Here is a 115343-nt window from a genome sequence, read left to right as displayed (position 1 = left end):
CTACCAGCAAGCCACCGGGCACCCGCGGGAATCGTGAAAATACTCCGAGCAATACCAGTGCGAGGGCCGCAACAGCCGCGGCCGGCCAGTTCCATTGCGGCAGCTGTTCAAGTAATTGCGGGGCGAAGCGCACCAGATTGGCGTCGGTCAGATGCACGCCGACCACGCTGGCGACTTGTTTGAGAATGATGGTCAGCGCCAGGCCGAAGGCGAATCCGCGCAAAACCGGTTTGGCGATGAAAGAGGTGACACTGCCCAGACGAAAGAGCCCAGCCAATAGAAACAACACGCCCGTGACCAACACCAGGCCGACTGCCAGGGTCGAGCGCAATTGCGGGTCACCATTGGCCAGCGTCGCCGTCGCGGCCGCCAGCACTGCGGCCGACGAGGACGTTGCCGACACAATCGCAAAACGACTGGTACCGAACACCCCATAACACAGCAACCCGGCAAAGAGGGCGATCACCCCGGCCTGTGGCGCCAGCGCGGCAATGGTCGAATACGCCACCGCTTCGGGCAGCAAGAGACCGGCTATCGATAGACCGGCGAGTACATCCCGCCAGCGATTGGGTTGTTCTACAGGTTGCGGGGCGCTCGACAATCCACTGTCTCCAGACGAAAAAAAGCCGCTGCATACGTCGTATGCAGCGGCCACTGTAGCTGAGTATCTGGAGTTGTAGCTTACGCGGTCAGCGAATAAATCAACGCCGAAATCGCTACCAGGCCGACAGCCGTTACAAACACGTTCGACGCCTGGCCGCGATAGCGGGCCATCGCTGGCACTTTACGGATTGCGTACATCGGCATCAGGAACAGAATCGCCGCGATCACCGGGCCGCCGATGGTTTCGATCATGCCCAGAATGCTCGGGTTCAGGGTTGCCACGATCCAGCACACCACCAGCATGAAGGCCGCCACGATGCGATCCAGCGCCTTGGCGCCCGGGCGCTTGCCGCTCTTGATAATCAGGCCTTTGAGACCTTCGCTGGCACCGATGTAGTGACCGAGGAACGATTTGGAGATCGCCACAAACGCAATCAACGGCGCTGCGAAAGCGATGGTAGGATTGCTGAAGTGGTTGGCCAGGTACGACAGGATCGACAGATTCTGCGCCTTGGCCTCGGCCAGTTGCTCCGGCGACAGGGTCAACACGCAGCTGAAGACGAAGAACAACACCATCGCCACCATCAACAGGTGCGCGCGGGACAGGATCTGCGAGCTGCGCTCTTCAGCGTGGACGCCATAACGACGCTTCTGATCGACCGCAAACGCCGAGATGATCGGCGAGTGGTTGAAGGAGAACACCATCACCGGAATCGCCAGCCACAGCGTGTGCAGCAACGCAGACGGTGCCGGCACGTGCGAAGCCGTGGCGAGAATGCCGCCGTTCCAGTGTGGAATCAGGTAAACGGCGAGGAACAGCAGCGCGACGATAAACGGATACACCATCAGGCTCATCGCCTTGACGATCGCCTGCTCACCGCAACGCACCACGGCCAACAGACCGAGGATCAGCACGAACGACAGCAGCGCGCGCGGTGGCGGCGTGATGTGCAGTTGATGTTCGAGAAAACTGGCGACCGTGTTGGTCAGACCGACGCTGTAGATCAGCAGAATCGGGAAGATCGCGAAGAAGTACAGCAAGGTGATCAGCGCGCCGGCCTTGATGCCGAAATGCTGCTCGACCACTTCAGTGATGTCGGCGCCTTCACGACCGGAAAGCACAAAGCGGGTCAGGCCACGGTGCGCGTAGAACGTCATCGGGAAGGCCAGCAGCGCAAGGACCACCAGCGGCCAGAAGCCACCCAGTCCTGCGTTGATCGGCAAAAACAGGGTACCGGCGCCAATGGCCGTCCCAAACAGTCCCAACATCCAGGTGGTGTCCTGGCGATTCCAGCTCGAAAGTTCAGCAGGTGCTGCTGCATCAAAGCGCTCTTCGACGCTATTGGCCTGATCATTCATCCGGTCGGATCTCCGCATTCCGGTCACTTGCCACTCGGTCAGACGCGTCGGAAAAAACCGACAGACATGCTCCGGCCGAAACAGGGGCGCGATTCTCCGCGATAAATGAGCAGAAGCAAAGACTTAGCTGAGGAATGGTTATGCGGAGCAGTTTAGAGGTGTGTCGTTTTTGAGAAAATAACTGTCGGCTTCAGGTAGGCGTCGTGTCGTTTTCTGGCAAGCTCCAACGTTTGATGCAGTCGCGAGGAATCGATCAGATTGATCGTGCCAGGATGAATCCGAGCGACATACAAAAAATGCCGAACGCCAGCATCCCCCAGATTGGATACATATCTTCCTTGTCCTTGATACGCATTCTTTCGACCGACTCATCGTACTCACGATCCGATAGTTCAATCATAGCCTTGCGGTCAAATGTGCTCATCTTGATTTCCTTTTGGGTCATGGGTCTGATTGTTGTGAAGCGTGAACACTCAAACCTTGAAAAAAACGCCTACTACTGCAGTGATTGCGGTCACCACTCCAGCCAATACCGCGAGTGGATAAAAACTCGTCTCTCTCTTTAGCTTTTTTGCTTCAGCCAGAAGCTTTTGTCTTTCCGCCACGAGTTTCCGTGTTTCATTCAGGAGCCTTTGGAGCTCCAGGTTTTCGCGATCGTCCTGAAGCATGCGCCTTCCTTGGCTATTGGCAGTGACTGGCGGGACTGCTTTGTGCCCTCATGATTTCCTAAATCATCTCGCGCCAGATAGCGGATGAATCCGGCGTTTTCGTAGGCAAAATCCGCGAGTCAGGTAGGCAGCCTCATACAGAGACCTTTCAGAAAACACCTCGCGATCAAGTACCCGTGCCTTTCAATTTGGCCCACATGATCTAGCGTGAAATGAGTCCCCCTGCCCTGCGGAGCCTTCCCATGCCATTGGTTCGCGTCGACATCAGACAAAACCCCGACCCCAACTTCGCCAAACGCATCGGCGAGCAGATCTACGCCGCCCTGCGCAGTTGTATAGATGTGCCCGAGCACGACAACTTTCAGATCCTGACCGAGCACGATGGCCAGCACCTGGTCTACGATCCGCAATATCTGGGGATCCAGCGCAGCGACGGCGTGGTATTCATTCAGATCACCATCAGCGAAGGGCGCACAGTGGAGAAAAAACAGTTGCTGTTCAAAACCATCGCCGAGCGCCTGCACGCGCAGTTGGCGGTGCGCCTGGAAGACGTGTTCATCAATCTGGTCGAGGTGAAAAAAGAGAACTGGTCATTCGGCAATGGCATTGCCCAGTACGTCACCTGACCCCTAGCCAGCTAGCGGCCGAAGCGATCATCAAACATCACAAAGCAACCCTCGGCGCTGCCTTCGCACGAGTAATCGACAGTGCGGATGTCAGGTTTTAAAAGAAACGCTCCTTGAAATTGACGCCACTTCGCCGGCTGCGGTTGCGTCAATCACGAATTTGTAACCTTATCCTCCGCCCTACAACTGCGTGTACTTCTCTAATGTCATCTGCGCTATGAATTACAGAAAACACCAATAAAAAGCCCTTCGCCTATCGATATTTCAGAATAATCCTACAATCAAAAACACCTAATAAAACCACGACCAAATATTACCGAGATCCGAACAACAGTCATTTGTTACAAGCAACTACGCAGCCATTGAACAATCCTCTTTTTCAGGCCTATATTTTTCACGCCCTGAATGACGAAAGACCAATCGCAAACGACCTTCGAAGTTTGATAAAGAGGAAAAAGCATGCAAAAGCGCACGATCACCGGCCTGCTGTTGACCGGACTGCTTTTCACCCCGCTTGCCAGCGCTGATGTCCGCGAGCTGGCTTCTTCGCCGCGATGGCTGACTACCAAGGTCTACATCGATGGCGCTCCTGAAACAGACGTCAAGGCGAAGTATCCCGGCGTCGTAGGTATATCGACCTGGGATCCCGAGAGTAATCGATACGAGTTCTTTTACACCGACACAGGCGAGTCAAAGTACAACAAAGGCGGAGGCGGTTATTTCTTTGTCACCGGCAACCAGAAACAGCACATTCTGGTACCCGATATCGGTCCGACCAAAACAATTGTCAGGCGCCTGGAAACACTGAACAACAGTGAATTCACTTACTCTCGGGAAGTCCCCCGCGACATGATCGACAACAATCCACTTGTACGTATTCATGTCGTTCACGCGCCGTATACCGGCACCGTAGAAACCAAATCCGCCATCAAACAATAAAACCAGGAGTTCAACATGCAAAAGACAGTTAAAACCCTGCTGATGTCGACGTTGCTGGCCTCCACGGTGTATTGCGCCGGAGTCAGTGCGCAAGCCGCCACCCAACCCGCCACAAATACTGTTGCCACCGCCGACAATGCAATGATGCTGACCGTGTTTCTGAAACATGATCAGACCCGCCCGCTGAGCGAACTCAAGGCCCAGCTCACACAACAAGGCTTCTACAAGACCTTCCCCCCCGCCGGGGTCGAAGTGGTGAGCTGGAACATCATGATGGGCATTGGCCAAGTGGTGACCGTACGCTTCCCCGCCTCACGGCTGGCAGAAGTGAACCTCGCCCTGGAAAACACCGCATGGGGCAGTTACCGAACCGAGTTTTATCCAACCTATGATTTCAAGCCGATTGCCCTCGCAGAACAAACCAAAGCCCAAGCAGCCCAATGATGCCGACAGCACACCGGATCACCGGTGTGCTGCCTACCCTTGCTTCTTGCCCGAAGCCGTCCAGAATCAAAGCACCACTGCGTGAATGACAACGATTGCCAAGCCGCTGCGGATTCAGCACTCTGAAACGACTTTCGCGACCGACCCGCCGACGTTCACAGGAGCCGCGCAATGCCCGCAACCGTTCTGGTACTGGTTGAAACCATCAATGACTATTTGCCGATCCTCGAACATCAGGGTTTTCACCTGATCCTCGCCCCCACGCCGGCCGAGCGTGCGCAAGCCATCGCCACTCACGGCAGCCGCATCGACGCGGTGCTGACTCGCGGGCCGCTGGGCCTGACCGCCGATGAAATCACCGCCCTGCCCGCACTGAAAATCATCACGGTGATCGGCGCCGGTTACGAGCAGGTCGACCTGCAAGCCGCCAGTAACCGTGGCATTACCGTCACCAACGGCGCCGGGGTCAATGCCTCGTCGGTGGCCGACCATGCGATGGCGATGCTGCTGGCGCTGGTCCGGGATATCCCTCGTTGTGACGCTGCGGTACGCCGCGGTGAATGGCCGAAGATCATGCGCCCGTCGCTGGCCGGCAAACGCTTGGGGATTCTCGGGCTGGGCGCCGTGGGCATGGCGATAGCCAAACGCGCCCACTTTGGCTTCGACATGGAGATCAGCTATCACAGCCGCCAGGTGCGCAGCGATGTGCCTTACACGTTCTGCTCGACGCCGACCGAACTGGCACGGGCCTCGGATTTCCTGATCATCGCCACGCCTGGCGGCATCGGTACACAGCATCTGGTGACTCGCCCGGTGCTCGATGCGCTGGGGCCGAAAGGCTTTGTCGTCAATATCGCCCGCGCCAGTGTGATCGCCACGGCGGATCTGATCACAGCGCTTGAGCAACGCAAAATTGCCGGCGCCGCACTGGATGTGTTCGACCACGAGCCGCAAGTGCCGGATGCGCTGAAAACCCTGAGCAACGTGCTACTGACGCCACACGTCGCCGGTCTGTCACCGGAAGCCACTCAAGGCACGGTGGAGTTGGTGGGCAAAAATCTCGTGGCGTTTTTTTCGGGCGAACCGGTACTGACGCCCATTGCCTTGCCTCCGAAACTCAACAATCAGCGCGTGCACTGAAGCACACCGGACGACGTGTCGAGCGCTCGTCCCAGCCCTCCTTTTCGGTCACGGCATATCCGCAAAACCCTGGTTCACCGCGACTTTTCGCGCACATTCCCAAAGGTGATTATCGGGCAACACGCTAGCCTATAAGACCGACTCGCGCTTGTGGCGCCCCGAGCGCGCCATTAGATTAGCCAATGATGTCTGGCCTCCAAAATAAGCAGAAGGGATAAGCATGGCGCTTACTGACCAGTCCACCCGTATCCGCTCTGGCGAAGAACTCGATGCCAGCCTGATCGATCCGTACCTCAAGGCGCACATTCCAGGCCTGAGCGGCACACCTGCGATCAGCCAGTTTCCTGGCGGTGCGTCGAACCTGACCTACCTGCTGGAATACCCGGAACAGGAATTCGTCCTGCGCCGTCCGCCGTTCGGCCACAAGGCCAAGTCCGCCCACGACATGGGCCGTGAATTCCGCATCCTCAATCAATTGCGCGACGGTTTTCCGTATTGCCCGAAGGCCTACGTGCACTGCACCGACGAATCGGTGATCGGCGCCGAGTTCTACGTCATGGAGCGGGTCAAAGGGATCATCCTGCGCTCGGAGCTGCCGCCGGAGCTGGGCCTTGATTCGGCAAAGACCGAAGCCCTGTGCAAAAGCTTTATCGACCGCTTCGTCGAACTGCACCGCGTCGACTACAACGCCTGCGGCCTGGGCGATCTGGGCAAACCGGAAGGCTACGTCGCCCGTCAGATCAAAGGCTGGAGCGAGCGCTACGAAAAAGCCCTGACCCCGGATGCGCCGCATTGGGAAGCAGTGAAAGCCTGGCTCAACGACAAGATGCCGGCCGACCACCCGACCTCAAGTATCGTCCACAACGACTACCGCTTCGACAACGTCATCCTCGACCCGCACAACCCGATGCAGATCATCGGCGTACTCGACTGGGAACTGACCACCCTCGGCGACCCGTTAATGGATCTGGGCAACACCCTCGCCTATTGGATTCAGGCGGACGATCCGGCGCCGGTGCAACTGATGCGCCGCCAGCCAAGCCACGCGCCGGGCATGCTCACCCGCCGCGAGTTCGTCGATTACTACGCCGAACGTTCGGGCATCCAGATCGACAATTTCGACTTTTACTACACCTACGGCCTGTTCCGTCTGGCCGGCATCGTGCAGCAGATCTACTACCGCTTCTACCACGGCCAGACCCAGGACAAACGCTTCGCGCAGTTCATTCACATGAACAAACTGCTGGAGCAGATGAGCTTGCAGGTCATTGCGAAATCGAGCCTCTGACGGCCCACACCCAGGAACCCTTATGTCCAAGACTCAGTTGTTCGACCTCGACGGTAAAATTGCTTTCGTTTCCGGCGCCAGCCGTGGCATCGGTGAAGCCATCGCCAAACTGCTGGCCCAGCAAGGCGCCCATGTGATCGTGTCGAGCCGCAAGCTCGACGGCTGCCAGCATGTCGCCGACGCGATCATCGCCGCCGGCGGCAAAGCCACGGCCGTGGCCTGCCACATCGGTGAAATGGAACAGATCAGCCAGGTGTTCGCCGGGATCAAGGAACAGTTCGGCCGCCTCGATATTCTGGTCAACAACGCCGCGACCAACCCGCAATTCTGCAATGTGCTGGACACCGATCTGAGTGCGTTCCAGAAAACCGTTGACGTGAACATCCGTGGCTACTTCTTCATGTCGGTCGAAGCCGGCAAGCTGATGCGCGAAAACGGTGGCGGCAGCATCATCAACGTCGCGTCGATCAACGGCATTTCGCCGGGGATCTTCCAGGGCATCTACTCGGTGACCAAAGCGGCGGTGATCAACATGACCAAGGTCTTCGCCAAGGAATGCGCGCAGTTCGGCATCCGCTGCAACGCGCTGCTGCCGGGTTTGACCGACACCAAATTTGCCTCGGCGCTGGTGAAGAATGATGCGATTCTCAAGCAAGCGCTGACGCAGATCCCGCTCAAGCGTGTGGCTGATCCGAGCGAAATGGCCGGCGCGGTGCTGTACCTGGCGAGCGATGCGTCGAGCTACACCACCGGGGTTGCGCTGAATGTGGACGGTGGGTTTCTGTCCTGATTTAAACGGCAAATGATTAACCCTGTGGGAGCGAGCTTGCTCGCGAAGGCGTAGTGTCAATCGACAATGATTTGGTTGACACACCGCATTCGCGAGCAAGCTCGCTCCCACAGGTCACTGCTTGAATCAGGCATCGAGGACTTTCGGTAACTGCCAGCCGAAATGCACCGACAGCAAACGCAACAGCAAACACGCCGCCCCCGCCAGCAACGCCGCCGCTACCGGCGAAACGCCCAGCCTGCGGCCGATGATCAACACCGCCGCACCGACAAACGCTGAACTCGCATACAAATCCGCCTGCAACACCACAGGTATCCGCGCCAGCACAATGTCGCGTATCACCCCGCCACCGACGCCGGTGATGGTGCCCATCAGCATCGCCACAAACGGTGTGATCCCGAAATTCAACGCTTTCTGCGCACCGGCCACGGCAAACAGCGCCAAGCCTGCTGCATCCAGCACAATCAGGGTTGAACCGGACCAGCCCAGCACCTGCTCATGAAAGGCAAACGCTAGCCCGCCCATGAAAAACGCCAGCGCCGGGTAGCGCCAATCGGCCACGGCATTGGGTGGCGTCGCACCGATCAACAAGTCACGAGTCACCCCGCCACCGAGGGCGACGATAAACGCAATCACCATCACACCGAGCAAGTCGAGCTGACTGCGCATCGCCGCAATAGCGCCTTCCACGGCAAACACCGCAGTGCCGGCCAGGTCGGCCACCAGCACAATCCGCTCAACCCGGGACTGCCGCCCCGCAGGCGCTATTGCGTGACGCAACGGGTGGTCGTGATGTGTCGAGTAACCTGCCCGTCGGCGTACACGTCACCGGCGACCTCAGTGTTTTCGAGCACCTGACACGTGCGCTCCGGCGGCGGCGGCGGCGCTGCCGGTGGAGGGGGTGGAGGACTGGCGCAACCCGCCAACAACACTGCAAAGAAAGCCAACGGCAACACGCGTTTCCCAAGATTGTTCATAGGACGACCCGCGACAAATGGAAGAGCAACTCCCGCGACCGAACCGACCACGGAAGACCTGACCACTCATTCTTTATAGCCGAGCCCCCCGCAAGCGCCAGTGAATCGGCCGGATCGGAAGGAAGTGGCTGTCGATTTTGCGTTCGGATTCGAGAGGATTGGCAAATTGAAATGTGCTTTGCCTGATAGAGCCTCATCGCGAGCAGGCTCACTCCTACAATTGAAAAGAGTACATCTGGCAGAGATTGGTCGGCTGGCAGGCCGCCTTCGCGAGCAAGCTCGCTCCCACAGTTGGAACGAGTACATCTGGCAGAAATTGGTCGGCTGTCAGGCCGCCTTCGCGAGCAGGCTCACTTCTACAATTGAACAGAGTACATCTGGCAGAGATTGGTCGGCTGTCAGGCCGCCTTCGCGAGCAGGCTCGCTCCCACAGTTGAAAAGAGTACATCTGGCAGAGATTGGTCGGCTGTCAGGCCGCCTTCGCGAGCAAGCTCGCTCCCACAGTTGGAACGAGTACATCTGGCAGAGATTGGTCGGCTGTCAGGCCGCCTTCGCGAGCAAGCTCGCTCCCACAGTTGAAAAGAGTACATCTGGCAGAGATTGGTCGGCTGGCAGGCCGCCTTCGCGAGCAGGCTCGCTCCCACAGTTGAAAAGAGTACATCTGGCAGAGATTGGTCGGCTGTCAGGCCGCCTTCGCGAGCAAGCTCGCTCCCACAGTTGAAAAGAGTACATCTGGCAGAGATTGGTCGGCTGTCAGGCCGCCTTCGCGAGCAGGCTCACTCCTACAATTGAACAGAGTGCATCTGGCAGAGATTAGTCGGCTGGCAGGCCGCCTTCGCGAGCAGGCTCACTCCTACAATTGAACAGAGTACATCTGGCAGAGATTGGTCGGCTGTCAGACCGCCTTCGCGAGCAGGCTCGCTCCCACAGTTGAAAAGAGTACATCTGGCAGAGATTGGTCGGCTGTCAGGCCGCCTTCGCGAGCAGGCTCACTCCTACAATTGAAAAGAGTACACCTGGCAGAAATTGGTCGGCTGGCAGGCCGCCTTCGCGAGCAGGCTCGCTCCCACAGTTGAAAAGAGTACATCTGGCAGAAATTGGTCGGCTGTCAGGCCGCCTTCGCGAGCAAGCTCGCTCCCACAGTTGGAACGAGTACATCTGGCAGAGATTGGTCGGCTGTCAGGCCGCCTTCGCGAGCAAGCTCGCTCCCACAGAACAGCCAAAGCAAAACAGCCAAATCGCGCATCGCTTGTGCTTCTCACCACTCAACAGGATGAGCGTTAGCTCGGCTGCAGCTCTTGATCTTGCCGTGCTGGCCCCTTCGGCAGGCTGAGTGGAGGGATTGATCCGGGGGTGGGAGCGCAGCGACCGTTTGGCGCAGCCAAACACAGCGAGAGGAGGTGCAGCGAAGCAAACCGTAGGCGCTGCGCCCGGATCGATCCCGGAGCGAAGGAACCCCGAGCCCCAGCGAGCGGGCCGAACGCCGGGGCCCAGCCTTTTGCTTACTTTTCGGCGTCTGGAAAAGTGAGTCGCTGTAAGAGCGAAACCGCCAGCCGCAGCACCCAAAGAAACGGATATACACCCACCCCCCAAGAGCATGGTCGACCCAAAGGCCGCCAAGCCTAAAAGCCCTAAGCCAAATCAGGATCCCGAAAAGAACGCAAAGTGTTGCTCTCCAACTCATACCGCAATTCTTCAATCAAAGCCTCAACCGACTCCCGCGTCCGCAGCGCATCAAGCTTCAACCCACTGATCACCAGATCCACCTGCCCCGACACCGGGTGATAAAGCTTCACCGTCAGCGAATGATCCCCATCCACCAGACACTCACACGCCAGCGGCGAAAAACTGCGTTCAAGCTGCGTGCGCAACTGCGCAAGATTCATCATCAGACTGTTCCTATAACGACTGCGAAGGGCCGCGATCCCGAGCCAGAAAAAACTCGTATCGCACCCCGCCAGACTAAGAACAGCCGTCGACCGCCAACACCTCAATATGCACCTGATGAACTAGTGCATTTGCACCTCAGCGCTGGCCCTTGGCGCCCCACTCCCCGGAAAACAATCCACGCTCGCGCGCCCAGACAATCGCCTCGCTGCGACTGTGCACATCGAGCTTGGAATACACCGTGGCGACATGATTACGCACCGTGTTCGGCGCCAGTTTCAGCCGCGCCGCGATCTCCTTGTCCGCCAGCCCTTCGCAGATCAACCCCAGCACATCGCGCTCACGCGCCGTCAGATCGGTGAACGAAACGCTAGGCAGTTGCGGCGAGTTGACCTTTTTCACATTGGCCAGTTTCTCGATCAACGTACGACTGAACCAGGAAGCATCTTTCATCACCTCCTCAATCGCCGCCACCAACTCAAGCTCGGTACGCTTGCGCTCGGTGATGTCCATCAACACCAGCAAATAACACGGTGTGTCCTGAATATTCACGGTGTCAGCGGACAGCGCGCACTCGAGCAGATCCGCATCTTTCTTGCGCACCCGCACATCCACCCGATCCACCCGCCCGTTTTTCGCCAGCGCCGCCAGCAACCGCGTGCACGCGCCGCTGTCATCGATAAAGTCCAGCTGCGGCACGGTTTTGCCGAGCACGTCGTCGCTGTCATAAGCCAGGGTTTCGAGGAACGCCTGATTGACGTCGATCACCTGCTGTTCGTCAGCACTGCAAATCAGGATCGGCACCGGCGTCAGGCGAAACGCCTTGGCAAAACGCTCCTCACTCTGCCGCAACGCCACCTCGGCCTTGTGCCGCAGCTCCATGTCGACAAAGGAGAACAGCATGCAATCCTCATCGTTGAGCGTCAGCGGCTGGCCGGCCACGATCACCTGCTTGCTGCTGCCATCGGGCAGGCGCAGCTCGGCTTGCATCTGCGGGATGGTCGCGACGTCGCGCAGGCGCTGAATAGCCAGGTCCCGGTGTTCGGCCTGCTCGAAAATGTCGATTTCATAAGAGGACGTGCCAATCACCTGCTCGCGGGTGTACCCGGTCATTTCCAGAAACCCCGGATTGACCTTGATGTAACGCAGATCACTGAGCCGGCAGATCACTGCCGGTGCCGGGTTGGCGTTAAACGTCCTTTCGAAGCGCTGCTCGGCATTGGCCCAATCGGTGACATCGCTCATGATCAGCACCAGCGACTCGGGCTGCCCTTCGCGGTCCGTGAGAATCATGCTGCGCACGCTGTGCACCCAGATTCGCTCCGGGTCGTCGCTCGGCGACACTTCGATCAGCACGTCATTGAAACTCTCACAGCGCGCTACCCGGCTGATCGGGTAGTTTTCGGCGGTGATCGAGTGATTATTGCGATAGCGCAGGTTGAATTTCTTGGCGTATTCGTCGGCATTGTGGCCCAGATCGGTGATCCGCTTGACACCGTGCATGGCCAGCGCAGCTTCGTTGGCCCAGAGAATGCTCTGATCCAGCTCCAACAGGATCACCCCGTCGGACAGCCCGGCGATGATCTGCTGCAACTGGCGGCGGTTGGTTTCGGTGGTCAGGACTTCCTGGCTCATTGGATCTCCACAAGTGATACGGCCATGTGAAGAGTACGACCGCACGCGCTTGCGATCGTGCCAGCGTTAAATTCTTGCAACAACGCAAATCCCCTGTGGGAGCGAGCTTGCTCGCGAATGCGGTACTTCATTCAAAACATTTTTCGACTGTCACTATGCCTTCGCGAGCAAGCTCGCTCCCACAGGATTCAGTGTTGGCTTGAGGTTTCGACCAACTCGCGCAGCGTATCGAGAAACAGCTTCAGTACCGGCGAAGCATCGTCCGCCCGATAAGTGGCATACAGCGGCACCTCCGGCAACGCCGGGGTCAAGCGCCGGAATACCAACCCCGCCGGGGCCAGTTGCTCAATGGACGCCGGTAACAACGCCACGCCAAACCCGGCGCGCACCAGACTCAGCAAGGTCTGCACCTCGATCACTTGTTGACGAATCTGCGGCGTGAACCCGGCCTGAATGCAGCACTGAAACAGAAAATGGGCGAACCGCGACTGCTTCAATTCCAGCGCCACAAACGGCTCCTGTGCCAGATCCGCCGGCGCCAGCACCGCGCGGCCAGCCAGCGGATGATCCGCCGGCATCACCACGTTGATCGGCTCGTAGATCAGCAGTTCATTGCGCAACTGCGGATCGTCATAGCCGACGCGAAACACGCAAGCGTCGATGCGTTTCTCCTTCAACGCCTTGACCTGCGCCGCCGGGGTCATTTCATGCAAACGCCAGTTGACCTGCGGATAACGCTGGCGAAACAGGTGCAAGGCCTTGGGCAGCACGCCGACCATCACCGAACTGATCATGCCGATTTCCAGCTCACCGAGTTGTCCGCGCCCGGTCTGCCGCGTCAGGTCCAACGCCCGCTCAAGCTGTTCGAACACCAGCGGCGCCTGCTCCTTAAGCATCTGCCCCGCCGCCGTGAGTTCGACCCGATGATGGCTGCGCTCGAACAACGGCGTGCCGAGTTCTTCCTCCAGCAAACGAATCTGCTGGCTCAGCGGCGGCTGGCAGATATGCAGGCGCTCGGCGGCGCGACCGAAGTGCAGCTCATCGGCCAACGCCATGAAGTACCGCAGCAGACGCAGATCCATGACGGCTTACCCCAGACTCAGCGGCGTCGAACGCTGGCGTACGCCGGTCAGCGCGAACAAGGCATTGGCGATGGCCGGCACTACCGAAGGGCTGCCCAACTCGCCGACGCCACCGGGCTTACTCGGCTCGCCATTCAACACGACGATGTCGGTGGCCGGCATGTCGGACATGCGCATCACCCGGTAATCGTGGAAATTGCTCTGCACCACCCGGCCCTGTTTGATGTCGAGCCGATCGAACAACGCATGGCCAAGTCCCCACATCAGACCGCCGTAGATCTGTTCCTCGACACCGCCCGGCGAAACCGCCAGACCGCAATCGACCACACAGGTGAGTTTCTCGACCTGGGCCTTGCCATCAACCGTTGCCACTCGCGCAACCACCGCAATAAAACTGGTGTAACCCTGGTTGGTGGCGATCCCCAGCGCCGTGCCCGGCGGCAACGGTTTGCCCCAACCGGCGCGTTCGGCAGCCTGCTTGAGCACGGCCACATGCCGTGGCCGCTCCTGCATATTGGCCAGCCGGAACGCCAATGGATCTTCGCCTGCGGCGTGGGCCAGTTCATCCATGAAGCCTTCCACGGCGAACACGTTGGGGATGAAGCTCACCGAGCGATACCAGCCGCTGGGCACGTGGCTTTCATGCTTGACCCAGTTCAGTTCCAGGTGCGGTGGTCGATAGGCGAAGTCCCACGCGGTGATCGCCTCGGTGGTGCTGTAATCCATATGGTCCGGCCGTTCGAAGTAACCCGGCTCCCACTGCTCCGGCGAGGCCGGCGACACCGCGTGCAGTTGCAGCGCGGTGAGTTTGCCCTGGGCGTCGAGCGCGCCTTTGACTCGATGCAAGGTCGCGGGGTGATTGAACAGCGCGTGCATTTCGTCCTCGCGACTGTTGAGCAGTTTCACCGGCACGCCGGTTTTCTGCGCCAGATACGCGACTTCGAACAACCAGTACTTAGCCTCCCGCGCGCCGAAACTGCCGCCGGAGACCAATTCATGAATGGTCACGTTGGCCTTGTCGATGCCGCACACGGTTTGCGCCGCTTCCAGTGCCGAGGACGGCACCTGCACACCGCCCCAGTAAGTGATCGCTTTGTCCTTGACGCGTGCGGTGATGCAGATCGGTTCCAGCGGGTTTTGCACCTTGTAGGGCATGGTGTAATCGGCTTCGATCAGCTTCGCCGCGCCTGACCATTGCCCGGCGACTTCACCCTGAGCCATGGCTTTGACGGTTTGTGCTTGCGGATCGCCGATGGCCTTGACCTGCGCGCTGGAGAGTTGCTCGCTGTCGAACCCGGCCAAGGGCGAATCGCTCCATTTGATCGCCAGCAGATTGCGCCCCTGCTGCGCGGCCCAGAACGTATCCGCCAACACAGCGACGCCTTCCTGATTGCCGCCGAGCACATCAGGGCGCCCCGCAATCGCCAGCACTTTGCGCACGCCCGGCACCTGCAACGCGGCCGCTGAGTCGACGCTGAGCACTGTCGATCCAACCACCGGCGCGCGCTGAATCACAGCGACCAGCATGTCCGGTAGTTGCACGTCGATGCTGTACTTGAATTGCCCGCAGACTTTGGCTGCCGCATCACGTTTGTGGCGCAGTTTGCCAATGTATTTGAACTGCGCCGGATCCTTCAGCTTGACGTTTGTCGGGGCTGGCAGATTCGCCGCGACGCCGACCAGTTCGCCGTAACCGAGGCTGCGTTTGTTCGCAATGTGAACGACCCGACCTTCTTCCGTGGTGCAACTGTCAGGGCTGACTTTCCACTGCTTGGCGGCTGCCGTGATCAGTAGCGCCCGCGCCATGGCACCGGCCATGCGCAGGCGCTCGTATTCCAGGGAAACACTGGTGCTGCCGCCAGTGGAAAAGACCTTCCAGACCGGATGAATGTAGGTCTCGAAGAACGGATCTTCCGGGGTGATGACCTGCACGGTCATCGGATTGACGTCCAGTTCTTCCGCCACGCACGCGGCCAGCGCTGTTTGCGTGCCGGTGCCGGAATCGTGCTTGTGCACCACCAGTTTCACCGTGCCGTCGGGAAAGATGCGCACCCAGGCATTGGGTTCGAATTCACTCGCCGGGGCCGGCGCTTTTGGGTCAGTCGCCGCCATGCCACTCGGCAGATAAAGAGCAATCGCCAGGCCCGAAGCAACCGTCGCTGCTTGCTTGAGAAACACTCGGCGCGGCAATTCTGTGCGACTGTCGTCGATAAGGCTCATCACGCCTCCTTCGGCGCATTCGCCGCGCGTTTGATCGCTTTTTTGATGCGCCCGTAAGTGCCGCAGCGGCAGATATTCCCGGACATCGCATTGCGGATCGAGTCATCGGTCACCGCCGCACCGGTGTTGAGCAACGCGGCGGCGGACATGATCTGCCCGGATTGACAGTAACCGCATTGCGGCACATCTTCGGCGATCCAGGCCAATTGCAACGGGTGGTTTTGCGTCGGTGACAAGCCTTCGATGGTGGTGATGCGGTGGCCCGCGACGGCGGCCGCCGGCAATTGGCAGGAACGTACCGCGACGCCGTCCAGGTGCACGGTGCAGGCACCGCACAGGCCCATGCCGCAACCGAACTTGGTGCCGGTGAGTTTCAGTTGATCACGCAGTACCCATAACAAGGGCATGGAGGAGGACGCTTCATCCAGCTCGCGTCGTTCGCCGTTAACCGTGAATGCAATCATTGTCAGGCTCCAAAAGAGCGGCCCGTCTTTGTGCGGGCCTGGTGACCGATTATTGGAACCCCGGGCAAAACGCGGCCAGCGACGATTTCTGCCAACCGCTGTAAGCAGGACTAACAACATGTACAAGCGATACCCGTCGGTGCAGTCCATGAGCGCGTTTATCCACGCGGCGCGCAGCGGCAGTTTCTCCAGTGCTGCGCGTAAGCTCGACCTCACGCACAGTGCGATCAGTCAGCAGATCCGCGCGCTGGAAGATTTCATCGGCAAGCCGCTGTTCGTGCGTGAAGGTGGCGGCAGCAATCTGACCGACGCCGGGCAGTTGTTTGCCAGTGTGCTGTCGGACGGTCTGGCGCAGATTGATCGCGCCTTGTCCTCGGTGAAAAACCGCAGCATGGCGCAACGCCTGACCCTCGACGTCGACAGTGAACTGGCGCAGAGCTGGCTCAATCCGCGCCTGCCGCAGCTGCTCGATGAACTGCCGGATTACGAGGTGACGCTGCTGTCGATGCCGCGCAGTGATCGCAGTACGTTTGAGCGAGTGGATCTGGCGTTGCGTTATGGCTATGGCGATTGGGACGACTGCGAGATGACGCAGATTTGTGGCGATCGGGTATTGGCGGTGGCTTCGCCAGAGTTGCTTGAACGCTATGGTTTGCAAGTGCCGCTTAGCCCGGCGCAGATCCTGCAGTTGCCGCTATTGGGGTATACGCGGCGGTCGTGGATTCCATGGCTGGATGCGGCTGGGATGACACCGACCGAACCGTCGGCGCGGGTGATTTTTGATAATGCGGCGAATCTGATTGCGGCGGCTGAGGCCGGCGTTGGTGCGGGGTTGGTGCGTGGATTACTGGCGGCTGATGCGTTGCGCAGTGGGCGATTGGTGGCGTTGAACGAGGCGCAGATTGCGGCGCATTACAACCTTTATGCGGTATGGCCGCATGGGCAGGCGGAGCGTGTGGCGCCGGTGGTTGATGCGGTTAGACAGTTAGTCCTGTGTACGCTTGAGAACCCTGCCCTCACCCTAGCCCTCTCCCAGAGGTAGAGGGGACCGATCGGGGAATATTGGCGAATGACACCGACGTGCACCTCCTGCTGGGAATCCATAATCGATTCCATCTGACAGGGGAATGCTTCAGAAAATCGTCGACCTGAACCAGCCTCGCCGAATCCATAATCGCCTCGGTTTCTCAGGTCGATGCATCGCGAAAGACACCTCGGTCGGCCCCCTCTCCCTCCGGGAGAGGGCTGGGGTGAGGGTCGCTTTTGACCTGTCCATATCGAACGCATATCACCACCGCGCCCAATTAATATTGTACGAACCCAACCCCGCCTTCCAATACTCGCCCTCAGCAACCACCCACCCGGGCCGGATGCGAACAGGCGAGGGAATGCGCATGTCTTGCGCATAGCAACGGCCGATTGCCCGGGACGTGGATGCCGAGAGCCGCAAGGCTCCCTTCCCCGCTATCAGGAGATCGACTGCAATGATCATCGATATCAGCTGCTATCCCACGGATCTCGTGGACCTCGCCTGGAGGCATGACGGTGACCCGTTCACCGGCGAGCGTCTGCTGGAGATGATGGATGGCCCGTACATGGTCAACGGCAAGCCGCGCCGTATCGACAAAGCCTTCATCCAGCCGCCGCAAGGCAACACGATTTACACCTGGACCGACGGCGACCTTACCGGCCGCGAATCCATCGACGCCTACATGGCCTATACCCTGAAAATGGTCCAGACCTACCCGGACCGCTTCATCGGCTGCTTCGTCTACAACCCGCGCTGCGGTGTGGAAAACGGCGTCGAGGCGATCGAGCGCTACGTCAAGGAACACGGTTTCGGCATGGTGCAGATGCAGGCCAACATGCACGCCTACCGTCCTGACCGTGCCCTCGATTGGGTTCGCCCATGCTTCGAGAAATGCGCCGAACTGGGCATTCCGGTCAAGCTGCACACCGGCGATGGGCCTTACAGCATCCCGTCGGAATGGGTGCCGATGATCAAGGAGTTTCCCAACGTCAATTTCATCATGGCCCACTTCGGCGTGCAGACCGGCGGCGTCTATGTGTTCGAACCGATGCAATGGGCGATGGAATTGCCCAACGTCTACTGCGAATCCGGCTGGTGCCTGCAATCGCGGATCGTCGAATTCGCCAAGGTCTTGCCGACGCACAAGATCCTCTTCGGCACCGACACGCCACCGAACGAACCGGGCATGTGGCTGCGCCTGCTCGAAGTGCTCTGCCACGAGCCGCCGCAAGGCCTGAACCTCGACGAGGACACCCTCGAAGAATATCTGGGCAACAACACCGCGCGGATGATCGGCCTCGAACCGACCCCGCCACCGCGTTCCGTTTCCGAAGCAGAGGCGCAACTCAAGCGTCCCGTCACCACTCAACTGGCCAGGAGCTGAACCGATGATCATCGACACCCATCTGCACCCCACCAATCTGGTCGACGAGGCCTGGCGCCACACCGGCGAACCGTTCACCGGCGAGCGCATGCTCAAGTTGATGGACGGCCCGTACATGATCAACGGCAAACCGCGCCGCATCGACATGGGTTTCATCCAGCCGCCACCGGGCAACACCGGTTATCGCGACGGCAACCGCCGGGGCCGCGAGGGCGTGCGCGACTACATGTCCTACGTCGCCGAACTCTGTGTGAAGTACCCGGACCGCTTCATCGGCAACTTCAACTTCAACCCGCGCTGGGGACCGGAAAACGGTGCGGCGGAGCTGGAATTCCACATCAAGGAATACGGCTTCAAGATGCTCAAGCTGCACGCCAACATGCACGGCTATCGCCCGGATCGCGCACTCGACTGGTTGCGCCCGGCGATGAAGGTCTGCGCCAAGTACAACATCGTCGTGCTGATCCACACCGGCGACGGCCCGTACACGATTCCGACGATGTTCTACCCGATCATCCGCGAGTTTCCGATGGTCAATTTCATCATCGGCCACTTCGGTATCCAGACCGGCGGCAACTACTCGTTCGAGGCGTTCTGGATGGCCATGGACACGCCGAACGTTTACTGCGAATCGGGCTGGTGCTTCCAGTCGCGGATCGTCGAGTTCGCCAAGGAGCTGCCGCGCAACAAGATCGTGTTCGGCACCGATTCGCCGCCGAACGAACCGGGCATGTGGCTGCGCGAACTTGAGGTGTTGTGCTCACCCGCGCCGCAAGGTCTGGGTATCGATGAGGATCATCTCGAAGACTACCTGGGCAACAACATCGCCCGGTTGTGCGGGATCGAACCGACGCCACCGCCCAAGGATCTGGTCGAGGCCGACATACGCCTGACCACCACCTATCTGTAGCCATACACAAAACCTGTGGGAGCGAGCTTGCTCGCGATAGCGGTGTGTCATTTAGCGGTGATAGTGACTGATACACCGCTATCGCGAGCAGGCTCACTCCTACAGGGGATCTGTGTTCAACCCAGGCACACAGCGACTTTACAGGCACGAAGATGACCCGGCGTTCGCTCGACCGGCAGGCCAACGGCTGGCCGCGCGATCGCCCTCTCACCCCTGCGTGCCTGCTTTTTACGAGGTGACACCATGACCCGTTCGACGCTCGGCGATTCTCAGGACTTTCACGTGTTCATCGACGGCTATCGCCGTGAGTACCCGGACGATGTGCTGACTGTCACCCCAGCGATTTCCGCCGATCAGGACGTCACCGCCCTGGTCGATGCCCTCGCCACCCAAGGTCGCGATCCACTGCTGATCTGCGAACACGTCGGCAACCTCGGTGTGCCGGTGGCGACTAATCTGTTTGCCTCCCGAACCCGTATTGCCCGGCTGTTCGGCGTCACTGCGGCGCAACTGCACGAAACCTTCCAGGCCCGCGTCAATCAGCCCATCGCACCACGCTATGTGGAGAGCGGTCCGATCCTCGATGAGGTCTTCGAAGGCGAAGCGCTGGACCTGGCGCTGCTGCCGATGCTCAAGCATTTCGCCAGCGATCGCGGCCCATACATCACCAACGCAATCATCATCGCCGAAGACCCGCTGACCGGCATCGCCAACATGAGCTATCACCGCTCGATGCGCCACGCCCGCCAAGCGCTTGCGACCAGTCTGCATTCACGCGGGCACTTGTGGCGAATGTTGCAGACCGCTCGCGAGCGTGGCGAAGAACTGCGCGTGGCGATGGTCGTCGGTGCGCATCCGTTGTTCATGCTCGCCGCCGCTGCACGTTTGCCCTACGGCAGCGATGAACGCGCTGTGGCTGGCGGACTGTTCGGCGCACCGCTGGAGCTGGTGAAAACCCCGCGCTACGGCATCGGTGTGCCAGCGTATGCCGAGTTCGTGCTGGAAGGTGCGATCGACCCGGCGGCCTACGCCGAGGAAGGCCCGTTCGGTGAATTCAGCGGTTACTCCTCGGATCGTTCGACCAACAACGTGCTGCGCGTGGATACGCTGTTAAAGCGCAAAGACGCTTGGCTGGTCGACGTCATGGGCGGCCGCTACGCCGAACACCTGACCCTTGCCCGCCTGCCGCGCGAAGCGGAAATGAGCGAGAAGCTGAAAGCGCGGTTCCCCGCGGTCACTGCCGTGCATTACCCCAATTCCGGCACGCATTTTCACTGCTACGTCGCGCTGGACCAAAGCCGTGACGGCGAGGCGCGGCAGATCATGCTGGCGCTGCTCGGCTGGGATCCGTACCTGAAAACAGTGATCGCAGTGGACAGCGATATCGACATCAGCGATGACAGCCAGGTGCTGTGGGCACTGGCCACGCATTTCCAGCCGCATCTGGATATTTTTACCATTGATGGCTTGCCGGGCAGTCCGCTCGATCCATCGTCCTCGGTGAATGGCACCACCTCGCGGATGGGCCTCGATGCAACTCGCGGCTCCGGGTTTGACGGAATCAAGGCGCAGCTCGATCAAGAGGTACTCGAACGCGCGCGGGTTCTGCTCAAAGGACTTGAATCATGAACCGCCAGCGGATGGTGGTCGGTATCAGCGGCGCGTCCGGGTTTATCTATGGCGTGCGACTCCTGCAATTGCTCGCCGAGCTGAACATCGAAAGCCACCTGATCACCAGCCGTGCCGCGCTGCTGACCATGGCCCACGAAACCGACTACAAATTGGCCGACGTGACCGCGCTGGCCAGCCATTATCACCGCGCCGATGACGTCGCTGCCGGAATTGCCAGTGGCTCGTTTCGTTGCCTGGGTATGGTCGTCGCGCCGTGTTCGATGCGCACCTTGGCGGAGATTGCCACCGGCACGTCCTCGGGGCTGATCGGTCGTGCCGCCGACGTCACGCTCAAGGAACGTCGCACGCTGGTGTTGATGGCCCGGGAAACCCCGCTGACCCTCGCCCATCTGCGCAACATGACCGCCGTTACCGAGATGGGCGGGATCATCGCCCCGCCGGTGCCCGCCTTCTATGCCCGCCCGGAGAACCTGGCGCAAATGGTCGACCACAGCCTCGGTCGCGTGCTCGATCTGTTCGGCCTCGATGCGGGCGTCGCCACCCGCTGGCGAGAACACACAACCCCCTGTAGGAGTGAGCCTGCTCGCGATGACGTTGTATCAATCACATAAATGTCGGCTGATACACCGCCATCGCGAGCAGGCTCACTCCTACAGAAAAGCAGCATCACCCGAATTCAGTGTGCACCGGTCAATCAAAGGAGCCTCACCATGAACACCCCCTTCAACGCCCCAACCCGCAACACCAAAATCCCCGTGACCATCCTCACCGGCTTCCTCGGCGCGGGTAAAACCACCCTGCTCAATTACATCCTCAAGGAAAACCACGGCCGCAAAATCGCCGTGATCGAAAACGAGTTCGGCGAAGTCGGTATCGACGGCGACCTCGTCCTCAGTTCCGAGACCGAAGAAATCTACGAGATGGTCAACGGCTGCGTGTGCTGCACTGCCGAGGTTCGCGAGGACCTGGTGCGCATCGTCCGCGAACTGGTGGCGCGGCCGGTGCGACTCGATCACATCCTCATCGAAACCAGTGGCCTGGCCGATCCGTATCCAGTGGCGCAGAGCTTCTTCATCAATGACCCGATCGCCGAAGAAGTAGAACTCGACGCGATCGTAACCATGGTCGACGCCAAACACATCGCTCAGCATCTGGAGGATCTGCAACTCGATGGCGTCGACAATCAGGCGGTGGATCAGATTGTCTGCGCCGACCGGATCGTCATCAACAAGGTCGATCTGGTCAGCAGCGACGAGGTGGACGTTCTGCGCGGCAAGATCCGTGGTTTGAACGCCACAGCGGATCTGGTGACCTCGACCCATGCGCAAATCGACCTGACGAAAATCCTCGGCATCGGCGCATTCGAATGCACGCAGAAGCTCATGGAAATCGGTGCTGAACCTGAGCACCACGACCACCACGCTCATCATCACGATGCGCCCGATCACGAACACGATCCAAGCGTGTCATCGGTGGGCATCGCCGTGGACGGCGCGGTCAACCTGATGGCCTTCCACCGCTGGATCAGCGAACTACGTTCCTCTCAGGCCGACAATCTGTACCGCATGAAAGGCGTGCTGGCGGTGGCCAACGAGGACCAGCGCTACGTGCTGCAAGGCGTGCACAGTCTGGTGGAATTCCGCGCCTCGACCGCGTGGGGCACGGAGCCCCGCTCGAGCAAGATCGTATTCATCGGCCGCGACCTCGACCGCGCGGCGCTGAACCAGGGCTTCGCCGCCTGCCTGGCAGGCTGAAACAAGGCATCGGAGCCGGTGGATGGCGGCTTCGCAGCACGAATGACTGATGTTCGCCACTTGGGGCTGCACAAGTCCCTGTGGGAGCGAGCTTGCTCGCGAAGAGGCCGTCACATTCAACCTCTCAGTTGACTGACATATCGCCTTCGCGAGCAAGCTCGCTCCCACAGGGTTCCACTGTGTCCTTGAGCTGATCAGCATCAGACGAATACCCCTCTCTACCGCATAAAAACAGCCAGAGGTGTTTCCCCATGTCGTCAGCCCCATCTCCAACGCAATCCGCCGCCACCGTGCACCCCGTCGACCGCATTTTACCGGTGCGACAGATGCTCACCCTCGGCCTGCAACACATGGCCGTGTCGTACATCGGCGCCATCGCCGTGCCGTTGATTGTCGCCAGTGCCTTGAAAATGTCTCATGCCGACACGGTGGTGCTGATCAGCACCACGCTGTTCTGCTCGGGCATCGCCACCCTGTTGCAAACCGTTGGTTTCTGGAAATTCGGCGTGCGCCTGCCAATTCTGCAAGGCGTGGCGTTCAGTAGCGTCGGCCCGGTGATCGCCATCGGCAGCAACCCGGAGGTGGGCTTTGCCGGAGTCTGTGGGGCGGTGATCGGAGCCGGGTTGTTCACCATGCTGATGGCGCCGTTCGTGGGTCGATTGCGGCGATTTTTTCCGCCGGTGGTGACCGGTTGCATCGTCACCGTGATCGGCTTGCAGCTGTTCCCGATTGCCTATGAATGGGTCGGCGGCGGGCGCAACGCGAGCAACTTCGGCGCCCCGGCGTTTCTCGGTGTGGCGGTGGTGGTGTTGCTGACGATTCTGCTGGTCAACCGCTACGGCAGCCCGCTACTGCGCAACATGGCGGTGCTGATCGGTATGCTGATCGGTGCAGGCCTCGCGTATGGCCTCGGCATGGGCAGTTTCCACAGCGTCGAAGAAGCGCCGTGGCTGACCGTACCCTACCCGTTCTATTTCGGTCTGCCGACTTTCAGTCTGATCCCGATCGCGACCATGGTGGTGGTGATGATCGTGCAGATGGTCGAGTCGATGGGGCTGTTCGTGGCCATCGGCGACATCGTTGAAAAGCCGGTGGAAGACAAACAGGTCATCAATGGCCTGCGCGCCAACGGTCTGGCCAGCACCATCGCCGGGATGTTCGCCGCGTTTCCGTTTATCGCCTTCATGGAAAACGTCGGCCTGGTGATTCTGACCGGCGTGCGCAGCCGTTGGGTGGTCGCAGTCAGCGGCCTGCTGATGTGCTCGATTGCCCTGGTGCCGAAGGCCGGCGCGATCATCGCTTCGATGCCGACCGCCGCCCTCGGAGGAGCTGGCATCGCCATGTTCGGCGTGGTCGCAGCGGCAGGCATTCAGACCCTCGCCAAAGTCGACTACGAGCGCAATCGCTACAACGTGCTGATCGTCGGTTTCACCATCGCCGCCGCGCTGGTACCGGTGCTCGCGCCAACCTTGTTCAAACAACTCCCCGAGTGGTCGCAGCCGTTCCTGCACAGCAGCGTGGTCATCGCCTGCCTGGTGTCGGTGCTGCTCAACGCCGCGCTGAATGGCGTCAGTGTGGCGGAAACCACCGCCAGCAAATCCGCCTCGCACATCCTTTAGTTTGGAGCTGCCCATGACTCAACTTCAGAACATCCTGATCAAGCACCCGGTCGCGGTGATGACCGGCCTGCGCGGCCCCCGCGCGCGGGCCGGTGCCGTGGACATCCGCGTGGTCAATGGCCGCATTGCCGAAATGGCTGCGAACCTTGAGCCACAACCCGGCGAACGGGTGATCGACGCGCGCAACTGCGTGGTCTACCCGGGCTGGATCAACACCCACCACCACCTGTTCCAGAACCTGCTCAAAGCCGTGCCCGAAGGTTTGAATCAAGACCTGCAAGGCTGGCTGGCCAGCGTGCCCTACCCGCGCCTCAACCGCTTTACCCCGCAACTGGCGCGGATCGCCGCGCGGTTGGGCATGGTCGAATTGCTGCTGTCCGGCGTCACCACCTGCGCCGATCACCATTATCTCTACCACGCCCACGGCAGCACCGAGACCGGTGATCTGCTGTTCGATCTGGCGGATGAGTTTGGCCTGCGCTTTGTCCTGTGCCGTGGCGGCGCGCTGGAGTCGGCGAGCGCCCATCCGGGCTTCTCGAAAACCGCGCTGCAACCGGAAAGCCTTGAGCAAATGGTCGGCGATATCGAACGGTTGAAATCGCGGTACCACCAGGACACCCCGGACGCGATGCGCCGCGTGGTGGTCGCCCCGACCACGCCAACGTTCTCGCTGCCGCCAACCCTGTTGCGCGAACTCGCGCACACCGCTCGTGGCCTCGGCTTACGCCTGCACACGCACTTGTCGGAGACACAGAACTACGTGAATTTCTGCCGCGAAAAATACAATTGCCTGCCGGTGGAATTCGTCGCCGAGCACGAATGGCTCGGCCCGGACGTCTGGTTCGCCCATGCCGTGCATCTACAACCCGGTGAAATCCGCATGCTCGCGCAGACCGGCACCGGCGTCTCCCACTGCCCGGTGAGTAACGCTCGGCTGGGCAGCGGCGTGGCGCCTGTGCCGCAGATGTATGAGGCCGGCGTGCCGATTTCCCTGGGAGTGGATGGCGTAGCCTCGAACGAGTCCGGAAGCATGGTTGGCGAAGCCAACACTGCATGGCTGATCCACCGCGCAGAACAAGGCGCCTCGGCGACCACGGTGGAAGATGTCATTCACTGGGGCACGGCGGGCGGCGCGCAAGTGCTAGGCCTCGGCGCCGTTGGCACACTTGAAGTCGGTCAGGCGGCAGATCTGGTGATCTACAGCCTCGACCATCCACGCTTCTATGGCTTCCACGACAGCGCCGTCGCGCCCGTGGTAGCGGGTGAACCGATTACGGTGAAATACAGTTTGGTCGGCGGCCGCGTGGTCGTGGAGAACGGCGTGATTCCGGGCCTGGACATTGAACGCATGCGCGCCGAAGCATGGGAAGGTGTGCAGCAACTGATGAACGTCGACGACTGATTCCAATCCACCACAACTTCAATGTGGGAGCGAGCCTGCTCGCGAAGGCATATTGTCAGCCACTGCAACATTGAGTGATCCAACGCTTTCGCGAGCAGGCTCGCTCCCACATAAAGCCGTCGCATTCGCGACTTTCGGCTTTCTCGACTAACGTTATTACCTCATCGGACAGAGCCCCTGCCCGCAATACAGGGCTCTTTTTCAAGGAGAGACTGATGACGTCGCGTCGCAACATCGAACAGACCTATCGCACCTGGTCCAGCCCGATTCTGCTGGAGCTGAAAAAGCGTGAACACCAAATGGCGCCGGTCGAGCGTCAGGCACTTGAGAATGTTCTGGTGGAAAGAAGGTTGCTGGACATCGGCGGCCCGGAGGGTATTGAACGTCGTCGAAACAGCGGTGCCTGACACTGCACTTTCGCGAGCAGGCTCGCTCCCACAGGGTTTGAAGTTGTTCACAACATTTGTGTTCATCCGCAATCACTGTGGGAGCGAGCCTGCTCGCGAAGAGGCCCGTGTAGACGCCTCCATCATTTGGGCCGACGCACCGCCCTCACCCGACCACTGTCGCCGCCACCGCAATAGAAACGATCGGCTCCGTCGGCCTCCAGCCCCGAAACACCCGAGCCCTTTGGCATCTTCAGCGACTCGATAACCTTGCCATCCTGCGGATCGATCCGCCGCAGCTCACTCTCATCCGCCTCCCAAGTGCCATGCCACAACCCGCCATCCACCCAGGTCACCCCGGTGACAAACCGGTTCGACTCCAACGTACGCAGGATCTCGCCGGTCTGCGGATCAATCTGATGAATCTTGCGCTCGCGATACTGCCCGACCCATAACGAGCCATCCGCCCAGGCCATGCCTGAGTCGCCGCCATTGCCCGGGGCCGGGATGGTGTGGAGCACGCGCCCCGTGGCCGGATCGATCTTGTGGATGCGGCGGTCGGCAATCTGGTACAGGTGCTGGCCGTCAAAAGCGGTACCGCCGTCGGCGCCAACCTTGATCGTGCGCACGGTTTCGCCACTGGCCGGATCCAGAGCATTGAGCTGGCCGTCGCTGGCGAACCAGACCTGCTGGCCATCGAATGTCACGCCGTGAATGCCTTTGATGCCATCAAAAGGACCGTACTCGCGAAGGACTTCTGCATTTGAGTGTTTCATGGCAACTTCCTCGTGGATGTGTGGCTCCAGCCTAGCCATTGCCCAGTGACACCGGGAGTAACAAGATCGTCGCGAAACCCGGTAGCGGTGGCGTCATCCAACGCCGCGCCCGGCCCACGCCGAAGGCCTGCACTTTGTCCGCCAGCGCCAATGCCTCCAACGCCCGCTGAACCTGGCGCTGACTATTGCCCAAGGCCAGTGCCAACGCCGAACTCGACCAAGCCTCGCCGTCGGCAAGCAAGGCCAGCAACGCCGCGTATTTGTCTTCAACCGGCAACGTCAGCAACGCAACGTCCTCAGCCACCAGCGCAAAGCCCCTTGGTGTTGCGGCGATATTCGCCAGCGGCTTCAGTGCCGCACGCAATCGGCCAATTTCGACCCGCAGGCGAGCACGGTGCGATTCATCCGTGAGGGGGAAACCAAAGGCTGTGGCGAACAGCGTTTCGCGCGCCACATCGTCCGGCCAGGCTTGCGCAAGTAATCGTGCGAGACTGAACAGCACCGGCCGCGTGGCCAGCGCCACCGTCATGCCGGCACCGCGCACGCTATAGCGGCAGGCATCGACGATCAGTGTCGACGAGTTGAACAAAGCTTCAACCTGCGCCAGATTCACTCGTTGCGCCTGACCGGCAACGATCAACCGCGCTGCCGGCGCAGCGAGCATGTGACAGGCGTGATCGACCTCGGCGCTCAGTGCGGCGATCCCGGCCTGTTGCGCCGCAGCCTGCGCCCGAGCCAGCGCCGCGCTGGCCTTGTGTGCCTGGACCCGACGCACGGCGATTCCGGCGGCGATCAACTCATGAGCAGTACGCAGCGCCGGCGGCAACGGCGCCGGGTCAGTTTCACCCAGCAACGTTTCGGCCTCATCCAGTTCGCCGATCAACAGCAACCGGCGAATCTGCAAATAGCGCGCGTGCGCCGCGTTCACGCCGTCACCGTGCTCCTGCAAGACCCGCCGCGCCGCCTCCAGCGCCTTCACCGGCCAGCCCAGATCCCGCGCTGCCAGCGCCACCTCGGCCTCGGCGACCACACAACGCGCCCGTGACAGCGGTTCATTGCTGCCGAACGCCTTTATCGCCCGTTGCAACAACGCCTTGGCGCGGGGCAGATCACCGAGCTGAGCCATGGCAATTGCGCGCAGGGCCAGCGCCGGCGGATCCTCACGCAGAGCGACGTAGTTCAACGCGCCTAGCGGGTCACCAGCAGACAGCGCGCGGCCGGCGGCGTTGATCAGCGAATCCATGGCTCGTCCGTCCCTCGGTGGCTGAATCGTGAGCTGAGTCTGATCGCTGATTATGGCGCGTTTGGACGCTTGATCGGCTGTTTCAGTTGTTGCAACATCGGCACAGCTTTTCCAATGGATGGAGTCGAGCATGCTGGATGCAAACGCTAGCCACATTACCTTCACTGTCGAAGGCGCCAACGCCGACCTGCAAGTCCTCAGCTTCACCGGTAGCGAAGCCCTCAACCAACCGTTCCGTTTCGACCTCGAACTCGTCAGCGCCCGCCCCGACCTCAAACTCGAAGAGCTGTTGCACAAGCCCGGCGTCCTGACTTTCGGCCCGACCGGCGAAGGCAAGATCCACGGTCTGGTCTATCGCATCGAGCAAGGCGACTCCGGCAAAACCCTGACCCGTTACAGCCTCAGCCTGGTGCCACAACTGGCCTACCTGCGGCATAACCACGATCAGCAGATTTTCCAGCAACTGACCGTGCCGAAGATCATCGCTCAGGTGCTGGAAGATCGCGGCATTCTTGCCGACGCCTACAGCTTCCAGCTCGGCGCCGAATACCCGGAACGCGACTACTGCGTGCAGTACGACGAATCCGACCTGCATTTCATCCAGCGCCTGTGCGAAGAAGAAGGCATTCACTTCCACTTCCAGCACAGCAGCAGCGGCCACAAACTGGTGTTCGGCGACGACCAGACGGTGTTCCGCAAACTGAAACCGGTGAGCTACCAGCAAGACTCCGGCATGGCCGCCGACAAACCGGTGATCAAGCGCTTCAACCTGCGCCTGGAAACCCGCACCACCCGCGTCAGCCGCCGCGATTACGACTTCGAGAAACCGAAGATCCTCCCCGAAGGCGCGGTCAAAACCGAGTTCGCCCCGGACCTTGAGGACTACGACTACCCCGGCCGCTTCACCACCCGCGAGCGCGGCAAATTCCTTTCCACCCGCGCGCTGGAACGCCATCGCAGCGACTACAAACTCGCCGAAGGCAAAGGTGACGAACCAACCCTCACCAGCGGCCACTTCCTCACCCTCGCCGAACACCCGCGCGCCGAATGGAACGACCTGTGGCTGCTGCTGGAAGTCTTCCACGAAGGCAAACAACCGCAAGTACTCGGCGAAAACGTCACCAGCGACGTCACCGACCACAAAAGCGATTTCCACCAGGGCTACCGCAACAGCTTCCTCGCCACCCCGTGGGACGCGCACTACCGCCCTGCCCTCGAGCACCCGAAACCGAAAGTCCTCGGCAGCCAGACCGCCGTCGTCACCGGCCCGGCAGGCGAAGAAATCCACTGCGACCAATACGGCCGCATCAAAGTGCAATTCCACTGGGACCGCGACGGCCAGTCCAACGACAAAACCACCTGCTGGATGCGCGTCGCCAGCGGCTGGGCCGGCGCCGCGTACGGCGGCATCGCCATCCCGCGCATTGGCATGGAAGTCCTCGTCACCTTCCTCGAAGGCGATCCCGACCAGCCATTGGTCACCGGTTGCCTGTACCACAAGGAAAACGTCGTCCCCTACGACCTGCCGGCCAACAAGACCCGCAGCACCTTCAAGACCCTGAGTTCACCGGGCGGCAAGGGCTACAACGAATTCCGCATCGAAGACAAGAAAGGCGTCGAGCAGATCTACATCCACGCCCAGCGCGACTGGGATGAGAACATCGAGCACGATCAGAAGATTCGCGTCGGTAACGAACGGCACGACACCGTTGAAGCCAACACGCTGAGTGAGTTCAAAGTTGAAGAACACCGGATTACGCATCTGGATCGGGTTAGCGAAATGCGTGCGGATGATCACCTGACGGTGGGTGTGACGCAGCATCTGAAGGTGGGGACTGCGCAGTTTGTTGAGGCTGGGTCAGAAATCCATTACTACGCCGGCCAGAAGGTTGTGGTCGAAGGCGCAATGGAGCTCACGGCCAAGGCTGGCGGCAATTTCGTGAAAGTCGACGCTGGTGGCGTAACCATCAGCGGCGCCGAGGTGAAGGTCAACACTGGCGGCTCGCCTGGGGTGGGCAGCGGCATCGGGATTTTGGTGCCGTTGACTCCCGGCGCAGTTGACACCGATAAATTCGGCCAATTGCCTGACAGCGCGCCGCGCAGTCACAAGGCGCGCTACCTGTTGCTGGATGAGAAAACCGGTGAACCTCTGGTGGGCACCCCATATACGTTGAAGCTCGCTGATGGCACCCGAATTGCCGGTTATACCAACGAAGAAGGAAAAACCTTTCAGGCACTCAGCAGCAGCCCGGCAGAGGTCGAACTGCTGACACCTGTTCGCAAACCCGAGCCTGAAGAACCGTTGATCAGGGCCGGGGAAAGCGCACCCAAGGAAATGACCCTGGACTTCAAAAACGCCAACTCGGAGGGCTGAATCATGCCGGTCATGCAACCACCTCAAACGCCACAAGGCTGCACGAACACCAGTATCGAAGGTACGGTCAAACAAGCACCGCTGCCCAATCCTGATAACAAACCTTATCTGATGGAAAAAGCCAATTACGCATCGCGGTTTCCCAGATTAACGATAAAAAAAGCCAAAGATGGTGACTTCACCGGCATGGAGCTTAAACAGCTGGTAATGAGTGGATTGATTCGGGCAGATGAATACCGCTGGGATTTCAAATGGGATTACAAAGCTGAAGTCTGCTTCGACATGTCGTCCCTCCCCCCCAAACCATTCCTGAGTTCCTCATGGCTGGGCGATGACGTGAAGCCAGATCCCACGCGACGCCATTCACTCTTTCCATTCCCTAAAGGTTCAGTCAAAGGATTATTACGGCGTCCCGACGTTATCATCGTCAAGACACGCAGCTTACGTTGGCCGGGACAAGCTGGAACGGATCATCAAGGTGTTGCGCACCCGGATAATCTGGAGAGGCTAGTGGAAGTGAAGTTTCCCGGGGACGTCCTCGGTATGGCACAGCGAGAGGCTTATCTGGATATAGCAGGTGGCCCAAACCGTTTTTCTGTACTCGAAATCAATGATTGTCGAGATGACGGCGAGCGTGAACGCGACCGCGAATACAACAGACAACATAAGCCGACTGGTGAGTTCAACCCACAGCAATGGCCTGTTTTGCTGCCCCCGGCCGGAGGCCCGGGGCAAGCCCCAAGACCCGCTCCGGTACCTGTTCCCGCGTACGGCCCAACAGCGACACCCAGACCGGCGCGGGTCGAAAGCTGGACGCAACTTCAAGAGGCCGTTGAAGGGCTCTTGGAGCAAGGTGCTCAGGGCATTCGAAGGCTATCGCAAGAAATGCAACAACACCTCGAAGACGCCGCTACGTGGCTCGGAATCAAGGGTCAATGGATTAGACGTGAGTCTCAAAAAGCCTGGGAATGGGTCAGTGAAACAGGTGCGAAGATCGTTCGCTGGACGGATGAGCAACTCAGGGCTGCGTGGAAGGAAATTCAGCATTTCACCGACCTGACCTTGGAAAAGCTCAAGGAAATCGACTGGATGCAAGTATTGATTGACGTAGGAACAGTCGTTGCCACCGTTGTGGTGGCTTTTGCTATTGGAGCGGCACTGGTTGCTGCCGGTGTGCCTGCTGCTATCGTCGCAGCAATTTTGGTTATCGTTCGACTGGCTCAGCTTTCATGGGCCGTGCTGGTCACCATTTTGGGCGGCGCTGCTATCACTGCTGCGGCGACAGCCTGATAAAAGAGAGCTTTATGAATACATTGGAAAAACTGAGCGAACAAGCTCCAGACCTGACGTTTGAGCTACCCGATAACACCCCCGTTGTACGACTCGGGTTGATCGCAACCCTCTACTTCAAGGAAGGCTACTCGCTGCAAAGCAAGCGCAATGTCATGCAATGCTTCACCCGATTCAAAGAAGAGTTCGGCCAGCATCTGAAGGGACAGTTCGACGACCGCTACAAGAAACTGACAGATTCCGGATTCAGCAAAACCCAGGAAAAAATCCGCGAGTCAGGGCCGAACGAACAATACGAATGGCACATCAGCAGCGCCGCAACCGCGAACGAAGCTGCTGCGTACAGCCTGTCCGCACTGAACTCGTTCGAGGTGCATGGCGATCAAAAACGCTCATACCTGAAGATGACATTGCCCTGGAGTTTCCTGAAAGAGCCCGATGGCGTCGCGCGCTTTCAAGAATGGCTGGTTTACTTGTGCGATCAGGTTGAAGCCGAACATGGCTACGGCGGACTTTCGAGCATACTGCCCTACGACTTCGATCGTTACATGCCCATGGAATTTCAACTGGCGCAGCAATATGTCGGTCTGGAAGTTGACTCAATGGTGCACAACTTCAAACGAGAACTGCTTGATCACATCAAAGGTGTCAACTGGTACACCATTGTTGGCACTCGATTTACCGAGCAACTGGGAGGCAAAGACGGATTACGCCACGCCTTCAGCGGACGTGGCGACGTCGAGATGCTGGATTATCAGGGCGGAGTGATCATTCGCGCCGGCGCTTTACCCGAACTGGGCGCTATCCATGAACCTCTACCCGTCACCTATGTAGCGGTGAACCGTGTTTTGAAACAGCTTCGTAATCCAAAACCCGATCAACTGCACACTTATTCACCCTACGGTAACTGCTTCGAACAAGACAGTACCGCGCGCTGGTACGCGCGATTCGACCAAGACGATGCGCATTCGAAAACTCCAGCACGAATAGAGGCCGGTCAGCCTTGTAGCGCCGCGGGTTATTGGTTCAGCCCTGCACAGGCAAACTCCCGACGTTACTTCGACTTGGGGGAAACCATGCCTGGGTTCAGTGGCTCGAATTGGGGCGATACGCTTTGGTATTGGTCGGGGGAAGCGTGAGTGAATTCATCCGAGCAATCCGGCGCTTTTCAGCAGCTCCTGCAAGCCATTCGGCACCAAAGGCGCCTGCTCGCTGAAGCTTGAGCTGTCATGCCAGCGTGCAGTGAAGGGCGCGCCGTCGCTTTCATGGCCATCGATCTGTGCGTTGTCGTAGACGCCCTGATCGACGAACGTCGCGTCGTATACCTGGACAATTTCGTGACCCGGTTCGCCGTTGTAGACGAAGAGGCTTTCGAGTGTGCCGAGCAGACGCACGTCACTCATGGACAGGCCCAACTCCTCCTGCACTTCGCGCACGATTGCTTCGGCGCTGGTCTCGCCAAATTCAATACCGCCGCCAATAGGCCGAAAGCAGGTTTGCTGGCTGCCCGGGTCGCGAAATTCGTTAACCAGAATTTTGCCGTTGTGATGAAAAACGCAAAGTGCGAGCGCGCGAATGCGGTGTTCGGCCATGACTGAAGTCCATTTACAGGTGTGGGGGCGCGGCATTTAAACATGCTTTGCGCGACACACCCGTGGACGTCACTGGAAAAGGGTCGCTTCAGACCGGAGAAATCGTTGCGAGCAGGCCGATCAGAATGGTCAGTGTCAGAAAGCCACCCAGAAAAAACGCCATCTTGTTCATGTTGCTCTCCTCAATGCTGAGCTTGCGGTGCACTGGGCGCTTCGGGATGAAGGACTACCGCGAGTGCCGAACCGTGGGGCTATTTTGAGCGGATGACTGAACTGGTAACAGAGGCAGATCCGGCGAAAAAATACGGATCAGATGCGCATCTGATCCGCATGGGCCATGGACTGATATTCAGATCGCGGCACGAGGGTTCAATTTCGGCATGGTTGATCTAGAGTCATTGCCGTCGCGACAACAACAAGAAAAATCCTGGAGTGAACATGACCGACCTGAACCTGCAACCCAACGTCGCCGCATCGCTGGGCAAATGGCACGAAATGATCCGCACCGGCGACCTCCGCGCCTTGCCCGGCCTGCTCGACCCGCAAGCCGTGTTCCGCTCGCCGATGGCCCACACGCCTTATCCGGGCGCGCCGGTGGTGTCGATGATCCTCAATACCGTGTTCGAGGTGTTTGAGGATTTCCGCTATCACCGTGAACTGGCGACCGCCGATGGCCTGAATGTGATTCTGGAATTCAGCGCCAAGGTGGGTTCGAAGGAGCTGAAAGGCATCGATATGATTCGCTTTGATGAGGGCGGGAAGATTGTCGAGTTCGAGGTGATGGTGCGGCCACTCAGCGGTCTGCAGGCCTTGGGCGAAGAGATGGGCCGGCGACTGGGTGCTTATCTGGCGTCCGCCAAAGCCCTGTAGGAGCTGCCGCAGGCTGCGATCTGTTGATCTTGATCTTTCAAAAGCAAGATCAAGATCAAAAGATCGCAGCCTCGTTTCACTCGACAGCTCCTACAAAACTATTTGCCATAAAAAAGCCCACTGACCGTCGCCGGTTCAGTGGACTTTGTGTGTCAGGCGTTTAGTTACAGCGCCATGTCACGTGCAGCGTTTTCCTTCGGAGCTTCAGCCTTTTCAGCTGCAGGTGCGGCCGGGGCAGCAGCCTGACCGATCACTGGAGGTGTCGGCAGTTCGAGGATCTTGGCGGTGTACGCCCACTCTGCAGCCACTTTGGCTGGATCGTTGTTCAGCTGAGTGCCGTAGCTTGGAACGATCTGGTGCAGCTTGGTTTGCCACTCTGGGGTCGCGACTTTGTCTTTGAAGACTTTCTGCAGCACGCTCAGCATGATCGGTGCAGCGGTCGACGCGCCTGGCGATGCGCCCAGCAGGCCGGCGATGGAACCGTCTTGTGCAGCAACGATTTCGGTGCCCAGTTTCAGCACGCCGCCAGCGGCTTCATCACGCTTGATGATTTGCACGCGTTGGCCGGCTTGCCACAGGCGCCAGTCTTCGGCTTTGGCGTTCGGGAAGTATTCCTTCAGCGCGTTCAGACGGTCTTCATCCGACAGCATCAGTTGGCCAGCCAGGTACTCGACCAGCGGGTATTCCTTGATGCCGACCTTGGTCATAGGCCAGATGTTGTGGGTGGTGGTGCTGGTCAGCAGATCCAGGTACGAGCCTTCTTTCAGGAACTTGGTGCTGAAGGTCGCGAATGGGCCAAACAGGATGACGCGCTTGCCGTCCAGAACACGGGTGTCCAGGTGCGGAACGGACATCGGTGGTGCGCCAACCGACGCTTTACCGTAGGCCTTGGCCAGGTGCTGTTCAGCGATGGCCGGGTTATCGGTCACCAGGAACGAACCGCCAACCGGGAAGCCAGCGTATTCCTTGGCTTCAGGAATGCCCGACTTCTGCAGCAGGTGCAGTGCACCGCCGCCAGCGCCGATGAAGACGAACTTGGCATCGGTTTCGGTTTTAGTGCCGTCTTTCAGGTTTTTGTAGCTGACGCGCCAAGTGCCATCGGCATTCTTGGTGATGTCCTGGACTTCGCTCGACAGTTTCAGATCGAAGTTAGGCTTGGTTTGCAGGTACGCAGCGAACTGGCGGGTGATTTCGCCGAAGTTCATGTCGGTACCCAGCGGGCTCCAGGTGGCCGCGATTTTCTGGTTCGGGTCACGCCCTTCCATCATCAGCGGGACCCACTTCTTGATCACAGCCGGGTCTTCGGAGTACTGCATGCCGGCGAACAGCGGGCTCGCTTGCAGGGCTTCGTAGCGCTTTTTCAGGAACTTGATGTTGTCATCGCCCCACACGAAGCTCATGTGCGGCGTGGTGTTGATGAACGAGCGAGGGTTCTTCAGAACGCCTTGCTGAACCTGCCAGGCCCAGAACTGACGGGAGACCTGGAACGCTTCGTTGATCTCGACGGCTTTCGGGATCGTCACGTTGCCTTTGTCGTCTTCCGGGGTGTAGTTCAGCTCAGCGAGCGCCGAGTGACCGGTACCGGCGTTGTTCCAGCCGTTGGAGCTTTCCAGGGCGACGCCGTCGAGGCGCTCGACCATTTCCATCGACCAGCTTGGCTCCAGCTCATTGATCCACACACCGAGGGTGGTGCTCATGATGCCGCCGCCGATCAGCAGGACGTCGACTTTCTTTGCTTCGTCAGCATTGGCGGATGTCATCCCCATCGCCAAAGCCAGACCCAGCAGGGCTGTGTTCACTTTCTTAAACATCTGTTGCACCTATGATAAAACGCCTTCCGCCCGCCGCTGTTATCTGTATGCGATCCGCTTTGATGACGCTCAGGCTCGCGTCGCAGATTCCGGCACACTTCAATTTTGACGGGTGGGCACACAAGGCCGACATGCTGCATCGACCTCAGTTAATGTCCCTTCTGAACTGACTTCTTATCATTATTGGCTCAGCTACTTGAGCGACAGGGATTCCGTCAGCCCGCCCGAAGGCAGGCAAACCGAATAAGGTCAAACCAAGTTGGCGCGAAGAATATCACGTCAGGGCAAACCCGCGCGTCTGTTCCCGACTTGAGAGTCTTTTTCCGCTCAGGGACTTATCGGCCGCCAGTCGCTGAACATGACCCTCTGATGAGTGCGTCGACGCAAACCATCCTGCATTCAAGTGTAGTTGCCCAGACATTGAGCACTTTTGGGCAGTGCCTTGCTCAAGCATTATCTGCTACGTTGTACGACGACTGACAAATCAGTCGTCAACCCCATAACAACAAGGAAACAACCTCAATGACCAAGACCCGACTCCTGATCGGCTTTCTCTGTGCCTTCAACGGTTACGCCATGGCCGCCTCTGCCCCGGCGGAAAAAGACGTTGCCCAAGCGGTGGATCATCTGACCCAGGCGATGCTGCACAAGGACATCGCCGAACTGAACGCGCTCACCGCGCCCAACCTGACTTATGGCCATTCCAGCGGCAAGATCCAGGATAAGAAGGAGTTCATCGCCGACATCGAAACCGGCAAGAGCGCGTTCAAGACCCTGGAAATGCAGCACCAGACCATCACCCTGTCCGGCGACACCGCGCTGGTCCGCCACCACTTTTCCGCACAGGCGCTGAAGGGGACCGAGGTGGTGCCGACGGAGATCGAGAACTTTCAGATCTGGCAGAAGCAGCATGGCAAGTGGTTGCTGGTTGGGCGGCAGGCGTTCAAGTTCTGATTGTGGTGAATTTATCCAGCATTAGTGTTGGCTGAATTGACCTCTTCGCGAGCAAGCTCGCTCCCACTGTGTTCGGTGGCGCAGCGAATATTGCATTTACACCACGAAACCTGTGGGAGCGAGCTTGCTCGCGAAAGCGCTAGCCCGGCCAACACAAATACGATGGATTTCACCACTACAACCGAAACCGATCCACCGACTGCGCCAACTGCCCCGCCAGACTCGACAATTCATCCGTGGTATTCGCCGTTTGCCCGATCACCCGGCTGTTGCCTTCGGACATCCCGGCAATCATTTCCACCTGATGGGCGATCTCGTTACTGGCCTGGCTTTGCTCGCCAATCGTGCGAGTGATGTCGTTGACCAGTTGCGTAGTGCTCAACGTCGCATCGAGAATTTCGCGGATGGCCCGCTCGACATCCGCCGTCACCGCCATGCCCTTGTCGACCTGCGCGACACCCGCCTCCATGCTGCTGACTGCCTCCCGGGTGCTGTGCTGAATGCGCGCGACCATCGCTGCGATTTCCTGGGTGGAAGCGCTGGTGCGCGCAGCGAGACTGCGCACTTCGTCCGCGACCACGGCAAAACCCCGACCCTGCTCGCCGGCCCGGGCCGCTTCAATGGCGGCGTTGAGCGCCAGCAGATTGGTCTGGTCGGCGATGCTCTTGATCACCTGAATGATGTTGAAAATGGCTTCGGATTCCTGATCCAGTGTGCGGATCACCTGTGCCGACTGTTGCGCGGAACGCGCGATATCGTCCATGTCGCTGACCACTTGATGAATAACTCCGCCGCCCTCTTTTGCCAAAGTTTCGGCTTGATTGGCCATGCTCAGGGCACGTTCGGCGTGGCGGGTGATTTCCTCGATGCTCGCGGTCATCTGGCTGGCGGCGGCGGCCATGGTGCCGGCGGCGACGCTTTGTTGCTGGCTGCTGTCGGCGACCTGATGGCAACCCTGACTGAGTTGTTCGCTCATGCCACTGACACCGTGAGCATTGCGCCGCACCACATCGATCATGTTGCGCAAGTCGCGCTGCATGGTTGCCAGTGTGCGTATCAGAGTACTGGCTTCGTCCTTGCCGGATGGCTCGGCAATCGGCTCGCTGAGGTTGCCGTGGGCGATGCTTTCGGCGATGCGACTGGCAGTCTTCAACGGCCCCATGATGCTCAGAATCACCCAGCGTCCCTGAATCAACAGCAGCACAAGACTGGCGATCAACACCACACCGAGCGCAACGTTGGCGCTGTGGATGGCTGATTCGGTTGCAGCGCTGGTCTGCCGCGTATTGGACTCGATCAACTCGCTCAACGCGGCCATTTGTTCTTCAAGCTGGCCAAACGCCGTGTTGAAAGTGCCCAGTTCCTGTTGAGCCGCATCAGGGTTGTCCAGCGCCAGCCCGACAATCCGTTCGCCCGCGTTGATGTAGGTATCGAGGCTCGGTTTGATCTGCTCCAGCGCCGTGCGCAATGCCGGATTGATCGGTAACTTGAGGTTTTCCTCGAGCACCTCACGAAAATGCCCGGCATGCTCGTTGATCGAATCGCGCACCTCGCTTGCCGTGCTGGTGCTTTTGCCCAGCCCGACCAGCATTGCCGAGTAGACATCGGCGCGCAGGGCGTCGTGCATCATGTCGGCTTCCATGTGGTTGCGCAACGCGCTCATGCTGACCGCGTTGTCGCTGACCGCCGAGGCCATCCGCTGATTGCCGACGTAACTGACCAGACTCACGATCAAGGCTGTCAGCAGACTTGTCACAATCAGCAACACTAAACGCAATTTGATCGACACCTTGGTTTTCTCCTTGGCCATGCGCCGCAAGCGCCTGTCAGACCTTCAGTTAAGCCTATTTGTGCAGGTCTGTCGGGCCAGAGCGTGTCAGCAGCTGTCGGCACGAAGCCTGAATGCCACAAAACTTTCGGATTGCGCGGCAAGTCTCACTTTTCAACGCGCCCGGCCAACGCCTTCACCGCCAGTTAATGCCGGCAGGCTATTGAGTCCGTCGCTTTGAACACTCATGCAGCAAAAGGAGACGCCTATGAAACGCGCATTGTGGTTGGGTCTGCTCGGCACCTTCGCCATCGGCACCGCACAAGCGGCGACGGAAAAAGTCGCCGTCAATCTGGTCAGCGCTGACGGCGCGCCGCAGGCGATCGGCTCGGTCACCATCAGTGAAACGGCCTATGGCCTGTTGTTCACGCCTGACTTGAAATCGCTGCCGGCCGGCGTGCACGGTTTCCACGTGCATGAAAACGGCAGCTGCGAGGCCGGCATGAAGGATGGCGTGAAAGGGGCCGCACTGGCGGCGGGCGGGCATTTCGATCCGCAAAAAACCGCCAAGCACCTCGGCCCTTACGCCGACGGCCATTTGGGTGACCTTCCGGCGATTTATGTGACTGCGGACGGCATCGCCAACTATCCGGTACTGGCGCCGCGCCTGAAGAAGATATCCGAGATCAAAGGTCACGCCCTGATGATCCACGCCGGCGGCGACAACCACGCCGACACGCCCAAACCACTGGGCGGTGGCGGTGATCGCATGGCTTGCGGGGTGATCTGACTCATTCCAGCGTGAAAGACAGGCAACCCGCCATGGCGTTGCCCGCGTCTGTTTTGCAATAACGCAGACTTTGCTGCGCCACGGAACTCCCGCCGCGCACGCCCCTCTCACATTATGTAATCCTTCCCTTTTTGCTTCGCGCTTGTGGAGGAACACCGTCATGCGCAAGTTAGTGCTCGTTTCTTCTTTACTCTTATGCCTGCCGGTCGGTTCGGCGTTGGCCCGCGTCGATGCGGGTGATGTCGCCACCTCGGCGGGTGTCTCCGCGTCGCTGTACTCGACCTTCAAGGATCACAAAATGGTGATTCCGGCCCGTGACGACTTGTCTGCATTTGTCGCCAGTGGCGGGGCCATTCGTGGGGTTTATCTTGAATCGGTGCTGCAACAGGCTCGCCAGGAAAATCCTGGACTCAATGCCAGTGATGAAGATCTGGCCAACGCGATTCTGGTGCATTACGAAGGCCTGAATCAGTAGCCGTCACGGAAAACGCAGCCGATGGATGGCTGCTGAAGGCGCATAGGCAAAACTGTCCGACGGCCTCTATGATGGAGGCCATGACGACTTCTGTGCCCTTGCGCTCCCCCTGCCCGCCCGGCGCCTGCATTTGCGGGCGCGATCCGTTGCTGGAGACGCCCGGCGCGGATTTGCGCATCCTGCGCCTGACCCGAGAGGAAGAAAAACGCCTGCTCGCTCGCCTCGAAATGCTCAAAGACCTGAATGACCTCAAACATCTGCAACAGCGCATGTTCGAGCAATTGGGGATTCGCGTCGACGTCGCTCCCGGTTTCAACGAAGTGCGCACCATGCGCGGGATCGCTATTCAAATCGACGAGTTACCGGGCCTGTGCCGCAAGACACGTGCAGCGATCCCGGCCGCCATTCGCCGCGGACTGGAAAACCACCCGGAAATCGCCTTCGAATTGCTCAACGCTCACGACTTGCTGCGCGACACCTGATCACTTTTTCAGCCCCAGGCGTTTGCGCATTTCGGCGGTGATGCTCTGGCGGGTTTTCTTCATGTCGGCCCACGGCTCGTCACCGACCTCAGCCAACCGCTCATGAACGTTGTGCACGTTCCACTGATTGCCACCCTTGAGCTCGGCGACCTCTTCGCGAAACAGCGGCACCGACACCGGCAAGCCTTCGCGGGTGCGCGCGGCGTAAGCGCAGATAGTGGTGGCGCCCAGACCGTTGCGCAGGTAATCGATAAAGATCCGCCCGACGCGGTTTTTCGGCCCGGACACCGCAGAAAAGCGCTCCGGCAACAGCTTGGCGATATGACTGACGATGGCGTGGCTGAAGTCCTTGACCTCGTCCCAACCGAGTTTGCGGGTCAGCGGCACCACCAGGTGAATACCCTTGCCGCCGCTGGTTTTGAGAAAAGCCTTGAGGCCCAGTTCATCAAGTACGGTCAATGTCAGTGCCGTCGCTTCGACCATGCTTTTCCATGGCAGTGCCGGATCCGGATCGAGGTCAAGAACGAAGCGATCGGGCTTGTCCAGATCGACCGTGGTCGCGTTCCAGGTGTGCAGTTCGACGGTGCTCATCTGTACCGCGCCGATCAGCGCCTCGGCATTGTTGATCAGCATCACCGGTTGCCCGGTGACGTCTTTGTCCAGCGTGGTAATGCCGGGGATCGCCAGGCGTTCGGCGTTCTTCTGGAAAAACAACTCACCGGCGATGCCGTCCGGCGCGCGCACCAATGCCACCGGACGATCCTTGAGCTGCGGCAGAATCCATTCGGCAACGCTGGTGTAATACTCGGCCAGTTGCATCTTGGTGGTGCCGCTGACCGCGTCGATCACGCGATCCGGGTGAGTGATGCGCACCTTGCCGTTGGCCAGTCCGAGCTGCGACGGCGCGGTTTCTGCGCTGCTCGCCGGGGCTTTTTTCGGCGCTTTCTTCGTGGCTGATTTCTTCGCTGCAGTCTTCACCGGTTTCGCTCGCTCCTCAGTGATGCCCTTGGCCGGTTTGTCATCGCGCAAGCCATGGAACACGGCGTGGCGCACTGAACCGTCCTTGGTCATTTCGGCGAATGCGACTTCCGCCAGCAGTTTCGGCTTGAGCCAGTGCACGCCTTTGACCTCGAAGCCGCTGGGTGGATTGACCACCGCCGCCTTCTTCACCTGCAACGGTTTGAGTTGAGCCAGAATGCTTTTCAACGTCGACTCGTTGAAACCGGTGCCGACTTTGCCGGCGTAGCGCAACTCGCCGCTGTCACGATCATGCAGCCCCAGCAGCAACGCGCCGAAAGCACTGCGCGAACCTTTCGGATCGGTGTAGCCGACGATGACGAATTCCTGGCGATGTTTGCACTTGAGCTTGATCCAGTCACTGCTGCGCCGCGATACATAGGGCGAGCCGAGGCGTTTGCCGATCAGGCCTTCCATCTGCATCTGGCAGGCGCTATTGAGCAGCGCATCCGGGGTTTCGTCGAAGGCTTCGGAGAAGCGCAACAACGGTTGCTCATGACTGCCGAGCACCGTGGCCAGCGCAGCGCGACGTTCCTCGACCGGCACTTCACGCAGGTCGACACCGTTGAGATACGGCAGATCGAACAGGTAGTAGAGAATGTTGCCGCTGCTTCCAGCTTCAAAAGCATTTTGCAGGGCCTGAAAGTCCGGTACGCCGTGTTCGTTGGCGACGATCATTTCGCCGTCGAGCCACGCCGATTCCAATCCCAGCGCGGCCAGGGCGGCGGCCTGTTGCGGCAATTTGTGCGTCCAGTCATGACCGTTGCGAGTGAACAGTTGCACCTGATCATGATCGATGCGCGCCATGATCCGGTAGCCATCGAATTTGATCTCGTAACTCCACTGCCCTTCCGGCGCGCTGTCGACCAGCGTTGCCAGTTCCGGTTTCAGTTGTGCCGGCAGTTTGGCCTTGTGCGCACCGTTGAGCTTGCCGGTCGCAGTTTTGCGTGTCTTGGCCGGGGGCTTTTTCAGCGGTTTGCTTTGCTCGGCGGCCAGTTTGGGTTTGCCCACTAACGTGCGTTCGCTCAGCACACTGTCCGGTTCGGCCACCAACACGTCGTAATCATCCTGCGGCCGCGCGGCGCTGTCCTGATGCTTGATCAAAAACCATTGTTCTTTTTTGCCCGGCATGTGCGTGCGCACCAAGTTCCAGATACCGCCGAGCTTCTCGCCTTGCAGCTCGAACTTGAGCTTGCCCTTGGCGTAGGCCTTGTGCGGATCTTCCAGCGGAATCCACACGCCACGATCCCAGACAATCACATCACCGGCGCCGTAATGCCCTTCGGGAATGTTGCCCTCGAACGTTGCGTAATCCAGCGGATGATCCTCGACATGAACCGCCAGCCGCTTGACCTTGGGGTCGAGTGACGGCCCTTTTGGCACCGCCCAGCTCTTCAGTGCGCCATCGAGTTCCAGGCGAAAGTCGTAATGCAGGTGTGAAGCGTCGTGCTTCTGGATGCAGAACTGCAAAGCATGCTCGGCAGCGGTTTTACCTCCCGAGCGCTTGACGGCAGCCGGTTCCGAGGTCGCCGAAAAATCGCGCATGCGGTTGTAGTCGTCGAGGTTCCTGTTCATCGTGCACCTGCCTTGTTTCAGCCCATTCGGGTCACGGTCAGCGCCACCACTGCGATGCGGTCGACCCGTTGATAGCCGGGGTTGAGCAGTTCTTCGCCAAAAACATCCGGGTCGAGTTCGCGGTACGTCCAGCCGAAACGTTTTTCATCGAGGCGTGGCAGCACGGTGTCGAGAAACGGATCACGACCATCGACCATCGCCACACCGGTGTAGAGCAGCAGCGAGCCACCAGGCGCCAATCGATTCAAGGCCTGCTCGACGATGCGCAGTGACAGTCCTGCCCCCAGCGTCCCGCCACCGTGGCGATAGGCGCGTTCCGCCGGGTCGGCCATGTACGGCGGGTTGGCGACGATCAGGTCGAACTCGCCGTCGACGCCCTGCAACAGATCACTGGCGCGCACGTCGACGTTAGCGACTTCCGCCAGTGCCGCGTTGATCGCGGTCAGACGCAACGCCGCAGGGTTGATGTCCAGCGCCAGCACCTCTGCCTCGCGACGGGCCCGGCCGATCAGAATCGCACCGACGCCAGCGCCGCAGCCGATGTCCACCGCGCGATGAATCGGCGCGAAGTTCTGCTGCAGGTGGGCGTGGATCAGTTGCGCGAAACGGTAGGTGTCGGGGCCGAAAAACACCGCGTCAGCGGCCTCGGTGGGAAATGCCGAATGGACGAACAGCAAATCATCCAGGCTCGACCAGCGCACCCGACTCTTCAGCTCACCTTCGTAGGTATCAATGATCTGTGCGTCTTGCAGTTGCCGCTGTTCATCGGCCGACAACAACCCCGGCGTGAAAGGACGCGACCAGCCGAACACATCGCGCAAAGAGTCGGCCATCTGGCCCTCGTCACGCTGGTTGACCCGTTGATGGGTCAACGGCGTCGGCGTGGTGAACCGATATCCGTCTGCCAACAAGCGCCGGCCCAATTGCAGCAGCACGAGGTCGTTGGGGCAGAGTTGTTCTTCCTGATTCATCGGCAAGGTCCTTAAGGCAAACGGGATTTGAGTTGGATAAAACGCCGGGTGGCGAGCAGCCCGGCCGGGTGTGCATGGCGGGCCGGGGCGAGCCAGGGGATCAGAATCGCCATTTGCGCCGAGGCATCCTGACCTTGCAGCGCGGTGTTGAGCGCCTGTACGTCGGGATCCTGTGCAAGCCCTTCGATGGGCGCTGCGGTCTGACTGTGCCGCCGAACGGGTTTCGCTCTATCCGACGGCGTCCAGTCGCCGGCGATCCAGTCGTGCACCAGTTGTTTTTCGTAGGCATTGAACACGCCGAACATCGCCGCACCGTCGCCTGCGATCAGTTGCCAAAAACGGCTGGCCTGCGGGTCTTCGTGGCGTTTGATCCAGCCTTTGTTCTGCAACGCTTGAAGAAATCCGGGCAATTGCTCCGGTGCGGCCAGCCACTGATTGACGGTCTGCCCTTCGAAACGGCAGTAATCGGAGTGCATGTGTTGGGCAAACGGGCACTTGCGCTCGAGCATCGCCAGCAATTGCTGCTCAAGGTTGAAGCCTTCAATGATTGCGCGGCTGCCCTGCCCCAGATCGTTGAGCCGATAGCCCAGCGCTACCCGACGCAGAAATTCGGCGCGATCGGCCTCGAGCGGCAGCAGGTCAAGCGCCGCCTGCACGGCTTTTTGCGCATGGCCGGTGCTGGCGTTGTCGATGGTCACGTGCAGGGTGAAATAGTATGGATCGATCCCCAGTTCACTGAGTTCGTAACTGCTGATCAGCAGGTGCAACGGCAGTTGTTCGTAGCCGAGGTTGTAGCCGATCACCTCGGGCAGATAATCAGCACCACAGACACCGAGGGCCAGTTGTATCACGCCTTGCAGGTAGCGTTCATCGTCGATGGCGCTGCTGTCCTGCAGATCGTGCTCGGCGAGCAATTTCTGGTAAATCACCACGTGGTTCTGCGCCGGATTGCCTTCGCCCAGCTCTTCCAGAAAGGTTCGCAGCAGGCCCTGGAAACGTGGGTCCTGCCAACGCGGCAACAGACCATAGAGCCAAGCGCCGTCGACCAGTTTGGTCGGTGCCACCGCTTGCAGGAAATACAGCGCCTGCGCCTTGCCACGGAAGAATTGCCGAGGCCCGCCGGCCTTGCGCTGCTGCAGATAGTCGGCGTATTGCCGGGCGACATCGGCGCAATGTTCGGCCACCCAGGCGTGCCACATTGCCGGGTCTTCAGGCAACGAATCGCTAAGTTGCGCGGCGTGTTGCAGTTGCTCCTGCAAAAACGCCTGCGCAAGGTCTTGGGAATCGTCATCGCGCAACAACGCTTCATAGACCTGCCGCATGTTCCCGGCGGCGTTGATCAGGTGCGGTTGGGCAGGCGCGGCTTGCAGGGGTGTCAGGACAGTCATGGCAAAATTCTCGGTCGGTTGGCAGGGCGCTGTTCCACACGCCTCTACAGCAGCAGAGAGGCAGCGCCTGCGAAAAATTCAATCGACGTGAAAATTGCTCGGACGGACGGCGAAGCAGCTCCTTGACGGAGCTGCGGGTGGTTATGATTTTTTGCCGTTACATCAGGCCTGGCCTTTGGCCTGCTGCTCCAGATGCACCTGCAAATCCGGGTCGATCCGCAAGGCTGCTGCCAGTTCATCCAGATAGCTGCGCTCGGCGTCCTGCTGGTCATCCACGAGGATCACGCTGACCAGATACATTTCAGCGGCCATGGCCGGATCGCCTTTGGCCGCCTGCGCGACTTCGTTGGCGTCCAGCGGTTTCGAGACTTCGTCCTCAAACCATTGCTGCAATTGTGGGTCGTCGGTGTGTTTGCTGATTTCCCCACTGATCATCTGTTGTTCCCGGGCGTCGATCTCACCGTCAGCCTTGGCCGCCGCGATCAACGCGCGCAATACAGCGTGGCTGTGCTCCTCGACTTCCGGGCCGGCAAGCAGATTGGCCGTCTGCGGGATTTGTTGCGGTGCCGAACTCGCCTGGCTGCGTTGCCACGCCTGATACGCCTGGAACGCCATCATGCCCAGCGACGCGAGCGCCGCATAATTGGTCCCGCCGGAACGATTTTGCGTGCTGCCCCCGCCGCCCAGCGCCCCACCCAAAGCGCCGCCAAGTCCACCACCGGCACCGCCGCCGAGCAAACCACCGAGCAAGCCGCCCAAGCCGCCAAGTCCACCGGCAGATCCGCCGCCGCTGGCCGCGCCCGAGCCGCCACCGAGCAGACCACCCAGTAAGCCACCGAGGCCGCCCAAACCATCACCGGCGGAGGCTGAAGATTGTTGTCCCGCCGAGGCTTGGCCTTGCAGCAGTTTTTCGAGCAAATCGCTGGTGTTCATGACGTCATCCTCAGGCAAGGGCAGTGACTGCGTCTGGCAACGATAGACCCCTTAAGCCATAGCGCCAGCACCGTTTGGCTGACGCTCGAAGCTCTGACGGATTTCGCCCGCGTATTTTTTCGCCGGCCAGCTAAGATTGATCAGTGGTGAACCTTATCCCGGCCAGACCGGTCGATAGCTGCAACCCCGACCCGGTTTGCCGGCGCCCTGCTACTCAAGGGTGATACCCGGCTTGCTTCACTTTCTGGAGAACGCCCCCGTGATATCGACCGTACACATCGCCAGGCTCAAAGCATGGGGCGCCCATGGTTTTACCGCGACTGGCGTGGTCACAGCCTTTCTGGCCACCCTCGCCCTGCTGGAAAACCAGCCGACCCATTGCCTGATGTGGCTGGGCGTGGCGCTGATTGTCGACGGCCTCGACGGCGCACTGGCGCGCAAGGTCAACGTGCAGTCGGTGCTGCCAAGCTTCGATGGCTCGATCCTTGATCTGGTGATCGATTACCTGACGTATGTGTTCATCCCGGCGCTGTTCATCTATCGCTACATTCCGCTGCCGGATTACACCCTGCTGCTGACCGTGTCGCTGATTCTGGTGTCGTCGCTGTTCTGCTTCTGCAACGTCAATATGAAGAGCAAGGACAACTACTTTGTCGGCTTTCCGGCGGCGTGGAATGTGGTCGCCTTGTGCCTGTACATCATCGGACCGGGACCGTGGATCACCTTCCTGACGGTGATCGGCCTGGCGTTGCTGACGGTGACGCGAATGAAGTTCCTGCACCCGTTCCGCGTGCGCCGGTTCATGCCGATCAACATTGCGGTGACGGCGATCTGGCTGCTATGCAGTCTGTCGCTGGTGCTCAACCATCCGGTGATCAACCCGTTGGTGATGGGCTTGTGGTTGCTGATGTCGGCTTACTTTCTGGGGATCTGCATCTGGCGCACGGCGCTGGAGTGGTTTGATCGGCCGCAGGTGAAATAGGCTCCAGAACCCAACACAAATCCATTGTAGGAGTGAGCCTGCTCGCGATAGCGGTCTGTCAGCTGAATATTTTTTACTGAAAGACCCCTATCGCGAGCAGGCTCACTCCTACAGGGATCGCAATAGATTCGAAAGTCGGGGGTGAATCAGCGTTTAGTGATCACCACCTCCAGATACTCGCTCGGCACCACCAGCGAACCCTCTCCCGCCCGATTCAACCGATTGAGCAAATCCGCCAGATCACCCTCCAGCGCCTGCCCGCTCTCCGGCGGTAATGCCGCAAAGGCCTTGTGCACTGGCCCGTACCAATGGCGAAAGATGTCGATGAAATGCGCCGCCGAGCGATAGCGGAAATTGAAATCGCGCCGTGTCACCCGCAGCAGAAAATCACGGTCATCGAAATGTTTGTGCAGCCAGGCATCGGAGCCCCAATTCGAGGGAGGCTGGGCACCAGCCGGCGGTGGCAGATGCCGGCCCAAAACCTTGAACATCTGCCCAACAAAACCTTCCGGCGTCCAGTTGGCCAGACCTATCCGCCCACCACGGCGACAAACCCGGCCCAACTCGGCCGCAGCCGTGTCCTGATCCGGCGCGAACATCACACCAAAGGTCGACAGCACCGCGTCGTAACTCTCATCGGCGAACGGCAGTGCCTCAGCATCGGCAACCTGAAACGTCACGTCCAGATGCTCCGCCCGGGCCCGATCCTGGCCGCGTTCCAACAAAGCCGCGATGTAGTCGGTCGAGGTGACCTGGCAGCCACGGCGCGCCGCCGCCAGCGTCGCATTACCGTTGCCGGCAGCGACATCCAGCACCTCTTCATCGCACCGCAGGTCACAGGCTTCGGCAAGGTTTTCGCCGACGATTTGCAACGTCGTGCCAATCACGGCGTAGTCGCCACTGGCCCAGGCGACTTTCTGGCGTTCCTTCAGGGCTGTCAGATCAATCGGGGTACTCATAAGAGTGAACTCCGCTGCGGGTGGGGTCGGTAATCATTCGGCCGTCGTCGGATCGATGACCGTCATCACTCGCGCCACACTGTTGGCAGGAAATCCTCCAAGCCTGGCGTGTTCGCGTACCTGCTCTTCGTCAGGCGCGATGTACACGCAATAGATTTTGTCGGCGGTGACATAACTCTGTAGCCACTGCACCTGTGGCCCAAGTTCGCGCAACACCTGGCAGGACGTTTGTGAGACGTTTTTGAGTTCGGCTTCGGACAGCTTCCCGGCCCCTGGAATCTCGCGTTCAATCACGAATTTCGGCATGGCAACCTCGCGCTCTTGTTATGGGGCAAGGCCGGCTGTGACCCTGCTCAGGCACTATCGCGCCGAGACCGCTCGGCGTCCCTGCCAATCGTCTGGCAACCCCGTAAAAACGGGGGTTTGCCGATGAGCGGTGGAAATCTGTAAAGCGTCTGGAACACCTGGAAGATTGCCAACGTTCGAGGATTGGTTTCTGATGCCCGCTCGCTTCTGGAACGGACTCTACCGATGTCACTGAAACTCGATTGGCTCGCGCATCACATGCACCACAGCGACCGTTATGCTCAATGGATCCACCAGCAATTCCCCTACGAATACATCGACCAACCGCTGGCTGAATGGCAGCGTGAATTTGCCGAGGGCCAAGGCAATGGCGACTGGTCTTGCCTGATCGCCATGGACGGTGAACATCTGGTCGGCGGCGCGGCGCTGGCACGCGATGACCTCGCCCTGCGCCCTGATCTTGGTCCTTGGCTGGCCTGCGTGTTCGTCAGTCCTGAAGCGCGCGGGCAAGGCCTGGCAGAACGCTTGATTGCAGGGATTTGTCAGGAAGCGAAAGAGTGCGGGTTTGCGCGTTTGTATCTGCATACGCAGACCAAGCAGGACTACTACGCCAAACGCGGCTGGCAGGTCCTGGAGCGTTTTCGCGCCTGGAACAATGAACAATGGCTCATGGTCCGCGACCTTTGAGCCAGTGGTTTGCTGATCACGCCGCAGGCGCCTTAGCCTCCTCCAGCAACTGCTGGATCATCTGTTCCTGCGCCTCGTAGCGACCTTCGCCGAAGTGGCTGTAACGCACCTGCCCCTTGGCGTCGATCAGGTAATGCGCCGGCCAGTACTGGTTGTCGAAGTTACGCCAGATCGCGTAGTTGTTGTCGATGGCCACCGGGTAGGTGATGCCGAGCTTTTTCACCTGATCCTTGACGTTGTCGATGATCCGCTCGTAGCCGTATTCCGGGGTGTGCACGCCGATCACCACGAGGCCGTCCTTCTCGTACTTCTTCGCCCAGTCCTTGACGTACGGCAGGGTGTGCTGGCAGTTGATGCAGTCGTAGGTCCAAAAGTCCACCAGCACCACTTTGCCGCGCAGGGCGTCTGCGTTCAGTTCAGGCGAATTCAACCATTGCACGGCGCCAGCCAGTGACGGCATCGCGCCTTTGCCCTCCTCCATCGGCGAGTCCGCGCGGACTTTGCTGACAAAGTAGTCGACCACTTTCGGCACGTTTTCCAACACGCGTTTTTCGACACTGGCGACGCCTTCGGAGGAGGTGTTGGCCAACAAGGTTTTATCGAAGCCGGTGGCAATCACCGCTGTCGTCGCCAGTACCGCAACCCCGGCACCACGACGCAACCAACCGGTGAACGGGATCGACGGTTTCAAACGGTTGACCAACCCGCGCCCGGTGAAGATCAACGTGCCCAGCGACAATGCACTGCCGGCGCCGTAGGCCAGCAGCAACAGGCTGGTCTGCGCGTTGGCGCCTTGCAGCATGGCACCGGTGAGAATCACCCCGAGAATCGGTCCCGCGCACGGTGCCCACAGCAGTCCGGTGGCCACGCCGAGCATGATCGAACCCATCGGCCCGGCCTTTTTCCGGGTGTCCGGGTCCAGACGATTGCCGAGCATCACGAAGGGGCGTGTCAGCCAGCCGCCGATGCGCGCCGAGATCAGCGACAGGGCGAACACGCTCATCACGATCAGCGCAACGTAACGGCCACTGTTGCTGGCCTGGATCACCCATTCGCTGCTGACCACGGCGAGGCTGGAGATCAGCGCGAAAGTCAGGGCCATGCCGCCGAGGGTCAACAGTATCGAAGCGCGACTGCGTTGGGCGCCGGCAAACAGAAACGGCACCACCGGCAGGATGCAGGGGCTGAGCACGGTCAGCAGACCACCGAGAAATGCGATGAGGTACATAGTGAGTCACCCTTGATCAATGATTGTGGCGAGCCGTTCAGACGCTCTGGCTTTCCAGCCATTGGCTCTGCGGCGTACGGCTGGCGCCGTTCTCGGCGAACATCTGCCCTTGTGGCGTGCGGCTGGAGCCGTCCGCTGCAATCAGGCCGTCGCTGCCCTGCTGGGCCCCCGGCGTCAGTTGGAAGCAGGTGCTGCTGTGGCAGCTATGCTGTTCAACCGCAGCGTTGGCATGGGCGGCGACGCCGGCCAGGGAGAAAGCGATGGCGGTGAAAAAGCGCGCGACGTTGTTCATGGTGTTGTTCCTTCTATAAAGAGTTGGCTTGGTTGCCGTTGATGACTCAGTTGTCGTTGTTGCAGCCGTCGGCAAATTTGCTGTAATCGAGTACGCGGGTTTTGCCTGCAGAATCGAGGTAGGTCATGCGCGCCTCGACGATGCCGCAGGACACCGAGTTGTCCTGTTTCAGCGAGATCACTTTCTGGATATCCAGGTGGGTGCCGTAGGTGTAGGTTTGCGCGGTAACAGCGGCTTCGGCCCGGGCCGAGAGCGTGCAGATGTTCAGCGCGGCAAACAGGCAGGCGGCGATTACGGAGTTGTTGTTCATGGCGTTTCCTCAAGGCTTCAATGGGGTTTGAGCCGAGGCGATCTGTGTGGGCCTCGATGGAGCCTATTTGAGGCTCGCGAGGTATCGCCTCTGTGTCAGGAACTGGCGCGTTTCAATCGCTGTGTATCCTTGCCATCGGGGGATACACAGCGATACAAACCCCTGAAAAAATCGCGTTTTTGCGTCCCCGTGTATCCGTAGTCACGGCAGATACACTGCAATACAAAGGCAGGCAGGCGGGCCACCGCAGGCTCGATACACTGCACGGCAGTCCCTTTTGATAGAGGTTTGCACCGATGGATCATGTCGATCACATTCTCATCGTCGACGACGACCGCGAGATCCGTGAACTGGTGGGCAACTACCTGAAGAAAAACGGCCTGCGCACCACGGTGGTCGCCGATGGCCGGCAGATGCGCAGCTTTCTCGAGGCCAACACCGTCGACCTGATCGTGCTCGACATCATGATGCCCGGCGACGATGGCCTGCAGCTGTGCCGCGAATTGCGGGTGGGCAAACACAAGGCCACGCCAGTATTGATGCTGACCGCGCGCAACGATGAAACCGACCGCATCATCGGCCTCGAAATGGGCGCCGACGACTACCTGACCAAACCATTCGCCGCCCGCGAATTGCTCGCGCGGATCAACGCCGTGCTGCGCCGCACGCGCATGCTGCCGCCGAATCTGGTGGTCACCGAGGCCGGTCGCTTGCTGGCCTTCGGTCGTTGGCAACTGGACACCTCGGCCCGTCACCTGCTCGACAAGGACGGCACCATGGTCGCCCTCAGCGGCGCCGAATATCGATTGCTGCGGGTGTTTCTCGATCACCCACAACGGGTGCTCAGCCGCGACCAACTGCTCAATCTGACCCAGGGTCGTGATGCCGATCTGTTTGACCGCTCGATCGACTTGCTGGTTAGCCGTTTGCGTCAGCGCCTGCTGGATGATGCGCGCGAGCCGGCCTACATAAAGACCGTGCGCAGCGAAGGTTACGTGTTCTCACTGCCGGTCGAGATTCTCGGGGCCCCGGCATGAGCGTCAATCTGCACTGGCCGCGCACCCTCGCCTCGCGCCTGTCGCTGATTTTCCTGATCGGCCTGTTGCTCGCTCAGGCGCTGTCGTTCGGTGCGCAGTATTACGAGCGTTACCAAAGCGCCAAGAACACCATGCTCGGCAATCTGGAAACCGACGTCTCGACCTCGATTGCGATCCTTGATCGCTTGCCTGCCGAAGAGCGCCCTGCCTGGCTCGAGCGTCTGGCGCGAAAAAATTATGGCTACCTGTTGAGCGAAGGCGAACCGGGCACACCGATCGAGGCCAGTGATGTGCCGGTGGCGGTCACCTCGATCACCGAAGCCATCGGTGAACGTTATCCGCTGACCTTCACCGATATTCCCGGGCCGAAGAAACACTTTCAGGGCCATTTGCGCCTGAGCGACGGCAGCCCGGTGACCATCGACGTGCGTCCCGCCATGGTCCCGCTATCGCCCTGGTTGCCGGCGGTTCTGCTCGGCCAACTGGCCTTGATGATCGCCTGCACCTGGCTGGCCGTGCGTATCGCGATCCGTCCGCTGACCCGCCTGGCCAACGCCGTGGAAACCCTCGACCCCAACGCCCACCCGATCAACCTCGACGAAAGCGGCCCGAACGAAGTGGTCTACGCAGCACGGGCGTTCAACACGATGCAGGCGCGCATTGCCGCTTATCTGAAGGAACGCATGCAACTGCTGGCGGCGATTTCCCATGACCTGCAAACGCCGATCACGCGGATGAAACTGCGCGCCGAACTCATGGACGATTGCGCCGAGAAAGACAAACTGTGGAATGACCTCAACGAGATGGAACACCTGGTTCGCGAAGGCGTGGCATATGCGCGCAGCATCCATGGTTCGACCGAAGAAAGCCGCCGCACCAACATGGATTCCTTCCTCGAAAGCCTGGTGTTCGACTATCAGGACATGGGCAAGCAGGTGCAACTGGTCGGCAAGAGTGCGGCGGTCATCGACACCCGCCCTCATGCGTTGCGCCGGGTTCTGGTGAACCTGACCGACAACGCGCTGAAATTCGCCGGCGCCGCCGAAGTCTGGGTCGAAGCCAACAAAGGCAACCTGGCGATCACCGTTATGGACCGCGGCCCGGGCATCGCCGACGCCGAACTGGCGCAGGTGCTGCAACCGTTCTACCGCGTGGAAAACTCGCGTAATCGCGATACCGGCGGCACCGGGCTGGGACTGGCGATCGCCCAGCAACTGGCCATGGCGCTCGGTGGTTCGCTGACGTTGAGTAATCGCCAGGGTGGCGGGCTGTGCGCTGAACTGAAGCTGCCGCTGCATCCATAAACGCTTTAACGGCGCCTGTTTAAACGCTACCGACCAGTACCGGTCGGTGGCCTGCACACCGCCGCGCCAATGCCTACAACTTCATCAGAATCCACTGACTGTGCGCCTTGGCTGATGCGCTTATGGTTGTGTTGCCCGTTTCGCACTGTTCACCATTGGTCGCCACTGTCAGATCTGACAGTAGCAAGTCAGCGCCGGGCTACGGTTCCATGACAATTGGCCCAACCTGTCGAGGCGCAACATGACTCTGCTCGAATCCGTTACCCACGTGTGTACGCGCCTGGCGCCCGGCGGCTGGCATTCGCTGATGCTCGCCCACGGCCTGGACTTGCTGGCTGAACCGCTGGCGGCGGAACTGCACAAGCCCCTGAAAATCGACCGGTCAATACCCGGATTTACCGATTTCGCAACGATCGGCAGCCGGGCGATCGAGGCTGGCGCACCGGCGCACAGCCTGCTGTATCACGCGCTGGCCTCACCAAACGTGCTCAGCGATGAAAACGGCCAGACACTACAGCTGTTCCCCACTGCCGCCGAGATCGAGACCGTGCTCGACTATGTCTACAGCGTCAGTCCGCCCACGCTCGACAGCCTGCGCGACAAAGCCCGGGGCGCGCCGTTAGCGGTGGTCGCGTTTGCCAGTGAATATCGCTGCGCCGCCGACACCGTGCATGGCCGGCATGCCGACCTGTGCTTCTCGCGTACCGGTATCGCCCGCGTCGGCACCGCCCCCCCGTGCTATGACGCAAAGCTGCGCAGTTTCCTGCCCTTCGTCGACGATGACCCGCACGGCATCCGGGTGATGCCAGTGCGCTACAGCGCCTACATTGCCGTGCAACTCAAGGGCGATGCCGAGCGCTTCGGGCCGATGGATTTTCAGGTGGACCTCGACCCCGGACTGGATTTCTGGGTGCCCGTGCACAAGCTGTTCAATGGTTCGCAGTGCCTGGAGGGTCTGAACCTGACGGTGACGCTGGGCAACCACCAGATCAACGAAAAACTGCGGCATGTCCATTTGCGCCACAGCGGTACCGGTTGGCAGGAACCGCAGATCAGCCAGCCACCCTTCGTCGTCACGGAAAATCTTGCGCATTGGGCCTCGACTGCAGATCTCGGCCCCGGTCTGCTGGTGCCTGAAGCCAGAGCCCGGCTGGTGGCGCCCGTCGAATATCAGGGGCAGCCCTTGTCCTTTGTGCTGCCGGCCAATACCGGCGGCATGGTGCACGGACGTCACCGGGTCGAAGCGGATGGCAGCATCGAAGACCTGAACGAGCATGAAGGTGTCGAGGCGTTGGTACGTCAGGGCGGTTATCGCGCCTTGCATTATCAGGACGGCACTGCCGATGGCTGGGTGTTGCCACGCTGCCCGATGCTGGAAAACCATTTGCCGGCCGTCGCCGCATATTCGCTGATCGGCCCTCCGGACTTCTATCCGTTATGCAGTCAACGCAAGCTGTTGCACTGGGTCAGCGACGAACCAGCGTTACCAAGTACCGGTCTCTGGCACGCCCGACTTGAAGCGCTCTCCAACGTACGCTACTGCGCCAACCTCGATCTGCAGGATCAACTGTTCTCCCCGACTGACCGAGGGGTGAGCGCCATCGTTGCCCTCGCCGATCAAACCGACACGGTGCAATCCATTGCCCCGCTACCACCGTCATCGCGGCCGACCTCGCTGCCCGACGGCGCCGCCGGGGTGTTCGGACCTGGCTGGGAGGTCGGCTGGGTTCGCCAGCGCACGGCAGACGACGAGTGGATCAACGTCCTCGCCGGCTATCAGATGGCCAGCCCGTTTCCCGAGGATGCGAAGATCTGCGCAGCGCTAGGTTCTTTCTGGCCTGGCGTGGCACCGGATTCGGCACGGGTCTTTGAGCCGCGCTCGACGCTGCACAGCATCATTCCCCTGACCGATGAGGAAATCGGCATGGGCGGGGTGGCCTGGGATAATCAGCGCGGCCCGCAACTGATCACTCAAGACGATCGGCTGATCGTCCAGTACCACGCGTACGCCCATGCCGATTACACACAGGTGGCCCTCGATGGCCAGTTTTCCCTGAGCACGACCGGCCACACTGCGCAAACCATCTATCAGCAGCGCGTGCGTTCGATGTATCGCGTGTACCGTGCGCTCGGCGCCGCCAGCGATAAATCCCTGCGCAATGCCTGGCCGCTGTTGTCGTTCGTTGACGTGCAGCGGCCGAACGCGGAACTGGACAGCGCGCAGGCGCAAGCCGGGCAGCTCCTCGACGGCTGGGTGCAGCGCTTTTTGCTGTACAAGCGCGGTGCCGTGCAGATCCCTGCAAGTGATTTCAGGTTGCGCCACGTCGAAGTCGAAGAGCTGGTGATCTTGCTGCTCAGCGCCGATGCAATCCTGATCAAACGCGACACCCTGCCATGGCGGGTCGCCCATGAAACATTTTGATGTTGTGGTCGTCGGCGCCGGCCCTGCGGGCTGCGCAACGGCAATCAGTTGCGCCCGTCACGGGCTGCGCGTGGCCTTGATCGAACGGCAGGCGTTCCCCCGGTTTCGCCCCGGCGAAAGCCTGCATCCGGGCATCGAACCGCTGCTCCGACAACTGGGGGTCGCCGAGCAGCTATGTGGCCGCGGGGCCCGGCGCTTTGACGGCCACTGGGTGCACTGGAACGGTGTGCCACGCTTCAATGCCTTTGGCGCCGATGATCGCGGCGCCTGGCAGGGTTTTCATCTGGAGCGGGCGCAACTGGACGCGACGTTACTGGCGCAAGCGGCCACGTTAGGGGTGGAGATCAGTCAGCCCTGCCGGGCACGGCGAGTGCTGACTCAGGCCAATCGGGTGATCGGCGTGGAGACCGACAGCGCACGCCTTTACGCGACCTGCCTGATCGATGCCAGTGGCGCTTGCGACTGGCTCGCTCGCCAACTCGGTCTGCCGGTTCGCCACTGTTCACCGCCGCTGGTGGCGCGTTACGGCTACTTGCAAGGTCACAGCGCAACCTATGCAACAACCGCGCACTTGCTGGCCGATCCTGACGGATGGACCTGGATCGCCCAGGTCGAGCCGCAGTTGCTGCACTGGACGCACCTGACGTTCGAGAACAACAGGCGCTCGACGAGGCTTCCCGAGGCCCTGCAAGCATTGCCAGCCGTAGGGCGGATACGCGGCGCCGATGTAACCTGGCGCATCACCCCGGCCGTCACCGGTGCTGGTTATTTTCTGGTGGGCGATGCCGCCAGCCGGCTCGACCCGGCGTCCTCCCACGGCGTGCTCAAAGCGTTCATGAGCGGTATGCAAGCCGCGCAAGCCGTAGCGGATGGTCTGCGCCAACCGGCCTTGCAAACAGCGGCGCAGGCGCAATATCGCCAATGGCTGAACGCTGGATTCGCACGCGATGTGGCGCACCTGCGCGACTTCTATCGTCTGCATCCCTGCCCGCCGTCGTGGCTGCCTGCCGCATGACTTACAGGACGCTGGCGAGCACGCCCTCCTGGTGAAACTGCCGCAACAACGCCGATCCGCTGTCCATGAACGTTTCGGTGTCGGCCACCCCTGCTTCTATTGCCAGATCTTGCAATTGCTGGCGGCCATCAAGGTCAGGAAACGCTTCAATGCGCTGTAACAGGCGCCAGGCCAGCGGGCTCAGCTCGGAAAACTGCACATTCCAGTCTGCCGTGCGCCGCACCAGCAACAGGGTCGGATGCGCCGGCGGCGTGGCGGGCTGATGGTTCGGATCAAGTGCATGCACCGGCCACACATACGCCAATGGCCAGGCCAGTGCCGAGATCTGCAGCGGACGCTCCAGCAACAGCGCCGGATCGCTTGGCGGCAGCGCCTGAGCATCGGACTGCTGCAAGATCATCTCGACCCACTCGTAATGCGCCAGCTCCAGCAGAAACGCCGGCCACTCGCCCTCGCGCAACACCTGCGGTGGCGACGCGAGATAGTCGAGAAACGTTTCGGCAATCTCGCCAAACTTTGGGGTCTGCGCCCGCCACTCGCGCAAAAAGCCTCGTACCAGCAGGCTCCAGCGTTGTTCCCCGATGATCCGGATCAACACCGGAAACGTGCCGCTCAACAATTGCGAAACGTTGTTGAACACCAGATCGCGATAAACGTTGACCCGCGCCACGTTCATGTCGGCCGGTGGCGATTGATGTTCAGGATCGCGCAAATACCGGGTCAGCGCCTGTTGTTGCAGTATCAGGTTATCCACGAGGGCGACCTCCGGCTTGCAAATGGCGAATGGTCTGCAACTCGGCGACCAGTTCGGAAAATGCCGGGAAATTGAAGTCCCGCTCAAGCAACGTCGGCTGCGCGCCAAACCGCCTATAAGCCTCCGCCAGCAGAGACCACACGACCGGTTTGACTGAGGCACCATGGGTGTCGATTTTCAGCGTCTCGGACTCATCGAAATGCCCCGCCACATGCATCCCGACCACCCGGTCCGGCTCGATACCGGCGAGGAAGGTTTGCGGATCGAAGCCGTGGTTGATCGCGTTGACATAGACATTGTTGACGTCCAGCAGCAGGTCGCAATCGGCCTCGCGCAACACGGCATTGGTGAAGCTCAGCTCGTCCATGTCCTGACGCGGGGCGGCATAGTAGGAGACGTTTTCCACGGCCAGGCGCCGGCCGAGAATGTCCTGAGCCTGACGGATCCGCGCGGCAACGTGCTGCACCGCTTCTCCGGTGAACGGCAACGGCAGCAAGTCATACAGATGCCCGTCATCGCTGCAGTAACTCAGGTGCTCGCTGTACAGCGGCACGTTGTAATGGTCGAGAAACACCCGGACCTCCTGCAAGAATCCGACATCCAGCGGCGCCGGCCCGCCCAGCGACAGCGACAAGCCGTGACAGGACAACGGATAGCGCTCGGCCAGTTCACGTAACGCCGCACCGTGCGCGCCGCCGACTCCGATCCAGTTTTCCGGGGCGACTTCGAGAAAGTCGAAGGCGCCGCTACGGGCAGCCTGCAGGTCTTTCAGCAGACCACGGCGCAGGCCGAGGCCAACACTGGGTGGCATTGATGAGGGCGGCGTATGCATGGGATGTACCTCAGCAGTGGGTTTGCCACATTTGAGCCGCCGGATGTATTGCGGTTGTGTGCAGATGACCGGGCATTTGCAGCCCTGTGTGTCCCACCATCACGGCGATACACAGTGATACAGATTCTCTGCCGATCAATATTGTGGGAGCGAACCTGCTCGCGAAAGCGTCAGCACTGCCAATACCAGAATTGCCTGAAATGCCGCCTTCGCGAGCAGGCTCGCTCCCACAGGTTTTCGTTGCTCACAAATCCAGCGACACGCCCGGACCGGGGCTAGACTCCTTTATTACCCAGTCGAGGGGGACGCAGGACGTCAGCCGTGCCCTGCCCAACTCCGTGACCACCGCCCGGTGGCGCACGCCTCGACCCTCGACGCCGCCGGACCGTGATCCTGTTTCAGGAGCACACATGATGGATGAGGCGAAGCTCAACCAATTCATGGGCAAACTGGTCAACGACATGGGCGGCGCGGCGATGCTGGCCAATGTCATCGTCGGCGAAGAGCTCGGGCTGTACCGGGCAATGGCCGACAGTCAGCCGATCAGTGCCGATGCCCTCGCTGCCAAAACCACCTGCAACCCGCGTCTGGTGCGCGAATGGCTCAGCGCTCATGCGGCGTCCGGCTACATGGAGCACCACGACGGTCAGTTCCGTTTACCTGAAGAACAGGCACTGGCCCTGGCCGTTGAAGATTCCCCGGTGTATGTCGCTGGTGGCCTCGGGGTGGTGGCATCGTTTTTCCACGACAAGGACAAACTGGTCAAAGCCATGCGCGGCAACGGTGCCCTGCCCTGGGGCGATCACCACCCGTGCATGTTCACCGGAACCGAGCGGTTCTTCCGGCCCGGCTACAAGGGCCACCTGATCGCCGAATGGCTGCCGGCGCTGGACGGCGTGGTAGCCAAGCTTGAGCAAGGCGCGAAAGTCGCCGATATCGGCTGCGGTCATGGCGCCTCGACCGTGATCATGGCACAGGCGTTTCCCAACTCGCGTTTCGTCGGCTATGACTATCACGCGCCCTCGATCACCGTCGCCACCCAGCGCGCCGAGGAAGGTGGCGTCAGCAGCCGGGCGAAGTTCTTTCAGGGTTCGGCGAAAAGCTACCCCGGCGACGACTACGACCTGATCTGCTATTTCGACTGCCTGCACGATATGGGCGATCCGGTCGGTGCCGCCCGTCACGCCTATGACTCGCTGAAAGACGATGGCACGGTGTTGCTGGTCGAGCCGTTCGCCAACGACACGCTGGACGACAACATCAACCCGGTCGGGCGGCTGTTCTATGCGGCCTCGACGTTTATCTGCACACCGAACTCGCTATCGCAGGAAGTCGGCCTGGGCCTGGGCGCACAAGCAGGGGAAATGCGTTTGCGCAAGGTGTTTACCGAGGCCGGTTTCAAGCAGTTCCGCCGGGCCACGCAAACGCCGTTCAACCTGATTCTGGAGGCACGCAAGTAACCCGCGCGGGTCGCGTGCTAACCTGCTGGCACTGTCCATTTCGGAGCGCTGACCATGCTCGACAGCCCGACCCGCGAACACCTCGACACCTTGCAAGAGGTGATGGCCGATGGCGACTTCCTCGTCCTGACCGGAGCCGGCATCAGCACGCCGTCGGGCATTCCGGATTACCGCGACAGCGACGGTGTGCGCCGTGGCCGGCAGCCGATGATGTACCAGGAGTTCCTCGCCGCCCCCGAGTCGCGCCGCCGCTACTGGGCGCGGGCCATGCTGGGTTGGCCGAGGGTGCGTCAGGCGCAGCCGAATGCAGCGCACCAAGCGTTGGCCAGTTTGCAGCGCCATGGGCTGATCCACGGTTTGATCACCCAGAACGTCGATACCCTGCACGATCAAGCCGGCAGTCACGATGTGATCGAACTGCACGGCAGCCTGCATCGCGTCCTCTGCCTGGACTGCGGCCAGCGCAGTGAGCGCGATTCGATTCAACAATTAATGGAAATGCACAACCCGTATCTGGCCGGGGTCGATGCAGTCCAGGCGCCGGATGGCGACACCCTGCTCGACCCGGCCTTCGAAGCGCGCTTTCAGGTGCCGCGCTGCCCGCATTGCGCTGGCGAGCGGATGAAACCGGACGTGGTGTTTTTCGGCGAGAACGTCGCGCAGCCCACGGCGGCAAGGGCGATGGCGGCGGCAGAGAATGCAGCGGGGATGTTGGTGGTGGGGTCTTCGTTGATGGCATATTCCGCGTTTCGCCTGTGCCGGGTGATAGCCGATCGTGGCAAGCCGTTGATTGCGATCAATCTGGGCAAGACCCGCGCGGATGATTTGCTGGATTTGAAGATTGAAGCGTCGTGTGAACAGCTTTTGCCGTTGTTGGTTGAAGTGCTGGATCGGTGAGTTGCTGCACTTTGTGCTCGACTCAGGACCCAAGCCCCTCACCCTAGCCCTCTCCCAAGGGAGAGGGAACTGACCGAGTTGTCAGGCCGGGATACGGCGACCTGAAAATGCTGAGTCGAGCCCACAAGCTGAATATCCCACGATCAGCTCCCTTTCCCCCTCGCCCTAGCCCTCTGCCAGCGGAGAGGGAACTGACCGAGTTGTCAGGACTTAATACTGCGACCTGAAAATTTCGAGCCGAACCCATTTTTTGAAATGCCCCCGATCAGCTCCCTTCCCCCTCGCCCCCTCTGGGGGAGAGGGTTGGGGTGAGGGGGTAGATCTCACAGTCGCCCGAGATCTTCAGCCTTGAGAATATCGAACAACGCCTGGGCCGCCGCCGACAGTTCATTGCCCGGCTCAGTCAGCACGCCGATGGCCCGCTGCACCGAGTCATCCAGGGTCAGGCAGTGGGCGCCGAGCTCCTGCATCTGCTCGGCGCACAACGCCGGCACGGCACTGACGCCCAGACCGCTGGCGACCATCCGCCCGACCGTGGCCAGTTGATGGCTTTCAAATTCCACCGGCAACTTCATGCCTCGCGCCTGCAGGTGCTCTTCGAGCATCACTCGCACCGTCGAAGGCCGCTGCAAGGTGATGAACGGCTCCTGCAACAACGTCTGCCAATCGATCTCGTCGCGCTGCGCCAGCGGCGAATCCTTCGATACCACCGCGACGAAGCGATCCACGTACAACGGCGTAAACGTCATCGAAGTGTTTTGCATCGGCTCGAACGCCACGCCCAGTTCCACCTGACGGTCACGGACCATTTCCAGCACTTGCTCATTGATCACGTCATTGACCGTGACGTTGACGTTCGGGTAGCGCGCACGAAACGTCTTGAGGATCGGCGGCAGCAGGTTGCCGGCAAACGACGGCATCGCCGCCAGCGTCACCCGCCCGCGCTGCAAGCTGAAGCGTTGGCGCATTTCGTCTTCGGCGTTATCCCAGTCGGCGATCAGCCGCCGCGCCAGCGGCAGCAAGGATTCACCTTCCGCAGTCAGCGCGACATTGCGTGTGTTACGGCTGAACAGGCGCCCGCCCAGGCCCTCTTCCAGCGCTTTGATGGTCAGGCTCAACGCCGATTGCGACAGGTGCAGACGCTCGCACGCCACGGCGAAGCTCAGGCTCTGTGCCACGGCGAGGAAGGCGCGGATCTGTTTGATGGTCATACTCAAGCCTCAGGATCGTCGGTGCATCGTGGGAACGATCAAGCGTTAAGCGGCAAGCCATAACGCAATTATTGAGTTTTATCTATCAATCAACCTTAAAAATCAACTTAACAAATATATCCTCCAGCGAGACACTCCAACCATTCGGCTAGCCAGCCGCCCGCAAATAATAAAAGAGGTGCATATGGCAGGTTTCGACAAGCGCGTGAGTTCCTACGAGGAAGCCCTGGCCGGGCTTGAGGACGGCATGACCGTTATCGCCGGCGGCTTCGGTCTGTGCGGCATTCCGGAAAACCTGATCGCCGAGATCAAACGCAAAGGCACCCGCGACCTCACCGTCGTTTCCAACAACTGCGGCGTCGACGGTTTTGGCCTCGGCGTGCTGCTTACCGATCGTCAGATCAGCAAAGTCATCGCCTCCTACGTCGGCGAAAACAAGCTGTTCGAAGAACAACTGCTCAAAGGCGACATCGAAGTCATCCTGACCCCGCAAGGCACCCTCGCCGAGAAGATGCGCGCAGGCGGCGCCGGCATTCCGGCCTTCTTCACCGCCACCGGCGTCGGCACCCCGGTCGCCGAAGGCAAGGAAGTACGCGAATTCAAAGGTCGTAAGTACCTGATGGAAGAATCCATCACCGGCGACTTCGCCATTGTCAAAGGCTGGAAAGCCGACCATTTCGGCAACGTCATCTACCGTCACACCGCGCAGAACTTCAACCCGCTGGCGGCTACCGCCGGCAAGATCACCGTGGTTGAAGTCGAAGAAATCGTCGAACCCGGCGAACTCGACCCCTCGCAGATCCACACCCCGGGCATCTACGTCGATCGGGTCATTTGCGGCACGTTCGAAAAACGCATCGAACAGCGCACCATCCGCAAATAATTCAGGCTGACGGAGAATAAAACCATGGCACTTACCCGCGAACAAATGGCTCAGCGCGTCGCCCGCGAAATGCAGGACGGCTTTTATGTGAACCTCGGCATCGGCATTCCGACCCTGGTCGCCAACTACATTCCCGAAGGCATGGAAGTCATGCTGCAATCGGAAAACGGCCTGCTCGGCATGGGTCCGTTCCCGACCGAAGACACTATCGATGCCGACATGATCAACGCCGGCAAACAAACGGTGACTGCCCGTATCGGCGCGTCGATCTTCAACTCCGCCGAATCGTTCGCGATGATCCGTGGCGGTCATGTCGACCTGACCGTGCTCGGCGCGTTCGAAGTGGACGTCGAAGGCAACATCGCCTCGTGGATGATCCCCGGCAAACTGGTCAAGGGCATGGGCGGTGCGATGGATCTGGTGGCCGGCGCCGACAATATCATCGTGATCATGACCCACGCCTCCAAGGATGGTGAGTCGAAACTGCTATCCAAGTGCAGCCTGCCGCTGACCGGCGCCGGGTGCATCAAGCGTGTGCTGACCGACCTCGCCTACCTGGAAATCGAAAATGGCGCTTTTGTCCTCAAGGAACGCGCACCTGGCGTCAGCGTCGAGGAAATCGTCGCCAAAACCGCTGGTAAACTGATCGTCCCGGATCACGTACCGGAAATGCAGTTCGCTGCCCAGTGAGGAATTCGAAAATGCAAGACGTCGTAATTGTTGCCGCCACGCGCACCGCGATCGGCAGTTTCCAGGGCTCCCTGGCCAGCGTGTCCGCGGTTGATCTGGGCGCGGCGGTGATCCGCCAGTTGCTCGAACAAACCGGTCTGGAAGGTGCGCAGGTCGATGAAGTGATCATGGGCCAGGTGCTGACCGCTGGCGCCGGCCAGAACCCGGCGCGTCAGGCAGCGATCAAGGCCGGCTTGCCCCATGCCGTGCCAGCAATGACCCTGAACAAGGTTTGCGGTTCGGGCCTCAAAGCCCTGCATCTGGGTGCGCAAGCGATCCGTTGCGGCGACGCTGACGTAATCATCGCCGGCGGCCAGGAAAACATGAGCCTGTCCAACTACGTCATGCCGGGCGCACGCACCGGTCTGCTTATGGGCCACGCGCAAATCGTCGACACCATGATCAGCGATGGCCTGTGGGATGCGTTCAACGACTACCACATGGGCATCACTGCCGAGAACCTCGTCGACAAATACGAGATCAGCCGCGAACAGCAGGACGCCTTCGCCGCAGCCTCGCAGCAGAAAGCCGCCGCCGCGATTGAGGCCGGTCGCTTTGTCGATGAGATCACCCCGATCCTGATCCCGCAACGCAAAGGCGATCCGGTTGCCTTCAAGGTTGATGAACAGCCGCGTGGCGACACCACTGCCGAATCCCTGGCGAAACTGCGCCCGGCATTTAAAAAGGACGGCAGCGTCACGGCCGGCAACGCTTCGTCGCTGAATGACGGCGCCGCTGCGGTCATCTTGATGAGCGCCGAAAAAGCCAAAGCCCTCGGTCTGCCGGTTCTGGCGAAAATCGCTGCCTACGCCAACGCAGGTGTTGATCCTGCAATCATGGGCATCGGCCCGGTTTCGGCGACTCGCCGCTGCCTCGACAAGGCTGGCTGGAACATCGGTCAACTCGACCTGATCGAGGCCAACGAAGCCTTCGCTGCGCAATCGCTGGCGGTGGCCAAGGACCTGCAATGGGATCTGGACAAGGTCAACGTCAACGGCGGCGCCATCGCGTTGGGCCATCCGATCGGTGCATCGGGTTGCCGCGTGCTGGTGACCCTGCTGCATGAAATGATCAAGCGTGATGCGAAAAAGGGTCTGGCGACCCTGTGCATCGGCGGCGGCCAAGGCGTGGCGCTGGCGCTGGAACGCGTATAACCAGAGTTCAACAGTGAATGGCGGATCCACGACATCCGCCGCTTGCTGGCAACAAAAAACCCGGTGCGACTTGCGTTGCACCGGGTGTTTTTTTGCCTGTTCGAAATGTGCGTTGAATGTTCCGGCGCCTTCGCGAGCAAGCTCGCTCCCACAGGGAATGCATTTCAAAATGTGGGAGCGAACTTGCTCGCGAAGGGGCCCGCCCGGCCAGTGAAAATCTAAGGCTTGCGCAACAAATACGTATCCATGATCCACCCATGCTCGGCCCGCGCCGCCTTGCGCACCCGCTCGATCTCATCCGCAACATCCGACAGCCTGCCACTGATCAGAATCTCATCCGGCGTGCCCAGGTAAGCCCCCCAGTAAATCTCGGTCTGCTGATCGGCGACTTGGTGATAAGAGTCTTCAGCATCGAGCATCACCACCAGACTGTCCGCATCACTCACCTGCCCTGCCGCCAAACGCCGCCCGGTGGTGATTTCGATGGAACGACCGATGGTGTTCAACGGCACCTTGTGCTGCGCCGCCAACGCCTGAACGCTAGTGATCCCGGGGATCACCTCAAACTCGAAGGCGCACGCGCCCGAGGCCAGAATCGCCTGAAGGATGCGCACGGTGCTGTCGTACAACGCCGGGTCGCCCCACACCAGGAAACCGCCGCACTGACCGTCAGACAATTGGTCATTGATCAGGCGTTCGAAGGTCTGCTGCTTGGCGCGGTTCAGCTCATCAACACTGGCGGCGTAGTCGACATCGCCGCGTTCGCGCTCCGGACTGTGGGCCTCGACGAAGCGATAGTCAGGGTTGTCGATGTAGCGCTCACAAATCTCGCGGCGCAGGTCGATCAGCTTGTCCTTGCTCTGGCCTTTATCCATCAGAAAGAACACGTCGACCCGATTCAACGCCTTCACCGCCTGCATCGTGATGTAGTCGGGATTGCCGGCACCGATGCCGATCACCAGCAGTTGTTTCATCACAAAGCTCCTTTAAGACACAGGCGCCAGCGCCCGGTGAAGCGCAGTTCGAGCAGCGACAACGGTTCGACATCGATGTCATGCAACGCCGAACCGCGCAGCACGTGGATCAGCGCGGCGCGGATGACAAACGGATGCGTCACCGCCACGACATGTCCCGACGTGCCTTGCAGGTTAGCTAGCCAAGTCGCCACGCGCTGGCACAACTGCGCCACTGACTCACCGTCATGCGGAGTGGCGTGGGGATCTTCCAGCCAGGCCTGCAGCGCGGCGTCTTCCGAGGCTTGTAGGGCTTTGATCGACTGGCCATGCCAGCGTCCCCAGTCACAATCGCGCAGCGCCTCATCAATCTGCGCGTCGGTGCCAAACCAAGCCGCTGTCTGGCGCGTGCGCAACTCCGGCGCGCAAATCAAGCGTCGCGCGGCGTCGAAACGCTCGGCCAATTCGCACGATGCCAGCTGGCTATTTTCAACAGGTTCATTCGTAGGAAAACACGCCAATTTCTGTGCGACGGTTCGCGCATGGCAAATCAATGTCAAACGAGTGGTCTGCACAGGGATCGCTCCGGTGGGCCTTCATGAAAAACAGCGGCGCAAAGCCGTTCTATCGGCAATTGTGCCGTAAACCGAGGGCTGCAGGGTTGTTGCATCGCCCCGGCAAGTGCGGACAAAAGCAAAAATACGGCAATCTCTGACACTATCGTGGGCGATGGACTACAAGCCCCGTCGAAGTCCGTGTGGCCCTTGTTATACAGGCGTCTCGCCCCATTTCGGGGCCTTTTCAACACGCTGAAAAATTCACTAGACATGTAACGTCAGTTACATAAATACTGTTTTGACGGATTATGAAGCGAATTCAACACCCCCTCATCCAGCAGGAGCCCGGATGCCCCCTCTTAGAGACCTGATCACCGATCCCGGCCTGGATCTTACGCCGTCGGAGCGCAAAGTCGTTCGCGCCTTGCTTGATCAGTATCCCCGCAACGGTCTGGGGCCGATGGCGCGTCTGGCCGAACATGCCGGCGTCAGCGATCCGACCATTGTGCGGCTGGTGAAAAAACTCGGTTTCGGTGGTTACGCCGAATTCCAGGATGCCCTGCTCAGTGACATGGATCACCGCCTGCGCTCGCCGCGCACGCTGTTGCAACCGCGCGCCCATCAACACAGGGACGACGCCTGGAGCCACTATCTGGGCGACAGCCATCGCCTGCTGGTCGAAACCCAATCGCTGACCCAACCCGAAGACGTGCGCATTCTCACCGACTGGCTGCTCGATGCCCGGCATCAGGTGTATTGCTTCGGCGGGCGCTTCAGCAGCCTGATGGCCACCTACCTGCTCAATCACCTGCGCTTGCTGCGCCCCGGTTGCTTTGCCCTGGAAGACAACGCGCAACTGCCTGATCGCTTGTTTGATCTGCAACGCCAGGATGTGGTGTTGCTGTTCGACTATCGCCGCTACCAGACCCAGGCCTTGCGAGTCGCCAGCGCGGCAAAAAACAACAACGCGCGCGTGGTGTTGTTCACCGACATCTATGCCTCGCCACTGCGCGAACTGGCCGACCTGATCATCAGCGCGCCGGTGGAATCGGCTTCGCCGTTCGACACCATGGTGCCAGCGCTGGCTCAGGTCGAAGCACTGATCGCCTGCCTGACCTTGCGCACCGAAAACCTCGCCGATCGCCTGGAAGGCATCGATGCCCTGCGCAATGACTTCAACACCCACCTGCTGGAGGATAAATAAGGATGTTCAGCCTTCCCCACCGCTCGCCGCGAGACTTGCCGTTTGTCACCGATCACACCGCACTGTTGCTGGTGGACATGCAGCGTGCCTGGCTCGAACCGCAGTTCGACGCGCACCTCAACGGGCCTGACGCCGAGTATTTCCTGACCCGTGCACACATGCAGGTGGTGCCCAACCAACGTCGTTTGCTCAGTGCCTTTCGCGAGGCGCGGCAGAACGTGCTGCACACCATTATCGAAAGCCTTACGGCTGATGGCCGTGACCGCTCGCTCGACCACAAACTCTCGGACATGCACCTGCCCAAAGGCAGCGTGCAGGCGCGGATCATTGAAGACCTGAGCCCGGTGGAAAACGAAATCGTCCTGCCAAAGACCTCGTCCGGAGTGTTCAACTCGACCAACATCGATTACGTGCTGCGCAACCTGCAAACCCGTCACTTGATCATCGCTGGCATCGTCACCGATCAGTGCGTCGACATGGCCGTGCGCGACGCCGCCGATCGTGGCTATCTGGTCACCCTGGTGGAAGATGCCTGCGCCACCTACAGCGCCGAACGCCATCACGCCTGCCTGAATGCGATCAAGGGTTACTGCTGGATCACCGACACCGACACCGTGCTCGCCCGCCTGCAGGAGATGCAGCCATGAGCACGCGCCTGACGCCGCTGCCGATGACCACGTTGGTCACCACCGACCTGATCGGCATCACCCGCGGCCGCTCGTTTCCCACTGATGAGCTGGAGCACTATCAAGCCGCCGGCTGCGGCTGGGTGCCGGCCAACAGCGCGTTGACGCCGCAGGACATCATTGCTTCAACCAATCCGTGGGGCGCTTATGGCGATTTGCGGCTGATTCCCGATCTGAGCAGCCGCGTCACCGTCGGCAACGGCCCGGACGCCGACGCGCCGGCGCTGGATTTCATCCACGGCGATATCCGTGAAACCGATGGCCGCCCGTGGGGCGCCTGCCCGCGTACGCTGTTGCGCGATGAAATCGAGCGATATCGCGATGCGCTGGGCTTGCAGGTCAACGCCGCGTTCGAACACGAATTCAACCTGCACGCCGGTTTCGCCGAGCATCTGGCATTTTCCCTCGAAGCCCAGCGTCAGGGCGCCGAGTTCGGCGGCTGGCTGCTCAGCGCCCTGCGCGCCGGCGGTGTCGAGCCGGAAATGTTCCTACCCGAATACGGCAAGCACCAATACGAAATCACCTGCCGCCCGACGCTCGGCGTGGCGGCGGCCGATCGTGCCGTCAACGTGCGCGAGATCACCCGCGAGATCGCCCGGCAAATGGGCCTCGACCTGAGCTTCGCGCCGAAAACTGCGGCGGATGCGGTGTGCAACGGCGTGCATCTACACGTCAGCCTGCTCGATCTGGCCGGCCAGCCAATGCTCTATGACCCCGGTACCAGCAACGGTCTGTCGAGTCTTGGCCAGCATTGGGCGGCGGGGATCCTGCATTACTTGCCAGCACTCTGCGCGTTCACCGCGCCGACGCCGGTGTCGTACGAGCGCTTGCAACCGCATCACTGGAGCGCGTCCTACGCCTGTCTGGGCCAACAGAACCGCGAAGCTGCACTGCGCATCTGCCCGACCGTGAGCCTCGGCGGCAAATCCGTGGCCCAGCAGTTCAACCTTGAGTTCCGCGCCATGGACGCCACCGCCTCGCCGCATCTGGCCATGGCCGCGCTGCTGATCGCCGGACGTCTGGGCATCGAACAGCGTCTGGCGCTGAACGCCATCACCAACGAAATTCCCGATTCACTCAACGACGAGCAACGCAAGGCCCGGGGCATCGTCGCCCTGCCCGCCTCGCTGGCCCAGGCGCTGGATTGCCTGCGCAACAGTGGCGCCTTCACCGAATGGCTGCCCAAGCCGCTGCTCGACACTTACTACGCCCTGAAAACCGAGGAACTGGCGCTGACGGAACAGCTCTCGCCCGCTGACTTGTGTGAGCACTATGCACGCCTGTACTGAATCCGCCGAGCTGGGGTTGTACACCCGACCGGCCTACAACCTGAGCCGCGCCGACTCGACGCACCCGTTGATTCTGGTATGCGAGCACGCCAGCCGCTACATCCCCGAGGCCCTGAACAACCTGGGCCTGGACGAGGCCGCCGCCGCTGAACACATCGCCTGGGACATTGGAGCGCTGCAACTCGCCGAACAGTTATCGGAAAGGCTCGGCGCAACCCTGTTGAGCGCCAATTATTCACGCCTGCTGATCGATCTGAACCGGCCACGCCACGCCCCGGACAGTATTCCGGCGCAGAGCGAAATCTATCAGGTGCCGGGTAACCGCGAGCTGGACGAAGCCACCCGCGAATACCGCCGCCAGACCTTGTTCAAACCGTTTCACACGCGCTTGCAAACGTTGATCGACGAACGTGTTGCCCAAGGTCAAGCGGTGCGTGTAGTGGGGATTCACAGTTTCACCCCGGTGTTTTACGGCCAGCCGCGACCGCTGGAGGCCGGCGTGCTGTTCGGTCAGGCCAAGGCCTACGCGCAACGCCTGCTCGACGGCCTCGGCGAACTCCCGCTGAAAGTGGCCGGTAATCAGCCGTACAAGATCGATCCGCTGGGCGACATGACCGTGCCGGTGCACGGCGATGCCCGTGGCCTCGACTCGGTGCTGATCGAGGTGCGCAACGATTTGCTGCGCAGCCCCGAAGCCGTATCGCGCTGGGCCGGATACCTCGCGCCTTTGCTGTAATGAATGAAAGACTGCTGACGCTGTAAACGATGGATCGATAACAACTAAAACGACCGACTGGCTGACAAGGAGTTGCGCTTCATGGAAATTGAAGAATTCGGCTACAAGCAAGAGTTGAAACGTAGCCTGACGCTGACCGACCTGGTGGTATACGGGATGATCTTCATGATCCCCATCGCCCCGTTCGGTGTGTATGGCTACGTCAACGCCGAGGCACCGGGGATGGTGCCGCTGGCGTACATCATCGGCATGGTGGCGATGCTGTTCACCGCGCTGAGTTACGGCAGCATGGCCAAGGCTTTTCCGATTGCCGGTTCGGTCTATTCCTACGCGCAGCGTGGCCTCAATCAGCATGTAGGCTTTATCGCCGGTTGGCTGATGCTGCTCGATTACCTGCTGATCCCGCCGCTGCTCTATGTCTACGCGGCGATGGCCCTCAACCATTTGTACCCGGACATTCCGAAAGTCGGCTTTATTCTGGCGTTTCTGGTCAGCGCGACCTTCGTCAACCTGCGCGGCATCACCTTCACCGCACGGATGAACATCATCTTCCTGCTCGCGCAACTGGTGGTGCTGGGGATCTTCCTGTTCTACGCCTGGAATGCCCTGCACAACGTTGGCGGTAACGGCGAGCTGACCCTGGCGCCGCTGTATCACGCGGAAACCTTTAACTTCGCCCTGCTGATGCAAGCGGTGTCGATTGCGGTGCTGTCGTTCCTTGGCTTCGATGCGATCTCGACACTCGCTGAAGAAATCAAGGGCGATCCGGGCAAGAGCGTCGGTAAAGCGGCGCTGATCACGCTGGTAGTCATGGGGGTGATTTTCGTTGCACAAACCTGGATCGCCACCGACCTGGCGGCAGGCATGGGCTTCAAATCCGCTGACACTGCGTTCTATGAAATCGCCGAAATCGCTGCCGGCAGCTGGCTGGCGACCCTGACCGCTGTAGCGACGGCGCTGGCCTGGGGCGTGGCTGTAGCGATCACCTCGCAAGCCGCTGTCTCGCGCCTGCTGTTCGGCATGGCCCGCGACGGCAAGTTGCCGAAAGTGCTGGCCAAGGTGCACCCGAAACACAACACGCCGTACCTGAGCATTTATCTGGTGGCGGTGCTGTCGCTGGTGATCTGCTACCTGTTCATCAACTCGGTCGACACCCTGACCTCGCTGGTCAACTTCGGCGCGCTCAGTGGCTTCATGCTGCTGCACCTGACAGTGATCAACTACTACTGGCGTCGGCAGAAGTCCGGCCAGGTGGTGCGTCACCTGATCTGCCCGGTCATCGGCTTCATCATCGTCGCGGCCATCATGTACAACATGGGCGTCGATGCGCAGAAGCTCGGCCTGATCTGGATTGCCCTGGGCCTGGTGTATCTGTTCTTCCTGAATAAACTCGGCGCCAGTACTGCGCTGCCTGACCCGAGCAACGGCTGACAAGAAAAAGAGCGGCGTCTGACAACAAATCAGGCGACCGCCGATTTATCGCGTGGACACCGACAGTGATAGTCAGGTTTGGCGACATCGCCGAACCTTTTGATACAGGAGTACATCCATGCTGGTCTTACGCCCAGTCGAACAGACTGACCTGCCCCAGCTACAACAATTGGCCCGCGACAGTCTGGTGGGCGTGACCTCCCTGCCGGACGACAGCGAGCGCCTGCGCGCAAAAATCGCCGCGTCATGTGCATCGTTCGCTAGCGCAGCGGCGGCCCACGGCCCGGAGAATTACTTCTTTGTGCTGGAAGACCTGGACGACCAGCGTCTGGTTGGCTGCTCGGAGATTCTCGCGACGGCGGGCTTCGACGAGCCGTTCTACAGCCTGCGCAATCGCCATTTCACCAGTGCATCCCGCGAACTGAACATTGAACACGGCGTACCGGCGCTGTCGCTGTGCCATGACCTCAGCGGCCACACATTGCTGCGTGGTTTTCACATTAATGCCGAACTGGTGCGTACGCCGTTTTCCGAATTGTTGTCACGGGCGCGCCTGTTGTTCATCGCCGCTCACACGCGGCGCTTTGCCGAGGCGGTGATTACTGAACTGGTAGGCTACAGCGACGAGCAAGGTCATTCGCCGTTCTGGGATGCGCTGGGCAAACACTTCTTCGACCTGCCCTACGCGGAAGCCGAACGCCTGTGCGGGCTGCAGAGCCGCACGTTTCTCGCCGAACTGATGCCGCAATATCCGATCTACGTGCCGATGCTGCCGCAAGCCGCGCAGGACTGCATCGGGCGCATCCACCCGGATGGCCAGGAAGCGTTCGACATCCTCGAGCGTGAAGGCTTCGAAACCAACAGCTACATCGACTTGTTCGACGCCGGCCCGACCCTGTATGCGCGCACCAGCAACATTCGTTCGATCGCCCGCAGCCAGACGGCAACGGTGCAGCAAAAACCCCAAATCGATGCCCGCGGTCGTTATCTGCTGAGCAACGACGCGCTGCACGGCTTCCGATCGATCATGGCCGAACTCGATTACCAACCCGATCAACCGTTGTCCCTCACCCCTGCAATGTGTGCGGCGCTGAACGTGACCGATGGCAGCCCGATCCGGCTGATTGCCCTGTGAAACCCGCCCGGTTGCGCAGTCAACGACAGTGCCCGAACAGGCGCGCAGAAGGAGTTCCAGCATGATTGTCCGCCCGGTCAAAGTCAGCGACCTGCCAGCCTTGATGGCGCTGGTGCAACAGGCCGGCCCGGGGTTCACCACCCTGCCGGCCAACGAAGATCGCCTGTCCCACCGGGTCCGTTGGGCGCAACGGGCGTTCGCCGAACAAGTGGAACGAGCCGACGCAGACTATCTGTTTGTGCTCGAAGACGACGACATGCGCGTGGTCGGCGTCAGCGCTCTGGCCGGGGCGGTCGGCCTGCGTGAGCCGTGGTACAACTATCGGGTCGGGCTGACCGTCAGTTCGGCGCCGGACCTGGGCATTCAACGGCAGATCCCGACACTGTTTCTCAACAACGAACTCACCGGCCAATCGGAGCTGTGCTCGCTGTTTCTCGGCCATGATCAGCGCCACGGCAGCAATGGCCGCTTGTTGTCGCTGGGGCGTTTGCTGTTCGTTGCCGAGTTCCCGCACCTGTTCGGCGAGAAGATGATTGCCGAACTGCGCGGCAGTGCCGATGAACACGGTTGTTCGCCTTTCTGGGACAGCCTGGGTCGGCATTTCTTTCAAATGGACTTCAGCCATGCCGACCACTTGTCCGGGCTGGGCAACAAATCGTTCATCGCCGAACTGATGCCGCGCCAGCCGCTGTACACCTGCCTGCTCACCGAACAGGCCCAGGCCGCGATCGGCCAGGCGCACCCGAATACCGAGCCGGCGCTGAAAATCCTCCAGGCCGAAGGTTTCACCCACAAAGGCTACATCGACATCTTCGATGGCGGCCCGGTGATCGAAGCGCCAGTGCGCAATATCCGCACCGTGCGCGAGAGCGTCGAGCTGGCCCTGAGCCTCGGCAGCCCCGACGAACAGGCGCCGCTGTGGCTGATTCACAACCGCCGCCTGGAGAACTGCCGCATCACCGTCGCTCGCGCCCGCCGGGTCGGCAGCAGCTTGGTGATCGACCGCCTCACCGCCAAGCGCCTGCAACTGCAACCGGGCAATTCGGTACGCGCGGTGATGCTGCCCAATCAACAGCAACAGGCGGTGGCGGCCTGACGGTCACCACCGCAAAAAGGTAAATCCTTTCAGCAAAAGGGTCAGCGACAACCTGTCCCTTGCAAATTCGTCATGATCCTTGACCCATTCGCGTGATAGCCTTTTCATTCTTCGGCGTTGACACCTTTGTTCAAGCCTTTCCATTCCTTTGTATTGGTGGAACTCGTATGACCCGGCTTTCCCATCAAGATTTGCGCCGTAACTTCCGTCAACTGCTGGCCTCCGACACCTGCTACCACACCGCGTCGGTGTTCGATCCGATGTCCGCGCGCATCGCTGCTGACCTGGGTTTTGAAGTGGGCATCCTCGGTGGTTCCGTGGCCTCGTTGCAGGTGCTCGGTGCCCCGGACTTTGCCCTGATCACCCTCAGCGAGTTCGCCGAACAGGCCACCCGCATCGGCCGCGTCGCCCAATTACCGGTGATCGCCGACGCCGACCACGGCTACGGCAACGCCCTCAACGTGATGCGCACCATCGTCGAACTGGAACGCGCCGGCGTCGCCGCCCTGACCATCGAAGACACCTTGCTGCCGGCACAATTCGGCCGAAAATCCACCGACCTGATTACCGTTGCCGAAGGCGTCGGCAAGATCCGCGCGGCGCTGGAAGCCCGGGTTGATACGGAAATGGCGATCATCGCCCGTACCAACGCCGGTATTTTGCCGAACCAGGAAATCATCAGCCGCACTCGCCAGTACCAGGCTGCCGGGGCTGACGGCATCTGCATGGTCGGCATTCAGGATTTCGATCAGCTTGAGCAAATCGCCGAACACCTGACCGTACCGCTGATGCTGGTCACCTACGGCAACCCGGCGCTGCGCGACGACAAACGTCTGGCCGAACTCGGTGTACGCGTGACCATCGATGGGCATGGCGCTTACTTTGCGGCGATCAAAGCGACGTATGACAGCTTGCGTGAACAGCGGCAGATCTTCACCCAGGCCTCCGACCTGAGCGCGACCGAGTTGACGCACACCTATACACAGCCGGAGGAATACATTCTCTGGGCCAAGGAATACATGAGCGTCAAGGAGTGATGCGCACGCTTCACCGGCCCTTTCGCGAGCAGGCTCGCTCCCACAGTGGATCTTGGTTGAACACAACATTCGTGTTCGACACCGATCAAATGTGGGAGCGAGCCTGCTCGCGAAGACGTCCGCCGCTACACCGCTAAACCGGCGTCTTGTAAGCCTCTTCCCGCTGCACCGCCCGCGCCTGAATCACATTCAGAATCGCACAGCCCTCGCGCATCAACAGATGCACCGCGCTGGTCACCCGCGTCAGATCACAATCGGAAATGCCCTTGAGGTTGAGACTGGCAAAGGTGTCGGCCAGATCGCGCACGACCACAAACCGGTGCATCGCACAGGCGGCCATGTCGCTGAGTTCTGAGTGGGTGTTAAGGAAAAGCACCGGGGATTCGGCGTCGTAGGTGTCGATGGGGAGGAAGCGGGGCATTACTTGGTCGGTCATAGAGTTCACTCCAAATAGGGGTCAGGTGCTGTATTCGACCGGCCAAGATCGTCGCAGATTTTTCTGCGAGCCGAGACTATAAGAGCCGCGCTCAACGGCCGCAATGAGCGCTTCTGTCGGACTTTTCGGTATTTTTTGTACGCCGTTCGCGACTTCCACTTTTCCCACAAAAGCCCCTCACCCTAGCCCTCTCCCAGAGGGAGAGGAAACTGATTGGGGGATGCTCGGGATCTACGCCGACGTGAGAGATCGCGTTGAATGCAAGTTTGAATTCAACTTGATCTGCCGGTTGCCACATGGACCACAAACAACACGGTCAGTCCCCTCTCCCTCTGGGAGAGGGTTAGGGTGAGGGCAAATGCACCTGACACCCCACCCGCATCAGTCACACCACAAACCCACTCACCGCGGTTTGGCCAACTCCATAATCATCCGCGACAACAGATAAATCCGCGGCGCCACGCTCGCCACTTCGGCGTATTCCTCCGGCGTGTGGATATTGCCGCCGACAATCCCGAAACCATCCAGCGTCGGCGTGCCAACCCCGGCAGACAAACTCGCATCCGCCGCGCCGCCACTGCCCTCCTCGGTCAACTTGCGACCAATCTCGCCATAAATCCCTTGAGCCATCGCCATCAGGCGATCCGACTCAGGCGTTTGCGGCATCGGGGGCAAGCCGCGTTGCAATGAAGTCTTCACTTCCGTCTCAGCAATCAACTTGTCCTGCGACACCCGCGCCAGATCCTTTTCGATCCGGTCAAACTCCTCCGGCACCGCCGCGCGCACGTCGGCCTTGGCAGTGGCTTGATCGGGAATCACGTTGGTGCGGTCGCCGGCCTTGAGCACGGTGAAGTTGATGGTGGTCTTCTTCGCCTCATCGCCGAGTTTGCCCAACTGAAGAATCTGGTGCGCCGCTTCCATCGCGGCGTTGCGCCCCAGTTCCGGGGCGACGCCGGCGTGTGCGGCTTTACCCTTGACCTCGACCAGCGCCGTCGCGCTGCCCTTGCGCCACACCACCAGGCCATCGGCCGGGCGGCCCGGCTCAAGGTTGAGGGTCACGTCGTGCTGTTTGGCGGTTTTCTTGATCAGATCGGTGGCGACGTCCGAGCCGGTTTCCTCGCTGGCATCAAGCAGGAAGGTGATTTGCGCATAGTCCTTGAAGTCGAGGTTTTTCAGGACTTTCAGTGCATAGATCCCGGCGACGATGCCGCCCTTGTCATCCATCACCCCCGGCCCGTAAGCGCGGCCGTCCTTGATGTGGAACGGCCGCTCGGCCGCCGAACCTTCCTTGAACACCGTGTCCATGTGCGCCATCAGGAGGATTTTCGCCTTGCCGGTGCCTTTCAGCGTCGCCAGTACATGGTTGGATTTTTCCGGCGTATTGGGCACCAGTTCGATGGTGGCGCCGAGTTTTTTCAGCTCATCGATGGCGATGTCGCTGACTTGCTTGAGGCCGGGTTCATAACCTGAGCCGGAGTCGATATTGACCAGCCGCTCCAGCAGTTTCAGTGCTTCTGGCTGGTACTGCTCGGCATCGGCGAGCACTTGTTTGTGCGGTTCGGCAAAGGCGTGGGCAGCCGAGAAGGCGAGAGACAGGCCGAGGCTAGCGGCCAGCAGGGAGCGAGAAAATGAGCACGTCATGAAGCGATCCTTGTTTCGCGTCGGGGGGGATTTAACCGTACCCGACATCGGCGCGAGGCTCTACACCGAATGCGACACTGATCTAACCGACAACACACAACCCCTGTGGGAGCGAGCTTGCTCGCGAAAGCGGTGGATCAGTCAACATTGATACAGCCTGGCAGGACGCCTTCGCGAGCAAGCTCGCTCCCACAGGGGATCTACGGTGTAGCGGTCAAACCGAATCCAGTAACGTCTGCCGGGACTTGTCATCGCAATTGCAGATCACCCGGTTACGCCCGCTGGCCTTGGCCTCGTACAACGCCTGATCGGCATCATTGAGCCAGCGTGTTGCGTCGGCATGCGCCGGATCGTACGCCGCCAGGCCGATGCTCAAGCTGACCTTCAACGCCGGATTCTGCTCATAACCCAGAATCGCGAAGCGCTCACGCAACGCTTCCATCGCCTGCGCGGCGTTGAACAGCGGCAGATCCGGCAAAATCACGCAGAACTCATCACCGCCGTAACGCCCGGCAACGTCAGTCGCCCGCAGGTTTTGTTTAAGTAACTTGCTCAACTGGCGCAACACGATGTCGCCCGCGACATGGCCGTAGGTGTCGTTGATCGCCTTGAAGTGATCGATGTCGATCAGCGCAATCGCCGCACCCTGCTTCTGCCGCTTGCAGCGCTGAAAAGCGATCTCCAGTTGATCCTTCCAGGCGCCATGATTGAGCAACCCGGTCAGGCTGTCGGTGCGGCTCAAGGCGAGCAATTCGCGTTTATGCAAGCCAAGCGTGTAGGCCTGACGAAAGCAGATCCAGCCCAGCGCCAAGGGGTACAGCAGCAGTAACGGGAAACAGGCGTACATTTGTGCAGGCGTAGTTTGCGGAATGAATGCCGGAGCAAACACCACCAGCCCGACGCCGACCCCGAGCAGCTGCGCCGCAGAGCCTGCCAATAGAAAACGTGAACCACCGATTGCGACGTTGTTCATTGCCATCATCGAAATGGTCGTGGCAGTGGGCAGCGGATTGAAATGCATGGCGGCAAGCCAAAAGCCGCCGAAAAAAGCGTCAATCAACAGATTGCGGTGTTCAGCGTGGTAAGGAACCCGGGCGCGGCGCGCCCATTGAAACGCCAGATGCGGCCAGACCAGGCCGTTGAAGAACATCAGTGCCCAGACCCACAGCGGCGGATCGAGCGAGTACATCGACACGCTCACGCACACGAGCCCCAGAATCAACCCGAGCATGCGCGACGTATAAAGCCTCCTGGCCAATGAAAGTCCCTTTCCTCCGGTATTTCCCATAAGGACCTCGATCACGCACACCGCAGGACGGATGTGCTGGAAGTCTAACAGGGCGACGTTAAATAGCCATCACCGGCCAGCGGGCTGAATAGCGCGACATCAGGACCGCACACAGGGCAAATATTTGGCTATACATGAAAGGAGCAAAATGGAAAAAAAACTATAAGAAGGAGACCCATGCACACCTATCACGTGTTGATCATCGGCAGCGGTTTTGGCGGTCAATGTGCTGCGGTCAACCTGCTCAAGGCCGGGATCGACGATTTTCGCCTGCTGGAGCGACGGGACTTCTTTGGCGGCACCTGGTGCCAGAACACCTACCCCGGCGCGGCGGTGGACGTGCCGTCGCCGCTGTATTCGCTGTCGTTCGCGCCGTACCGCTGGTCGCAGATGTTCGCCGGACAGGCCGAACTGCAGCGCTACACCGAGCATGTCATCGAGCAGTTCGGTTTGCGTGAGCGCGTGGAGCTGGAGGCCAATGTCGAGCGCGTCGAATGGGACGACACGGAAAAACGTTGGGCCGTACACACCGGAAGCAAAGGCACCTTTTATGCGCAGTTCCTGATCAATGCCACCGGACCATTGAGCCAACCGGTCATCCCACACTTTCCTGGCCAGGATCGCTTTAAAGGCAAGACTTTTCATACGAACAACTGGGATCACAGCTACGACTACCGCGGTAAACGCGTGGCCATCGTCGGCAGCGGTGCCAGTGCGGTGCAGGTGATTCCGGCGATTGCGCCGCAGGTCGAGCAATTGCACGTGTTTCAGCGCACGCCGCATTGGGTGCTGCCCCGCGCCGATCGGCAGTTCGGGCCGCTGCAACGCTGGCTACTCGGCCTGAAACCCGCCTACAAACTGTTGCGCTGGCTGATTTACTGGCAATTCGAAACCCGCGTCATCGCGTTCAAATACTCGAAAGCGGCGATTCACATGGTCCAGCAGCACGCCCTGCGCTTTCTCAAACGCCAGGTGCCAGACCCGGCGCTGCAAGAAAAACTCACCCCGGACTTCACCATCGGCTGCAAACGGGTGCTGGTGTCCAGCACCTATTACCCGGCGCTGAGTCGCGCCAACGTCACCTTGCATACCCGCGAGCAAGGCATTGCGTCCATCGATGAAACCGGGATCAACACCGAGGACGGTCAGCACATCGATGTTGATCTGATCGTCTGGTCGACCGGTTACGACGCCACCGACGGGGTGATTTCCTACCCGGTCAGCGGAAAAAACGCCGTGCAACTCAGAGAGGTCTGGGCGCAATACCCGCGCGCGTATCTGGGCACCAGCCTGCCGGACTTCCCCAACCTGTTTATCGTCACCGGCCCGAACACCGGCATTGGGCACACCTCGGCGCTGTTCATCATCGAATCGCAGATGAACTACATCCTTGACTGCATTCGCACCGTGCAGGCGAAGGGTCTGCGCAGCATCGAAGTGCGCCCCGAAGCGGAACGTACCTACACTGAGATGATTCATCGGGAGATGGAGCGCACGGTCTGGAAGTCCGGCGGCTGCCACAGTTGGTATCAAAGCAAGAGCGGTCATGTGATCGCGATGTTTCCCGGCTTCAGTTTCAGCTATCACCGCTTGACCCGAGCGCTGAAACCGGCCGACCACATTCTGTCCTGAACACGTAAAAGGAAGACGTCGATGCTTTTGCTGTTTGTCGCCCTCGCGGTTTTCGTGGCCTGGAGCTGGTTGAGTTATCCGGCGGTTGGTCATTGGCTGTACGACCTGAACATGGCCATCGAGGCCAAGTTGTACAAATTGCACAAGATCGAAGTGCCGATCGCCGAGATGACCGTCTCGACTTGGCAGGGCGGGCCGTATGAAGCGGCCAGCGCGATTCTGATGCTGCATGGTTACAGCGGCGACAAGAACCTGTGGCTGCGCTTTTCCCGGCACTTTGTGCGCCAGTATCGGGTAATCATCCCGGACCTCGCCGGCCATGGTGAAACCGGCTTCAAGGCGGGCGGCGGCTACGACATTCCGTTGCAGGCCAAACGCATGATCCAGTTGCTCGACGTTTGCGGCGTGGAGAAAGTCCATGTGATCGGCAACTCGATGGGCGGCTACATCGCCGCGTGGCTGGCGGCGACTTATCCGGATCGCATCGCTTCGGTGGCACTGATCGACCCGGCGGGCGTCACCGCACCCGAGGCCAGCGACATGGAGCGCCATCTGGCGCGCGGGCATAACCCGTTTCTGATCAATTCCCGGGAAGAGTTCCAGCAGTTCTACGCGATGACCATGGCCACGCCGCCATGGGTACCCAAATTGGTGCTGGACGCCATCGCCCAGCGCTACGAACAACAACGCGATGAACTGGAAGAGATCTTCCGCGATTTTCGCGCCAGCCCGCCGATGGAGCCGAAACTGGTCGACATCAAGTGCCCGGCGCTATTGCTCTGGGGGCGCAAGGATCGGCTGATCGACGTCAGCAGCGTGCCGGTGTGGAGCAAGGGCATTGCGAATTTGCGTGTGGATGTCTGGGATCACGTCGGGCACATGCCGATGGTTGAACAGCCGGGGAATACTGCGCGCCTGTATCGCGAGTTTTTGGGGAGCCAAAGATGACAATGCACTCTGCCCCTGCCCCTGATCGTTCCCACGCTCTGCGTGGGAATGCAGCCCGTGACGCTCCGCGTCACTGGACGCGGAGCGTCCCTAGAGGCGTTCCCACGCAGAGCGTGGGAACGATCACGCGAGAAATCGGTAGGTCGAGATGAACATTCTTTATGACGAGCGCCTCGACGGTCCGTTACCGAAGGTGAACAAGGCCGAATTCCTCAAGGCATTGCAGCAAGCGCTGCCTGATCTGGATATTCTGTGGCGCGAGGAAGAACTCAAACCCTACGAATGCGACGGTCTCTCCGCCTACCGCACCACGCCGATGCTGGTCGCCCTGCCCCGACGACTTGAGCAAGTGCAAATCCTGCTCAAACTCTGCCATGAAAAAAACGTCCCGGTGGTTGCCCGTGGTGCCGGCACCGGGTTGTCCGGCGGCGCCTTGCCGCTGGAGCAAGGCCTGCTGCTGGTGATGGCGCGCTTCAACAACATCCTGCACATCGACCCGGCCGCGCGCACCGCGCGGGTTCAGCCGGGGGTGCGCAATCTGGCGATCTCCCAGGCCGCCGCGCCCTTCGGCCTGTATTACGCGCCGGATCCATCCTCGCAGATCGCCTGTTCGATCGGCGGCAACGTCGCCGAAAATGCCGGCGGTGTGCATTGCCTCAAGTACGGTTTGACCGTGCACAACCTGCTGAAAATCGAAGTGCTGACCGTCGAAGGCGAACGCCTGACCCTGGGTTCGGACGCCCTCGATTCAGCGGGTTTCGATTTGCTTGCGCTGTTCACCGGCTCCGAAGGTTTGCTGGGGATCATCACCGAAGTCACGGTCAAACTGCTGCCCAAACCCCAGGTCGCGAAAGTCCTGCTGGCCAGTTTCGATTCCGTGGAAAAGGCTGGCCGCGCGGTCGCCGAAATCATCGCGGCGGGGATTATTCCCGGCGGCCTGGAGATGATGGACAACCTCGCCATTCGCGCCGCCGAAGATTTCATCCACGCCGGTTACCCGGTCGACGCCGAGGCCATTCTGCTGTGCGAACTCGATGGCGTCGAAGCCGATGTCCACGACGATTGCCAACGGGTGCGTGAGGTCATGACCGCGGCCGGCGCCACCGAAGTGCGTCAGGCCCGCGACGAAGCCGAGCGCGTGCGGTTCTGGGCCGGGCGCAAAAATGCCTTTCCGGCCATCGGCCGTTTGTCACCGGACTATTACTGCATGGACGGCACCATCCCGCGCCGCGAATTGCCCGGGGTTTTGCAAGGCATCGCCCGCCTCAGCGAAGAATACGGATTGCGCGTGGCCAACGTATTCCATGCCGGCGACGGCAATATGCACCCGCTGATCCTGTTCGACGCCAATCAACCCGGCGAACTGCACCGCGCCGAAGGCTTGGGCGGCAAGATCCTCGAACTGTGCGTACAGGTCGGCGGCAGCATCACTGGCGAACACGGCGTCGGCCGCGAAAAAATCAACCAGATGTGCGCGCAGTTCAACAACGACGAACTGAGTCTGTTTCACGCAGTAAAAGCCGCGTTCGACCCACAAGGCCTGCTCAATCCCGGCAAGAACATTCCGACCCTGCACCGCTGCGCCGAATTCGGTGCCATGCATATTCATGCCGGGCAATTGCCGTTCCCCGAACTGGAGCGTTTCTAATGGCTGACGTCGATGCCGCCGGCGCCTTGCTTGATCAGGTCAACGAAGCGCGGGCCAACGCCACTCCGTTGAAGATTCAGGGCGGCAACAGCAAAGCCTTTCTCGGCCGCGAAGTAGCCGGTGAAGTGCTCGATACCCGCGCCCACTGCGGCATCGTCCGTTATGAACCGACCGAACTGGTGATCACCGCGCGCGCCGGCACGCCGTTGTCCGAACTCCTCGCGGCGCTGGACGCTGTTGGACAAATGTTGCCGTGCGAGCCGCCGGCATTCGGTGAAGGCGCCACCGTCGGCGGCATGATCGCCACGGGGTTGTCCGGGCCACGACGGCCGTGGTCTGGCTCAGTGCGCGACTTCGTCCTCGGCACCCGAGTCATCACCGGCCTCGGTCAGCACCTGCGTTTCGGCGGCGAAGTGATGAAGAACGTCGCCGGTTATGACCTGTCGCGGTTGATGGCCGGCAGTTACGGCTGCCTCGGCGTGCTCACCGAAGTGTCGCTGAAAGTCCTGCCGAAACCGCGCCAGTGCCTGAGCATTCGCCTCGACATGGAATGCGCGCGGGCGCTGGCGAAGCTTGCCGAATGGGGTCAGCAACCGTTGCCGATCAGCGCCGCGTGCCACGATGGCCAGAGCCTGTATTTGCGGCTTGAGGGCGGCGAAGGTTCGGTGACGGCGGCGCATCAACGCCTCGGGGGTGAGCCGTTGGATTCAGGGTTCTGGCGGGATCTGAATGAGCAGCGTCTTGCGTTTTTCAACGAAGGTTTGCCGCTGTGGCGCTTGTCGTTGCCGAACAATCTCGGGCCGCTGGATCTGCCCGGCGAGCAACTGATCGACTGGGCCGGTGCACAACGCTGGCTGAAATCCGACGTCGAGCACATTCATATTCTTGCTCAGGAACTCGGCGGCCATGCCACCTGCTTTACCCACGGCGCCAGTTCTTCGCCGTTTCAGCCGCTGGCCTGGACACTGCTGCGCTATCACCGACAACTCAAAGCGCAACTCGACCCGCAAGGGCTGTTCAACCCCGGGCGCATGTACGCGGAGTTCTAGCCATGCAAACCACCCTCAGCGAACAATCGCGCCAATTACCCCGCGCCGCCGAGGCAGAAAAGATTCTGCGCACCTGCGTGCATTGCGGCTTTTGCAACGCGACCTGCCCGACCTATCAGTTGCTCGGTGATGAACTCGATGGCCCGCGCGGGCGCATCTACCTGATCAAGCAAGTGCTCGAAGGCGCACCCGCGACGGCGCAGACACAACTGCATCTGGACCGCTGCCTGTCGTGCCGCAACTGCGAAACCACCTGCCCGTCCGGCGTCGACTATCACAACCTGCTCGACATCGGCCGCGCGGTGGTCGATCACGCGGTGCCACGTCCGGCCGCGCAACGCCTATTGCGCGAAGGGTTGCGCGCATTGGCGCCGAATCCGGGGTTGTTCAAAGGCTTGCTGCGGGTGGGCACGACGTTTCGGCCGCTGTTGCCGCGCTTGCTGGAAAGCAAACTGCCGCAGCATCTGCCGTTTTCCGGTTTGCGCCCTGCCCCGCGCCATGCCCGGCAGGTGTTGTTGCTTGAAGGCTGCGTACAGCCGGGGTTATCGCCAAATACCAATGACGCGACGGCGCGGGTGCTGGATCGCTTGGGCATCAGTGTCACCCCGGTGGCCGAGGCCGGGTGTTGCGGCGCGCTGGACTATCACCTCGACGCGCAAGCCAAAGGCCTCGACCGCGCGCGGCAGAACATCGATGCCTGGTGGCCGCACCTGCAAAACGGCGCCGAAGCGATTGTGCAGGCCGCCAGCGGTTGCGGCGCATTCATCAAGGATTACGGGCATTTGCTGGCAGACGATCCGGTGTATGCGGCCAAGGCCCGGGAAATCAGCGAGCGGACGCTGGATCTGGTGCAGATACTCGCGCAGGAACCGCTCGAAAAAGTCTGCGCGGCGAGCGAGCGGCGGATTGCCGTGCATTGCCCGTGCACTTTGCAGCACGCGTTGAAATTGGGCGGCGCGGTGGAAGCCGTGCTGACACGCCTCGGTTTCAATCTCGCCGCCGTGCCCGACGGCCATTTGTGCTGCGGTTCGGCAGGCACGTATTCGCTGACGCAACCGCTGCTGGCGCGGCAACTGCGCGACAACCGCCTCAACGCTCTGGAGAGTGGCCGCCCTGAGCTGATCGTCACCTCCAATGTCGGCTGTCAGAGCCATCTGGCCAGTGCCGGACGCACGCGGGTGATGCACTGGATCGAACTGGTGGATCAGTCGTTGGCAGAATGAAGTTCGTAGGATTCTTCGTTTGCCCGCGTGCGAGAAGGCTGCGATCTTTTCCCTCATCCATTCCGTGACCGTGGCAGGAATTTTTTTCATGACCGTGCAGCCGTTCGTCAGCCCCGACCTGATCCGCCAACGCTTCTCCAAAGCGATGTCCGACATGTACCGCGAAGAAGTGCCGCTGTACGGTGCACTGATGGAGCTGGTGGAGCAAACCAACCGCGAGGTGCTTGCACGTCAGCCAGACATCGCCCGGCAGCTCGACAGCACCGGCGAAATTCAGCGGCTGGATATGGAGCGCCATGGCGCCATCCGCGTTGGTACTGCGACGGAACTGGCCACCCTCGCCCGTCTGTTTGCAGTGATGGGCATGCAACCGGTGGGTTATTACGACCTGACTCCGGCGGGCGTACCGGTGCACTCCACGGCGTTTCGCGCGGTGCATGAAGAGGCGCTGCAAGTCAGCCCGTTTCGGGTGTTCACGTCGTTGTTGCGCCTGGAGTTGATTGAGGATGCGCAACTGCGCGCCTTTGCAGAATCGGTATTGGCCAAGCGTTCGATCTTTACCTCGGAGGCGTTGCGCCTGATCGCGCAAGCTGAAACCGCAGGTGGTTTGAATGAAAGCGAGGCCGAGGCATTCGTCCTACAGGCATTGGAAACCTTTCGCTGGCATCACAGCGCTACGGTTACCGCTGCGCAATATCAAACTTTGAGTGCCCAACACCGTTTGATCGCCGATGTGGTGGCGTTCAAAGGACCGCACATCAATCACCTGACGCCGCGCACGCTGGACATCGACCGCGTCCAGGAACAGATGCCGGCCCATGGCATCACCCCCAAAGCCGTGATCGAAGGCCCGCCGCGCCGGCAATGCCCGATCCTCTTGCGCCAGACCAGTTTCAAGGCGCTGGACGAGCCGATCGCCTTCACCGATCAAAACCAGAGCCGTGGCAGTCACAGCGCGCGTTTCGGCGAAATCGAACAGCGCGGCGCGGCACTCACGCCCAAAGGCCGGGCGCTGTATGACCGCTTGCTGAATGCCGCACGCGATGAACTCGGCGACTTCCCCAACGAAGCCAACGCCGCACGCTACGACGCGCTGATGGCTCAGCACTTTGGCGAATTTCCTGACAGTGTCGAGGGTATGCGTGAACAAGGGTTGGCGTACTTTCGCTATTTCGTTACGGAAAAAGGACTGGCAGCGGCAGGACTTGGGAGTTCGTCTCTGGAAGACTTGTTGCGCGATGGTTATGTGAAAGCGGAACCGTTGGTGTACGAAGATTTCCTGCCGGTGAGCGCAGCGGGGATTTTTCAGTCGAACCTTGGCGATGCGGCGCAGGCGCATTATGGCGAGCATTCCAATCGGCAGGCCTTCGAGCAGGCGCTGGGGCGCGCGACCATTGATGAGTTGGGATTGTATGCGGCGACGCAGCAGCGTTCGATTGATGATTGTCTGACACAACTTGCGATCTTTTGATCTGAAAATCTTGAAGCAGCCGCCTCGACCAAATGATGGCGCGTGGCCATTGTGCGCAAGAAGTTGCGCACTTGTTTTGCAAAACAGACCGCTAAAACCGCTGAGAGCCACGTCGTACAAGGCCTGCAGCCAAGTGCGCAAGAAGTTGCGCACTACTGCGTAACTTCTTGCGCACTTTTGCATTGGGCGAGCGCTTTATTTCGCACAAGCGCCTGAAAAATCAGACAAACACCCCGGCCCGTATGGCCGGCACAATTGTTGGCACGCTCCTTGATAACAGTCAGGCACCCACCGGGCGATTTCGCCTCCCGGGCACCTTAAATTATTCCGCAAGGAGAGCACCCCATGGCAACACCAGCGTACATGTCGGTTACCGGCGAAAAACAAGGCCTGATCACTGCAGGCGCTTTCACCGCTGACTCCGTAGGCAACACCTACCAGGAAGGCCACGAAGACCAGGTTATGGTTCAGGCTTTCAGCCACGACGTAATCATCCCGCGTGACCCACAATCCGGTCAGCCAACCGGTCAGCGCGTTCACAAGCCAGTTGTGATCACCAAGGTCTACGACAAGGCTTCGCCACTGCTGCAAGCCGCTCTGACCTCCGGCGAGCGCATGAGCGAAATCGTTATCCAGTGGTTCCGTACTTCTGCTCAAGGTACCCAAGAGCACTACTACACCACCAAACTGGAAGACGCGATCATCGTCGCCATCAACAACAAAATGCACAACTGCCAGGATCCAGGCAACTCGCACTTCACCCACCTGGAAGAAGTGCAGTTCACCTACCGTAAAATCACCTGGACCCACGAAGTATCCGGTACTTCGGGTTCCGATGACTGGCGTGCTCCAGTCGTTTAATTACGGCTGATCGTTACAAGCATCGGCCAGCTCTGCTGGTCGATGTTGTTTTCGCCCTCCAGAATTTCGCGTAAGTTGAGCCGCTTTGCGGTCGTCGACGTACGCCGCTGTACAGCACGAGGAACAAGGGATGTTCGCGCCGGCCAATGAAACCCACTTTGCCCTGACCATCGAAGGTCTTTCCGCCGATTTCCAGGTGTTTACCCTCACCGGCCGGGAAGCCATCAGCCAGCCTTTTGTGTTCGAGGTGGAGCTGGTCAGTGAGCAGCCGTCGCTGGACCTCGAAACCCTGCTGCACAAACCGGCCTTCCTGCAACTGTCGCCCGACGGCAGCGGCATCCATGGCCAGATCTACCGCGCCGCGCAAGGCGACTCGGGCAAACGCCTGACCCGTTACTCGGTGACCCTGCGTCCGCAGTTGTCCTACCTGGCGCATCGCGTCAACCAGCGCATCTTCCAGAACCTCACCGTGCCGAAAATCATCGGCATGGTCCTCGAAGAGCACGGCATCCAAAGCAACGCCTACGAATTCAAGACCGGTTCGATTTATCCCGAGCGCATCTACTGCGTGCAATACGATGAATCGGACCTGCATTTCATCCAGCGTCTGTGCGAGGAAGAAGGTATTCACTACCACTTCGAGCACACGGCGACGGCGCACAAACTGGTATTCGGCGATGACCAGACGGTGTTCCCGAAACTCAAGCCTGTGGCCTATCAGCAAGACTCCGGCATGGTCGCCAGCGACCCGGTGATCAAGCGCTTCGACCTGCGTCTGGAAACCCGTACCAGCCGCACCACCCGCCGCGATTACGATTTCGAAAAACCACGCCTCACCCTCGAAAGCGAAAACCGTGGTGACGCCCTGCCCGACCTCGAAGACTACGATTACCCAGGTCGTTTCATCGACCGCGAGCGCGGCAAACACCTGGCCAAACGCGCCCTCGAACGTCATCGCAGCGATTTCAAGCTGGCTGAAGGCAAGAGCGATCAGCCGTTGCTGGTCAGCGGCCACTTCCTCGCCCTGACCGCGCATCCGAAAGCCAAGTGGAATGACCTCTGGCTGCTCACCGAAGTCCACCACGAAGGCAAGCAACCGCAAGTCCTCGAAGAGTCGGTGACCAGCGATACCACCGCACTGAAAGACGATTTCCACCAGGGCTACCGCAACCGCTTCCAGGCCACGCCGTGGGACGTGCCGAACCGCCCGCCCCTGCGCCACCCGAAACCGCGCATCCTCGGCAGCCAGAGCGCCGTGGTCACCGGCCCGAAAGGCGAAGAGATCCACTGCGACCAGTACGGCCGCGTCAAAGTGCAATTCCACTGGGACCGCGAAGGCCAGGCCGACGACAAGACCAGTTGCTGGCTGCGCGTCTCCAGCGCCTGGGCCGGCGCCCAGTACGGCGGCATCGCCATCCCGCGCATCGGCATGGAAGTGCTGGTCACCTTCCTTGAGGGCGACCCCGATCAACCGCTGATCAGTGGTTGCCTGTACCACAAGGAAAACACCGTCCCGTATGAGCTGCCGGTGAACAAGACCCGCAGCACCTTCAAGACCCTCAGCTCGATGGGCGGTGGCGGCTACAACGAACTGCGCATCGAAGACAAAAAAGGCCAGGAACAGATCTACCTGCACGCCCAGCGCGACTGGGACGAAAACGTCGAGCACGACCAGAAAATCCGCGTCGGCAACGAACGCCACGACACGGTCGAGCAAAACAGCTACAGCGAATTCAAGGCCGAAGAACACCACACCGTCTACGCCGACCGCAAAGTCGAAGCCCGCGCCAATGATCACCTGACTGTCGGCGTGAACCAGCACATCAAGATTGGTACCGGCCAGTTCATCGACGCAGGCCAGGAAATCCACCTCAGCAGTGGTATGAAAGTGGTGATGGAAGCAGGCGCAGAGCTGACCCTGATCGGCGGCGGCAGCTTCATCAAGATAGACGCCGGCGGCGTGACCATGAGTGGGCCGGTGATCAATATGAACTCCGGGGGTAGTCCGGGGAGTGGCACGGGGGCGGCGCCGTTGTTGCCGGGGCCGTTGAAGCAGGCGGATACCGATAAGGCTGGGCAATTGCTGGTGCCGGCACAGCGGCAGGCGTTGATGCAGAAGAAGCCGATTTGTGCGGTGTGCGAGAAAGCCAAATTGGAGGCACAGAATGCTTAAGTCGGAATTCCCATTGGAAAACGGCCTCCCCCAAGGCCTTCCATGGAATGGCACGGTAGGTTTACTGCTTGATGGTGTCAGCGTTGAGAAGCTTCCGCAGCACTTGTATCAGTGGACGGAAAACCCTGAGTTCGAGCCGCTTTATCTTGGGACTCGTTGGGCAGAACTGGGCGATATCTCCCCATGCCTCGTGCAAATAAAAGCACAGAACAACCCAGTCCTGACCCGGTTCCTGAACGCATCGCGTCAGGAATGGGGGCACTTGGTGTTTAGCGATCAATCATGGGATCAACTGGTCGCACACTTTCGCTGGCTCACCAGCGTCATGCACCCACTCGGTGAGGAAGTGTTGTTGCGAATCGCGGACCCGGCCGTAACCCACGCACTGCTCGCTCACGCAGAAACCATCAAGGATCCGACCCTATTTGGCCCCTGCAAACAAATCGTAACTGCCGATGCAGCACTGGATTGCTGGTACATAAACAATAGGCCGGGTAACGCTCCCGAGCCCGACCACAGCAAGCGCTATCGATTGAGCGAAGCACAACTCAGTCAACTGGACGAGGTGAACTTTCGCAATGTCGTGATGCGTCTCGATGCACACATGCAAGAATATTTTCCAAGCTATCAGGCACAGTCGACTCCACAGCAACGCTGGGAACACCTGCATGCGCTGGCGTCGACCTCCTATGATCGCGGCTTCAACACCGAACTCGATATCACCCTCTACGCCAACATTCAAGGGTTCCTTGGCGAGCGAGCACTGGAAGAACATCCAGACCTCGACGCCATACTCAAAACCCCGTCGGAACAAACGCCCGCGCAACGACTCGAAAGGGTCGCTGATATTGCACAGGAACGGGTAGCAACATTGAACAGGAGCCAAGGATGACAACGCCAACATCGACCGGCAAAAGCCCGAACAACGCTGCAAAAAGCCGGGATGACGGCAAGTGTGCCATGGGCGGCTGCTCGCTGATGAAGGCCAAGATCCAGCTCATCCCTCTGCGTTACGGTCTGGTCGAACGACTCGACCCGTCCAGCGCACTGGCGATGCCTTACAAAACCACTTCCCGCCCACTAGGCATTCGATTGATACGTGACGGCTGGCTCTACGTCATCGTTGACAAAAAACCTCAAGCCGTCATGCACGAATACCGAATCCAGAACGGCATCGTGACCCAACTGCTTTGGGAAAAGGGCGAAATCACCGCCAACAAACGCGAAAGCAACGTGGGCGAAGCCGTGTTGGTATTCCCGCGTTTGAGCAAACTCTACGTCAATTACTCCGAGGTGCAATGGACCGCCGCAAAATGCGCGCAGGTCATCAAGCACAAGTCTGAACGTGAGTATTTCATGCAGAAGGTCGATCTCACCAATGCAGACCCTGAGAAAGGCGCAGCTAATCTACTGACTCCAGGTCAGGCGGAAAAGTGGATTGCGGAGATTGCGGAGCAGCCGAGTAAAGAGCCGCCTGTTACGGGTGCCAAACCTGAGGAAAGTCAGGACTATCTCTGGGAGCAAGCGTCGCACTTCAAGAAAACTCAGTTAGGCACGCTCAAAAAGCAAGTCAAGGCAGAACATGAGCGTGACCATCTGTACTTGGTCTTACAGGATGACCTGGGCGTGTTACGCGATCTCGCTGAGCATCAGGACTTGGTCACTGGCTGGATCAGCGACTGGAGCGACGCTGAGGCCAATCAAAAGAAGTATGTGTTTGGTTGCTACATCGAATCGTTGTACACCGTAACAGGCGAAACCATTCTGAATGCCGCCCAAGGCGACCCTCGTTTTGCCAAACTCAAGGACGAAACAAGCGAAGAGCAGCGGCAATCGATCGTCGACTATGTCAACGTTAAAAATCAAACCCAGTATTCAGGCGCTGGTACGCATCGTGGGGCTATTGCAGCCTCAAAGTCGCGGATGCGTACGAATCTTGGACCTTTGTATTCCAAGTACGAAGACCTGATCGAGACCATCGAAGACAACGCGGATGAAGCGCTCAATGGCGCAAAAATGGGACAAGAAGGCATTAACGACCTGATTGACCGACCGGCTATGGAAGCCTTCCTTAAACAACAGCGAGCACAATTAAGCCGTTGGAACAAGCGTTTGGATCTGATAACTGAAGATCGAGCAAAATTAGTATGTGAAAAACGCTTCTATAAATCTGCTTGGTATTTTGACCCAAAACTAGTAACCCAACTTGAATCGGCTCTTGCTACTGAATACGCGTGCATGAAAGATATATGCCGCACCGACAAGGCTACCGAAGCGATTGCAGACCTAATAGAAAAAGAGCCGGGCTTTACAGTTCCAACCTTCTTTACTGCAAGTTTGACCGATCAGAAGGACCTATTTGCAAAAATCGGCTCATTAATAAAATCGGCTCGGGATATACCCCTTTCAGCGAAGGACTTCCAAGGACTGCAAAAAATTAGTCGAGATTTTGTCACGCTCCTGACCCAGGATCTCGCGGCATCAATCAATCTAAGCAACGATGGTATAACTTTCGATCAAGCACGAAACACTGCTTATGAACCTGCCAAACAACTCCGCTTGGCGAATGCTCTAGAAGAAGCTATAGAAGGACTACGCAACGGCCGGGCAATAGACCCATCTAAAATTCTACGAAACATTCCCGGCTCAGCATGGATCGACGTACTAAGAACATTTGGCAAAAAAGGAATTACTCTTGAGTTTGCTTCTGCAAGCCAGCTTCATGCGTTCGAAGCTGACATGGCGAAACTCACCGAACTCCGCCAGCAGATGTCCTCGTTGAAAAACAGGATCAGAGAGACATTGGCTAACGAGCGAAAAGGTCGGGCCCCCAAGGGGAGCTATCGATCATTGGTTGCACAGCGTAAATCTGTTCAGCAATCCGTCGCCCCGTTAGAGAAAAGAATCGCGCCTGCGATGATTGCTGTTGGCGAAGGCCCGAGTAAAGCAAGTATAAAAATAAAAGGACTAACCAGCGCCCAAGAAGCTGAAGTCCACCGAATGGCCGAAGATCATCGCTTAAACACAGGCGATAAGGTAAGGGGACTAGGAAAAGACATCTTTCAATCTGCGGGAGGCGACATCTTCGCATCCGCTGTATTTGTCGTACAATTAATTAGCTTTGTCACTGTTTATTCAGAGTTAAGAAGAAAACCCAGCTGGGATAAAACCGATTACGTTGCATTTGGCAATGCGTTCTTCTCTGCAAGCGGAGGAGGCTTTGCGGCTGCACAGGGGATATCTGCCACCACTCTAAACGTAGTCAAAAACAACTATTCAAGTGCTGCCGGCAAAGTCCAGCTAGCCGCGCGCATTGGAAAGCTCACCGGGGGGCTGGGACTAGCTGCTTACGGGTTCGGTATGGCGGCGGCAGCCACAAGTCTGTACGGGGAAAAAGGCTCTGTCGCTCGTTGGACTGAAGCCTTGAGGTCGGGAGATAGTGCAAAGCTGGCTGGTGCCAGCATGACAATCGCGGGCGACTCTGGACAGTTCGTCGTTAACGGTTGGGCAGTTGCACGAACAGGGCAATATATGTTTGAGGCGGCTTCAAATGTTAGTCAAGCAAGAGCTGTCGCTTGGGTTACAGCTGGAGGCAAACTTCTGAGCGTTGCTGCGAGAGCCAACCTAATAGGGTTAGGCTTGACGGTGTTGCAGCTAGGTGGCGAGTGGATTTACAACCGAAACAATAAAACGAAGCTTGATAACTGGCTTCAGCAGGGCGCGTGGGGAAAGAAGAACCAAAATCGCGGATTCCAAGAAGATCGCATGCAATTGGCAGAGATCACTTCAACCCCTCAGGTCGGTCTAAGACAAATAAATAACAGGCCTACTGCAGTGATTAGCATTCCAAATATAACAATTCGAGAGCTGGATGATGTTGGATTTGGCCTTACCGCGTATTGGTCAAGCAATCTCCAGCGCAATGACTGGGAGCCTTGGACTGAACCTTTGCTATATCAACTCAATTTACTGAGTCCACCAGACGCGCCACTCCAATTGGGGTTAGAAATTTTTGCGCATGAGGCTAACGCTCAGCACGGTCTTGCCATAAAGTTGCGATACCATCCACTCCCCGGAGACCAAAAACTTCAAGAAATAATGTTTGAAACCAAGACACTTAACGTTGGAAGCGGGAAGGAATTTTCAACAACCGGGTTTCTCAGCGCACGAAATACAACTGCTCAAGCATTCATTGTGACCACCGACACGCTAACTGTGCTCGAATCATCAAAACAAGCCGGGCAAACCTAATGTCTTCAATAAATGAGCAATCCAGCGACGATCTAAATCTCGAAAAAATACGGCCCGTGGCTGGTGAGAAACGTAAGTTCGCGACAGGTGAGGCATTATTCTTCTCCCCGCTTCCGATACCAACGGGCAACGTCCCCATGGATTTGGGCGGAAGCTTTGTTGAGGTAAATGACACATTCCTCGACGTAGGCAGTAGTAATTTCGGCAAGGCTTTCCAAGCGAGGGCAATGATTGGGCTCGGGATGATGTTTATTTTTTCATGCCTGATTATTCTGCCTTTGCTTGCAGGATCTACTACCTGGGGATCCCCATTTTCCGAGTCCTTTTGGGACAGAACAACAGGCATGTTCGATTTCGGTGTGACCTTTAGTATCTGGGGTGGAGGAATAGCTGCGCTCTTGGGTATTTACGTTATCTTGAGCACTACCAGAGCGAAGTCGCGCACCCGTCCAATTAGATTCAACCGCCAACGCCGTGAAGTCTGTTTCTTTCCCGAAGGTTCTGACCTCCCCGTCATTCAACCATGGGAAGAGATAGTATCTTGGCTTTCAATCAGTACAGGTGTTACTGGAGTGGGCGTAACAAGCGCCTATACATTTGGTATGGCGTTCGACGATTCCAGAGCTGACGTAGTGCATTTTGTGAGACAAGGCGTGATGACTCCTGCCCATGCCTTGAGTAAGTGGGAAGCCATACGGATCTATATGGAAAAAGGTCCAGAGTTCTGCCCAGGCAAGGCACCCTACGAGGGTCGCCACACCTTTGATAAAAAACGACAAGACATGTACGAGGAATACCGGCACAACGAACGTTCCGCTTTAGGAGTTGGTTGGTGGTACCTGGCACATTTGATCACTTGGTGGCGTTTTCCGTATTGGGTAGCAGAATGGGACCATCGTTTCAGCATGAAATCTCTACCTGAATCCATTGCTGAGTGGTCTAAACCTCTTCCGCCTGAACAATGGGGCAAGCCAAGCCCGGCGCTTAAAGAGCAAAGCGCGAAAATCGAAAAAGCCTTTGCTCAAGGACAGGATTTTATGACGTACTTCAAGGCAAACCTAAACGAAAGCCAATCAGTTGGTAAAAAATCCAATGGATAAAAAAATCGTAACGTTTGTAGTTGCGTGAAAGTCTGCCGATTTACTCTAAAAAGAATTGGCACATAATGAGACCGATTTTTCTTAATTGAAAAATAACACACATCAGAAATTATTGCTTTTATAACTCGACGAAGCCTTTCTGAAACTACCGAAAAGATGAGCCCTTTGTGCCTAACAATAAATATGAGCGATTACCCCACGCGGGGGACTTCGAAAAAGATAATGGACTAGAAATAATATACTTGTCTCCGAAACCGATACCAACCGGGATGCCTGCGATCAGCTCTCGGCAACTACACCGCAATGCTAATAACACCTTCCTGGACTTTCCTACAGGGCAAGGGAACTTCGAGTTCATGGCGCGAATTGGTATTGGTTCGATAATATTGATTATCACCTCGCTTTTTTTGTTCTCAGCTTTCGCTTCTTGGATCAGAAGATACTCAGAACCGTTCCTGAGTGCTTGGGCCAGTTTTTTCTTCAACCCCGTGATATGGTTCATAATTCTATCAATTGCTGCACTCTATCTTTATTACTTTACAAAGTTAGCCAATGAACTTTCTTCAAACCCACCTCTACGTTTTAATCGCGAGCGCCGCGAAGTTGTATACGTAGCTAAAAAAGGAGAAAAGCCCAGATATACAGCTTGGGAAAGCGTTATAGCCTGCATATCTTCCGGCAAACTGATAACACAATATTCTGTAACCCCAGAGCACAAGCTAATGATCGGTCTGCGCGAAACGACCAGCGGCGAAGTCCTTTGGAGCGTAATACCATGTGGTAGCTTAAGTCTGGCGATATCAGAATGGGAGGCTATTAGAGCTTACATGGAGAATGGTATAGACAGCCTCCCAACCAATTATAGCGACGAACTTGAAGAAGGTACTGTCGAGTTTTTCAAATTATGCCGTGAGAGCTATCGCGAAGAACATTCCCTAGTACGTTACATCTGGGGTTTTATCACAATTCAGTTATTTAGTGGCTGGACTTTACCATGCTACATATCCGAATGGATTAACAATCGTCCTAAAGCGCTTTTCCCCAAGGAAGTATTAGAGTGGTCAAAGCCCCTGCCACTAGCAGATCATGCAAAGCCCAGCAAAGAGCTAGTTGCGGAAACCGAAGAAATCCGCAAGCACTTCGCAAGAGGGAAGACTCTTTTAGATTACTTCAGCGTAAAATTCTCTGATGAGGATACAAAATCCGAGACAAGTGAATAATTACTACCTCGGACTTTGCGTCGCTAGTATATATGGCGCATTCCGAGTTCCCGTAAGATGCCATATACAACGGCGAAATAGAGCAACCACGAAGGATGCCACACTCTACCGGATCAATTGAATGCCTGATAAAAAATCCTACCGTTTGCCTCAAGCCGGTGACACTGAAAACAAATTCGGAACCGAATTTATTTATCTTTCGCCGACGCCAGTTCCAACAGGGGTGCAAGCCTTCAGCGCTCGCAACTTACATCAAGAGGCAAACGAAACCTATCTGGATTTTTCCGTAGGACGCGGAAACTTTGAGTTCATGGCGAGAGTGGGTATTGGCGTCGTCATGTTTTTTATTATTTTTCTATTTCTTGCAACCGGATATTTGTCCTGGCTACGACGAAATTTTGAACCGTTCTTATCAAGTTGGTGGGAGTTTTTCTCCGGCCCGGTTGTGTGGGCCATTGTAATACCATTAGCCTTGCTCTATACCGTGATCTTTTATCTTTCCACACGCCAGATCACACAACATCCACCCTTACGTTTTAACCGTCAACGTCGCGAGATCGTTTTCATTCCAAAAAAAGGAAGTCGCCCTCATTATGTAGCTTGGGAAAGTACTATTGCTTGCGTAACTGCTGGCCAACTAGTAACGCAATATGCAACGATACCTGAATTCAAATTAATGATCGGCTTGCGTGAACCAGAAACCGGAAACATTCTTTGGTCATCGGTGGCTTGTGAGAGTTTAAGTTTAGCCATTTCCGAATGGGAGGCTATACGGGCCTATATGGAAGAAGGACCCTCAGCCTTGCCTGCGCCACAAACAGACGAACTTGAAGAAGGAAGTGTGGCATTTTTCCATTTATGTCGACGAACTTACCGAGCAGAACACTCCGTAATCCGTTACGCCTGGGGCTTCCTGACGATACAGTTTTTTAGCGGCTGGACTTTGCCCTGCTATATTTCCGGTTGGGTAAATAACCGCCCAAAGGCAAAATTCCCTAAAGAAGTACTGCAGTGGTCGAAGCCAATATCCACTGATCAGCATGCAAATCCGAGCGAGGAACTTTTAAATAAAAGTGCCGAGATTCGCTCGACCTTTTCAAAGGGGAAAACTTTTCTCGACCATTTCAAACTCAAGCGATCTGATCAAGCACAGTAAATAGACAATCGGGGGATAAACCACGTTTTCTTTCTTCTAGAAGTGGTCTCCCCGCGAATAACCTGCCCTCTTACTCGCACACCGGCTAATCCACATAAAAATCCGCGAAAATCTGAAGAGCAACACTTACGTCATCAAAGCTGAAACCCCGCATCCACAATGCATCTACTCAACCAGTTCGCCCGCCACCTCATACTTCACCACCACCCGATTCCGATAAAGCCTCTCCCTTTCCACCAAAGCCCCCACCTGCCCCTTTTCCCTGACCTCTCGCCAAATCTCGTTCTCGCGAAACACCCTGCTGCCTTCCCGCACAAACCGATGCGCCTCTTGAAACACGTGATAGCGATACTGGCGAACCCGATCACACAACAACTCCCCTTCGAGTTGTGTCTCGCCGACGTTCAATTTCAACTGAAAGCTCCGATCCGTCGGGTTGTGCAGCACCAGATCAACGTAGTTGTAGAAAATCGCCGCTCCGGACCCGAACGGCAGCACCCGCCCCTCATCCGGAAACGGGTCGAAGCTGTGGTTGGAGCGTTCGACCACCACCAGCGGTGAATGAATGGCCATCCAATGGATCAGGTTGCTCAGTTGGCAAATGCCACCGCCTACCCCGCGTCGTGCCTCGCCGAAAGACAATTCCATGCCTTCAACGTAGCCGCGCTTCAACGTCGGGCGGCCGACGAGGCGGCAGAAGGAGAAGTGTTCGCCGGGGGCGATGATGACGCTGTCGATGGCGGCGACGGCGAGTTTGAGGTTGATGACTTTGTTGTGTTGCAGGGCGAGGTCGGAGTTGCCGAGTTTGCGGATCAGTTTTGAGGTGTGTTTGAGGTAGCGATATGGCAGACGCTCGGCCGTGGCGACGGGGCGTGCGTAGCGTTTGCTGGAACAGCGCCAGGCAATCTGGCGGAACAGTCTTTTTTGCCACACGCGCAGCCAGTACAACGCCGGGTGGTAGAGGGAAAGTGGTTTCATCCGTGACACAACGGCGTGCGCCGTTTCTTCCTTGAGCCGTGAGGGGGGCGCGCATTTTATCCGGTAATGACCGGCAGCACCCCATGCATTTCATTAGACCAGCAGCCTCTCTTCGGCATACATCTACCGTCACATCCGCAAATTAAGGTTCGACTAAGGTTGCCTCGCTACGATCGCGGCAACGAAACCCTGTTGTCCTTGAATCGCAGATGAGTCCTTCCGACATGAAAGCGTTTGATTTACCAGCCCAGCCAGCGTCGAATTTCAGCCTTGTCTTGGTAAATTACAAAACCCCGGACATCACCCGAATGTGCCTCGAGCTTTTGCGTGAGCATGTCCAGGAACAACGCATTCCGGTGTGGGTAGTGGACAACGATTCGGCGGATGCCAGTCTCGATTACTTGCGTTCGCTCGACTGGATCAACTTGATTGAACGGCCTTCCCCGGGCAAGGAAATCGGCCATATTGCGCATGGCAAGGCGCTGGATCTGGCGCTGGAAAAAGTCGACACCGATTATTTGTTTCTGTTGCACACCGACACCTTTGTCTACGACAAGGAAGTGTTTGCGATGATGATGCGTGAATGCACGAAAAAACCGGATATGGCCGCAGTCGGTTGTGTAGAACAACTCAATCGCGGGGTTGTTCGTGACACTTGGCGGTTAACTTCGCGTTTCTGCAAGCACTATGCTCGTAAAGCGAAAGTGCGTCTGGGTCTGCGTTCGAAAATGCCAAGACCCTACAAGGAAACTCATCTGAAAAGTTTCTGCACATTGTGGAATGTCCGTCTGATGAAGTCCCTGGGCCTGCACTTCTGCATGGATGAGCAGGTGCCCGGTTATGCGCTGCAAGATCAAATGAGCAGCCTGGGCTATGGCATCAAGTTCCTGTCACCGCGCAAGATTTTCAGCTATCTGGATCACATTCAGTCAGGAACCGTCGCGGCGGCGGGCACCTACGGGGTAAATCACCGCAGGACAAAAATGTATCAGGCCACGCTGAAGCGCTTTCAAGGGGCAGCTAGACACAACTGAAGCGCACACCTCGGTCTAATTCACAGCAAACAAAAAGGGCGACTATAAAGTCGCCCTTTTTGTTTGCAGAAATTGTATACATTCACTCCGAAGAGGTGTTCGCCCAGTGTAATGGCCTGGCAATCCATGCACCGGTAAAGAGCCCTGACACTGGGCGAACGGGTAGGATTTTAATAGAAGTTGGCGCTTATGTCCTCATTCTTGAATATGAAATTTATGTACGGAAACGTTAATAGATATTTATCGGCGATTCCTTTCATGAAACTTTCAATGAGGTCAAACCACACTAATAGTATGACTACTCTCATACAAAAACTGTACAAGAGCAGTCATCCTGTAGAGTTAAAGCTCAACTTTCATGTTGACTGGTCACTTTTAAGATATCGGTGTAAGTGACAATAACGCTCTGCCCTTCTTTCAGATCTTTCAGCTTGGCTTGAATTTCAGGCTGTTTCACGTCGAGGACTTTCGATTGACCTTGCGGGTTTTGCAGGGTCACCTGATTTGTTTTCAAATCAATTTTGGTGATTTTCAACTGCACCTGAACCTGACGATACGCCTCGCCACCGGGGTTATCGCTGCCCGGAGCCTTACGCAACTCACCAGTACGTTCGGTGGTACCAGGCAGACCTTTATCCACATCGGTGTCGAGGTAAGCGGCGACAGAACGCTGCACCTGGATGGTGACCTGATCGCCGGCCTTGAGATTGTCGAGGTTTTTCGCCTTGTCGCTGAGCTGAACGTGAACCGGCTTGCCTTCGGCACCTTCCAGCACAACTTGATGGTTGGCGGCATCGACGGAGATCACTTTGGTGGTGACCTTATCCGCCTCGATGGAAGCGGACAGCGGAATATCGGCAGCGAAGGCGCCGAAGCTGGTGGCGGACAGTACGGTTGCGAGGGTGATGGCCTTGGCCAGTGCGTCGAGCTTCATAATCAATACTTTCCCTGTGATGAATGGCAGCGCTCGCCGCCGAATCGACTTCGGCGACGAGCGTGCCACTGAGCATAGACGCAGTTCAGGGCTTGGCTTTGGTTTGTGACGGCGAGCTTTGTTGCTTGGCGGTGTCCTGCGCGGTGGATTCGCCACTGGGCGTGCCTTTGCCATTGTTTTCACGCTGTTTCGGGTCGGTGGGCCGCAGGGCGTCGTTGTCGCGTTCGGTTTCGCCCGGTGGACGGGGTTCGTCGGGGTGTTCGCCTTGGGTGATGGGTTTCATTGGGTTGTCCTCAAGCTTCGGGGTCGTCGAGTTCACGGGCGACGTTGATCGCCGGTGAGTCCTTGTGCAGGTCGTCGGCCTTGGCGCGCAGGATCTGCCATTGCTCAAGGTCGATGGCGCCTTGGCCGAGCAGGTCGTCGGCGATGCGTTGCAGATCGAAGTAATGTGCGTCGGGGGATTGCTGCCAGTAGGTTTCGTCGTCGAACAGGCGTTGCCAAGTGGTCATGTCTGGAGGTTGCAGATCGTCGCTCATGGGGGAGTCCTCGACGGCGTTTCGCAAAGGTGTGAGAGATATTCGGTAGAGGGGTTGAGAAGTAGCGGAGTTCCAGCCAATTTCTTTGTGGTGTCTGGGCGGGCGCTTTCGCGAGCAGGCTCGCTCCCACATTTTGATTTCGGTCAGATCCGGATTCTGCGCCCGTTACAACTCGCAGTTTTTACGAGGCGCTTTCAGTACCCGGTCATTTCCAGATAGCCCCGGCCGGGATGGCTGCCGCTGATGTGCACCGGGCCTTCCCAATAGGGGATGCGCAGGTTCATCCAGGCATTGGGGTTGAGCGCGTCGAGGCTGATGTCGAGGTGTTTGTCGGGAATGCTGATCGACCATTTCACCGGCATCGCCCGGCCGGCGACCTTGGCCGTGGTTTGCGGGATGAGCTGGATCTGCGAACTGCGCAGTGTTTGCGTCTGACCGTCGGCAGCAATCCACGTGCCGGTGAGATACGGCGCGCCGTCCTTCTGGCGCATGCGGTACAGCATCACGTGTTCACCACTGTCCAGGTGCAGGGAAAACCAGTCCCAACCGGTTTGATTGGCGGTCAGCGGCTGGCTGCTCCATTCGCGATCGAGCCATGCCGGGCCGCTGACGGTGTAGGTCTGGCCGTCAATCTGCAAGGTGCCGCTGGCCTGAAAAAACGGCTGACTGTAGTAATACGACGCCTGACCTTCTTCGGATTTCTGGCTGGAGCCCTTGTCGCCCTGCAGCACCAGCGGACGGCTGGACGTGAGGTGCAGTTGATAGGCGAAATCCTTGTCGCGAGCGCTGAGTTGCAGGTCGCTCAGGGGATCCTGCGCCTGACTGGCAAACCGCCAATCATCGATCCACGCCTCGAACGGCGCCAGTTGCACACCCGCCTGCCCCACCCCGCCTCGGGCGTAACGTTCGGCGGCGTGATGCACCGTGCTCGAAGTCACCGCGGCATGCCCCAGCCAGATCGTCTGATCAGCCCACCCGGCCTGCTCCGCCACTGGTTTCAATGCACTGCGAAACAGCGTCCACTGCACGCCGAATTCATTGCCCTGCTGATCCTTGAGATTGGCGGTGACGTACCACCACTCAATGCGAAAGCCGTCATGCGCCCCGTGATCTGCGGGAAAACTGAACACCCGCCCCGGCACCACCGGCGTAAACGCCAACGCCTGATTGCCCATCCCGGCGAAGCCCTTCTGCTCCGGCGCCGATTGATCGCAACCGCCGAGCAGCAGCAAAACCAGGAGCACAAAGCGGTTAATCCTCATGGGCAAACGTCCTCAACAGGTCCGCCGGTTGCGTGCGGTACAACGAGTACAGCGGCCATGCCGACGCCAGCAATGTCGCCAGTAACGCCAGTCCCATCAGTTGCAGCAATTGCCATGGGAATATCCGCAACGGCAACCGCCAACCAAACGCCTGAACGTTGATCACCGCATCCAGGCACCACGCCAATGCGATCCCCAACGGCAACGCTAACACCAGCGTCAGCACCGCCAACAGCCAGGTCTGACCAAGATTGAGCAGCATCAATTGCCGCCGCGTTACGCCCAACGCCCACAGCGGTGCGAGTTGTCCGAGGCGACTCTGGCTTTGCGTCAGCAGGCTGATGAACAGCGCCACACCCGCCACCGCCAAGGTCAAACTGTTCAACGCCGCCGTCGCCGCAAAGGTCCGTTCGAAGACTTGCACCGACCAGCCCTTGAGCCGCGCCTGATCAACGATGCGACTGTCATCGAGTTGAAAACGCGTCTGCAATGCAGCTAAAAATCCCGGGATGTTCTGCGGTTCGATGCGCAGATTGAAACGGTTCGGCGTCAGTTGCGGCCAGCCGCGCAACAGGTGGTTGATGTTGACCAGCAAATGCCCCTTGGGATTGCCGTAGTCGGCGTAGATGCCAACGATGCGCGGCGACCATGGGCCATTGGGTGTCGGAATCGCCACGTGTTCACCCACGTGCAATTTCAGGCGCCGGGCGATTTGCTCACTGAGCATCACCGCATCATCCGTCACGAGATGCGCCCACGGATCGCCGCCAACGGCATCGAGCAGCGGCCAGTGCTGACGATAATGAGCGTGATCGATGACGCCGAACACTTCGGCCGGCCAGCCCTGCAACGTCACCGCGACCTGCCAGTTGGGCAGAATCGCCGCGATGTTCGGCTGCTGCTTTAGCCAGCTGTACATTTCCCGCGACTGTGCCGGATTGCTCGGGTTGATATACAGCTCGGCGCTCAGGCGTTGTTCGAGCCAGTCATCGAAGGTCTGGCGAAAACCGGCGGTCATGCTGCCGGCACCGATGTTGGCGGCGAGCGCCAAAAGCAACGCCATCAGCGCCAGGCTCAGTGCCGGCAATTGCTGACGACAATCGGCGAGAAACCACTGCCCCAGCACCGAGCGACTGCGCCCGAGCAACTGATTCAACAACGCGCTGAGCAACACCGGCAAAGCCAACGCGGCGCCGATCAGCAACCCGGCCATCAGGACAAAACCGCTGGCCAGACTGTCACCCCAGATCAACGCCACCAAGGCCAGCAAACCGAGCACTGCCGCCAGCCAGCCTTGTCGGCGCAGCCAACGCGCATATTGCTGATGCCAGGCTTGCGGATCCGCCACGGCCAACAACGGCAAACGGGCGGCGCGCAGCAGACTGTTGGACCCGGCGAGCAACGCGCCGAGCAGGCTCAAGCCGATGCCGCTGAACCACCACCACGGACTGAGGCGCAACTGCCCCGCCACTTCCGCGCCATACAAACCGCGCAAGCTGGCGGCGACGTCCGGCAGCAAGACACTCGCCAACCAATAACCGCTGATCACACCGAACAATCCGCCGATCAGCGCCAGCACACCCAGTTCGACGATCAGGCACACGATCAACATCCGCGCGCTGACCCCGCAGGCGCGCAACGTACGCAGCAGACCGCGTCGTTGCTCAAGAGCCAGGCCAATCGCGGCGTGGACGATGAACAAGCCCACCACGAATGACAAAAACCCTAACGCATCGAGATTCAGGTGAAAGCTCTCGGTCAGTCGCGTCAGATTGTTTTCCTCGCCGCTGCTTTTGAGCTGCAACTGACCTTTGAACACGGCGGGCAACTCGCCGTGGAAATCCTTGGGCAGCAATAGCCGCGACAATTGCCCGGGTTGTTCCAGCAGCGTTTGCGCGACGCCGATGTCCACCAGCAACAGGCCGGGCGCCATGTCCTTTTGCGCGAGCAACGGTGGCAAGCGCAGCCCATTAGCCGTTTGTGGTGTGTCGCCTTCACGCAGATCAAGCGCATGCAAGGTTTCCGGAGAAATCCAGGTAGTGCCGGGGGGCATGAAGAACTCGACGACACGCTCAATCGGCAGCGCCTGCCCGGCCACTGCGGAATCGGCCGGCAATGACACCGGCTCGATGCCCATCAATTGCAGGCGCTGATCTTCATGGCCCTTGAGCAGCAACCGCCCCTGCAGCAGCGGAGACACCGGCCAGCCCTGTCGGCGCAGGTCAACGAACCATTGCTGTGCGAACGTCGCGCCGTTCGGCGTACTGAGACTGGCCTGGGGTTCGCCGCCGATCAACTGGCTGGCCCGCGCGTAGCTGTTACGCGCCTGACTGTTCAGCGCCTCGACGCCGGTGAGCAGGCTGGTCGCCAGCCACAAGCCGATCAGCACGCTGAAGAACTGCACCGGATGACGCCGCCAATGGCTGAGCAGCGCACGCAGGGTTTGTCGGAAAACGATCACGTCAGCCGCCCGCTGGACAACACCACTCGCTGCGCCAGGCGCGCCGCGACGCGCGGACTGTGAGTGACCATCAACAATGTAGTGGGCGTGTCATCGAGCAATTCCAGCAACAGCCGCAACACTTCATCACTGGTCGCCTCATCAAGGCTACCGGTGGGCTCATCGGCCAGCAGCAATTTCGGCTGCGAGGCCAATGCCCGCCCCAAGGCGACCCGCTGCTGTTGGCCACCGGAAAGTTGCTCGGGATAACGCTTGAGCAAATCGCCCAGGCCCAGACGCTGCACCAGATGCGCCTGCCAACGCGGTTCATGGCGCCCGGCCAGACGCGCCTGAAAGGCCAGATTGTCCTCGACGCGCAAACTGCCGATCAGGTTGAACTGCTGGAACACCAGACCGATTTCCGTCCGCCGCCAGTTCGCCAGTTGCGCTTCGTTCATGTTTTCCAGCCGATGCTCGCCGCTGCGAATGCTGCCGCTGTCGACTTTGTCGAGACCGGCCACCAGGTGCAGCAAGGTGCTTTTGCCACTGCCGGATTCGCCCATCAGTGCCAGGCTGCTACCGGATTCCAGCGTCAGGTCGACGCCTTGCAGCACCGGCAATGGGCCTTGCGGGGTGAGATAGCTTTTGAAGACGTTTTCAACACGAAGCATGCCGCCACCTGATCGGTCAGTGTGGAGCAAGGATAGCGGATGGCGATGACCGACTTGAACTCAGCGTTGAATTGACCGGCCCCTTCGCGAGCAAGCTCGCTCCCACAGGTTGATCGCATTACAAAGGTGGGAGCGAGCCTGCTCGCGAAAGCGTCAGCCCAGCCAACTCAAACTTACTGCCCCGCCGCCACACTCGTCGGCGCCTGCGACGGCGTGACAATGCTGCCCAGATCAATGTGCTTCCACTCAGGCTTGGCACCCAACCGTGCATTGAAGCGGTAGTTGAAGGTGAACTCATCCGCCGTCGCGACACTCAGTGGCTTGCCATAAACAGCCTCGATCCCCGCCAGGTCATAGCCCATCAACTGCAGCAACGTCGGAAAGATGTTGTAGTGGCTGGAGCGATCCTTGTTCGCCGCCAGTTGCGCCGACCAGTCCAGTGTCTTCAGATCACTGCCCTGAATCACCACCAGCGGCACCAGCCCTTCCTCCTCCACCGGATCGCCACCGCAATGGGTGTTCAGGCCCGGATTACCGCGCTCATGTAAATCCTGACCATGATCAGAGGTATAGATCAGTAACGCATTGTTCAGATTGGCCTGGGCAAACACCCGCGCGAAAAACTCGCCGACGTTCCACAACAGCGTGTTCTTGTAGGCGTTGCGGTACAGCAGCCAGTCATCTGGCTGGCCATTGAAACCGGTGCGTTCGCCGGTATCGGCCACCTCGGTGAACTGCCCGCGCGGTAAGGTCGGGCGGTAGGCCATGAACGCATCGGGATACTTGTCGTGCACCGGAAAGTGCGCGCCGACCTTGTTGATCACCACCAGCTCCGGCTTGTCGTCGTTGAGCAGTTCGATGAGCTTCGCTGCCGCCGCCATGTCGCGATCGCGCACGCTGGTCTGGTCGAATTGCACAAACTGGTCGATGTCCTTCTTCTCGGTATCAGTCATCAGGTTCTGCAGATTGCCGGCGGTGCGCTGGGCGTCGATGTACACGGTGCGCAGCCCAGCCTTCTTGGCGTACTGCCAGATCGACGGCAACGTGGTGTTGATGCGCATGTAGTCGGCGCGGGTGCCGCCGTAACGCAGGGTCACGTTAGTGTCGGCGCTGCAATTGGCGATGGACGCAGCGTAGCCATAATTGAAGATGTCGACACCGGGATGCTCCTGCTTGAGGTTGCTGTGCACGCCGAACGGCGCGTTGATGTCCAGATAATTGCCGGAGATGCTTTCATCGATGATCAGCACAATATCGTGACCGACGGCTGGCGAGGTGCGCGTCAGTGTCACTGGTTCGCGCGGGCCGACGGTGTTGTGCAGGGCTTCATAGGCAAACAGGTTCAGGTAGGCCAGCGGCGTGTACATGATCGGCAAACCCCGCGCGCCCTCGCCCGCACGCAAGAACAGCACCGCACTGAGCAGCAACACGCCGCACAGCGGCGCCGCCACACGTAACGCGTTGGGAATCGCCAGGCCGTGGCGAGGCTTCAGACCGATGCCGAACAGCAACAACAAACCGCTGAGGGCGCCGTGCAGGATCGCGTCTCGATACTGGTACGCCGCTTCCTGGATGAAGCCGCCGGAATACACCAGCGAGACGAAGCTGCTGTAGCTCAGGTAATCCGCCGTTACCCGGGTGTAGACATCGAAAAACACCGCGGAGGCGAACATCACCAATGCGAATGCATGCCGGATGAGACTCTGCCGTATATAGGCCGTTAGATATAACGCTAAAGTTAGCGCCAAAAACATCGCGCCAAAAAGAAGTACAGCAAAACCGAGGCCGATAGCATTTAACCGCTCTATGTAATATTCGACATAAAGCAGAAAATAAATAATTAAAAGCAATTCTTTCGCATATCTGAACATGGCGATACCGGTCTTGCAAAAACGGCGGAGAGTCAAAAGCTTGTCAATCAGAATCTGACACTAGCACCCGGCCATCAAAGCGCAAGAATTGACTGCCTTTTGTAAAAAGCGTCAAAAAACCGATGACTCAAATCTGACACACATCAAACCCAAGAAGCCTTTAAATTAAAGGCTTACGACCGTTTATCGCTTATTTTGAATCTGAACAAATCTGCAAAAAACCAACAAACTCAATCGCAGCAATGACTTGATGGCCAATCGCCAAAAAATGCTCAAGTGTTATACAGATGCAACATGTCATTTTGCTGACACGCTTTGCAAACCCTGCGCTATACCCCATTTACAGTCTTCTTCCGAACTTCTTCTTTTCGCTCTATCGAGGGTGCGCAGATGGACGTGAGCGTATTTGGCACGGGCTATGTTGGATTAATACAAGCCGCCGCACTTGCAGATGTCGGTCATCGCGTTTTATGCGTGGATATTGACCCAAACAAGATTAAACAACTGCAACAAGCGGTGCCGCCAATTAGCGAGCCAGGTTTGTCCAGCACTCTTGAAGAGAACATCAAGGCCGGCCGTCTGCTGTTCAGCACCCAGGCCAGCGATGCGGTCGAGCATGCCGAGCTGATCTTCATCGCCGTCGGCACCCCGGCCGATGAGGACGGTTCTGCCGACCTCAGCCACGTGCTCAACGTCGCCCGGCAAATCGCTTCGCACATGGAGGCCGATCGCACGCTGATCATCAAATCCACGGTACCGGTCGGCACGGCCGATCAGGTGCTGGCCACCGCCAACAGCGAATTGCAGCGCCGCGACAAGGCAGGTCTGACCGTACGGGTGGTCTCCAACCCTGAGTTTCTCAAGGAAGGCAGCGCCCTCGCCGACTGCATGCGCCCGGACCGGATCATCGTCGGCACCCGTGACGACGTAGCCCGCGAGCAGATGAGCGAGCTGTACGCGCCGTTCTGCCGCAACCACGAAAAACTGATGTTCATGGACAACCGCAGCGCCGAGCTGACCAAGTACGCCGCCAACGCCATGCTCGCCACGCGCATCAGTTTCATGAACGAACTGGCCAACCTCACCGAACTGCTCGGTGCCGACATCGAAGCGGTGCGCAAAGGCATCGGTTCTGACCCGCGCATCGGTTACCACTTCATCTATCCGGGCTGCGGCTTCGGTGGCTCATGCTTTCCCAAAGACCTGCGCGCCCTGCTGCACACCGCTGAACACAACGGCATGCCGTTGAAACTGCTGCGCAGCGTCACCGACGTCAACGACCTGCAGCGGCACATACTCTTCAGCAAACTGAAAGCGCAATTCCCGCAAGGCCTTGCCGGCAAATCCATCGCGATCTGGGGCCTGGCATTCAAACCCAACACCGATGACATGCGCGAAGCGCCCAGCCGCTACTTGATGGATGCGCTGTGGGCCGAAGGCGCCAGCGTGCAAGCCTATGATCCGGAAGCGATGTCCGAATGCCGGCGCCTCTACGGCTACCGCAACGATCTGCACCTGTGCGCCACCCGCGACGACACCCTGGAAGACGCCGACGCACTGGTGATCTGTACCGAGTGGAAAAACTTCCGCGTGGTCGATTTCGAGTTGCTCGCCGAAAAGCTCCGTTCGAGAGTGATCATCGACGGCCGCAACCTGTACAACCCGGAACAAGTGGCTGCCGCCGGTTTGCATTACAGCGGCATCGGCCTGCGCCACATTGCCCCCGAAGGGCTACGGCCATGAAGGTGCTGGTCACCGGTGCGGCCGGTTTCATTGGTGCCCATTGCGTGTTGCGGCTGCTGCGCGACGGGCATTCAGTGGTCGGTCTGGACAATTTCAACGCCTACTATGACCCGCAACTCAAGCACGACCGCGTGCAGTGGGTGCGTGAGCAGGCCGGCGATTTCCAGCTCGTCACGGTTGACCTGGCCGACGCCTCGGCCATTGACGCGCTGTTTGTCCGCGAACGGCCGCAAGTGGTGATTCACCTCGCCGCGCAAGCCGGGGTGCGTTACTCGCTGGACAATCCCAAGGCGTATCTGGACAGCAACCTCAACGGTTTCCTGAATATTCTCGAGAGCTGCCGGCATCACCCGGTCGAACACCTGATCTACGCGTCATCGAGCTCGGTGTACGGCGCCAATCAGCACACGCCCTACTCCGTGAAAGACGGCGTCAATCACCCGCTGTCGCTGTACGCCGCGACCAAGAAAGCCAACGAGCTGATGGCGCACAGTTACAGCCATCTGTTTGGCATTCCCTGCACCGGCCTGCGCTTTTTCACCGTGTACGGGCCTTGGGGCCGGCCGGACATGTCGCCGATCCAGTTTGCCCGGGCGATCAGCGAAGGCGAGCCACTGAAGCTGTTCAACTATGGCGAGCACCAGCGCGATTTCACCTACATCGACGACATCATCGAAAGCATCGCCCGCCTCACCGAATGCCCACCGCACGCCGACCCGCACTGGGATCGCGAGCAGCCCGACCCGGCCAGCAGCATGGCGCCGTGGCGGCTGTTCAACATCGGCGGGCAGCATCCGGTCGAGCTGAAAACCTATCTGGCGCTGCTGGAAAAACATCTCGGCCAGAAAGCCATTGTCGAGCTGCTGCCGCTGCAACCGGGCGACGTGCTCAACACTTGCGCCGAGGCCAGCGACCTGGCCCAGGCCACCGGGTTTCAGCCCCGGATCGAGCTGGATGAGGGGCTTGGGCGATTCATCGCTTGGTTCCGCGACTACTACCCCACTGCCTATCGCCCACGCGCCGCTCGCGGCTGAATTAATGCGGAGGACTCCATGACTGGACATGAGAAAGGTGTGCCGATCCAGGAAATGCGCCGTGACAAGCGCGTTGACCCCGAGCACCGAATGCGTCTCGACGCGGCAATCCATCGCCAGGGTCGCGGCTGGTTCACTGGCCGCGACGGCGGTCGCCCATGGCAACTGTCACGCACCAATCGCGTGGTCGCCTGCCTCGGTGCGCTAATGATTCTGGTGCTGATCTCGCCACTGCTGCTGGGTCTGGCACTGGTCATCAAGTTCAGCAGCCCAGGTCCGGTGATGTTCGTGCAAAAGCGTACCGGTTACCGCGGCCGCAAGTTCGGCATGTACAAATTCCGCACCATGGTCGCCAACGCCGAAGAATTGAAAGAATCGCTGCGCCACCTCAACAAGCACGGTGCCGACGCCATCGATTTCAAAATCGACCACGATCCGCGCATCACCCGCATCGGCGGTTTTCTGCGGCGCACCAGCCTCGATGAACTGCCGAACCTGATCAACGTGGTGACCGGTGACATGCGCCTGGTCGGCCCTCGCCCGACCTCGTTCAACGCTTACCGCTACAAGGACAATCACCTCGCCCGTCTGGCGATCTACCCCGGCATGACCGGCCTGTGGCAGATCTCCGGACGCAGCAATATCGACTTCGACCAGCGCGTTGAGTTGGACCTCAGCTACATCGCCGAGCAGAGCCTTTTGCTTGATCTGAAGATTCTGTTGAAAACCCCCTTCAAAGTATTCAGCGGCCACGGAGCAAGCTAATGGACGGTTCAACCAACAAAAGCCTGAGCATTGCCAACCCCAGCGAATCGAACCTGACCTCGACCGTGCTGGATCTCGACCTGCGGATCCTGTTCCTGACCGCCGCAAATCCCGGCGCCGGCACCACCACCAGTGCCTTGGCGCTGGCCAGCCAACTGGCGCAAATGAGCAGCGGCCAGGTGCTGCTGGTCGATGCCAGCCAGTCGGCGAGCAACCTCACGCAGCAGCTGAACCTGAGCAAGGAGCGCGGCCTGCGCGACTTGCTGTTCAACCCGGACAACCCGCCGCTGTTGCAGGACTGCGTGGTGCAGGTCTCGAGCCTGCCCTTCCACGTGCTGCCCAATGGCCGGCCGATCCGCACCATGGAACACCTGACCGCCGAGCGCCTGAGCCCGTTGCTCGATCAATTGGGCAGCCAGTACCGCTTCGTGGTGATCGACGGCGACGCGGTGTATTCCGCTGCCGACACCCTGGTCATCAGCACTCAGGTCGACGGCGTGGTGTTTGTCGTACGCGCCGAAGACACCCGCTGGGAAGCCGCCCAGGCCGCCGTGCAACGCCTGACTCAGGCCGGAGCCAAAGTGGTCGGTAGCGTGTTCAACCGGCGCAAGTACTACATGCCCAAATGGCTTTACAAAAACCTCTAAGCGAACGCGAAGGATGACGCCATGAACGCCAAGATTCTTGTGCTGCTGATGCTGCCGCTTGCAGGCTGCTCGAGCACCTCCGAAACCCAGAACATGCCGGTGAATATCCTCACCGCCACCCCGGCCAACGCCCAGGCGACCGATATGCCGAAGATCGAGCAGACCCTGCGCCCGCAGGACGTGCTCGACGTGATCTTCCATATCAGCACCAGCGGCTCGGACGCCTACCGTGTGCAGTCGGGTGATCAGATCGGCCTGAACTTCACCGCTGCCAGCCAGCTCAACGGCAATCAACTGGTGCTGCCCGACGGCACCATCGAACTGCCGGGCGCCAACACCTCGGTGAAAATCGCCGGGCTGACCAGCGATCAGGCCCGTGAAGAAATCCAGCGCGCCTATCAGCGCAAGCAACTGTTCCAGCCCAACCGCAATCAGCTGACCGTGCAAATCATCAGCCCGCTGACCAATGAGCAGAACCTGAAAAGCGCGCTGAACCACCCGGCCACCGGTATGAGCCGCGAGATCACCGTCGGCACTGACGGCTACGCGAGTTTCCCGGAAATCGGCGCCGTGCCGCTGCAAGGCATGACCGTCAATCAACTGGAAACCTTCCTCAACCAGAAATACGCGCAACTGCCGGGCCGGATGACCGTGGACGTGCTGCTGAAATCCACCGCCGGCAACGAAATCTATGTGCTGGGTGAAGTCGGTCAACCAGGTTCCTACCCGATCCGCAGGCCGGTGTCGGTGCTTGAAGCACTGACCCTGGCCCGTGGCACCAACATCAAGGCGCGCCTGGATTCGGTGGTGATCATGCGCCGCAATGGCAATCAGGTGCAGGCGGTGCATTACGACGTCGAAAAAGCCTTGTCCGGCGATGCCTCGCAAATCGCTTACCTGCAACCGGACGACATGCTGTTCGTGCCAAAAACCAAACTGGCCAGCGCCGGCGAACTCGCTCGCCAACTGGCCGATGTGGTGCTGTTCCAGGGCGTCGGGTTCAGCTTCGGCTACCGCGTTGACAACAAAGACAGCAACAACAACTGACTCTCAGGTGACCGACATGAATCCAAAGGAAAACTACCTGCATGAGTTCTTCAGGATCTTCTTCGCCAACAAACAACTGGTGAAACGGGTCTTCCTGATCTTTGCAGTCATCGCCCTGCTCCTGCCGCTGGTGCTCAAACAGAGCTTCGATATCACCGCGCAGGTGATCGTGCAGTCGAAAAAACTCTCCCAGGGTGACGCCACCACGTCGCTCACGGTGGACAACGCTACGTTCATTCCGCCGTCGCTGGCGGACATGGAAACCGAGAGCAATATCCTCCGCTCGCCGGCGCTGATCCGTCAGACCATCAGCGAACTGCGCGACAAGGGTGAATACACACCTTCGCCGGGCATCTTCAGCAGACTGGTGGCCGAGCCGTTCAAGCGCTACGTCACTTCACCGCTGCGCCAATACGTGATCAATCCGCTGCGCAATGTGCTCGGGCTGGACACCGATCCGGTGCGTGACACCGCGCTCGACGCCTTCACCCAGCAAGCCATCGATAGCCTGAAAATCGAGACCCTGCCCGGCTCCAACGTGATCTCGATCATCTACAGCTTCCCCGATCCGCATCAGGGCACGACGTTTGTTTCAGCCTTGCTGCAGAACTATCTGTTCAGCCGTCAGGCCTTGCAGTCGATCGACTTGCCGCAGTCCTTCTATGAGTCGAAAAAGCATCTCTACCAGGTGCGCCTCGACGGCCTGGAAGGCAATCGCCAAGCCTTGCTGGAAAGTGTCGGCTCGTCGGATCCGAAGGAAGAAATCACCTTCCGCCTCAACGCGATCAACACCGAAGAGCAAGCCCTGAACCTGTATCAGGATCGCCTGTTGCAGAGCCAGCGCTGGCTCGAATATCTGAAAACCGCGTTGGCTGCGGCCAGCAACAACAAGCTCAACGACTACACCTTCCCCTACACCTTCACCACCACCGTCGACAACGTGGCGTTCGAAGATCGGGAAATCAAACAGATGGGCGAGCAACTGACCACCCAGGTCAGCCGCTACATGAATGACCTGGCGGTGTTCCAGCCCGGCAGTGAACCGATGCTGCTGACCCGCGAGCAGATTGCTCGCACCCGTGGCCAGTTCCTCAAAGTGGTGAGCAACCGCATTCAGGAACGCACCAACGATCTGGCGGTGGTCAAGCAAGTGATCGATCAGAAAACCGCGCGCATCGCCGAGTTCAAGAATCGCATCCACGAGTTGCAGCAGACGCAAAGCAAGCTGCGGCAGATGGACACCGAAATCGATGCGCTGCACGCCGCCTTCTCGACTTACGCCCAACGTTTCGCCGAAAGCAGCACCACCGGCGCGCTCAACGACGATCTGTCCAACGCCCGGGTGCTCAGCCCGCCGTTCGAACCGACCGAAGCAGCGTTCCCGAAACCGGGCCTGATCATTCCATTCGGTTTGTTCACCGGGTTGTTGCTGGCGATTGCCCTGGTCTACGTGCGTGAGTTCTTCGATCACCGCTTCAAACACCCGGCGCAAATCAGCCACGAACTGGGTCTGCCGGTGCTGTTGGTGATCAACGACCAGAACGCGCTGCCGAGCAATCCGCACAAGAACTGGACGGTGCCAAGCTTCCTGCACTGGGTGCGCAATTGAGCACCGCATCCTCCCCGACTGCCGCGCTGCCGATCATTCATTTGCTCAGCAGCGGCGGCTTCTATGGCGCCGAGCGCATGTTGCTGGATCATTGTCTGGCGACGCCGGGTCAGCATCAGGTGCTGTTCCTCGACGCGCCGCCAGAACTGATCGCGCGCTTTCGCACGGCCGGGGTCGACTGTCGCGGCTGTGCCGGGCTGGGAGAATTGCTGCAGTATCTGCGTCAGCGCCGCAGTGAAAAACCGCTGATCAATACGCACAACTTCAAAGGGCTGTTGTTCGGTTGGGTCGGCGCAAGCCTGTTGCGCCTGCCGCTGGTGATCACCCAGCACGGCTTCACACCGCGCAGTCGCAAGCAGAAGTTCTACACCTGGCTAAGTCTGCAACTGTGCCGCACCGCGTCGGTGGATCGGGTGGTCTGCGTGGCGGAAAGTATCGCCGCGCTGCACCGTCAGGCCAGCGTCCGCGCGGAGAAATTGCAGGTGATCCCCAATGGTTTGCCAGCCGCTGCGGCGCTGGTGCCTGACGCGGATCGGCAGCGCTGGCTGGTCGGTTACGTCGGTCGTTTGAGCAGCGAGAAAGGCCCGGATCTGTTTCTTGATGCGCTGATTCCGCTGTGTCACCAGCATCCACAACTGGATGCGGTGATGCTCGGTGACGGCCCGGAACGCGAAGTGTTGCAGACGCGAATCGACAACGCCGGTTTGCAGCAACGCATTCGTTTGCCCGGTTATCAGATCGCCATGCAACCGTGGTGGCGGCAACTCGATGCGCTGGTGATCAGCTCGCGCACCGAAGGCACACCGATGATTTTGCTTGAAGCCATGCAGGCCGGGGTGCCGGTGGTGGCGTTCGGCGTCGGCGGCATTCCCGATGTGCTCGAACACCGGCACAACGGCTTACTCGCCACACCGGCCGACTGCGCCGCCCTCGCCCGTCAGCTCGACACGTTGCTGAGCGAGCCGAAACTGGCCCGGCAACTGCGCGACAACGCAAAACGCACGCAACAGGATCGCTACGACCTCAAGGCTTTGGCCGAACGCTGGTCGCAGCTGTACATCCGCACGGCACGGGAGGCACGCGCATGATTTTCCCGCTCTCGATCGTCAGTCTGCTCGGTCTGGTCTGCATCGGTTTGCTGGCCAGCCCTTATCCGTTTCTGGCGCCGGGGGCGGTGCTGGGCCTGGTGGGATTTGCGCTGCTGTACCGCAAACCGACCTGGGGCCTGCTCGGCATTGCTGCACTGGTGCCGTTCGAGGGCTTTTTCAAGGACACGTCGTTCTCCGGCAGCAAGCTGATCGGTGCTTCGCTGGCGGTGATCCTGATGCTGCAACTGGCGTTGCACCAGATTCCCTCGGAGCGCCTGCGCAGCAATATCTGGCGCTTCCTGATCTGGTTTCTGGTGCTGTACTTTCTGAGTTTGCTCAATACCGATGACCTGGGCATGTCGCTCGGCCACCTGCGCGAGCTCAGCGTCGGTCTGATTCTGTTTGTCATCACCCTGTTGATCGGCCGCGAGCTGAACCTCGATCTGTTTGCCC

104 protein-coding genes and 1 pseudogene (2 of these 105 only partly in view) are annotated in these 115343 nt (G+C 59.3%); 64 read left to right on the top strand and 41 right to left on the bottom strand.

The features are described from left to right. From CLU80_RS24955 to CLU80_RS24945, 4 genes are all read right to left on the bottom strand, one after another. On the bottom strand, nucleotides 1-601 hold the 5' portion of the coding sequence (locus CLU80_RS24955) for a SulP family inorganic anion transporter (RefSeq protein ID WP_099758670.1). It extends 1046 nt beyond the left edge of the window; 601 of the gene's 1647 nt are visible here — the first part of the coding sequence; its start codon is at nucleotides 599-601; its stop codon lies beyond the left edge, outside the window. Nucleotides 602-681: 80 nt separating this feature from the next. Beyond that, the gene (locus tag CLU80_RS24950) at nucleotides 682-1962 is read right to left on the bottom strand and encodes an HAAAP family serine/threonine permease (protein ID WP_093437075.1); all 1281 of its coding nucleotides are present in this window, start codon (nucleotides 1960-1962) and stop codon (nucleotides 682-684) included. A gap of 253 nt (nucleotides 1963-2215) precedes the next feature. Continuing rightward, complete coding sequence (locus CLU80_RS30390; protein ID WP_223026173.1) at nucleotides 2216-2386, bottom strand: hypothetical protein; 171 nt, start codon at nucleotides 2384-2386, stop codon at nucleotides 2216-2218. A gap of 49 nt (nucleotides 2387-2435) precedes the next feature. Continuing rightward, the gene (locus tag CLU80_RS24945) at nucleotides 2436-2630 is read right to left on the bottom strand and encodes a hypothetical protein (RefSeq protein WP_016982943.1); all 195 of its coding nucleotides are present in this window, start codon (nucleotides 2628-2630) and stop codon (nucleotides 2436-2438) included. Nucleotides 2631-2872: 242 nt separating this feature from the next. On the opposite strand from CLU80_RS24945, the gene CLU80_RS24940 reads away from it, so the two are divergent. From CLU80_RS24940 to CLU80_RS24910, 6 genes are all read left to right on the top strand, one after another. After that, complete coding sequence (locus tag CLU80_RS24940) at nucleotides 2873-3256, top strand: tautomerase family protein (protein WP_095047464.1); 384 nt, start codon at nucleotides 2873-2875, stop codon at nucleotides 3254-3256. Nucleotides 3257-3715: 459 nt separating this feature from the next. Beyond that, nucleotides 3716-4195, top strand: a complete 480-nt coding sequence (locus tag CLU80_RS24930) for a DUF4822 domain-containing protein (RefSeq protein ID WP_099758669.1) — start codon at nucleotides 3716-3718, stop codon at nucleotides 4193-4195. Nucleotides 4196-4210: 15 nt separating this feature from the next. Beyond that, entirely contained in the window at nucleotides 4211-4639 is a 429-nt protein-coding gene (locus CLU80_RS24925; protein ID WP_093437066.1) for a hypothetical protein, read from the top strand. A gap of 171 nt (nucleotides 4640-4810) precedes the next feature. Continuing rightward, nucleotides 4811-5779: a 2-hydroxyacid dehydrogenase gene (locus tag CLU80_RS24920; RefSeq protein WP_093437063.1), complete on the top strand. Its 969-nt coding sequence runs from the start codon at nucleotides 4811-4813 to the stop codon at nucleotides 5777-5779. Between the two features lie 220 nt (nucleotides 5780-5999). Next, the gene (locus tag CLU80_RS24915; protein WP_093437060.1) at nucleotides 6000-7067 is read left to right on the top strand and encodes a phosphotransferase family protein; all 1068 of its coding nucleotides are present in this window, start codon (nucleotides 6000-6002) and stop codon (nucleotides 7065-7067) included. Between the two features lie 22 nt (nucleotides 7068-7089). Beyond that, a complete protein-coding gene (locus tag CLU80_RS24910) occupies nucleotides 7090-7857 on the top strand; it encodes an SDR family oxidoreductase (protein WP_034152479.1) in 768 nt (255 codons plus the stop codon). A gap of 126 nt (nucleotides 7858-7983) precedes the next feature. Here CLU80_RS24910 and CLU80_RS24905 read toward each other — a convergent pair whose 3' ends face one another. From CLU80_RS24905 to CLU80_RS24875, 6 genes are all read right to left on the bottom strand, one after another. Further along, complete coding sequence (locus CLU80_RS24905; protein ID WP_257358207.1) at nucleotides 7984-8637, bottom strand: trimeric intracellular cation channel family protein; 654 nt, start codon at nucleotides 8635-8637, stop codon at nucleotides 7984-7986. 1828 nt (nucleotides 8638-10465) lie between these two features. Next, entirely contained in the window at nucleotides 10466-10723 is a 258-nt protein-coding gene (locus tag CLU80_RS24900) for a DUF1652 domain-containing protein (protein WP_099758667.1), read from the bottom strand. Nucleotides 10724-10859: 136 nt separating this feature from the next. Then, nucleotides 10860-12356 carry a helix-turn-helix transcriptional regulator gene (locus tag CLU80_RS24895; RefSeq protein ID WP_099758666.1) on the bottom strand — a complete coding sequence of 499 codons (1497 nt, stop codon included), beginning with the start codon at nucleotides 12354-12356 and terminating at the stop codon, nucleotides 10860-10862. A gap of 188 nt (nucleotides 12357-12544) precedes the next feature. After that, complete coding sequence (locus tag CLU80_RS24885) at nucleotides 12545-13438, bottom strand: LysR substrate-binding domain-containing protein (protein WP_093438857.1); 894 nt, start codon at nucleotides 13436-13438, stop codon at nucleotides 12545-12547. 6 nt (nucleotides 13439-13444) lie between these two features. Then, a complete protein-coding gene (locus tag CLU80_RS24880; RefSeq protein ID WP_099758665.1) occupies nucleotides 13445-15658 on the bottom strand; it encodes a xanthine dehydrogenase family protein molybdopterin-binding subunit in 2214 nt (737 codons plus the stop codon). Next, nucleotides 15658-16122: a (2Fe-2S)-binding protein gene (locus CLU80_RS24875; RefSeq protein ID WP_099758664.1), complete on the bottom strand. Its 465-nt coding sequence runs from the start codon at nucleotides 16120-16122 to the stop codon at nucleotides 15658-15660. The genes CLU80_RS24880 and CLU80_RS24875 overlap by 1 nt, the downstream gene beginning before the upstream one ends. Nucleotides 16123-16240: 118 nt before the next feature. Here CLU80_RS24875 and CLU80_RS24870 point away from each other — a divergent pair, with 118 nt between their 5' ends. The 9 genes from CLU80_RS24870 to CLU80_RS24825 all read left to right on the top strand — a co-directional run bounded on the left by CLU80_RS24870 (nucleotide 16241) and on the right by CLU80_RS24825 (nucleotide 26260). Next, a complete protein-coding gene (locus CLU80_RS24870) occupies nucleotides 16241-17164 on the top strand; it encodes a LysR substrate-binding domain-containing protein (RefSeq protein WP_099758663.1) in 924 nt (307 codons plus the stop codon). 442 nt (nucleotides 17165-17606) lie between these two features. Next, on the top strand, nucleotides 17607-18536 hold the full coding sequence (locus tag CLU80_RS24865) for an amidohydrolase family protein (RefSeq protein WP_099758662.1): 930 nt from the start codon (nucleotides 17607-17609) through the stop codon (nucleotides 18534-18536). A gap of 4 nt (nucleotides 18537-18540) precedes the next feature. Continuing rightward, a complete protein-coding gene (locus CLU80_RS24860) occupies nucleotides 18541-19446 on the top strand; it encodes an amidohydrolase family protein (protein ID WP_003224037.1) in 906 nt (301 codons plus the stop codon). Nucleotides 19447-19689: 243 nt separating this feature from the next. Continuing rightward, a complete protein-coding gene (locus tag CLU80_RS24850; RefSeq protein WP_099758661.1) occupies nucleotides 19690-21075 on the top strand; it encodes a UbiD family decarboxylase in 1386 nt (461 codons plus the stop codon). Beyond that, nucleotides 21072-21689, top strand: coding sequence for a UbiX family flavin prenyltransferase (locus CLU80_RS24845; RefSeq protein ID WP_099758660.1), 618 nt, complete (start codon nucleotides 21072-21074; stop codon nucleotides 21687-21689). The genes CLU80_RS24850 and CLU80_RS24845 overlap by 4 nt, the downstream gene beginning before the upstream one ends. 99 nt (nucleotides 21690-21788) lie before the next feature. After that, nucleotides 21789-22832: a CobW family GTP-binding protein gene (locus CLU80_RS24840; RefSeq protein WP_099758659.1), complete on the top strand. Its 1044-nt coding sequence runs from the start codon at nucleotides 21789-21791 to the stop codon at nucleotides 22830-22832. Between the two features lie 251 nt (nucleotides 22833-23083). After that, the gene (locus tag CLU80_RS24835) at nucleotides 23084-24451 is read left to right on the top strand and encodes a nucleobase:cation symporter-2 family protein (RefSeq protein WP_093438891.1); all 1368 of its coding nucleotides are present in this window, start codon (nucleotides 23084-23086) and stop codon (nucleotides 24449-24451) included. 13 nt (nucleotides 24452-24464) lie between these two features. Next, on the top strand, nucleotides 24465-25853 hold the full coding sequence (locus tag CLU80_RS24830) for an amidohydrolase family protein (protein WP_099758658.1): 1389 nt from the start codon (nucleotides 24465-24467) through the stop codon (nucleotides 25851-25853). A 215-nt stretch (nucleotides 25854-26068) separates the two neighbouring features. Further along, nucleotides 26069-26260, top strand: coding sequence for a hypothetical protein (locus tag CLU80_RS24825; RefSeq protein ID WP_099758657.1), 192 nt, complete (start codon nucleotides 26069-26071; stop codon nucleotides 26258-26260). A gap of 122 nt (nucleotides 26261-26382) precedes the next feature. On the opposite strand, the gene CLU80_RS24820 is transcribed toward CLU80_RS24825, so the two are convergent. Together CLU80_RS24820 and CLU80_RS24815 are read right to left on the bottom strand one after the other, a co-directional pair. Continuing rightward, on the bottom strand, nucleotides 26383-27015 hold the full coding sequence (locus tag CLU80_RS24820; RefSeq protein WP_099758656.1) for a Vgb family protein: 633 nt from the start codon (nucleotides 27013-27015) through the stop codon (nucleotides 26383-26385). 31 nt (nucleotides 27016-27046) lie between these two features. Next, nucleotides 27047-28258 (bottom strand): helix-turn-helix domain-containing protein, encoded by a 1212-nt coding sequence (locus CLU80_RS24815; RefSeq protein ID WP_099758655.1) that lies wholly within the window; start codon nucleotides 28256-28258, stop codon nucleotides 27047-27049. Nucleotides 28259-28388: 130 nt separating this feature from the next. Here CLU80_RS24815 and CLU80_RS24810 point away from each other — a divergent pair, with 130 nt between their 5' ends. Genes CLU80_RS24810 through CLU80_RS24800 form a run of 3 tightly spaced genes read left to right on the top strand, consistent with a single transcriptional unit; the run spans nucleotide 28389 to nucleotide 33061 of the window. Then, a complete protein-coding gene (locus tag CLU80_RS24810) occupies nucleotides 28389-30632 on the top strand; it encodes a type VI secretion system Vgr family protein (RefSeq protein ID WP_286079772.1) in 2244 nt (747 codons plus the stop codon). Nucleotides 30633-30635: 3 nt separating this feature from the next. Beyond that, on the top strand, nucleotides 30636-31922 hold the full coding sequence (locus CLU80_RS24805; RefSeq protein ID WP_099758654.1) for a VRR-NUC domain-containing protein: 1287 nt from the start codon (nucleotides 30636-30638) through the stop codon (nucleotides 31920-31922). A 14-nt stretch (nucleotides 31923-31936) separates the two neighbouring features. Beyond that, complete coding sequence (locus CLU80_RS24800) at nucleotides 31937-33061, top strand: DUF3396 domain-containing protein (protein WP_099758653.1); 1125 nt, start codon at nucleotides 31937-31939, stop codon at nucleotides 33059-33061. 6 nt (nucleotides 33062-33067) lie between these two features. On the opposite strand, the gene CLU80_RS24795 is transcribed toward CLU80_RS24800, so the two are convergent. Next, a complete protein-coding gene (locus CLU80_RS24795) occupies nucleotides 33068-33514 on the bottom strand; it encodes an NUDIX hydrolase (protein ID WP_099758652.1) in 447 nt (148 codons plus the stop codon). Between the two features lie 438 nt (nucleotides 33515-33952). Here CLU80_RS24795 and CLU80_RS24785 point away from each other — a divergent pair, with 438 nt between their 5' ends. Then, nucleotides 33953-34384 carry a nuclear transport factor 2 family protein gene (locus CLU80_RS24785; RefSeq protein WP_099758651.1) on the top strand — a complete coding sequence of 144 codons (432 nt, stop codon included), beginning with the start codon at nucleotides 33953-33955 and terminating at the stop codon, nucleotides 34382-34384. 164 nt (nucleotides 34385-34548) lie between these two features. Here CLU80_RS24785 and mqo read toward each other — a convergent pair whose 3' ends face one another. Next, nucleotides 34549-36195, bottom strand: coding sequence for a malate dehydrogenase (quinone) (gene mqo / locus CLU80_RS24780; protein ID WP_093438917.1), 1647 nt, complete (start codon nucleotides 36193-36195; stop codon nucleotides 34549-34551). A gap of 522 nt (nucleotides 36196-36717) precedes the next feature. On the opposite strand from mqo, the gene CLU80_RS24775 reads away from it, so the two are divergent. Continuing rightward, a complete protein-coding gene (locus CLU80_RS24775; RefSeq protein WP_093438922.1) occupies nucleotides 36718-37149 on the top strand; it encodes a nuclear transport factor 2 family protein in 432 nt (143 codons plus the stop codon). Between the two features lie 175 nt (nucleotides 37150-37324). On the opposite strand, the gene CLU80_RS30735 is transcribed toward CLU80_RS24775, so the two are convergent. Both CLU80_RS30735 and CLU80_RS30730 read right to left on the bottom strand, forming a co-directional pair. Beyond that, the gene (locus tag CLU80_RS30735; RefSeq protein ID WP_371748306.1) at nucleotides 37325-38050 is read right to left on the bottom strand and encodes a methyl-accepting chemotaxis protein; all 726 of its coding nucleotides are present in this window, start codon (nucleotides 38048-38050) and stop codon (nucleotides 37325-37327) included. 132 nt (nucleotides 38051-38182) lie between these two features. Next, nucleotides 38183-38959 (bottom strand): annotated as a pseudogene (locus CLU80_RS30730) (MCP four helix bundle domain-containing protein); the annotation flags it as partial. 226 nt (nucleotides 38960-39185) lie between these two features. Here CLU80_RS30730 and sodC point away from each other — a divergent pair. The 3 genes from sodC (at nucleotide 39186) to CLU80_RS24755 (ending at nucleotide 40664) form a co-directional block, all read left to right on the top strand. Beyond that, the gene (sodC, locus tag CLU80_RS24765) at nucleotides 39186-39707 is read left to right on the top strand and encodes a superoxide dismutase family protein (protein WP_099758650.1); all 522 of its coding nucleotides are present in this window, start codon (nucleotides 39186-39188) and stop codon (nucleotides 39705-39707) included. A 160-nt stretch (nucleotides 39708-39867) separates the two neighbouring features. Continuing rightward, the gene (locus CLU80_RS24760) at nucleotides 39868-40182 is read left to right on the top strand and encodes a DUF2388 domain-containing protein (protein ID WP_093438930.1); all 315 of its coding nucleotides are present in this window, start codon (nucleotides 39868-39870) and stop codon (nucleotides 40180-40182) included. A gap of 80 nt (nucleotides 40183-40262) precedes the next feature. Next, nucleotides 40263-40664: a hypothetical protein gene (locus CLU80_RS24755; RefSeq protein ID WP_175559657.1), complete on the top strand. Its 402-nt coding sequence runs from the start codon at nucleotides 40263-40265 to the stop codon at nucleotides 40662-40664. Here the strand turns inward: CLU80_RS24755 and ligD are convergent, their stop codons facing one another. The 4 genes from ligD to CLU80_RS24735 all read right to left on the bottom strand — a co-directional run bounded on the left by ligD (nucleotide 40665) and on the right by CLU80_RS24735 (nucleotide 46548). After that, on the bottom strand, nucleotides 40665-43256 hold the full coding sequence (gene ligD / locus CLU80_RS24750; protein WP_099758649.1) for a DNA ligase D: 2592 nt from the start codon (nucleotides 43254-43256) through the stop codon (nucleotides 40665-40667). A gap of 17 nt (nucleotides 43257-43273) precedes the next feature. Further along, nucleotides 43274-44227: a methyltransferase gene (locus CLU80_RS24745; RefSeq protein ID WP_099758648.1), complete on the bottom strand. Its 954-nt coding sequence runs from the start codon at nucleotides 44225-44227 to the stop codon at nucleotides 43274-43276. 11 nt (nucleotides 44228-44238) lie between these two features. Continuing rightward, nucleotides 44239-45615, bottom strand: a complete 1377-nt coding sequence (locus CLU80_RS24740) for an iron-containing redox enzyme family protein (RefSeq protein WP_099758647.1) — start codon at nucleotides 45613-45615, stop codon at nucleotides 44239-44241. 162 nt (nucleotides 45616-45777) lie between these two features. Further along, complete coding sequence (locus CLU80_RS24735; protein WP_099758646.1) at nucleotides 45778-46548, bottom strand: tellurite resistance TerB family protein; 771 nt, start codon at nucleotides 46546-46548, stop codon at nucleotides 45778-45780. A gap of 259 nt (nucleotides 46549-46807) precedes the next feature. On the opposite strand from CLU80_RS24735, the gene pcsA reads away from it, so the two are divergent. Next, on the top strand, nucleotides 46808-47530 hold the full coding sequence (pcsA, locus tag CLU80_RS24730) for a phosphatidylcholine synthase (RefSeq protein WP_007919592.1): 723 nt from the start codon (nucleotides 46808-46810) through the stop codon (nucleotides 47528-47530). Between the two features lie 146 nt (nucleotides 47531-47676). Here the strand turns inward: pcsA and CLU80_RS24725 are convergent, their stop codons facing one another. Then, nucleotides 47677-48489, bottom strand: a complete 813-nt coding sequence (locus CLU80_RS24725; protein WP_099758645.1) for a class I SAM-dependent methyltransferase — start codon at nucleotides 48487-48489, stop codon at nucleotides 47677-47679. Nucleotides 48490-48522: 33 nt separating this feature from the next. Further along, nucleotides 48523-48795 (bottom strand): DUF4242 domain-containing protein, encoded by a 273-nt coding sequence (locus CLU80_RS24720; RefSeq protein ID WP_093438958.1) that lies wholly within the window; start codon nucleotides 48793-48795, stop codon nucleotides 48523-48525. Nucleotides 48796-49020: 225 nt separating this feature from the next. On the opposite strand from CLU80_RS24720, the gene CLU80_RS24715 reads away from it, so the two are divergent. Then, nucleotides 49021-49482: a GNAT family N-acetyltransferase gene (locus tag CLU80_RS24715; RefSeq protein ID WP_099758644.1), complete on the top strand. Its 462-nt coding sequence runs from the start codon at nucleotides 49021-49023 to the stop codon at nucleotides 49480-49482. A gap of 16 nt (nucleotides 49483-49498) precedes the next feature. Here CLU80_RS24715 and CLU80_RS24710 read toward each other — a convergent pair whose 3' ends face one another. Genes CLU80_RS24710 through CLU80_RS24700 form a run of 3 tightly spaced genes read right to left on the bottom strand, consistent with a single transcriptional unit; the run spans nucleotide 49499 to nucleotide 51312 of the window. After that, nucleotides 49499-50710: a cytochrome c biogenesis protein DipZ gene (locus CLU80_RS24710; protein WP_099758643.1), complete on the bottom strand. Its 1212-nt coding sequence runs from the start codon at nucleotides 50708-50710 to the stop codon at nucleotides 49499-49501. A 37-nt stretch (nucleotides 50711-50747) separates the two neighbouring features. Next, nucleotides 50748-51002: a hypothetical protein gene (locus CLU80_RS24705; RefSeq protein WP_095047500.1), complete on the bottom strand. Its 255-nt coding sequence runs from the start codon at nucleotides 51000-51002 to the stop codon at nucleotides 50748-50750. A gap of 46 nt (nucleotides 51003-51048) precedes the next feature. Continuing rightward, entirely contained in the window at nucleotides 51049-51312 is a 264-nt protein-coding gene (locus CLU80_RS24700) for a DUF2790 domain-containing protein (RefSeq protein WP_095047501.1), read from the bottom strand. 296 nt (nucleotides 51313-51608) lie between these two features. Here CLU80_RS24700 and CLU80_RS24695 point away from each other — a divergent pair, with 296 nt between their 5' ends. The 4 genes from CLU80_RS24695 (at nucleotide 51609) to CLU80_RS24680 (ending at nucleotide 57090) form a co-directional block, all read left to right on the top strand. After that, entirely contained in the window at nucleotides 51609-52349 is a 741-nt protein-coding gene (locus CLU80_RS24695) for a response regulator (RefSeq protein ID WP_007919579.1), read from the top strand. Then, a complete protein-coding gene (locus CLU80_RS24690) occupies nucleotides 52346-53653 on the top strand; it encodes a sensor histidine kinase (RefSeq protein ID WP_099758642.1) in 1308 nt (435 codons plus the stop codon). The genes CLU80_RS24695 and CLU80_RS24690 overlap by 4 nt, the downstream gene beginning before the upstream one ends. 241 nt (nucleotides 53654-53894) lie before the next feature. After that, entirely contained in the window at nucleotides 53895-56075 is a 2181-nt protein-coding gene (locus tag CLU80_RS24685; RefSeq protein WP_099758641.1) for a hypothetical protein, read from the top strand. Beyond that, the gene (locus tag CLU80_RS24680; protein ID WP_099758640.1) at nucleotides 56062-57090 is read left to right on the top strand and encodes an NAD(P)/FAD-dependent oxidoreductase; all 1029 of its coding nucleotides are present in this window, start codon (nucleotides 56062-56064) and stop codon (nucleotides 57088-57090) included. The genes CLU80_RS24685 and CLU80_RS24680 overlap by 14 nt, the downstream gene beginning before the upstream one ends. Nucleotide 57091: 1 nt before the next feature. On the opposite strand, the gene CLU80_RS24675 is transcribed toward CLU80_RS24680, so the two are convergent. Further along, entirely contained in the window at nucleotides 57092-57844 is a 753-nt protein-coding gene (locus CLU80_RS24675; RefSeq protein ID WP_099758639.1) for an HvfC family RiPP maturation protein, read from the bottom strand. After that, a complete protein-coding gene (locus CLU80_RS24670) occupies nucleotides 57837-58676 on the bottom strand; it encodes an HvfB family MNIO-type RiPP peptide maturase (protein ID WP_099758638.1) in 840 nt (279 codons plus the stop codon). The genes CLU80_RS24675 and CLU80_RS24670 overlap by 8 nt, the downstream gene beginning before the upstream one ends. 413 nt (nucleotides 58677-59089) lie before the next feature. Between CLU80_RS24670 and CLU80_RS24665 the strand changes: the two genes are divergently transcribed. Further along, entirely contained in the window at nucleotides 59090-60136 is a 1047-nt protein-coding gene (locus tag CLU80_RS24665) for a class I SAM-dependent methyltransferase (protein WP_093439469.1), read from the top strand. A gap of 54 nt (nucleotides 60137-60190) precedes the next feature. Next, nucleotides 60191-61033: an NAD-dependent protein deacetylase gene (locus CLU80_RS24660; RefSeq protein WP_093438997.1), complete on the top strand. Its 843-nt coding sequence runs from the start codon at nucleotides 60191-60193 to the stop codon at nucleotides 61031-61033. Between the two features lie 323 nt (nucleotides 61034-61356). On the opposite strand, the gene CLU80_RS24655 is transcribed toward CLU80_RS24660, so the two are convergent. Next, entirely contained in the window at nucleotides 61357-62244 is an 888-nt protein-coding gene (locus CLU80_RS24655) for a LysR family transcriptional regulator (RefSeq protein WP_099758637.1), read from the bottom strand. Between the two features lie 184 nt (nucleotides 62245-62428). Between CLU80_RS24655 and CLU80_RS24650 the strand changes: the two genes are divergently transcribed. Genes CLU80_RS24650 through CLU80_RS24640 form a run of 3 tightly spaced genes read left to right on the top strand, consistent with a single transcriptional unit; the run spans nucleotide 62429 to nucleotide 65010 of the window. Next, nucleotides 62429-63127, top strand: a complete 699-nt coding sequence (locus CLU80_RS24650; RefSeq protein WP_016983257.1) for a CoA transferase subunit A — start codon at nucleotides 62429-62431, stop codon at nucleotides 63125-63127. Nucleotides 63128-63151: 24 nt separating this feature from the next. Next, a complete protein-coding gene (locus CLU80_RS24645; RefSeq protein ID WP_093439005.1) occupies nucleotides 63152-63817 on the top strand; it encodes a CoA transferase subunit B in 666 nt (221 codons plus the stop codon). 11 nt (nucleotides 63818-63828) lie between these two features. Then, entirely contained in the window at nucleotides 63829-65010 is a 1182-nt protein-coding gene (locus CLU80_RS24640) for an acetyl-CoA C-acetyltransferase (protein WP_099758636.1), read from the top strand. A gap of 218 nt (nucleotides 65011-65228) precedes the next feature. Here the strand turns inward: CLU80_RS24640 and cobF are convergent, their stop codons facing one another. Further along, nucleotides 65229-65984 carry a precorrin-6A synthase (deacetylating) gene (gene cobF, locus CLU80_RS24635; protein ID WP_099758635.1) on the bottom strand — a complete coding sequence of 252 codons (756 nt, stop codon included), beginning with the start codon at nucleotides 65982-65984 and terminating at the stop codon, nucleotides 65229-65231. Continuing rightward, entirely contained in the window at nucleotides 65984-66538 is a 555-nt protein-coding gene (locus CLU80_RS24630) for a histidine phosphatase family protein (RefSeq protein WP_099758634.1), read from the bottom strand. The genes cobF and CLU80_RS24630 overlap by 1 nt, the downstream gene beginning before the upstream one ends. A gap of 331 nt (nucleotides 66539-66869) precedes the next feature. Between CLU80_RS24630 and CLU80_RS24625 the strand changes: the two genes are divergently transcribed. From CLU80_RS24625 to CLU80_RS24590, 8 genes are all read left to right on the top strand, one after another. After that, entirely contained in the window at nucleotides 66870-67724 is an 855-nt protein-coding gene (locus tag CLU80_RS24625; protein ID WP_093439023.1) for a MurR/RpiR family transcriptional regulator, read from the top strand. A 2-nt stretch (nucleotides 67725-67726) separates the two neighbouring features. Next, on the top strand, nucleotides 67727-68371 hold the full coding sequence (locus CLU80_RS24620) for a cysteine hydrolase family protein (protein ID WP_095047512.1): 645 nt from the start codon (nucleotides 67727-67729) through the stop codon (nucleotides 68369-68371). Next, nucleotides 68368-69699, top strand: coding sequence for a type I glutamate--ammonia ligase (locus tag CLU80_RS24615; protein WP_099758633.1), 1332 nt, complete (start codon nucleotides 68368-68370; stop codon nucleotides 69697-69699). Before CLU80_RS24620 ends, CLU80_RS24615 begins: the two co-directional genes overlap by 4 nt. Next, complete coding sequence (locus CLU80_RS24610; RefSeq protein WP_099758632.1) at nucleotides 69683-70435, top strand: N-formylglutamate amidohydrolase; 753 nt, start codon at nucleotides 69683-69685, stop codon at nucleotides 70433-70435. The genes CLU80_RS24615 and CLU80_RS24610 overlap by 17 nt, the downstream gene beginning before the upstream one ends. Nucleotides 70436-70516: 81 nt before the next feature. Then, nucleotides 70517-71866 (top strand): APC family permease, encoded by a 1350-nt coding sequence (locus CLU80_RS24605; RefSeq protein ID WP_099758631.1) that lies wholly within the window; start codon nucleotides 70517-70519, stop codon nucleotides 71864-71866. A 118-nt stretch (nucleotides 71867-71984) separates the two neighbouring features. Beyond that, complete coding sequence (locus tag CLU80_RS24600; protein ID WP_099758630.1) at nucleotides 71985-73001, top strand: arginine N-succinyltransferase; 1017 nt, start codon at nucleotides 71985-71987, stop codon at nucleotides 72999-73001. A gap of 61 nt (nucleotides 73002-73062) precedes the next feature. Continuing rightward, nucleotides 73063-74097 (top strand): arginine N-succinyltransferase, encoded by a 1035-nt coding sequence (gene astA, locus CLU80_RS24595; protein ID WP_095047516.1) that lies wholly within the window; start codon nucleotides 73063-73065, stop codon nucleotides 74095-74097. Between the two features lie 167 nt (nucleotides 74098-74264). After that, nucleotides 74265-75134 (top strand): oxaloacetate decarboxylase, encoded by an 870-nt coding sequence (locus tag CLU80_RS24590; RefSeq protein ID WP_007919546.1) that lies wholly within the window; start codon nucleotides 74265-74267, stop codon nucleotides 75132-75134. A gap of 133 nt (nucleotides 75135-75267) precedes the next feature. On the opposite strand, the gene CLU80_RS24585 is transcribed toward CLU80_RS24590, so the two are convergent. The 3 genes from CLU80_RS24585 to CLU80_RS24570 all read right to left on the bottom strand — a co-directional run bounded on the left by CLU80_RS24585 (nucleotide 75268) and on the right by CLU80_RS24570 (nucleotide 78499). Beyond that, nucleotides 75268-75570: a hypothetical protein gene (locus CLU80_RS24585; RefSeq protein ID WP_034152534.1), complete on the bottom strand. Its 303-nt coding sequence runs from the start codon at nucleotides 75568-75570 to the stop codon at nucleotides 75268-75270. Between the two features lie 402 nt (nucleotides 75571-75972). Further along, a complete protein-coding gene (locus tag CLU80_RS24580; protein ID WP_093439048.1) occupies nucleotides 75973-77211 on the bottom strand; it encodes a M20/M25/M40 family metallo-hydrolase in 1239 nt (412 codons plus the stop codon). A 214-nt stretch (nucleotides 77212-77425) separates the two neighbouring features. Next, the gene (locus tag CLU80_RS24570) at nucleotides 77426-78499 is read right to left on the bottom strand and encodes a diguanylate cyclase (protein WP_099758629.1); all 1074 of its coding nucleotides are present in this window, start codon (nucleotides 78497-78499) and stop codon (nucleotides 77426-77428) included. A gap of 177 nt (nucleotides 78500-78676) precedes the next feature. Here CLU80_RS24570 and CLU80_RS24565 point away from each other — a divergent pair, with 177 nt between their 5' ends. The 13 genes from CLU80_RS24565 to CLU80_RS30385 all read left to right on the top strand — a co-directional run bounded on the left by CLU80_RS24565 (nucleotide 78677) and on the right by CLU80_RS30385 (nucleotide 97231). After that, on the top strand, nucleotides 78677-80131 hold the full coding sequence (locus CLU80_RS24565) for a flavin-containing monooxygenase (protein ID WP_099758628.1): 1455 nt from the start codon (nucleotides 78677-78679) through the stop codon (nucleotides 80129-80131). 21 nt (nucleotides 80132-80152) lie between these two features. Beyond that, the gene (locus CLU80_RS24560; protein WP_099758627.1) at nucleotides 80153-81079 is read left to right on the top strand and encodes an alpha/beta fold hydrolase; all 927 of its coding nucleotides are present in this window, start codon (nucleotides 80153-80155) and stop codon (nucleotides 81077-81079) included. A 148-nt stretch (nucleotides 81080-81227) separates the two neighbouring features. Then, entirely contained in the window at nucleotides 81228-82727 is a 1500-nt protein-coding gene (gene glcD, locus CLU80_RS24555) for a glycolate oxidase subunit GlcD (RefSeq protein WP_099758626.1), read from the top strand. Then, nucleotides 82727-83776, top strand: a complete 1050-nt coding sequence (gene glcE, locus CLU80_RS24550; protein ID WP_099758625.1) for a glycolate oxidase subunit GlcE — start codon at nucleotides 82727-82729, stop codon at nucleotides 83774-83776. Before glcD ends, glcE begins: the two co-directional genes overlap by 1 nt. Nucleotides 83777-83778: 2 nt before the next feature. Beyond that, nucleotides 83779-84999: a glycolate oxidase subunit GlcF gene (gene glcF, locus CLU80_RS24545; RefSeq protein WP_099758624.1), complete on the top strand. Its 1221-nt coding sequence runs from the start codon at nucleotides 83779-83781 to the stop codon at nucleotides 84997-84999. An 88-nt stretch (nucleotides 85000-85087) separates the two neighbouring features. Beyond that, entirely contained in the window at nucleotides 85088-86470 is a 1383-nt protein-coding gene (hglS, locus tag CLU80_RS24540; protein WP_099758623.1) for a 2-oxoadipate dioxygenase/decarboxylase HglS, read from the top strand. Nucleotides 86471-86815: 345 nt separating this feature from the next. Then, nucleotides 86816-87331 carry an Hcp family type VI secretion system effector gene (locus CLU80_RS24535; RefSeq protein ID WP_007919523.1) on the top strand — a complete coding sequence of 172 codons (516 nt, stop codon included), beginning with the start codon at nucleotides 86816-86818 and terminating at the stop codon, nucleotides 87329-87331. 130 nt (nucleotides 87332-87461) lie between these two features. Continuing rightward, nucleotides 87462-89504, top strand: a complete 2043-nt coding sequence (locus tag CLU80_RS24530; protein ID WP_099758622.1) for a type VI secretion system Vgr family protein — start codon at nucleotides 87462-87464, stop codon at nucleotides 89502-89504. After that, complete coding sequence (locus CLU80_RS24525; RefSeq protein WP_099758621.1) at nucleotides 89497-90396, top strand: DUF4123 domain-containing protein; 900 nt, start codon at nucleotides 89497-89499, stop codon at nucleotides 90394-90396. The genes CLU80_RS24530 and CLU80_RS24525 overlap by 8 nt, the downstream gene beginning before the upstream one ends. Next, complete coding sequence (locus tag CLU80_RS24520; protein WP_099758620.1) at nucleotides 90393-93755, top strand: toxin VasX; 3363 nt, start codon at nucleotides 90393-90395, stop codon at nucleotides 93753-93755. The genes CLU80_RS24525 and CLU80_RS24520 overlap by 4 nt, the downstream gene beginning before the upstream one ends. Continuing rightward, entirely contained in the window at nucleotides 93755-94855 is a 1101-nt protein-coding gene (locus CLU80_RS24515; RefSeq protein WP_099758619.1) for a DUF6708 domain-containing protein, read from the top strand. The genes CLU80_RS24520 and CLU80_RS24515 overlap by 1 nt, the downstream gene beginning before the upstream one ends. A gap of 167 nt (nucleotides 94856-95022) precedes the next feature. After that, nucleotides 95023-96075 (top strand): DUF6708 domain-containing protein, encoded by a 1053-nt coding sequence (locus CLU80_RS24510; protein WP_256573948.1) that lies wholly within the window; start codon nucleotides 95023-95025, stop codon nucleotides 96073-96075. Nucleotides 96076-96196: 121 nt separating this feature from the next. Next, on the top strand, nucleotides 96197-97231 hold the full coding sequence (locus tag CLU80_RS30385; RefSeq protein WP_286079771.1) for a DUF6708 domain-containing protein: 1035 nt from the start codon (nucleotides 96197-96199) through the stop codon (nucleotides 97229-97231). A 165-nt stretch (nucleotides 97232-97396) separates the two neighbouring features. Here CLU80_RS30385 and CLU80_RS24500 read toward each other — a convergent pair whose 3' ends face one another. Then, the gene (locus CLU80_RS24500) at nucleotides 97397-98209 is read right to left on the bottom strand and encodes a VanW family protein (protein WP_099758618.1); all 813 of its coding nucleotides are present in this window, start codon (nucleotides 98207-98209) and stop codon (nucleotides 97397-97399) included. Between the two features lie 224 nt (nucleotides 98210-98433). On the opposite strand from CLU80_RS24500, the gene CLU80_RS24495 reads away from it, so the two are divergent. Beyond that, on the top strand, nucleotides 98434-99243 hold the full coding sequence (locus CLU80_RS24495; RefSeq protein WP_093439102.1) for a glycosyltransferase family 2 protein: 810 nt from the start codon (nucleotides 98434-98436) through the stop codon (nucleotides 99241-99243). A gap of 349 nt (nucleotides 99244-99592) precedes the next feature. On the opposite strand, the gene CLU80_RS24490 is transcribed toward CLU80_RS24495, so the two are convergent. From CLU80_RS24490 to CLU80_RS24460, 7 genes are all read right to left on the bottom strand, one after another. Further along, the gene (locus CLU80_RS24490) at nucleotides 99593-100177 is read right to left on the bottom strand and encodes a hypothetical protein (RefSeq protein WP_099758617.1); all 585 of its coding nucleotides are present in this window, start codon (nucleotides 100175-100177) and stop codon (nucleotides 99593-99595) included. A gap of 85 nt (nucleotides 100178-100262) precedes the next feature. Next, on the bottom strand, nucleotides 100263-100460 hold the full coding sequence (locus tag CLU80_RS24485; protein ID WP_093439111.1) for a hypothetical protein: 198 nt from the start codon (nucleotides 100458-100460) through the stop codon (nucleotides 100263-100265). Nucleotides 100461-100470: 10 nt separating this feature from the next. Continuing rightward, the gene (locus tag CLU80_RS24480) at nucleotides 100471-100713 is read right to left on the bottom strand and encodes a hypothetical protein (protein WP_099758616.1); all 243 of its coding nucleotides are present in this window, start codon (nucleotides 100711-100713) and stop codon (nucleotides 100471-100473) included. Nucleotides 100714-100907: 194 nt separating this feature from the next. Further along, complete coding sequence (locus tag CLU80_RS24475) at nucleotides 100908-101975, bottom strand: lipocalin-like domain-containing protein (protein ID WP_099758615.1); 1068 nt, start codon at nucleotides 101973-101975, stop codon at nucleotides 100908-100910. After that, the gene (locus CLU80_RS24470; protein WP_099758614.1) at nucleotides 101965-104436 is read right to left on the bottom strand and encodes an ABC transporter permease; all 2472 of its coding nucleotides are present in this window, start codon (nucleotides 104434-104436) and stop codon (nucleotides 101965-101967) included. Before CLU80_RS24470 ends, CLU80_RS24475 begins: the two co-directional genes overlap by 11 nt. Then, nucleotides 104433-105086 carry an ABC transporter ATP-binding protein gene (locus CLU80_RS24465; RefSeq protein WP_099758613.1) on the bottom strand — a complete coding sequence of 218 codons (654 nt, stop codon included), beginning with the start codon at nucleotides 105084-105086 and terminating at the stop codon, nucleotides 104433-104435. The genes CLU80_RS24470 and CLU80_RS24465 overlap by 4 nt, the downstream gene beginning before the upstream one ends. A 173-nt stretch (nucleotides 105087-105259) precedes the next feature. Then, a complete protein-coding gene (locus tag CLU80_RS24460) occupies nucleotides 105260-106957 on the bottom strand; it encodes a sulfatase-like hydrolase/transferase (protein WP_099758612.1) in 1698 nt (565 codons plus the stop codon). Between the two features lie 390 nt (nucleotides 106958-107347). Here CLU80_RS24460 and CLU80_RS24455 point away from each other — a divergent pair, with 390 nt between their 5' ends. The 8 genes in view from CLU80_RS24455 to CLU80_RS24420 are tightly spaced (at most 21 nt apart) and all read left to right on the top strand, a layout consistent with a single transcriptional unit that may run on beyond the window. Continuing rightward, the gene (locus tag CLU80_RS24455) at nucleotides 107348-108700 is read left to right on the top strand and encodes a UDP-glucose dehydrogenase family protein (RefSeq protein WP_099758611.1); all 1353 of its coding nucleotides are present in this window, start codon (nucleotides 107348-107350) and stop codon (nucleotides 108698-108700) included. Next, the gene (locus CLU80_RS24450; protein WP_099758610.1) at nucleotides 108697-109734 is read left to right on the top strand and encodes an NAD-dependent epimerase; all 1038 of its coding nucleotides are present in this window, start codon (nucleotides 108697-108699) and stop codon (nucleotides 109732-109734) included. Before CLU80_RS24455 ends, CLU80_RS24450 begins: the two co-directional genes overlap by 4 nt. A gap of 18 nt (nucleotides 109735-109752) precedes the next feature. Continuing rightward, a complete protein-coding gene (locus CLU80_RS24445) occupies nucleotides 109753-110499 on the top strand; it encodes a sugar transferase (RefSeq protein ID WP_093439148.1) in 747 nt (248 codons plus the stop codon). Then, nucleotides 110499-111146, top strand: a complete 648-nt coding sequence (locus CLU80_RS24440; protein ID WP_093439152.1) for a CpsD/CapB family tyrosine-protein kinase — start codon at nucleotides 110499-110501, stop codon at nucleotides 111144-111146. Before CLU80_RS24445 ends, CLU80_RS24440 begins: the two co-directional genes overlap by 1 nt. Nucleotides 111147-111167: 21 nt before the next feature. Continuing rightward, the gene (locus CLU80_RS24435) at nucleotides 111168-112193 is read left to right on the top strand and encodes a polysaccharide biosynthesis/export family protein (RefSeq protein WP_099758609.1); all 1026 of its coding nucleotides are present in this window, start codon (nucleotides 111168-111170) and stop codon (nucleotides 112191-112193) included. Between the two features lie 16 nt (nucleotides 112194-112209). Beyond that, entirely contained in the window at nucleotides 112210-113802 is a 1593-nt protein-coding gene (locus CLU80_RS24430; protein WP_093439161.1) for a GumC family protein, read from the top strand. Beyond that, complete coding sequence (locus tag CLU80_RS24425; protein ID WP_093439165.1) at nucleotides 113799-114890, top strand: glycosyltransferase family 4 protein; 1092 nt, start codon at nucleotides 113799-113801, stop codon at nucleotides 114888-114890. Before CLU80_RS24430 ends, CLU80_RS24425 begins: the two co-directional genes overlap by 4 nt. Further along, nucleotides 114887-115343 carry the beginning of an O-antigen ligase family protein gene (locus CLU80_RS24420; protein WP_099758608.1) on the top strand. Its footprint extends 914 nt past the window's final position, so the window shows 457 of its 1371 coding nt (coding positions 1-457); its start codon is at nucleotides 114887-114889; its stop codon lies off the right edge, out of view. Before CLU80_RS24425 ends, CLU80_RS24420 begins: the two co-directional genes overlap by 4 nt.

It is taken from the genome of Pseudomonas sp. 29 (assembly GCF_002754355.1).
GTDB classification, from domain to species: Bacteria; Pseudomonadota; Gammaproteobacteria; order Pseudomonadales; family Pseudomonadaceae; genus Aquipseudomonas; species Aquipseudomonas neuropathica.
Note: the sequence above shows the minus strand (reverse complement) of the source record. Positions and strands in the feature narration are given on the sequence as shown.

Coding starts and splice junctions, on each gene's coding strand:
- CLU80_RS24950 (WP_093437075.1), bottom strand. CDS start 1,962: ATGAATGATCAGGCCAATAGCGTCGAAGAGCGCTTTGATGCAGCAGCA.
- CLU80_RS30390 (WP_223026173.1), bottom strand. CDS start 2,386: ATGAGCACATTTGACCGCAAGGCTATGATTGAACTATCGGATCGTGAG.
- CLU80_RS24945 (WP_016982943.1), bottom strand. CDS start 2,630: ATGCTTCAGGACGATCGCGAAAACCTGGAGCTCCAAAGGCTCCTGAAT.
- CLU80_RS24940 (WP_095047464.1), top strand. CDS start 2,873: ATGCCATTGGTTCGCGTCGACATCAGACAAAACCCCGACCCCAACTTC.
- CLU80_RS24930 (WP_099758669.1), top strand. CDS start 3,716: ATGCAAAAGCGCACGATCACCGGCCTGCTGTTGACCGGACTGCTTTTC.
- CLU80_RS24925 (WP_093437066.1), top strand. CDS start 4,211: ATGCAAAAGACAGTTAAAACCCTGCTGATGTCGACGTTGCTGGCCTCC.
- CLU80_RS24920 (WP_093437063.1), top strand. CDS start 4,811: ATGCCCGCAACCGTTCTGGTACTGGTTGAAACCATCAATGACTATTTG.
- CLU80_RS24915 (WP_093437060.1), top strand. CDS start 6,000: ATGGCGCTTACTGACCAGTCCACCCGTATCCGCTCTGGCGAAGAACTC.
- CLU80_RS24910 (WP_034152479.1), top strand. CDS start 7,090: ATGTCCAAGACTCAGTTGTTCGACCTCGACGGTAAAATTGCTTTCGTT.
- CLU80_RS24900 (WP_099758667.1), bottom strand. CDS start 10,723: ATGATGAATCTTGCGCAGTTGCGCACGCAGCTTGAACGCAGTTTTTCG.
- CLU80_RS24895 (WP_099758666.1), bottom strand. CDS start 12,356: ATGAGCCAGGAAGTCCTGACCACCGAAACCAACCGCCGCCAGTTGCAG.
- CLU80_RS24885 (WP_093438857.1), bottom strand. CDS start 13,438: ATGGATCTGCGTCTGCTGCGGTACTTCATGGCGTTGGCCGATGAGCTG.
- CLU80_RS24880 (WP_099758665.1), bottom strand. CDS start 15,658: ATGAGCCTTATCGACGACAGTCGCACAGAATTGCCGCGCCGAGTGTTT.
- CLU80_RS24875 (WP_099758664.1), bottom strand. CDS start 16,122: ATGATTGCATTCACGGTTAACGGCGAACGACGCGAGCTGGATGAAGCG.
- CLU80_RS24870 (WP_099758663.1), top strand. CDS start 16,241: ATGTACAAGCGATACCCGTCGGTGCAGTCCATGAGCGCGTTTATCCAC.
- CLU80_RS24865 (WP_099758662.1), top strand. CDS start 17,607: ATGATCATCGATATCAGCTGCTATCCCACGGATCTCGTGGACCTCGCC.
- CLU80_RS24860 (WP_003224037.1), top strand. CDS start 18,541: ATGATCATCGACACCCATCTGCACCCCACCAATCTGGTCGACGAGGCC.
- CLU80_RS24850 (WP_099758661.1), top strand. CDS start 19,690: ATGACCCGTTCGACGCTCGGCGATTCTCAGGACTTTCACGTGTTCATC.
- CLU80_RS24845 (WP_099758660.1), top strand. CDS start 21,072: ATGAACCGCCAGCGGATGGTGGTCGGTATCAGCGGCGCGTCCGGGTTT.
- CLU80_RS24840 (WP_099758659.1), top strand. CDS start 21,789: ATGAACACCCCCTTCAACGCCCCAACCCGCAACACCAAAATCCCCGTG.
- CLU80_RS24835 (WP_093438891.1), top strand. CDS start 23,084: ATGTCGTCAGCCCCATCTCCAACGCAATCCGCCGCCACCGTGCACCCC.
- CLU80_RS24830 (WP_099758658.1), top strand. CDS start 24,465: ATGACTCAACTTCAGAACATCCTGATCAAGCACCCGGTCGCGGTGATG.
- CLU80_RS24825 (WP_099758657.1), top strand. CDS start 26,069: ATGACGTCGCGTCGCAACATCGAACAGACCTATCGCACCTGGTCCAGC.
- CLU80_RS24820 (WP_099758656.1), bottom strand. CDS start 27,015: ATGAAACACTCAAATGCAGAAGTCCTTCGCGAGTACGGTCCTTTTGAT.
- CLU80_RS24815 (WP_099758655.1), bottom strand. CDS start 28,258: ATGGATTCGCTGATCAACGCCGCCGGCCGCGCGCTGTCTGCTGGTGAC.
- CLU80_RS24810 (WP_286079772.1), top strand. CDS start 28,389: ATGCTGGATGCAAACGCTAGCCACATTACCTTCACTGTCGAAGGCGCC.
- CLU80_RS24805 (WP_099758654.1), top strand. CDS start 30,636: ATGCCGGTCATGCAACCACCTCAAACGCCACAAGGCTGCACGAACACC.
- CLU80_RS24800 (WP_099758653.1), top strand. CDS start 31,937: ATGAATACATTGGAAAAACTGAGCGAACAAGCTCCAGACCTGACGTTT.
- CLU80_RS24795 (WP_099758652.1), bottom strand. CDS start 33,514: ATGGCCGAACACCGCATTCGCGCGCTCGCACTTTGCGTTTTTCATCAC.
- CLU80_RS24785 (WP_099758651.1), top strand. CDS start 33,953: ATGACCGACCTGAACCTGCAACCCAACGTCGCCGCATCGCTGGGCAAA.
- mqo (WP_093438917.1), bottom strand. CDS start 36,195: ATGTTTAAGAAAGTGAACACAGCCCTGCTGGGTCTGGCTTTGGCGATG.
- CLU80_RS24775 (WP_093438922.1), top strand. CDS start 36,718: ATGACCAAGACCCGACTCCTGATCGGCTTTCTCTGTGCCTTCAACGGT.
- CLU80_RS30735 (WP_371748306.1), bottom strand. CDS start 38,050: ATGGCCGCCGCCGCCAGCCAGATGACCGCGAGCATCGAGGAAATCACC.
- sodC (WP_099758650.1), top strand. CDS start 39,186: ATGAAACGCGCATTGTGGTTGGGTCTGCTCGGCACCTTCGCCATCGGC.
- CLU80_RS24760 (WP_093438930.1), top strand. CDS start 39,868: ATGCGCAAGTTAGTGCTCGTTTCTTCTTTACTCTTATGCCTGCCGGTC.
- CLU80_RS24755 (WP_175559657.1), top strand. CDS start 40,263: ATGACGACTTCTGTGCCCTTGCGCTCCCCCTGCCCGCCCGGCGCCTGC.
- ligD (WP_099758649.1), bottom strand. CDS start 43,256: ATGAACAGGAACCTCGACGACTACAACCGCATGCGCGATTTTTCGGCG.
- CLU80_RS24745 (WP_099758648.1), bottom strand. CDS start 44,227: ATGAATCAGGAAGAACAACTCTGCCCCAACGACCTCGTGCTGCTGCAA.
- CLU80_RS24740 (WP_099758647.1), bottom strand. CDS start 45,615: ATGACTGTCCTGACACCCCTGCAAGCCGCGCCTGCCCAACCGCACCTG.
- CLU80_RS24735 (WP_099758646.1), bottom strand. CDS start 46,548: ATGAACACCAGCGATTTGCTCGAAAAACTGCTGCAAGGCCAAGCCTCG.
- CLU80_RS24725 (WP_099758645.1), bottom strand. CDS start 48,489: ATGAGTACCCCGATTGATCTGACAGCCCTGAAGGAACGCCAGAAAGTC.
- CLU80_RS24720 (WP_093438958.1), bottom strand. CDS start 48,795: ATGCCGAAATTCGTGATTGAACGCGAGATTCCAGGGGCCGGGAAGCTG.
- CLU80_RS24715 (WP_099758644.1), top strand. CDS start 49,021: ATGTCACTGAAACTCGATTGGCTCGCGCATCACATGCACCACAGCGAC.
- CLU80_RS24710 (WP_099758643.1), bottom strand. CDS start 50,710: ATGTACCTCATCGCATTTCTCGGTGGTCTGCTGACCGTGCTCAGCCCC.
- CLU80_RS24705 (WP_095047500.1), bottom strand. CDS start 51,002: ATGAACAACGTCGCGCGCTTTTTCACCGCCATCGCTTTCTCCCTGGCC.
- CLU80_RS24700 (WP_095047501.1), bottom strand. CDS start 51,312: ATGAACAACAACTCCGTAATCGCCGCCTGCCTGTTTGCCGCGCTGAAC.
- CLU80_RS24695 (WP_007919579.1), top strand. CDS start 51,609: ATGGATCATGTCGATCACATTCTCATCGTCGACGACGACCGCGAGATC.
- CLU80_RS24690 (WP_099758642.1), top strand. CDS start 52,346: ATGAGCGTCAATCTGCACTGGCCGCGCACCCTCGCCTCGCGCCTGTCG.
- CLU80_RS24685 (WP_099758641.1), top strand. CDS start 53,895: ATGACTCTGCTCGAATCCGTTACCCACGTGTGTACGCGCCTGGCGCCC.
- CLU80_RS24680 (WP_099758640.1), top strand. CDS start 56,062: ATGAAACATTTTGATGTTGTGGTCGTCGGCGCCGGCCCTGCGGGCTGC.
- CLU80_RS24670 (WP_099758638.1), bottom strand. CDS start 58,676: ATGCATACGCCGCCCTCATCAATGCCACCCAGTGTTGGCCTCGGCCTG.
- CLU80_RS24665 (WP_093439469.1), top strand. CDS start 59,090: ATGGATGAGGCGAAGCTCAACCAATTCATGGGCAAACTGGTCAACGAC.
- CLU80_RS24660 (WP_093438997.1), top strand. CDS start 60,191: ATGCTCGACAGCCCGACCCGCGAACACCTCGACACCTTGCAAGAGGTG.
- CLU80_RS24655 (WP_099758637.1), bottom strand. CDS start 62,244: ATGACCATCAAACAGATCCGCGCCTTCCTCGCCGTGGCACAGAGCCTG.
- CLU80_RS24650 (WP_016983257.1), top strand. CDS start 62,429: ATGGCAGGTTTCGACAAGCGCGTGAGTTCCTACGAGGAAGCCCTGGCC.
- CLU80_RS24645 (WP_093439005.1), top strand. CDS start 63,152: ATGGCACTTACCCGCGAACAAATGGCTCAGCGCGTCGCCCGCGAAATG.
- CLU80_RS24640 (WP_099758636.1), top strand. CDS start 63,829: ATGCAAGACGTCGTAATTGTTGCCGCCACGCGCACCGCGATCGGCAGT.
- cobF (WP_099758635.1), bottom strand. CDS start 65,984: ATGAAACAACTGCTGGTGATCGGCATCGGTGCCGGCAATCCCGACTAC.
- CLU80_RS24625 (WP_093439023.1), top strand. CDS start 66,870: ATGCCCCCTCTTAGAGACCTGATCACCGATCCCGGCCTGGATCTTACG.
- CLU80_RS24620 (WP_095047512.1), top strand. CDS start 67,727: ATGTTCAGCCTTCCCCACCGCTCGCCGCGAGACTTGCCGTTTGTCACC.
- CLU80_RS24615 (WP_099758633.1), top strand. CDS start 68,368: ATGAGCACGCGCCTGACGCCGCTGCCGATGACCACGTTGGTCACCACC.
- CLU80_RS24610 (WP_099758632.1), top strand. CDS start 69,683: ATGCACGCCTGTACTGAATCCGCCGAGCTGGGGTTGTACACCCGACCG.
- CLU80_RS24605 (WP_099758631.1), top strand. CDS start 70,517: ATGGAAATTGAAGAATTCGGCTACAAGCAAGAGTTGAAACGTAGCCTG.
- CLU80_RS24600 (WP_099758630.1), top strand. CDS start 71,985: ATGCTGGTCTTACGCCCAGTCGAACAGACTGACCTGCCCCAGCTACAA.
- astA (WP_095047516.1), top strand. CDS start 73,063: ATGATTGTCCGCCCGGTCAAAGTCAGCGACCTGCCAGCCTTGATGGCG.
- CLU80_RS24590 (WP_007919546.1), top strand. CDS start 74,265: ATGACCCGGCTTTCCCATCAAGATTTGCGCCGTAACTTCCGTCAACTG.
- CLU80_RS24585 (WP_034152534.1), bottom strand. CDS start 75,570: ATGACCGACCAAGTAATGCCCCGCTTCCTCCCCATCGACACCTACGAC.
- CLU80_RS24580 (WP_093439048.1), bottom strand. CDS start 77,211: ATGACGTGCTCATTTTCTCGCTCCCTGCTGGCCGCTAGCCTCGGCCTG.
- CLU80_RS24570 (WP_099758629.1), bottom strand. CDS start 78,499: ATGGGAAATACCGGAGGAAAGGGACTTTCATTGGCCAGGAGGCTTTAT.
- CLU80_RS24565 (WP_099758628.1), top strand. CDS start 78,677: ATGCACACCTATCACGTGTTGATCATCGGCAGCGGTTTTGGCGGTCAA.
- CLU80_RS24560 (WP_099758627.1), top strand. CDS start 80,153: ATGCTTTTGCTGTTTGTCGCCCTCGCGGTTTTCGTGGCCTGGAGCTGG.
- glcD (WP_099758626.1), top strand. CDS start 81,228: ATGAACATTCTTTATGACGAGCGCCTCGACGGTCCGTTACCGAAGGTG.
- glcE (WP_099758625.1), top strand. CDS start 82,727: ATGGCTGACGTCGATGCCGCCGGCGCCTTGCTTGATCAGGTCAACGAA.
- glcF (WP_099758624.1), top strand. CDS start 83,779: ATGCAAACCACCCTCAGCGAACAATCGCGCCAATTACCCCGCGCCGCC.
- hglS (WP_099758623.1), top strand. CDS start 85,088: ATGACCGTGCAGCCGTTCGTCAGCCCCGACCTGATCCGCCAACGCTTC.
- CLU80_RS24535 (WP_007919523.1), top strand. CDS start 86,816: ATGGCAACACCAGCGTACATGTCGGTTACCGGCGAAAAACAAGGCCTG.
- CLU80_RS24530 (WP_099758622.1), top strand. CDS start 87,462: ATGTTCGCGCCGGCCAATGAAACCCACTTTGCCCTGACCATCGAAGGT.
- CLU80_RS24525 (WP_099758621.1), top strand. CDS start 89,497: ATGCTTAAGTCGGAATTCCCATTGGAAAACGGCCTCCCCCAAGGCCTT.
- CLU80_RS24520 (WP_099758620.1), top strand. CDS start 90,393: ATGACAACGCCAACATCGACCGGCAAAAGCCCGAACAACGCTGCAAAA.
- CLU80_RS24515 (WP_099758619.1), top strand. CDS start 93,755: ATGTCTTCAATAAATGAGCAATCCAGCGACGATCTAAATCTCGAAAAA.
- CLU80_RS30385 (WP_286079771.1), top strand. CDS start 96,197: ATGCCTGATAAAAAATCCTACCGTTTGCCTCAAGCCGGTGACACTGAA.
- CLU80_RS24500 (WP_099758618.1), bottom strand. CDS start 98,209: ATGAAACCACTTTCCCTCTACCACCCGGCGTTGTACTGGCTGCGCGTG.
- CLU80_RS24495 (WP_093439102.1), top strand. CDS start 98,434: ATGAAAGCGTTTGATTTACCAGCCCAGCCAGCGTCGAATTTCAGCCTT.
- CLU80_RS24490 (WP_099758617.1), bottom strand. CDS start 100,177: ATGAAGCTCGACGCACTGGCCAAGGCCATCACCCTCGCAACCGTACTG.
- CLU80_RS24485 (WP_093439111.1), bottom strand. CDS start 100,460: ATGAAACCCATCACCCAAGGCGAACACCCCGACGAACCCCGTCCACCG.
- CLU80_RS24480 (WP_099758616.1), bottom strand. CDS start 100,713: ATGAGCGACGATCTGCAACCTCCAGACATGACCACTTGGCAACGCCTG.
- CLU80_RS24475 (WP_099758615.1), bottom strand. CDS start 101,975: ATGAGGATTAACCGCTTTGTGCTCCTGGTTTTGCTGCTGCTCGGCGGT.
- CLU80_RS24465 (WP_099758613.1), bottom strand. CDS start 105,086: ATGCTTCGTGTTGAAAACGTCTTCAAAAGCTATCTCACCCCGCAAGGC.
- CLU80_RS24460 (WP_099758612.1), bottom strand. CDS start 106,957: ATGTTCAGATATGCGAAAGAATTGCTTTTAATTATTTATTTTCTGCTT.
- CLU80_RS24455 (WP_099758611.1), top strand. CDS start 107,348: ATGGACGTGAGCGTATTTGGCACGGGCTATGTTGGATTAATACAAGCC.
- CLU80_RS24450 (WP_099758610.1), top strand. CDS start 108,697: ATGAAGGTGCTGGTCACCGGTGCGGCCGGTTTCATTGGTGCCCATTGC.
- CLU80_RS24445 (WP_093439148.1), top strand. CDS start 109,753: ATGACTGGACATGAGAAAGGTGTGCCGATCCAGGAAATGCGCCGTGAC.
- CLU80_RS24440 (WP_093439152.1), top strand. CDS start 110,499: ATGGACGGTTCAACCAACAAAAGCCTGAGCATTGCCAACCCCAGCGAA.
- CLU80_RS24435 (WP_099758609.1), top strand. CDS start 111,168: ATGAACGCCAAGATTCTTGTGCTGCTGATGCTGCCGCTTGCAGGCTGC.
- CLU80_RS24430 (WP_093439161.1), top strand. CDS start 112,210: ATGAATCCAAAGGAAAACTACCTGCATGAGTTCTTCAGGATCTTCTTC.